This is a genomic window from Deinococcus budaensis, from assembly GCF_014201885.1.
Taxonomy (GTDB): Bacteria; Deinococcota; Deinococci; order Deinococcales; family Deinococcaceae; genus Deinococcus; species Deinococcus budaensis.
In genome coordinates, this window is sequence record NZ_JACHFN010000001.1 from 389,032 (window position 1) to 501,443 (window position 112,412).

At 69.9% G+C, this 112,412-nt stretch carries 106 protein-coding genes (1 of these 106 running past the window's edge); 59 read left to right on the plus strand and 47 right to left on the minus strand.

All coding sequences use genetic code 11. The annotated features are described in order from the left end of the window. Positions 1-1,607, minus strand: the 5' portion of a protein-coding gene (locus HNQ09_RS01860; protein WP_184024627.1) for a hypothetical protein. It extends 844 nt beyond the left edge of the window; only the first 1,607 of its 2,451 coding nucleotides appear in the window; its start codon is at positions 1,605-1,607; its stop codon lies off the left edge, out of view. A gap of 554 nt (positions 1,608-2,161) precedes the next feature. Here HNQ09_RS01860 and HNQ09_RS18640 point away from each other — a divergent pair. The 4 genes from HNQ09_RS18640 to HNQ09_RS01880 are packed head-to-tail and all read left to right on the plus strand — an operon-like array spanning position 2,162 to position 4,017. Beyond that, positions 2,162-2,854, plus strand: coding sequence for a LexA family protein (locus HNQ09_RS18640; RefSeq protein WP_221269490.1), 693 nt, complete (start codon positions 2,162-2,164; stop codon positions 2,852-2,854). A 16-nt stretch (positions 2,855-2,870) separates the two neighbouring features. Further along, a complete protein-coding gene (locus HNQ09_RS01870) occupies positions 2,871-3,110 on the plus strand; it encodes a hypothetical protein (RefSeq protein ID WP_184024630.1) in 240 nt (79 codons plus the stop codon). Beyond that, the gene (locus HNQ09_RS01875; RefSeq protein WP_184024633.1) at positions 3,107-3,739 is read left to right on the plus strand and encodes a hypothetical protein; all 633 of its coding nucleotides are present in this window, start codon (positions 3,107-3,109) and stop codon (positions 3,737-3,739) included. The genes HNQ09_RS01870 and HNQ09_RS01875 overlap by 4 nt, the downstream gene beginning before the upstream one ends. Continuing rightward, complete coding sequence (locus HNQ09_RS01880) at positions 3,736-4,017, plus strand: helix-turn-helix domain-containing protein (RefSeq protein WP_184024636.1); 282 nt, start codon at positions 3,736-3,738, stop codon at positions 4,015-4,017. The genes HNQ09_RS01875 and HNQ09_RS01880 overlap by 4 nt, the downstream gene beginning before the upstream one ends. A 75-nt stretch (positions 4,018-4,092) precedes the next feature. Here the strand turns inward: HNQ09_RS01880 and HNQ09_RS01885 are convergent, their stop codons facing one another. The 5 genes from HNQ09_RS01885 to HNQ09_RS01905 are packed head-to-tail and all read right to left on the minus strand — an operon-like array spanning position 4,093 to position 8,951. Next, positions 4,093-4,317, minus strand: coding sequence for a hypothetical protein (locus HNQ09_RS01885; protein WP_184024639.1), 225 nt, complete (start codon positions 4,315-4,317; stop codon positions 4,093-4,095). Further along, positions 4,314-5,531: an SAVED domain-containing protein gene (locus HNQ09_RS01890; protein WP_184024642.1), complete on the minus strand. Its 1,218-nt coding sequence runs from the start codon at positions 5,529-5,531 to the stop codon at positions 4,314-4,316. Before HNQ09_RS01890 ends, HNQ09_RS01885 begins: the two co-directional genes overlap by 4 nt. Further along, on the minus strand, positions 5,528-6,016 hold the full coding sequence (locus HNQ09_RS01895) for a Mov34/MPN/PAD-1 family protein (protein ID WP_184024645.1): 489 nt from the start codon (positions 6,014-6,016) through the stop codon (positions 5,528-5,530). The genes HNQ09_RS01890 and HNQ09_RS01895 overlap by 4 nt, the downstream gene beginning before the upstream one ends. Then, entirely contained in the window at positions 6,013-7,911 is a 1,899-nt protein-coding gene (locus HNQ09_RS01900; protein WP_184024648.1) for a ThiF family adenylyltransferase, read from the minus strand. The genes HNQ09_RS01895 and HNQ09_RS01900 overlap by 4 nt, the downstream gene beginning before the upstream one ends. Continuing rightward, complete coding sequence (locus HNQ09_RS01905) at positions 7,908-8,951, minus strand: nucleotidyltransferase domain-containing protein (RefSeq protein ID WP_184024650.1); 1,044 nt, start codon at positions 8,949-8,951, stop codon at positions 7,908-7,910. The genes HNQ09_RS01900 and HNQ09_RS01905 overlap by 4 nt, the downstream gene beginning before the upstream one ends. 477 nt (positions 8,952-9,428) lie before the next feature. Between HNQ09_RS01905 and HNQ09_RS01910 the strand changes: the two genes are divergently transcribed. The 4 genes from HNQ09_RS01910 (at position 9,429) to HNQ09_RS01925 (ending at position 18,728) form a co-directional block, all read left to right on the plus strand. Beyond that, positions 9,429-12,503 carry a DUF499 domain-containing protein gene (locus HNQ09_RS01910; protein ID WP_184024653.1) on the plus strand — a complete coding sequence of 1,025 codons (3,075 nt, stop codon included), beginning with the start codon at positions 9,429-9,431 and terminating at the stop codon, positions 12,501-12,503. An 83-nt stretch (positions 12,504-12,586) separates the two neighbouring features. Beyond that, on the plus strand, positions 12,587-13,207 hold the full coding sequence (locus tag HNQ09_RS01915) for a DUF3780 domain-containing protein (protein WP_184024656.1): 621 nt from the start codon (positions 12,587-12,589) through the stop codon (positions 13,205-13,207). Continuing rightward, on the plus strand, positions 13,204-15,966 hold the full coding sequence (locus HNQ09_RS01920) for an anti-phage-associated DUF1156 domain-containing protein (RefSeq protein WP_184024658.1): 2,763 nt from the start codon (positions 13,204-13,206) through the stop codon (positions 15,964-15,966). The genes HNQ09_RS01915 and HNQ09_RS01920 overlap by 4 nt, the downstream gene beginning before the upstream one ends. Further along, on the plus strand, positions 15,966-18,728 hold the full coding sequence (locus tag HNQ09_RS01925; protein ID WP_184024660.1) for a helicase-related protein: 2,763 nt from the start codon (positions 15,966-15,968) through the stop codon (positions 18,726-18,728). The genes HNQ09_RS01920 and HNQ09_RS01925 overlap by 1 nt, the downstream gene beginning before the upstream one ends. Before the next feature lie 65 nt (positions 18,729-18,793). Here the strand turns inward: HNQ09_RS01925 and HNQ09_RS01930 are convergent, their stop codons facing one another. From HNQ09_RS01930 to HNQ09_RS01970, 9 genes are all read right to left on the minus strand, one after another. Further along, positions 18,794-18,997 (minus strand): hypothetical protein, encoded by a 204-nt coding sequence (locus tag HNQ09_RS01930; protein ID WP_184024663.1) that lies wholly within the window; start codon positions 18,995-18,997, stop codon positions 18,794-18,796. Between the two features lie 298 nt (positions 18,998-19,295). Further along, positions 19,296-21,167 (minus strand): MDR family MFS transporter, encoded by a 1,872-nt coding sequence (locus HNQ09_RS01935; protein ID WP_184024666.1) that lies wholly within the window; start codon positions 21,165-21,167, stop codon positions 19,296-19,298. Continuing rightward, positions 21,164-21,682: a MarR family winged helix-turn-helix transcriptional regulator gene (locus tag HNQ09_RS01940; RefSeq protein WP_184024669.1), complete on the minus strand. Its 519-nt coding sequence runs from the start codon at positions 21,680-21,682 to the stop codon at positions 21,164-21,166. Before HNQ09_RS01940 ends, HNQ09_RS01935 begins: the two co-directional genes overlap by 4 nt. Positions 21,683-21,914: 232 nt before the next feature. Next, the gene (lysX, locus tag HNQ09_RS01945) at positions 21,915-22,781 is read right to left on the minus strand and encodes a lysine biosynthesis protein LysX (protein WP_184024671.1); all 867 of its coding nucleotides are present in this window, start codon (positions 22,779-22,781) and stop codon (positions 21,915-21,917) included. A 78-nt stretch (positions 22,782-22,859) separates the two neighbouring features. Further along, positions 22,860-23,033, minus strand: a complete 174-nt coding sequence (lysW, locus tag HNQ09_RS01950) for a lysine biosynthesis protein LysW (protein WP_184024673.1) — start codon at positions 23,031-23,033, stop codon at positions 22,860-22,862. A gap of 66 nt (positions 23,034-23,099) precedes the next feature. After that, positions 23,100-23,429, minus strand: coding sequence for a hypothetical protein (locus tag HNQ09_RS01955; protein ID WP_184024675.1), 330 nt, complete (start codon positions 23,427-23,429; stop codon positions 23,100-23,102). A 4-nt stretch (positions 23,430-23,433) separates the two neighbouring features. After that, on the minus strand, positions 23,434-23,961 hold the full coding sequence (locus HNQ09_RS01960; protein WP_184024677.1) for a LeuD/DmdB family oxidoreductase small subunit: 528 nt from the start codon (positions 23,959-23,961) through the stop codon (positions 23,434-23,436). Position 23,962: 1 nt separating this feature from the next. Then, on the minus strand, positions 23,963-24,262 hold the full coding sequence (locus HNQ09_RS01965) for a hypothetical protein (RefSeq protein ID WP_184024679.1): 300 nt from the start codon (positions 24,260-24,262) through the stop codon (positions 23,963-23,965). Next, a complete protein-coding gene (locus HNQ09_RS01970) occupies positions 24,259-25,530 on the minus strand; it encodes a homoaconitate hydratase family protein (protein ID WP_184024682.1) in 1,272 nt (423 codons plus the stop codon). Before HNQ09_RS01970 ends, HNQ09_RS01965 begins: the two co-directional genes overlap by 4 nt. A 128-nt stretch (positions 25,531-25,658) precedes the next feature. On the opposite strand from HNQ09_RS01970, the gene HNQ09_RS01975 reads away from it, so the two are divergent. Beyond that, entirely contained in the window at positions 25,659-26,162 is a 504-nt protein-coding gene (locus tag HNQ09_RS01975; protein ID WP_184024685.1) for a cation:proton antiporter regulatory subunit, read from the plus strand. Between the two features lie 95 nt (positions 26,163-26,257). After that, positions 26,258-27,427 carry a cation:proton antiporter domain-containing protein gene (locus HNQ09_RS01980; RefSeq protein WP_184024688.1) on the plus strand — a complete coding sequence of 390 codons (1,170 nt, stop codon included), beginning with the start codon at positions 26,258-26,260 and terminating at the stop codon, positions 27,425-27,427. Positions 27,428-27,486: 59 nt separating this feature from the next. Here HNQ09_RS01980 and HNQ09_RS01985 read toward each other — a convergent pair whose 3' ends face one another. The 3 genes from HNQ09_RS01985 to icd all read right to left on the minus strand — a co-directional run bounded on the left by HNQ09_RS01985 (position 27,487) and on the right by icd (position 30,725). After that, positions 27,487-29,019, minus strand: coding sequence for a B12-binding domain-containing radical SAM protein (locus HNQ09_RS01985; protein ID WP_184024691.1), 1,533 nt, complete (start codon positions 29,017-29,019; stop codon positions 27,487-27,489). A gap of 105 nt (positions 29,020-29,124) precedes the next feature. Beyond that, on the minus strand, positions 29,125-29,367 hold the full coding sequence (locus HNQ09_RS01990; protein WP_184024694.1) for a hypothetical protein: 243 nt from the start codon (positions 29,365-29,367) through the stop codon (positions 29,125-29,127). A gap of 83 nt (positions 29,368-29,450) precedes the next feature. Then, the gene (icd, locus tag HNQ09_RS01995) at positions 29,451-30,725 is read right to left on the minus strand and encodes an NADP-dependent isocitrate dehydrogenase (RefSeq protein WP_184024697.1); all 1,275 of its coding nucleotides are present in this window, start codon (positions 30,723-30,725) and stop codon (positions 29,451-29,453) included. A 246-nt stretch (positions 30,726-30,971) separates the two neighbouring features. Here icd and HNQ09_RS02000 point away from each other — a divergent pair, with 246 nt between their 5' ends. From HNQ09_RS02000 to HNQ09_RS02020, 5 genes are all read left to right on the plus strand, one after another. Continuing rightward, on the plus strand, positions 30,972-31,217 hold the full coding sequence (locus HNQ09_RS02000; RefSeq protein ID WP_184024700.1) for a hypothetical protein: 246 nt from the start codon (positions 30,972-30,974) through the stop codon (positions 31,215-31,217). A gap of 84 nt (positions 31,218-31,301) precedes the next feature. After that, complete coding sequence (locus HNQ09_RS02005) at positions 31,302-31,862, plus strand: DinB family protein (protein WP_184024703.1); 561 nt, start codon at positions 31,302-31,304, stop codon at positions 31,860-31,862. Next, positions 31,862-32,377 (plus strand): histidine phosphatase family protein, encoded by a 516-nt coding sequence (locus HNQ09_RS02010; protein WP_184024706.1) that lies wholly within the window; start codon positions 31,862-31,864, stop codon positions 32,375-32,377. The genes HNQ09_RS02005 and HNQ09_RS02010 overlap by 1 nt, the downstream gene beginning before the upstream one ends. Continuing rightward, entirely contained in the window at positions 32,374-33,132 is a 759-nt protein-coding gene (locus HNQ09_RS02015; protein ID WP_184024709.1) for an alpha/beta fold hydrolase, read from the plus strand. Before HNQ09_RS02010 ends, HNQ09_RS02015 begins: the two co-directional genes overlap by 4 nt. Positions 33,133-33,265: 133 nt before the next feature. Next, complete coding sequence (locus HNQ09_RS02020) at positions 33,266-34,843, plus strand: L-glutamate gamma-semialdehyde dehydrogenase (protein WP_184024712.1); 1,578 nt, start codon at positions 33,266-33,268, stop codon at positions 34,841-34,843. Here HNQ09_RS02020 and HNQ09_RS02025 read toward each other — a convergent pair. Further along, positions 34,840-35,190, minus strand: coding sequence for a DUF4180 domain-containing protein (locus tag HNQ09_RS02025; RefSeq protein WP_184024715.1), 351 nt, complete (start codon positions 35,188-35,190; stop codon positions 34,840-34,842). The two genes, HNQ09_RS02020 and HNQ09_RS02025, sit on opposite strands and share 4 nt — an antisense overlap. A 47-nt stretch (positions 35,191-35,237) precedes the next feature. Between HNQ09_RS02025 and HNQ09_RS02030 the strand changes: the two genes are divergently transcribed. From HNQ09_RS02030 to HNQ09_RS02050, 5 genes are all read left to right on the plus strand, one after another. After that, complete coding sequence (locus HNQ09_RS02030) at positions 35,238-35,744, plus strand: DinB family protein (RefSeq protein ID WP_184024718.1); 507 nt, start codon at positions 35,238-35,240, stop codon at positions 35,742-35,744. Next, positions 35,738-36,595 (plus strand): hypothetical protein, encoded by an 858-nt coding sequence (locus tag HNQ09_RS02035; protein ID WP_343057576.1) that lies wholly within the window; start codon positions 35,738-35,740, stop codon positions 36,593-36,595. Before HNQ09_RS02030 ends, HNQ09_RS02035 begins: the two co-directional genes overlap by 7 nt. A 32-nt stretch (positions 36,596-36,627) precedes the next feature. Further along, positions 36,628-37,923 (plus strand): aminotransferase class III-fold pyridoxal phosphate-dependent enzyme, encoded by a 1,296-nt coding sequence (locus HNQ09_RS02040; protein WP_184024724.1) that lies wholly within the window; start codon positions 36,628-36,630, stop codon positions 37,921-37,923. Positions 37,924-38,012: 89 nt separating this feature from the next. Beyond that, positions 38,013-39,728: a PhoX family protein gene (locus HNQ09_RS02045; RefSeq protein ID WP_184024727.1), complete on the plus strand. Its 1,716-nt coding sequence runs from the start codon at positions 38,013-38,015 to the stop codon at positions 39,726-39,728. Beyond that, positions 39,725-40,051, plus strand: a complete 327-nt coding sequence (locus HNQ09_RS02050) for a hypothetical protein (RefSeq protein ID WP_343057577.1) — start codon at positions 39,725-39,727, stop codon at positions 40,049-40,051. Before HNQ09_RS02045 ends, HNQ09_RS02050 begins: the two co-directional genes overlap by 4 nt. 131 nt (positions 40,052-40,182) lie before the next feature. Here HNQ09_RS02050 and map read toward each other — a convergent pair whose 3' ends face one another. Further along, the gene (gene map / locus HNQ09_RS02055; protein WP_184024731.1) at positions 40,183-40,944 is read right to left on the minus strand and encodes a type I methionyl aminopeptidase; all 762 of its coding nucleotides are present in this window, start codon (positions 40,942-40,944) and stop codon (positions 40,183-40,185) included. Positions 40,945-41,009: 65 nt separating this feature from the next. Between map and HNQ09_RS02060 the strand changes: the two genes are divergently transcribed. Further along, the gene (locus HNQ09_RS02060; RefSeq protein ID WP_184024734.1) at positions 41,010-41,861 is read left to right on the plus strand and encodes a M55 family metallopeptidase; all 852 of its coding nucleotides are present in this window, start codon (positions 41,010-41,012) and stop codon (positions 41,859-41,861) included. A gap of 118 nt (positions 41,862-41,979) precedes the next feature. Beyond that, on the plus strand, positions 41,980-43,305 hold the full coding sequence (locus HNQ09_RS02065; protein ID WP_184024737.1) for an ImmA/IrrE family metallo-endopeptidase: 1,326 nt from the start codon (positions 41,980-41,982) through the stop codon (positions 43,303-43,305). Between the two features lie 142 nt (positions 43,306-43,447). On the opposite strand, the gene HNQ09_RS02070 is transcribed toward HNQ09_RS02065, so the two are convergent. The 3 genes from HNQ09_RS02070 to HNQ09_RS02080 all read right to left on the minus strand — a co-directional run bounded on the left by HNQ09_RS02070 (position 43,448) and on the right by HNQ09_RS02080 (position 46,262). Further along, entirely contained in the window at positions 43,448-43,849 is a 402-nt protein-coding gene (locus HNQ09_RS02070; protein ID WP_184024740.1) for a DUF4259 domain-containing protein, read from the minus strand. Further along, the gene (gene ispG / locus HNQ09_RS02075) at positions 43,846-45,078 is read right to left on the minus strand and encodes a flavodoxin-dependent (E)-4-hydroxy-3-methylbut-2-enyl-diphosphate synthase (RefSeq protein ID WP_184024743.1); all 1,233 of its coding nucleotides are present in this window, start codon (positions 45,076-45,078) and stop codon (positions 43,846-43,848) included. Before ispG ends, HNQ09_RS02070 begins: the two co-directional genes overlap by 4 nt. 71 nt (positions 45,079-45,149) lie before the next feature. Continuing rightward, the gene (locus tag HNQ09_RS02080; RefSeq protein ID WP_184024746.1) at positions 45,150-46,262 is read right to left on the minus strand and encodes a BMP family lipoprotein; all 1,113 of its coding nucleotides are present in this window, start codon (positions 46,260-46,262) and stop codon (positions 45,150-45,152) included. Between the two features lie 265 nt (positions 46,263-46,527). On the opposite strand from HNQ09_RS02080, the gene HNQ09_RS02085 reads away from it, so the two are divergent. Further along, a complete protein-coding gene (locus HNQ09_RS02085; RefSeq protein ID WP_184024749.1) occupies positions 46,528-48,354 on the plus strand; it encodes an alpha-amylase family glycosyl hydrolase in 1,827 nt (608 codons plus the stop codon). Here the strand turns inward: HNQ09_RS02085 and HNQ09_RS02090 are convergent. Continuing rightward, on the minus strand, positions 48,311-48,880 hold the full coding sequence (locus HNQ09_RS02090; protein WP_184024752.1) for an AAA family ATPase: 570 nt from the start codon (positions 48,878-48,880) through the stop codon (positions 48,311-48,313). The two genes, HNQ09_RS02085 and HNQ09_RS02090, sit on opposite strands and share 44 nt — an antisense overlap. A 111-nt stretch (positions 48,881-48,991) precedes the next feature. On the opposite strand from HNQ09_RS02090, the gene HNQ09_RS02095 reads away from it, so the two are divergent. Further along, positions 48,992-49,369, plus strand: coding sequence for an NADH-quinone oxidoreductase subunit 15 (locus HNQ09_RS02095; protein ID WP_184024755.1), 378 nt, complete (start codon positions 48,992-48,994; stop codon positions 49,367-49,369). A gap of 8 nt (positions 49,370-49,377) precedes the next feature. On the opposite strand, the gene HNQ09_RS02100 is transcribed toward HNQ09_RS02095, so the two are convergent. The 6 genes from HNQ09_RS02100 to ligA form a co-directional block, all read right to left on the minus strand. Next, a complete protein-coding gene (locus tag HNQ09_RS02100; RefSeq protein ID WP_343057578.1) occupies positions 49,378-49,911 on the minus strand; it encodes a class I SAM-dependent methyltransferase in 534 nt (177 codons plus the stop codon). A 29-nt stretch (positions 49,912-49,940) separates the two neighbouring features. After that, positions 49,941-50,402, minus strand: coding sequence for a divergent PAP2 family protein (locus HNQ09_RS02105; protein ID WP_184024761.1), 462 nt, complete (start codon positions 50,400-50,402; stop codon positions 49,941-49,943). Positions 50,403-50,414: 12 nt separating this feature from the next. Further along, a complete protein-coding gene (locus HNQ09_RS02110; protein ID WP_184024764.1) occupies positions 50,415-51,299 on the minus strand; it encodes a tetrahydrofolate dehydrogenase/cyclohydrolase catalytic domain-containing protein in 885 nt (294 codons plus the stop codon). After that, on the minus strand, positions 51,296-51,817 hold the full coding sequence (gene nusB / locus HNQ09_RS02115; protein WP_184024767.1) for a transcription antitermination factor NusB: 522 nt from the start codon (positions 51,815-51,817) through the stop codon (positions 51,296-51,298). Before nusB ends, HNQ09_RS02110 begins: the two co-directional genes overlap by 4 nt. Further along, positions 51,814-52,152 (minus strand): Asp23/Gls24 family envelope stress response protein, encoded by a 339-nt coding sequence (locus HNQ09_RS02120; protein WP_184024770.1) that lies wholly within the window; start codon positions 52,150-52,152, stop codon positions 51,814-51,816. Before HNQ09_RS02120 ends, nusB begins: the two co-directional genes overlap by 4 nt. A 133-nt stretch (positions 52,153-52,285) precedes the next feature. Next, on the minus strand, positions 52,286-54,364 hold the full coding sequence (gene ligA, locus HNQ09_RS02125; protein WP_184024773.1) for an NAD-dependent DNA ligase LigA: 2,079 nt from the start codon (positions 54,362-54,364) through the stop codon (positions 52,286-52,288). A 230-nt stretch (positions 54,365-54,594) separates the two neighbouring features. On the opposite strand from ligA, the gene HNQ09_RS02130 reads away from it, so the two are divergent. The 9 genes from HNQ09_RS02130 to HNQ09_RS02170 all read left to right on the plus strand — a co-directional run bounded on the left by HNQ09_RS02130 (position 54,595) and on the right by HNQ09_RS02170 (position 66,386). Continuing rightward, the gene (locus tag HNQ09_RS02130) at positions 54,595-55,704 is read left to right on the plus strand and encodes a BMP family lipoprotein (protein ID WP_184024776.1); all 1,110 of its coding nucleotides are present in this window, start codon (positions 54,595-54,597) and stop codon (positions 55,702-55,704) included. 283 nt (positions 55,705-55,987) lie between these two features. Further along, positions 55,988-57,262: an extracellular solute-binding protein gene (locus tag HNQ09_RS02135; RefSeq protein ID WP_184024779.1), complete on the plus strand. Its 1,275-nt coding sequence runs from the start codon at positions 55,988-55,990 to the stop codon at positions 57,260-57,262. Between the two features lie 103 nt (positions 57,263-57,365). After that, positions 57,366-58,262, plus strand: a complete 897-nt coding sequence (locus tag HNQ09_RS02140) for a carbohydrate ABC transporter permease (protein WP_184024782.1) — start codon at positions 57,366-57,368, stop codon at positions 58,260-58,262. Next, positions 58,259-59,149, plus strand: a complete 891-nt coding sequence (locus HNQ09_RS02145) for a carbohydrate ABC transporter permease (protein WP_343057579.1) — start codon at positions 58,259-58,261, stop codon at positions 59,147-59,149. Before HNQ09_RS02140 ends, HNQ09_RS02145 begins: the two co-directional genes overlap by 4 nt. A gap of 28 nt (positions 59,150-59,177) precedes the next feature. Further along, positions 59,178-61,172, plus strand: a complete 1,995-nt coding sequence (locus HNQ09_RS02150; protein WP_184024785.1) for a beta-galactosidase — start codon at positions 59,178-59,180, stop codon at positions 61,170-61,172. 245 nt (positions 61,173-61,417) lie between these two features. After that, positions 61,418-64,462, plus strand: coding sequence for an excinuclease ABC subunit UvrA (gene uvrA, locus HNQ09_RS02155; protein ID WP_380002411.1), 3,045 nt, complete (start codon positions 61,418-61,420; stop codon positions 64,460-64,462). Next, positions 64,459-65,175 carry a hypothetical protein gene (locus tag HNQ09_RS02160; protein WP_343057580.1) on the plus strand — a complete coding sequence of 239 codons (717 nt, stop codon included), beginning with the start codon at positions 64,459-64,461 and terminating at the stop codon, positions 65,173-65,175. Before uvrA ends, HNQ09_RS02160 begins: the two co-directional genes overlap by 4 nt. A gap of 76 nt (positions 65,176-65,251) precedes the next feature. Further along, positions 65,252-65,935, plus strand: coding sequence for a thioredoxin domain-containing protein (locus tag HNQ09_RS02165; RefSeq protein WP_184024788.1), 684 nt, complete (start codon positions 65,252-65,254; stop codon positions 65,933-65,935). A gap of 10 nt (positions 65,936-65,945) precedes the next feature. Beyond that, entirely contained in the window at positions 65,946-66,386 is a 441-nt protein-coding gene (locus HNQ09_RS02170) for a disulfide bond formation protein B (protein WP_184024791.1), read from the plus strand. A gap of 70 nt (positions 66,387-66,456) precedes the next feature. Here HNQ09_RS02170 and HNQ09_RS02175 read toward each other — a convergent pair whose 3' ends face one another. Continuing rightward, positions 66,457-67,239: an SDR family NAD(P)-dependent oxidoreductase gene (locus HNQ09_RS02175; protein WP_184024794.1), complete on the minus strand. Its 783-nt coding sequence runs from the start codon at positions 67,237-67,239 to the stop codon at positions 66,457-66,459. A gap of 102 nt (positions 67,240-67,341) precedes the next feature. Between HNQ09_RS02175 and HNQ09_RS02180 the strand changes: the two genes are divergently transcribed. Then, on the plus strand, positions 67,342-68,022 hold the full coding sequence (locus tag HNQ09_RS02180) for an HAD family hydrolase (protein WP_184024797.1): 681 nt from the start codon (positions 67,342-67,344) through the stop codon (positions 68,020-68,022). Positions 68,023-68,096: 74 nt separating this feature from the next. Here the strand turns inward: HNQ09_RS02180 and HNQ09_RS02185 are convergent, their stop codons facing one another. The 4 genes from HNQ09_RS02185 to HNQ09_RS02200 form a co-directional block, all read right to left on the minus strand. After that, positions 68,097-68,270: a hypothetical protein gene (locus HNQ09_RS02185; RefSeq protein WP_184025219.1), complete on the minus strand. Its 174-nt coding sequence runs from the start codon at positions 68,268-68,270 to the stop codon at positions 68,097-68,099. Beyond that, the gene (locus HNQ09_RS02190; protein ID WP_184024800.1) at positions 68,270-69,088 is read right to left on the minus strand and encodes an inositol monophosphatase family protein; all 819 of its coding nucleotides are present in this window, start codon (positions 69,086-69,088) and stop codon (positions 68,270-68,272) included. Before HNQ09_RS02190 ends, HNQ09_RS02185 begins: the two co-directional genes overlap by 1 nt. Before the next feature lie 55 nt (positions 69,089-69,143). Then, positions 69,144-69,746 carry a hypothetical protein gene (locus tag HNQ09_RS02195; RefSeq protein ID WP_184024803.1) on the minus strand — a complete coding sequence of 201 codons (603 nt, stop codon included), beginning with the start codon at positions 69,744-69,746 and terminating at the stop codon, positions 69,144-69,146. Between the two features lie 79 nt (positions 69,747-69,825). Next, on the minus strand, positions 69,826-70,365 hold the full coding sequence (locus HNQ09_RS02200) for a hypothetical protein (protein ID WP_184024806.1): 540 nt from the start codon (positions 70,363-70,365) through the stop codon (positions 69,826-69,828). 164 nt (positions 70,366-70,529) lie between these two features. Here HNQ09_RS02200 and purB point away from each other — a divergent pair, with 164 nt between their 5' ends. From purB to argC, 3 genes are all read left to right on the plus strand, one after another. After that, entirely contained in the window at positions 70,530-71,837 is a 1,308-nt protein-coding gene (purB, locus tag HNQ09_RS02205) for an adenylosuccinate lyase (protein WP_184024809.1), read from the plus strand. A gap of 29 nt (positions 71,838-71,866) precedes the next feature. Beyond that, the gene (locus HNQ09_RS02210; protein WP_246363057.1) at positions 71,867-72,673 is read left to right on the plus strand and encodes an NUDIX hydrolase; all 807 of its coding nucleotides are present in this window, start codon (positions 71,867-71,869) and stop codon (positions 72,671-72,673) included. 64 nt (positions 72,674-72,737) lie between these two features. Continuing rightward, positions 72,738-73,787 carry an N-acetyl-gamma-glutamyl-phosphate reductase gene (gene argC / locus HNQ09_RS02215; RefSeq protein WP_184024812.1) on the plus strand — a complete coding sequence of 350 codons (1,050 nt, stop codon included), beginning with the start codon at positions 72,738-72,740 and terminating at the stop codon, positions 73,785-73,787. A 14-nt stretch (positions 73,788-73,801) separates the two neighbouring features. On the opposite strand, the gene HNQ09_RS02220 is transcribed toward argC, so the two are convergent. Continuing rightward, positions 73,802-74,266: a response regulator gene (locus tag HNQ09_RS02220; protein WP_184024815.1), complete on the minus strand. Its 465-nt coding sequence runs from the start codon at positions 74,264-74,266 to the stop codon at positions 73,802-73,804. A gap of 253 nt (positions 74,267-74,519) precedes the next feature. Here HNQ09_RS02220 and HNQ09_RS02225 point away from each other — a divergent pair, with 253 nt between their 5' ends. The 5 genes from HNQ09_RS02225 to HNQ09_RS02245 all read left to right on the plus strand — a co-directional run bounded on the left by HNQ09_RS02225 (position 74,520) and on the right by HNQ09_RS02245 (position 77,019). Next, positions 74,520-74,930 carry a DinB family protein gene (locus HNQ09_RS02225; protein WP_184024818.1) on the plus strand — a complete coding sequence of 137 codons (411 nt, stop codon included), beginning with the start codon at positions 74,520-74,522 and terminating at the stop codon, positions 74,928-74,930. After that, complete coding sequence (yjjX, locus tag HNQ09_RS02230) at positions 74,927-75,493, plus strand: inosine/xanthosine triphosphatase (RefSeq protein WP_343057581.1); 567 nt, start codon at positions 74,927-74,929, stop codon at positions 75,491-75,493. Before HNQ09_RS02225 ends, yjjX begins: the two co-directional genes overlap by 4 nt. Then, positions 75,490-75,801, plus strand: coding sequence for a GNAT family N-acetyltransferase (locus HNQ09_RS02235; protein ID WP_184024821.1), 312 nt, complete (start codon positions 75,490-75,492; stop codon positions 75,799-75,801). Before yjjX ends, HNQ09_RS02235 begins: the two co-directional genes overlap by 4 nt. A 62-nt stretch (positions 75,802-75,863) precedes the next feature. Next, positions 75,864-76,667: a [LysW]-aminoadipate kinase gene (locus tag HNQ09_RS02240; RefSeq protein ID WP_184024824.1), complete on the plus strand. Its 804-nt coding sequence runs from the start codon at positions 75,864-75,866 to the stop codon at positions 76,665-76,667. Between the two features lie 73 nt (positions 76,668-76,740). Then, positions 76,741-77,019 (plus strand): hypothetical protein, encoded by a 279-nt coding sequence (locus HNQ09_RS02245; protein ID WP_184024827.1) that lies wholly within the window; start codon positions 76,741-76,743, stop codon positions 77,017-77,019. 78 nt (positions 77,020-77,097) lie between these two features. On the opposite strand, the gene HNQ09_RS02250 is transcribed toward HNQ09_RS02245, so the two are convergent. The 3 genes from HNQ09_RS02250 to HNQ09_RS02260 form a co-directional block, all read right to left on the minus strand. Then, complete coding sequence (locus tag HNQ09_RS02250; RefSeq protein ID WP_184024830.1) at positions 77,098-78,336, minus strand: S1C family serine protease; 1,239 nt, start codon at positions 78,334-78,336, stop codon at positions 77,098-77,100. 85 nt (positions 78,337-78,421) lie between these two features. Further along, on the minus strand, positions 78,422-80,080 hold the full coding sequence (locus HNQ09_RS02255; protein ID WP_184024833.1) for an FAD-binding dehydrogenase: 1,659 nt from the start codon (positions 80,078-80,080) through the stop codon (positions 78,422-78,424). A 95-nt stretch (positions 80,081-80,175) separates the two neighbouring features. Beyond that, a complete protein-coding gene (locus HNQ09_RS02260) occupies positions 80,176-80,562 on the minus strand; it encodes a S1 RNA-binding domain-containing protein (RefSeq protein ID WP_034360172.1) in 387 nt (128 codons plus the stop codon). A 103-nt stretch (positions 80,563-80,665) separates the two neighbouring features. Here HNQ09_RS02260 and HNQ09_RS02265 point away from each other — a divergent pair, with 103 nt between their 5' ends. The 8 genes from HNQ09_RS02265 to HNQ09_RS02300 all read left to right on the plus strand — a co-directional run bounded on the left by HNQ09_RS02265 (position 80,666) and on the right by HNQ09_RS02300 (position 88,351). Continuing rightward, positions 80,666-81,271, plus strand: coding sequence for a septum site-determining protein MinC (locus HNQ09_RS02265; protein ID WP_184024836.1), 606 nt, complete (start codon positions 80,666-80,668; stop codon positions 81,269-81,271). A 69-nt stretch (positions 81,272-81,340) separates the two neighbouring features. After that, positions 81,341-82,942, plus strand: a complete 1,602-nt coding sequence (locus tag HNQ09_RS02270; protein ID WP_184024839.1) for an alpha-amylase family glycosyl hydrolase — start codon at positions 81,341-81,343, stop codon at positions 82,940-82,942. Between the two features lie 38 nt (positions 82,943-82,980). Then, a complete protein-coding gene (locus tag HNQ09_RS02275; RefSeq protein ID WP_184024841.1) occupies positions 82,981-83,349 on the plus strand; it encodes a phage holin family protein in 369 nt (122 codons plus the stop codon). After that, complete coding sequence (gene panC / locus HNQ09_RS02280) at positions 83,346-84,224, plus strand: pantoate--beta-alanine ligase (RefSeq protein WP_184024843.1); 879 nt, start codon at positions 83,346-83,348, stop codon at positions 84,222-84,224. The genes HNQ09_RS02275 and panC overlap by 4 nt, the downstream gene beginning before the upstream one ends. Next, positions 84,221-85,297, plus strand: coding sequence for a PilT/PilU family type 4a pilus ATPase (locus HNQ09_RS02285; RefSeq protein ID WP_184025192.1), 1,077 nt, complete (start codon positions 84,221-84,223; stop codon positions 85,295-85,297). Before panC ends, HNQ09_RS02285 begins: the two co-directional genes overlap by 4 nt. Positions 85,298-85,362: 65 nt before the next feature. Beyond that, on the plus strand, positions 85,363-85,833 hold the full coding sequence (locus tag HNQ09_RS02290) for a transcription elongation factor GreA (protein WP_184024845.1): 471 nt from the start codon (positions 85,363-85,365) through the stop codon (positions 85,831-85,833). Positions 85,834-86,197: 364 nt separating this feature from the next. Further along, positions 86,198-87,706, plus strand: a complete 1,509-nt coding sequence (malQ, locus tag HNQ09_RS02295; RefSeq protein WP_184024847.1) for a 4-alpha-glucanotransferase — start codon at positions 86,198-86,200, stop codon at positions 87,704-87,706. 72 nt (positions 87,707-87,778) lie between these two features. Next, positions 87,779-88,351 (plus strand): cob(I)yrinic acid a,c-diamide adenosyltransferase, encoded by a 573-nt coding sequence (locus tag HNQ09_RS02300; RefSeq protein ID WP_184024849.1) that lies wholly within the window; start codon positions 87,779-87,781, stop codon positions 88,349-88,351. A 63-nt stretch (positions 88,352-88,414) separates the two neighbouring features. Here the strand turns inward: HNQ09_RS02300 and HNQ09_RS02305 are convergent, their stop codons facing one another. After that, positions 88,415-89,527 carry an N-acetylmuramoyl-L-alanine amidase family protein gene (locus tag HNQ09_RS02305; RefSeq protein ID WP_343057582.1) on the minus strand — a complete coding sequence of 371 codons (1,113 nt, stop codon included), beginning with the start codon at positions 89,525-89,527 and terminating at the stop codon, positions 88,415-88,417. A gap of 131 nt (positions 89,528-89,658) precedes the next feature. Here HNQ09_RS02305 and HNQ09_RS02310 point away from each other — a divergent pair, with 131 nt between their 5' ends. Then, positions 89,659-90,291 (plus strand): LPS-assembly protein LptD, encoded by a 633-nt coding sequence (locus HNQ09_RS02310; RefSeq protein WP_184024851.1) that lies wholly within the window; start codon positions 89,659-89,661, stop codon positions 90,289-90,291. A gap of 54 nt (positions 90,292-90,345) precedes the next feature. On the opposite strand, the gene HNQ09_RS02315 is transcribed toward HNQ09_RS02310, so the two are convergent. Next, the gene (locus HNQ09_RS02315) at positions 90,346-91,113 is read right to left on the minus strand and encodes an HD-GYP domain-containing protein (protein ID WP_246363059.1); all 768 of its coding nucleotides are present in this window, start codon (positions 91,111-91,113) and stop codon (positions 90,346-90,348) included. A gap of 267 nt (positions 91,114-91,380) precedes the next feature. Here HNQ09_RS02315 and HNQ09_RS02320 point away from each other — a divergent pair, with 267 nt between their 5' ends. The 5 genes from HNQ09_RS02320 to HNQ09_RS02340 all read left to right on the plus strand — a co-directional run bounded on the left by HNQ09_RS02320 (position 91,381) and on the right by HNQ09_RS02340 (position 99,828). After that, a complete protein-coding gene (locus HNQ09_RS02320) occupies positions 91,381-92,172 on the plus strand; it encodes a TIGR00282 family metallophosphoesterase (RefSeq protein ID WP_184024857.1) in 792 nt (263 codons plus the stop codon). Position 92,173: 1 nt separating this feature from the next. Then, entirely contained in the window at positions 92,174-94,741 is a 2,568-nt protein-coding gene (locus HNQ09_RS02325; RefSeq protein ID WP_184024859.1) for a phosphoenolpyruvate carboxylase, read from the plus strand. Between the two features lie 374 nt (positions 94,742-95,115). Continuing rightward, a complete protein-coding gene (locus HNQ09_RS02330) occupies positions 95,116-96,573 on the plus strand; it encodes an alpha-amylase family glycosyl hydrolase (protein WP_184024861.1) in 1,458 nt (485 codons plus the stop codon). A gap of 117 nt (positions 96,574-96,690) precedes the next feature. Beyond that, positions 96,691-98,346, plus strand: coding sequence for a chloride channel protein (locus tag HNQ09_RS02335; protein WP_184024863.1), 1,656 nt, complete (start codon positions 96,691-96,693; stop codon positions 98,344-98,346). A 246-nt stretch (positions 98,347-98,592) separates the two neighbouring features. Next, complete coding sequence (locus HNQ09_RS02340) at positions 98,593-99,828, plus strand: MFS transporter (protein ID WP_184024866.1); 1,236 nt, start codon at positions 98,593-98,595, stop codon at positions 99,826-99,828. A gap of 54 nt (positions 99,829-99,882) precedes the next feature. Here the strand turns inward: HNQ09_RS02340 and HNQ09_RS02345 are convergent, their stop codons facing one another. Beyond that, positions 99,883-100,620 (minus strand): amino acid ABC transporter ATP-binding protein, encoded by a 738-nt coding sequence (locus HNQ09_RS02345; protein ID WP_184024868.1) that lies wholly within the window; start codon positions 100,618-100,620, stop codon positions 99,883-99,885. A gap of 171 nt (positions 100,621-100,791) precedes the next feature. On the opposite strand from HNQ09_RS02345, the gene HNQ09_RS02350 reads away from it, so the two are divergent. Both HNQ09_RS02350 and HNQ09_RS02355 read left to right on the plus strand, forming a co-directional pair. Further along, positions 100,792-101,745, plus strand: coding sequence for a TAXI family TRAP transporter solute-binding subunit (locus HNQ09_RS02350; RefSeq protein WP_184024870.1), 954 nt, complete (start codon positions 100,792-100,794; stop codon positions 101,743-101,745). Between the two features lie 84 nt (positions 101,746-101,829). Then, the gene (locus HNQ09_RS02355) at positions 101,830-104,004 is read left to right on the plus strand and encodes a TRAP transporter permease (protein ID WP_184024873.1); all 2,175 of its coding nucleotides are present in this window, start codon (positions 101,830-101,832) and stop codon (positions 104,002-104,004) included. Between the two features lie 73 nt (positions 104,005-104,077). Here HNQ09_RS02355 and HNQ09_RS02360 read toward each other — a convergent pair whose 3' ends face one another. The 3 genes from HNQ09_RS02360 to HNQ09_RS02370 all read right to left on the minus strand — a co-directional run bounded on the left by HNQ09_RS02360 (position 104,078) and on the right by HNQ09_RS02370 (position 107,237). Then, positions 104,078-104,872, minus strand: a complete 795-nt coding sequence (locus tag HNQ09_RS02360) for an amino acid ABC transporter permease (protein ID WP_184024875.1) — start codon at positions 104,870-104,872, stop codon at positions 104,078-104,080. Positions 104,873-105,048: 176 nt separating this feature from the next. Further along, positions 105,049-105,807, minus strand: a complete 759-nt coding sequence (locus HNQ09_RS02365; protein ID WP_221269492.1) for an ABC transporter substrate-binding protein — start codon at positions 105,805-105,807, stop codon at positions 105,049-105,051. 158 nt (positions 105,808-105,965) lie between these two features. After that, the gene (locus HNQ09_RS02370) at positions 105,966-107,237 is read right to left on the minus strand and encodes an ABC transporter ATP-binding protein (RefSeq protein ID WP_184024878.1); all 1,272 of its coding nucleotides are present in this window, start codon (positions 107,235-107,237) and stop codon (positions 105,966-105,968) included. A gap of 205 nt (positions 107,238-107,442) precedes the next feature. Here HNQ09_RS02370 and HNQ09_RS02375 point away from each other — a divergent pair, with 205 nt between their 5' ends. Then, the gene (locus HNQ09_RS02375; protein WP_184024879.1) at positions 107,443-108,522 is read left to right on the plus strand and encodes a GGDEF domain-containing protein; all 1,080 of its coding nucleotides are present in this window, start codon (positions 107,443-107,445) and stop codon (positions 108,520-108,522) included. A 96-nt stretch (positions 108,523-108,618) separates the two neighbouring features. On the opposite strand, the gene secA is transcribed toward HNQ09_RS02375, so the two are convergent. Both secA and tsaD read right to left on the minus strand, forming a co-directional pair. After that, the gene (gene secA, locus HNQ09_RS02380) at positions 108,619-111,228 is read right to left on the minus strand and encodes a preprotein translocase subunit SecA (protein WP_184024881.1); all 2,610 of its coding nucleotides are present in this window, start codon (positions 111,226-111,228) and stop codon (positions 108,619-108,621) included. 82 nt (positions 111,229-111,310) lie between these two features. Beyond that, on the minus strand, positions 111,311-112,321 hold the full coding sequence (gene tsaD / locus HNQ09_RS02385; protein ID WP_184024883.1) for a tRNA (adenosine(37)-N6)-threonylcarbamoyltransferase complex transferase subunit TsaD: 1,011 nt from the start codon (positions 112,319-112,321) through the stop codon (positions 111,311-111,313). Positions 112,322-112,412 lie beyond the last annotated feature (91 nt).

Genomic DNA, 112,412 nt, shown 5'->3' on the forward strand with positions numbered 1-112,412 from the left:
AACTCCTTCCCGGCATCCAGCCGGACCATGCTCGGCAGCCCCCGCGCCTGGGGCATCATCACGACCCCGGCCTCCTCCAGGTGGGCCCTCAGGCGGAGGATCACGCCGCGCGTCACCCGCAGGACACGCTCGGCGGTGATCGCCCCGAGGAACACCTCCGACCACAGCACCTGCGACGTGGCACCCTCCACCACGGTGACGACGTGACCGCGCACGCCCCCCGACTTCCGCTGGTTCTTGCCACGACCATTCTGGACAAGTTCGACGCGGATCCCCTCCGCCGTGGTGAACACATCGCACTTCGTGCAGTCGATAGCGATCAACTGCCCGTACAAGTTCACTTCCAGTTTTCCCTGTCGGGCCTCGAGCTTCTGCGACGCCTCCACGCCGTCCCGCCGCAGGGCCGCCTCCACCGGGTCGCGCAGCCTGACACGCTCCACGAAGTCCCCGACCGTGTTGTAGGCGGGGGGAGCCAGCCCGGCCTCCCGGCAGGCCTGCTTCACCGCCCGGTGCAGGTCGGCGATGTGACGGGCGCGCCCCAGCACGTCCGGGCGCACCAGCCACTGCGTCTGGACGAGCCGCTCCATGATGACCTCCACCTCGACCGCGACCTGCCGCGTCGGGCGGGTACGTTCTTCCGCGAGCAGGGGGACCAGGTCGGAGAAAGTGACGTTCGGCGCCCCCGCCTCCAAGAGCGTCTGGCGAAACCGGAAGAGCGTGCGCCGTGAGATCCCCACCCCGGTGGTCAGCTTCTCAACCAGACCAGCGTCCAGGGGCACCCTGGGGTTGGAGTACAGGCTGAAGAGGTGCAGGGAACGTTGCCCGCGCTCCGTGTCCAGGAAGCGGCCCTCCCCCGGCGAGATGCCGTCGATGGTCGCGACGGGTTCGGGGTCGAGTTCCCCCTTCGCCGCCTGGTCCAGCGCCACTGACAGCGGAACCCCGAGCGGCGGGGGCACGTAATCCACGAGCTTCCCCGGGAGGTCGATGACGCAGTTCGGCGGCTTCACGGCGACGTCCGCCACGAGTTCGTGACGGGCCACCATGCCGTAGAGCGTGGCATTGATCAGCGCCCCGTCCACGTCGTGGACCCCCCGGATCAGGGTGAGCAACTCGGAGAGCGGCCTCCCGCCGCGCTCCCACAGGACTTGGCGGATGTACTCCCGGATGCCGGGGTGGGGCGAGGAATCGTGGAAGGGGCCGAACAATCGGGCGTGGCGCAGCCAGATCTTGGGCAGGTCCGCCTCCGTCACGACATTGAGGGGGCGGCCGAGCTGGTCGAGCCGGACGCCGCGCACCTGCCACATCGCGGGTTCCTCCAGCAGCAACTCGGGGAGGAGTTCGCGCGGCTTGCACTCGATGGACAGCACGCGCCCGCTCGCCAGTCTCACCGTGAAGTCCGTGGTGTAGGTGCGGGCTTTCCCGTCCGGGGAGAAGTACTCCACCGTCTCGGCCCGCGTCACGTCCACCACCTCGCGGGACACATCCATCACCCGCAGGAAGTCCTCCTCGACGGTGCTCTCGTAGCGCAACTTCTTCCCGAGACGGCGCATGATCACGTCCCCCTTGCGGCTCTTGTACCTGCCGTCGTAGATGCGCCTGCGCCTCACGCCGTTCCCCCGAGGAGCAGCAGCGGGGTCAGAGGGCCGGGGCCCTCGGGTCGGGGTATTTGGGTGTGGACTGGGGTGGGCGCGCCGCGGTGGATGGCGAGGTGGTGCTGGGGGGTCTCCCCGCACTCGCGGGGGGATCTGACGGACGGGTGGGGCATGAGGTCTCCGTGGAGGCCCGTTGGGGGCCTCCTACTGAACTGGAGCGGACAGAGCGGGGCGGACGACCTTCCCGGGACTCAAAGAGAATCAACCTGGAGAGGCGACGCGTGCTGTCCGAGTGCAGGGCCTCCCTTGGGGTGGTGGACAGCGTATGGGCTTTTCCGCGAATCGGCGTGGACGCGCAGTTGGAGATGCTGAGCTTCAGTCGGCAACCTGCCTTCCCGACCTATCGCGTCCAGGCTACCTGGAACTCCGCTCTGTTTGCAACCAAATCGCCAGTATGGGTTTCTCGCTTTACAGAACTATGCCGCGTTTTCGCTGGCTGAGAGCTGCTCGAACGGCCGCCTTCATCAACCTTGATTCTCGTGTCTTATTCCTCTACCATGACACGTATCATGGTAAAGAACAAGTCCCCTGACCTGACCCCCCGCCAACACACGGTGTTGGAGAAGGTCTGGCAGCTTGAGCACGCAGGAGAGAACGTCACGCTCGCCCGGCTCGCGGAGGGGCTGGGGATCGCCCGCCAGAACGTCCACACCCATGTCCTGGCCCTGCGGGACCTGGGGCTGGTGCGCTATGAGGCTCAGGCACGGCAGACGGCCGTCATCCGCCTCACCGAGCCGGGCTACCGGCGGCTGGGCAAAGTTGCTCCCAACACCCCGAACCCTCCGCTGTCCCTGCCCATCGTCGGCCACGTCGCCGCGGGGCAGCCCGGGGTCGCGGATCAGCACATCGAGGGGTACGCCACGAAGCTGGGGGACCTGTTGGATCTCCACGAAGGCGACTTCCTGCTGCGTGTCCGGGGGGAGTCGATGCTCGGGATCGGGATCTATCCGGATGACTACGTGGTCATCCACCCCACGCAGGAAGAACCCCTCAACGGCGAAATCGCCCTGGTCGCCGTGCCCGGCGAGGACACCGCCACCCTGAAAAGGTGGCGCAGAGATAACGGCACGGTGACGCTCCTGAGCGAGAACCCCGACTTCGTCGCCATGACCTTCCGGGCCGAGGACGTCCTCGTGCAGGGCTGTCTGGTCGGGCACATCGGCACCGGACGCGCCCGTCAGACCCGGTTCACCACTCTCTGAACCCCGAGGAGACGTCATGCTCGGCCCCCGCCCCACGCTCACCCTCTCCACCCCGGCCCCGGTGCGTCCAGAGATGCAGCGGCGGCTGCGGCTCCTGATCCAGGCCCGCTGCGGGCCCTGCGTGGTTATCCTGCGGCCCGCGGACGACCCCTGGGCCACCCAGACCACCTATGCCCTCAGCGGCCCGTGGCGGCTCTCCAGGGCGGACGTGCATCACCGCCTGGTGTGCATCTTCGACTCGCTGGTGTCGCCGTGATCACCGAGGTGCTGCCGGACAGTCACGGGCAATTGTGGGTCACCGTGGGGAGCCGGACCCTGCACGTCCAGCTTCACCCCCTGAGGGGCGGGCAGCGGCTGCTTCCCCTGCACCTGCCGCGCGTGTTCAGCAAGGTCAGCGTGCATGAGGGCGGGCTCGGCCTGCTCTGGCCGGGTGGGGCCACCGTGTCCCTCCAAACCCTGTCCTCCCACCGGGATACCCCCTGGCTGACCCACCTCGGCGTCGTGCCTCCCCGCGAGCGGTACCGGCCTCTCCTGCCGATCCTGCGACACGGCACGCCCGGGGCGGCGCTGCGGGACCAGCCTGAGCGGCACCACGTCCAGCGGATGTTCGCCTTGAGGGAGGGGGAGCTGGACTCGGTCCTGCGGGCCTACCCGGTGCCCGAGGGGCTGATGCTTCACCGCCTGCACGACCTCGGCGTGTTCCTGGGGCACCACCTGTACCCGGACCTGCCGGTCGCCCTGCTGCGGCGCCCGTGGCTGTATGCGGCCCACCGCTGCCCCCGGGAGCAGCATCTGCACACGATGCTCAGTTGCCTGACCTTCGGCCGCCTCGACCTCGTGGAAGACCCCCTCTGGGCGTTGGTGCGGGCCGAGGTGGCGGGGTGAAGGCGCGGGGCCGGGTGCCCGAACCCGACACGGAGGTGGGCGTGAGCGAGACGCTCAGCTTTGGCCGGGCCCTGCGCGAGTGCCGGGAGGCGGCGGGGCTGTCACAGGCCCAGGTGGCCGAGGGGGTCTACGGCACGGCCAATCTGGCCGCCCTGATCAGCGACCTGGAGGCCGGGCGGATCGACCCGGTCAGCCTGGGGCTGCTGCTGCGGATGGCCGACGTGCTGGGGGTGAGCCTGGCGGAGGTGGCCGCGCGGGCGTGGGGCAGGGTTCACTGAGCATGTCCTGGCAGTCCTAAATAAGCTCTTCTGGCGTGGCCGACAGAATGGACGACGGGGACACCTTTCCAAGCCTCAGTCCAGCCATTCCACGACTGCCCCGTTCTCCGGGTGGGCGTCAAGGTGCACAGCGGAAAACGCCTCCCACGCGGGGAAGATCACGACGCTGCTGTAGGCCGAGCGCCAGCACACCACCACCTGCCCGGTGTGGAAGACCACCCCTTCCATCACCACCCCCGTCCCGCTCTTGCCCGAGACGTCCGCCACCCGGATTACCAAGAAGCGCCGAGGCCCGCTCACCGTGTCCCGCCCAGCTCAAAGGCGAAATGAAACTTCCGGTCGACACAGTTGTACACGTGCACCCTGGGGTGGTGGTTGGGCCGGTAGTGCCGCCCCAGGTCGAGGGCCACGGGAGGGGGCACGGCGGGCAGGAGATGAACCCGCGCCCCCTGCCCGTGTCCCATCTGAATCCTCGCAAGCAACTCCGCGAAGCGCCGGGTAACGCGGCGCAGCTGATTCTCGGCCTCCAGCCAGTTCGGACGCTGGAAGCCTTCAGGGTTCGCGAGCGTGTACACCGGCCACTCCGGCTGGACGAGGTGGCCGTACTGCCCGGGCTCCACCGGGCCCGTCAGGGAGAGGCACACCACCACGTCCTCTGCGGGCACCGCCTCTACCGGCCCCGACACCACCACGTCGTACCCAACCACGTCGTGTTCGCTCCACGCCTGCGGCATCCCGTTTCGGACGTTGTGGACGTACACCTCGCCCATGTCGCCCACCTCCTGCCCGAAGGCGATGAGCGCGGGGATCATCCCGAGACCGAAGACGGACAGCCGCTCGAAGCGGTCTCCTTTGACCCGCAGGACATGCTCACGCCGGATCTCCTGCCGCACGGCCGCCCAGTCGATCCGGTCCGCCTCCCCGGCCGACACCCTGACATCGACGCGCGCCGGTGTCTCCCGATCCGGAAAGAAGCGCGGCAGCACCGCGTCGTGCAATGCCTCGTCGGTGAAGCTCCACTCCTTGTACTGCGCTGCCCCGGTCACGGCGCAGACGCCGTGCGGGATGGGCGTCGTGAAAAGAGCCACCCGTGCCTGGCGGCGCTCACCCCCCGTGACCCGCGCAATGCGCTCCTCGTGCGCCTGTTTCATCGCCCGCAGGGTCTCCACCGTCCACTGCTCCTCCTCGGCGTCGATGGCCTCGTGGCAGGTCTGGCACAGCAGCATGATGTTGCTGGGATCTTTCGCCAGTTTGGGCGAGAGCGTGGAGTCGAAGCGCGGCGTCCGGGCCTCGGACTGTCCCTGCCCCACGATGTGGGCCTTCTCGCCGCGCTTGCGCCGCCGCTGGGTGTGCGGATGCCGCGTCAGACTCTCGTTGCAGATCTCGCAGCGCCCGGCGGCCGCCGCCCAGAGCATGATCTCGGGGACCCCCGAGATGTTCTGGTGGGGAAACCGGTGGGGCTTCTTTTCCACCTTCTTCTTTCGCGGCTTCGCCTTCTCCTGAACGTCAGTCATTCGTTCGTCTCCTGTTCGAGCTTGAGGGGTGCGGTGGCCCCGCGCGGCAGCATCCAGGCCCCCACTTCTTCCTGCCCCACGATCACGAACCGCAGGACGTCGCCGTGGAACACGTCACGGCGCAGCCGCCGCCTCCAGTCCCGCAAGTCGGTGCCCGAGGGCGTAGGGAAGGGTTCGGGATGGGTGTGCCACTCCCCGATGTAGGTGCGGATGCCCCCACTCGCTTCCCACTCGGCGGTCACCACAGCCTGGTGGGGAGCCTCGGACCGGAAAAATCTCTTGCGAGAGCGGCGGTCACCCGGCAGGGGTCCGGTCACCCGGTCCACGATGACGTCACCCCCCTCACGCATGAAGCGGCCCAGCATGACCCCCCCGGCCTCGGGGAGGTCGGCTGCCGTCTGCCGGTAGGCGAGCAGCACGTCCAGCACCTCCGCCGTCAGCCCCAGGCGGTGCCTGTTCGGGGCACGGAAGACCAGGCTGGTCAAGCACTCCCCCCGCATCGAGGACAACCTGCGGAGCGGTACGCGATGCCCCCACCGAGCACGTCCGGCGTGACCTGGTCGTACCACGGAGTCGTCACGTACCCGTGGGCGCGAAACTCGGCGGCGTCCCCCCTCCACGACCGCAGGACAGCGCCCCCAACCCGACTTCGCAGGACGTCCAGCGCAAGGCGAGTCGCCAGCTCCGCCGTTCTGCGCGCGTCGAGGTCGGAGAAGGGCGCGTAGTACGACCCGCACCCCAGCTCGTCCAGCTGGAAGTCCTGCCCGGGCTGCGCGAACGCGGGCCCGAAGGAGAGGGGCGCCGCCGGGTCGTCCCGTACCAGCAGGCAGGTGTAGCAGCCCTCGCCGGGGCGGGACACCATGGCGTGCCCCCCCAGGCCGAGGGGCTCGAGCCAGGTGTGGAGGACAGGTGTGCTGCCGAAGAGGTCCGGGCGGGCAGCCAGGCTCAGGCTGACGGTCGGCTCCCCGGTCGCGTCGATGACGAGGTCGAAGCCGCGCAGTCCCGGAACATCGTCTCCAGCACCGAGGGGGAGCATGCGCGGGACGGGCGTCACGCTGACGTACGGCACGCGGGCGTGGAGGTCCTGCGCGAGGGCCTCCACCTTCGCGGCGTGCAGGCCCAGCAGCCCCATGGTGTGCCGGAAGGCGTTCTCCCAGGCGAGGCGGTCGCTGTCCATCAGCGTGAGGTGGCCCACACCCGCCGAGGCCAGCATCTGGGCGGCGTGCCCGCCCACCGAGCCGCAGCCGATCAGGAGCACCCGCCTCCCCGCCAGCTCCAGGTGCGCCCCGCCGCGGGCCTGGAGCGTCCCCCGGTCGACCTGGTGGAGCGCGAAGAGGTCGGGATCCGGCAGGCGACGCTGCCCCTCCTGCCCGGCGGCCAGCGGGTGGACGCCCCCCAGCCCGTGGGAGGTGAGCCCCACCAGGGTGCGCCCCTCGCGCGCCCGCGGCACGGAGAGCAGCATCACCGCGTCATCCCCGACCTGCCCCTGTTCCAGGAGGGCGTCGAGCCTGCTCCGGCCCTCGGCACCCAGCATTTCGCGAACCCCGCCCCGAACTCCCTCGCCATCCCAGCCCGAACCGTAGTTCTCGTCCCAGCCCGGCAGTCTGGGCAGCGGCGGCACCGGGGCTTCAGGCAGGGGTACGTACAGGGCCCGGCGCACCTTCGCGCCTTTCCGGGCAAGCGGCAGGCCCGGAGGCGGCCCAGGGTCGTCCGCGACCCACACCACCTTCCAGCGTGAAGAGGGCTTTTCGCGCCCCCCCCGGCGACGGTTCCTCGTCGCCCCACGCGCGGCCCCGGCCTGCTCCCGCCGGGCGTCGAGCGCCGCGAAGGAGACGCCCCGCACTGCGGGGCTGGGGAGGGGGGGCGTGATGACCTGGATCCCCACCCACACCGGGCGCATCACGTCGTCCACCTTCAGGAACGACACGGCCGACGCGAGGCCGCAGGCCTGGGCCCACAGCGCACCGAACTCCCGGCGCCACTCCCGCGCCGCGTGCTGCGGGTCGAGCCAGCCCTCCTCCAGCGTCCGCCGGGTCTCGTCCACCGCGAAAGCCACCACCCCGGCCGGGTCGGTCTGGTCGACCATCACCCCCGACGCGCGGATGTAGCAGACGCTCCCTCCCCACCCCGAGACGTGCGGGTGCCGGGGCAGTTCGTGAGCGTTGGTGATCTCCACCTCGGGGAGGACGAAGGGAAACCCAAGCGGGAGGAGGACCCGCAGGCCGACCTCCCACTGGCCGACCCGCATCACGCCTTCCGCGCGTGCGCCAGCCTCGCGGCCGTAGGCCCCCACCCGAGGCGGGAGGTAGGTCACGTCCCGGAGTCCGGGCAAGCTACGGGGATCTTGCAGCACCGCCAGCGCCTGCCCGGGTTCGATCACCCCTGATTCCCCGACCGGATCACCGGCGCGCGGGACGTCACCACGGAGGTCTGCGCCTGGGTGGGGATCGGGAAGGCCGCCCCGAAGTGGTCGGCCAGCACCGCGCACGCCTGCGTGGGGTCCAAGAGCTTCTGTGCCTGGAGGAGGGCTGCCCGCAGCTCGCTCAGGCGGTCATGGAACGTCTGCATCTGCCGGGCGGTACGCTGGGCCAGAACGTCAGTGCCCGGCTGCACCGGGAGGCGCAAGACCAATCGGCGAACGCGGGTGTGGGTTTCGCCTTCGAGCACTTCCCGGAACGCCCCCAGCATCCCCTCCACGACCGTCAGCAGAGCCGCGAGGTCGTCCTCGAGGGGCGGCTGCCCCCAGGGCCGCGGGACAGCCACCGGACGAAAGCATGCCAGCACCGCCAGCGTCAGCGCGATACCGGGAATCCGCTCGTCGGGCAGCCGCACGTTCCGCCAGCGCTTGAGGTAGCGCACGACGCGCCGCTGCTGGGCGCGCTCCTCCTCCTCGTAGAAGGCCTGCATCCGCTTCGTCAGCCCCCTGGGGTCGCTCGGCTCCCAGCGGACGTGGGCCGGAAGCGAGTGCTCCTTGCCGCGGGCGAGGTCCAGCCCACCCAGGATCCCCTGCCGGTACACGGCGAAGTCGACGTGGTACTGCGCCCGCTCAATCGTCACGCAGGGCTGGCGGATCCGCACGTTGCGGGCATACCCCTTGAGCGCGTCACGCACGAGCACCTTGAGGGCGACGGGGTCGTCCAGCGTCTCGCCGGGGGGCGGGGCGAACACCACGGCCACATCGATGTCGTAGTCGCCGTCCCGTAGGGGGAGGATACCGGTCCGCATGGCGTAGCTGCCTTGGCCGAAGGTCTCCACGATGGTAGGGAGCTTCTTCTCACGCTCGCCCTCGAGCCGCCGGAGTCCGGCCCGCAGGGCGGCCAGCGCGTCGTCCCGGGCCATCCGGAGGGTCTCATTCTCCTCGTAGGTCCCGAGCTTGATGTCGTCGTGGAAATCCGTGAACTGACTCTGGAGCTGTGCCATGGGGCCTCCTGTCGCGCCGAATGTGGACGGAACCGTGCGCTGTGATACTAACAGGGCCACATCGTTATGTAAATAACGAAAGAGCGGGAACCCCGAGGGGAGAGCAACCGGGCCTCTCTTGCTGGCCGGGCTCACAAGCGCTCTCTGGCGTGACCCGGGCCCCCTGAGCCGCGCGAGCGCATGTGGTCGAGGGGGGCGTGCGGTGCGTCGGAGCTCGCTGACCTGACCCGTGACCTTCGGGTTCAAGACGTCTCCGTAGAGTGCTGGTGTAGGGCCAGGCCCTGACAGACCACTCTGGGAAGAGGCCCTCTACGGCACGGCTTCCGTGAGCCCGGGCTTCAAAAAGCCCGTGTAGCTGGGGTGCACCAGTAAGGAGGCTGACAGAGGCCGTCCCTAAACTGGCCTTGAAGGTCGACCACCATAGACATAAGATGAGAATATCATTTAGATATTCTGAGACACCCCAGGAGACTCCCCATGACCACCGTGACTACCCTCAGCCTGAAAGACCTGCTTCAACCCCGAGCGTCCGTCTTCGAGAGCGCCAAGAGCGAATCCGTGCTCGACCTGAGCGACCTCGTGCAAAACCGCATCAACCCGCAGGCCTTCTTCGCAGAGAACGTGATCACAGCGGGCATGGAACGGCTGATGGAGCAGGGCTTCAAGCGGCTCGCCGGGCGTCCGGCCAACGCAGTGTTCTTTCTGCGTCAGAGCATGGGGGGCGGCAAGACCCACAACCTGATCACGATGGGCCTGCTGGCCGCCCACCCGCTGATGCGGGGTCAGGTCATTCCCGACCCGGAACTGGCTGATGTCCTGCGCGACGCCGGAAAGGTCGAGGTCGTCGCCTTCAGCGGGCGCGAGAACCCGCCCCACGGCCTCTGGGGCGTGATTGCCGAACAGCTTGGCAACAAGGCCGCGTTCAGTCAGTTCTACTCCCCGCCCGACGCTCCGGGCCAGGAAGACTGGGAGGCCCTGCTGCGGGGCCGCACGGTTCTGATCCTGCTCGACGAATTGCCCCCCTACCTCGATGCGGTCGAGAGCCGGGTGATCGGCGACAGCAACCTCGCCCGCCTGACCGCCCGCGCCCTGACCAACTTGATCGCCGCCCTGCAACGCCCTGGCTGCGAGCGCGTCGCGCTGGTGCTTACCGACCTCGGCGGCGCGGCCTACTCGCGGGCCAGCAACTACCTTCAGGAGATGCTGGGCGACCTCTCCAAGGAGGTGCGCCGCCTCGCCGAGGAACTCGAGCCGGTGCAGCAGAACTCCGACGAGGTCTACGACATCCTCCGCAAGCGCCTCTTCGAGACAGACCCTGACGAGCGCGCGGTGCGGCAGGTGCGCGAGGCCTACGCCCACGAGATTGACCAGGCCCGCAAGATGGGCCTCACCGGCTCCGACGGGCAGATCGCGAGCCAGGCCCTGCTGGACACCTACCCGTTCCACCCCAGCCTGCGCGACCTGTACGCCCGCTTCCGCGAGAACCCCGGCTTCCAGCAGACCCGCGGACTCATCCGCATGATGCGGGCCACCACGGCCCACCTGTGGACCAGCGGCCTGGCGGCCGAGCGCACCACCATCGGCCTCCAGGACCTCGACCTCAACGACGACTACATTCGCAGTGAACTGCTTCAGATCAACCACCACCTCAAGGACGCCATCGCCCACGACGTGGCCGACCAGGGCCGGGCCATCGCCGAGCAGCACGAACCCCTGGACCTGTCCCAGCGGGCCGCCACCCTGCTGCTGACCTCCTCGCTGGCCTACCTGGTGGACGGGGTCGTCGGACTGCCCTCGCACCTCGTGGCCGACTACCTCGCACAGCCGGGCCTCGACCTCGCTCCGCTCAAGACCGTCCTGGGTGACCTCGCACACAAGTCGTGGTACCTGCACAAGGACGGGGTGAACTACTACTTCTCCTCGACCCGAAACATCAACGCCGAGATCGAGGCGACCGTCCAGTCCATGAGTGAGGACAAGGCGCTGGACATCGTGCGTGAGCAGCTCCGGCTGCTGTTCAACCCGCTGCCCGACGGCGCTTACAAGGAACTGCTGGTCTTCCCGGCGCTCGACCAGATCGAGGCCAAGCCCCAGCACGTGCTGCTGGTGCTCTCCCGCCCGCACTCGGGCGGCCTCAACCCCAAGTTGCGGGAGTTCTACAAGGAGAACAACCTACGCAACCGCATGATGTTCCTCACCGGCGACGAGTCCAACTACGAGGCCCTGCTCGACCGCGCCAAGGTGCTGTACGCCACCCAGGGCGCCCTGGGGAAGCTGCGCCGCAGCGAGAACCCCAACCCGGACATGATCGCGGAACTCGAGGCCCGCGAGCAGGACACTCTGATGCAGTTCCTCACGGCGGCGCAGGAGGCCTTCACCCTGCTGTACTTCCCGCAACAGGACGGCTTGACCAGCTTCGACTTCACGGGCAAGTTTGATAAGGATCACCCGGCCAGCCGGGGGGCCCAGCAGGTGCAAGACTTCCTCGAAGCCGAGAAAAAGTTCGTGAGGGTGTTCGACGCCACCGAGGGCCGCAAGTTTGAACAGCGTGTCTTCGGCAATGCCAAGACCATGAGCTGGGGTGAACTCCAGAACCGCGCCGCGAACGCGACCGGCTGGGTGTGGCACCCGGCGAACGCCCTCGAACAACTGCGCCGCGACAAGATCGACCGCGACGAGTGGCGGCAGGTCGGGCAGGACATCGAGCGCGGCCCCTTTCCGCTGGAAGCCACCTCGGTCAGCGTCCGGCACGAGGTCATCGACGCGGCGACCGACCGCTACCGCCTGATCGTGACCCCCCGGCACGGCACGCAGGTGCACCACACCGAGGGAGGCGCGGTGGATATGGACGCCCCGGTCCTCCCCGACACGACCTTCGAGGTCACGGGGCAGCAGTTCAGCTTCCTCGCCGTCGACCCGGCCCATAACGCGGCCACCAACAAGGGCCACCCGACCGGCGAGAGCACGACCTGGCAGGCCCCCACCACCCTCACGGGGGTGTGGGACGGGACGCAGGTGACCTTCCAGGCGTCCCCCGGGGCCGAGGTGCGCGTCACCTTCGACGGCGGCGCTCCGCACCTCGGAGAGGTGTACGACCTCAGCAAGCCCATCACGCCGCCTCCCGGCACGCACGTCGTGCAGGCGGTCGCGTCGCGCGGGGGCGTCAGCAGCACGCCCGTGACCCTCAAGCGCAACGTCACCGGCCCCGAGCCGCTCGCGCCCGCCCAGTGGCGGCGACGGCAACAAACGACCGCCACCCCCGAGACGGTAAAGCTGATCGACCGGCTCGAGAAGCACGGTGGCCGAGCCTCGGGCGTGAAGGTGATCGCCGACGGGAGCGGGGGCCGCTACGGCACGGCCAACTTCTCCGAGCACACGGCCTTCTCGGCCGAGGCGCTGCGCGAACTCACCGAGTACGTCCGCAAGCTCGTCGGGGCCGACACCAACCTGGGCCTCGACATCAAGGAAATCCACTTCAGCCGGGGCCAGGACCTCAGCGACTGGGCCGCGGCAGGCGGCGAGAAACTGAACATGAGCGAGGTCGGCCAGTAGGCACCTGAACCTCTGTGCGCTGGCCCTCCTCTCTCCGTGAGCCCCCGCCCGGCGGGCGGCCTGAATATCTCCGAGGTCTCCCCATGACAAAGAAAAGCGCCATGAGCACGCCCGGGCACTTCAACGCCCCGAGCAGCGAGCGGCCCCACATGCTCGTCGCCGTGCCGACCAGCAAGAAAGAACTCGTGAACTTCTATGAGGTGCGCGAGAACGTCGAGGGCCGCCTGGCCCGCGTGCTGCGTGCCCAGCTCTCGCACCAGCAGTGGTCGGCCATCGCCAGGACTGCCGAGTTCACCTTCAACGAGCATCTCCGGGACGCGGGCGAGCGCCCCGGGCGCTTCCTCAAGACCGGCGACACCCGACTGAGCCTCAACAACCTCGGCAAGGAGTTGCTGGTGCTCGTGTGGGCCGTCGAGGACGCCACCGAGGACGAGGTGGACGTCATCCGGGTGAGCTGGCAGCGCCTGCACCGCATCGAGCGCTGGTGGCTGTTCAACCAGACGGTGGCCCTCAACGGTGATCCCCGTGGACGCGGCAAAGGCTGGCGGGCCGCTCTGAAGCTGATGCTGGCCGCCACGGCGACGGGGCCGGGAACCGAGGTCGGTGACCTCACCACCACCCTCCAGCTGATGCCCACCCGCAAGACCCGCACCAAGTCCGGCAAGAACGACATGGAACCGATGTTCAGAAGGAAAAGCGCATGACCCAGACCCAGCAACCGCGGGTGCAGACCCCACTGGCCGAGAAATCCTCCCTCATCGAGCACGCCTTCCCGGTCGCGAAGCTCAGCGCCGAGAGCTACAAGGAACGCAAGGCGGGCTCCGGGCAGCGTCTGACCGGCATCGGAAAATGGTGGGGGCGTAAACCGCTGGTGCTGGTGCGTGCCAGCATCCTCGGGGCCCTGCTGCCCGCCACCGACGACCCCCAGAAGGACAACGAGGTCTTCGAGCGCCTGATGGGCATGGATGAGGACGGCCTGTTCGAGCGTCGCCCCCGGAAAACCCTTGTGCGTGCTCAGTTCGCGGCCCTTAGTCCTGAGGAGCAGCTCAAGCAGGCGGTGCTGGCCGAGGCCTACGAGGGCCCCAGCGATGCCGAGAGCTGGAAGATGATCAACGACCACCTCGGCACGAATGCGTCCAGCTTGCAGGAGATCGTGGAGCAACTGGGCGTGATGCGCTTCGGCGAAAAGCCCCGGGTGGGGGACGTGTTCTCGGGCGGGGGCTCCATACCCTTTGAGGCGGCCCGGCTGGGCTGCGACACCTACGCCAGCGACCTCAACCCGGTGGCGGCCCTGCTGACCTGGAGCAACCAGGCGCTGCTCTGCGCCACCCCCGAGGACAGGGCCCGGATTGACGCCGCACAGAAGTGGGTCTACGAGGAAGTCGACCGCCAGATCACCGAGTGGGGCATCGAACACGACGAGCAGGGCCGCCGGGCTGACGCATATCTCTGGTGCAACGAGGTGCTTGACCCGGAAACCGGCTATAGGGTGCCCCTGACTGCAACCTGGGTTGTCAGCGTCAAGGACCGCGTAGTGGCCGAACTGGTGCCAGATGACGCGAATAAGAGGTACGACATTCGCATCGTGACGGGCGCTTCAGATGCCCAGATGACGAAGGCGAAACAGGGGACTGTGGTGAACCAGCACCTCGTGCCGCCCCCGACGAAAGACAATCCTCAGCCGCACGCAACACAAATGAGCAGGCTGCGTGATCGGCACAACAGCGGACAAGGACTTCGTTCTTGGGAGAGCAAAGATCTTATCCCTCGAACGGAGGATTTTTACCAAGAGCGCTTGTATTGTGTTCGCTGGACTAACGAGAAAGGCAAGCGCAGCTATGAATCCGCCGTGACAGCGGATCTCAGTCGCGAGGCGAAAGCTCTTTCCTTGCTCGAGGAGAGATGGACAACATGGCAGGAGTCAGGTTTCGTGCCCTCAAGGCCTATAGAGGCAGGCCCGCGTGCCAGCCGTGTTTTTGCGGCAAGGGAGTGGCGCTACTGGTCAAACATGTTCACGCCCAGGCAACTCTTAACAAACGGGCTGTTTGCACAAGCAATAGCCCAAAGCGAAGAGCCGAAGCGACTACTGAGCCTGCTTGGCAAAATCGCAGATCGCAATAGCCGCTTGGCACGCTGGGATCCAAGTCGTGACCTTGCAATTCAAACTTTCAGCAGTCAGAGCCTAGCTCCCCTGTACAACTTCGCCATTCGGGGATGGTCAACACTCCAAGACACCGCCGTTCCAACTTCGTCCCTCTTCAGTGCAAGCCTGGACGTGCACCTCAAGGATGCACGTTCTACCATGACGCCGCGCACGATCTGGATTACCGATCCCCCTTACGCCGATGCCATCGACTACGAGGAGATCTCTGAATTTTTCCTTTCGTGGTACGAGAAACGTATCCCGGCGCTTTTCCCGAACTGGTATGCGGATACCCGACGCGCTCTCGCCGTCAAGGGCAAAGGCATCTCCTTCAACGAGTCGATGATTGAAGTCTACTCGAACCTCGCCCACCTCATGCCCGACAACGGTGTGCAGATCGTCATGTTCACCCACCAGGACGCGGAGGTCTGGGCCGACCTCGCCATGACCATGTGGGCGTCGGGGCTGAAGGTGTCCGCTGCCTGGACCGTCGCCACCGAAACCACGGACGGCATCAATGGCGGCAGCAACTATGTCCAGGGCACTGTCCTCCTCGTCCTGCGGAAGCGCGGCGAAGTCGAAACCCTCTTTGAGGACGACATCCGGTCAAAGATGAGGCAAGAGGTCTCCAAGCAACTCAAGGACATGCAGCTTCTCGAGGGTGCAGGCCTGCGCTGGAGCGACGCCGACCTCCAGCTCGCGACCTACGCCGCCGCGCTGCGGGTCATCACTTCCCATGACATCGACGGCATCGACCCGCGCTCCGAACTGCTCAAGGTGCGGGCCAAGGGCGAAAAGTCGCCGGTCCACCTGCTGATCGACCAGGCCTCGCAGGTCGCCAGCCGCGAGCTAATCCCCCGGGGCGTCGAGCCCAGCATCTGGCGTGACCTCGGGCCGCACGAACGCTTCTACCTCAAGGGCCTCGAGACCGAGCAGCGGGGCGAGCACCGCAGCGGCGTCTACCAGGAACTCTCCAAGGGTTACGCCGCGAGCAACTGGCGCGACCTCCTCGGCGACGACCGGGCCAACAACGTCCGGCTGATGACTGCGACCGAGATGGGCAGCCGCTCGGTGAACACTGGCCCGCTCGCCGGAACCCTGCTGCGCCACCTGCTGATGGCGGTGCAGATCACGGCCCGGGAGGGCAGCCCGGAGAAGGGGATCGCGTGGTTGCAAAGTGACGCGCCCAACTTCGCCATGCAGCAGACCAAGGCCATCAAGCTCCTCGAACACCTCGGCAAGCAGGCGCTCCCGCACTGGAAGGCGGATGCCGAGGCGGCCCGCGTGCTGCGCGGGGCGCTGATGAACCTCGGCGTCTGATGACCCTGCGCCGATACAGCGCCCGCCTGGGCCGCATCGACCAGGACTTCCTCACCCCCCGGCTCACCGGGGCGGCCACCTACGACCGCATCTCGGGGTACTTCACGTCGTCGGTGCTGCACCTGCTCCAGGAGCCCTTCAGCACCGTGGGGCGCATCCGCATGGTGTGCAACTCCGACCTGAACCCGGCGGACGTGGCGGTCGCCAAGGTCGCCGAGGAGCAGCAGCGCCGCCGCTGGCACGCGAGCAAGCCTGAGCAGCACCTCATGCAGGCCCCGCCGGAGATGCGGGAGCGGCTGCGACTCCTGCACGCGGCGCTGGTCAGCGGGCAGGTCGAGATCCGGGTGCTTCCCGACAAGGCCTTCGGCTTCATGCACGGGAAGGCCGGAGTCATCACCAACGGGACGAAGACCGCCTTCATGGGCAGTGTCAACGACACCGCCAACGCCTGGAGCCGCAACTACGAGCTGCTGTGGGAAGACCCCACGCCTGACGGGGTAACTTGGGTACAGGCGGAGTTCGATGCCCTCTGGACCCACGACCTCGCGGTGCCGCTCGCCCAAGCCGTGATCGACGACCTCAAGCGTCTCGCCGGGCGGCACGAGCTGACGCTGGACGAATGGCGTGACCTCCTGAACCGCGACCTCGCGGGCGGGGGCCACGACCTGAAGGAGGTCACCGCCCCGCTGATCGAGGCCCCGCTCTACACCAGCGAGACCGGGCTGTGGCCGCACCAGAAGGCCTTCGTCCACCAGACGGTGCTGGCGCACTCCGGGCCTTTCCGGCGGGCGCGGCTGCTGCTGGCCGACCAGGTGGGCCTGGGCAAGACCCTCCAGCTCGCGGTGAGTGCCGAGATCATCGCCTTGCAGGGGGACGAGCCCGTGCTGATCGCGGTGCCCAAGACGCTGCTCGGGCAGTGGCAGGCCGAGATGTGGGATCTGCTGCGCGTGCCCAGCGTCCGGTGGGACAGTGGGGCCCGGGCCTGGGTGGATGAGCGGGGGCTCCTGACCCGGGGCTTCCGGAACTGCCCCCGCCGCATCGCGCTGGTGTCCTCGAGTTGGCTCTCCTACCTCGGAGAAGAGGCCCACGAGGTGTTCGAGCAGGACTACGGCCTGGTGATCCTCGACGAGGCGCACCGGGCGCGGATGACGGGCACCGGTAAGAAGCGCCGCCCGAACAACCTGTACCGGGCCATCCGCCGCCTCGCGGGCCGCAGCCGCAGCGTCTTACTCGCCACGGCGACCCCCGTGCAGCTCGAGCTGCTCGAGGCGCACGACCTCTTGCAGATCCTGGCCGAGGGGGCCCCCGAGGTGCTGGGGGGGCCGTACTCGCAGTGGAACATGCAGGTGCGTGAGGGGCTGGAACTTGTGGTGGGCCGCCAGACCCCGCCGAACAGCTTTATGGCGATCTGGCCCTGGTACCGCTCGCCGGTGGCGCAGAGCCGGGACGCGCACGGCCGCCTCGACCCCGACCTGCTGGACATCCGGCGCAGCCTGGGCCTGCGGGACGGCGAGTACCAGGCCGCGAGCCAGGCCTACGAGCGCCTCACGGGCTTCGAACTCGCGCAGATCACGGGCGACTTCCCCCGGTGGGTTCAGGAGCAGAACCCCTACATCCGGCGCATCGTCATGCGGACGCGCCAGAAGCTGGAGGAAGAGGGGCAGCTCGAGCGCATCGCGGTCGACCTCCACGGGGAGAAGGAGGCCGTGCCGGTGTCGGATGAGGTGGCGCGGGCCTACGAGATCGCCGAGGCGGTGTGTGACGAGCTGGGCCGGGAGGGGGGTCTCACGGGGTTTGCCCGCACCGCCCTGCTGCGACGCATCAGCTCCAGCCTCGAGGCCGGGTACATCAGCGTCAGCCGGATGCTGCGGGGGGAATCGGCCGTCGAGGTGTCCGAGGTGGAAGAGGACGAGGAAGGGGCCGCCGCCGAGCCCACCAGCGGGATGCGGGCGAAGCTCGAGGAGTTGCAGTGGGTGCTGGGGCGGGCCCGCACCCATGACCCCAAGATCAGGCTCGCCATCGAGCTGCTGGACGGGGCTCCGGCAGCCACCCGCGGCCAGCCGGACTGGCGGCGGGACGGGTGCATCCTCTTCTCGCAGTACCTCGATACCGCCGATGCGGTCGCCCGGGCGCTGAGCCGCCACTTCCCCGGCATCCCGGTAGGCCTGTACACCAACGAGGTGCAGAGCGGGGTCTACCAGGACGGCGTGTTCCAGAGCTGCGAGCGTCAGACCCTCAAGGAGCAGGTCCGGGACGGCGCCCTGACGCTGCTGGTGGGGACGGACGCGGCCTCCGAGGGGCTGAACCTGCAACGGCTGTCCAACCTCATCAACATCGACCTGCCGTGGAACCCGACACGGCTCGAGCAGCGCAAGGGGCGCATCCAGCGCATCGGGCAGAAGCACGCGACGGTGCGCATCTACAACATGCGGTACCGGGGTTCGATTGAAGACCGGGTGCATCAGCGGCTCTCCGAGCGCTTCGGGGACATCACCGCGCTCTTTGGGCTGATCCCGCAGGTGCTCGAAGACCACTGGGTGGAACTCGCCAAGGCCAACGAACAGCGGGTGAAGGTGCTGCTGGACTACGTGGGGGAAGCGGAGAAGACGACCCTGCTCCATCCCTTCGAGCGCGTGAACCAGCAGGTGCCTGACCTGAGTCACTGGGACGAGTGCACGGCGGTGCTGAAGAGTGCCGAGGCGGGGGCGCACCTGCGGCAGGGGTGGGGGACGTTGGGGGGTCAGAACCGCTCAGAGAGCTGAACGAAGAGGGCAACCGGGTTGCCCTCTTCCAAGCGGTCCGGGGACGCAAAGCCCGGGAAACGGCTCTACCGCTGCGTGCTCTGCCGTACCCGCCGCAGGGTCACGCTCGGTTCTTCGTAAAACGGATCTACCGGGCGGCCCTCCTCGAACGTCAGCACGCCCAGATTGACCAGCACCTGCCCGAGGCGCAGGTCTGGGTACGCCTCCACCTCCTGGAGCAGGAGTGTCAGCAGGGCGCGGTTCGCGTCAAGGCGGCTCATCTGCTGCATGCCCAAATCTAGCGGGGTGGTGGATAACACGTGCCCTGGGAGCAGCGGACGTACTGTGAGGGGACGGCACCTGAAGCCGCGCTCACTGCCAACGTGAGTGCCATGGCAAAGGGAGATGCCTGCATAGGTGAGTGCCGTGGCAAAGCGCCACGGATAATCCCTGGTGCCTTGGCAAAGTCGAGCAGTGCCTTATGAAAGTGAAAACAGCGGTCGAAACCGCTGTCTTCGAGTGCCATGATCATTTGAACCAGACAGGTTGACTCCACGCCCGCTTCCCGCTGCCGTGCCCGCCGGGCGCCTACAGCTCGACGTGCGCGGGCGCGCCGCGCTCGCCCTTCTGGCGGGTGGGCAGCGCGAGGTTGGGCATCATCAGGGTGGCGAGCAGGGCCAGCAGGGCCACGCCGATGCTCCAGCGGTAGATGTTGGCAATCGCGCCCGCGAAGGACTCCTTCACGACCCGCGCGGTCTTTTGCCCGGCGATCTCGAAGGCGCGGAACTGCCCCGCCAGGGTCTGGGCCACGCCCGCGCGGCCTTCCGGCGTGGCGAGGGCCTGCGCGGGGATGCGGCCCAGACCCTCGCGCAGCCCGGCGGGGAGGGCCGGGTTCTGAGCGATCTGGCCCAGCGCAGCGCTGTTGCCACTCGCCACGGCCGCCTCGATCTCGCGGCGAGCCTGGGCGAACTGCGCCGCCGGGTCCCCGCCGCCCGCCGGGGCGCCCTCCCCGAAACCGCCGCCCGTGTTGGCCGCCGCCGCGCGCTCGCTCTGGGTCAGGATCGCCTGCACGGCGGGGGGCTGGTCCACCTTGGCCCGCTCGAAGTTGGCCGTGAACTGGCTGGCGAGTCCGGCGGTCAGCAGCGCGCCGAAAATCGCGGTGCCGATGGTGCTGCCCATCTGCTGGAAAAACTGCCCGGCGCTCGTCGCCACGCCGATCTCCCAGGGCTTGACCGAGAGTTGCAGGGCGGTGGTGTACAGCGGCAGCGCGGGGCCGAGGCCCAGGCCCAGCAGCACCATCCGCAGCACCACGCCGCCGTAGGCGGTATCGGCGTTCAGCGTGCTCAGCGCGAAAAAGCCCAGCGCAGCGGTCATCAGGCCGATCAGCATCAGGACCTTGTAGCGGCCGATGCGGCTGGCGATCTGCCCGGACCCCACCGACCCGATGATCAGGCCCACGGTCAGCGGAATGGTGGCGGTGCCGGCGGCGGTCGCGCTGACCCCCTGCACGTTGACGAGATACAGGCTCAGGAAGAGGATCGCCCCCAGGAACCCCGCGCCGATCAGAAAGCGCGCGACCGCGCCCCAGGCGAAGGTCGGGTTGCTGAACAGGGTCAGCGGCAGGATCGGGCTGGGATGACGGCCCTCGACCCACAGGAAGGCGACCAGCGCGGCGGCGCTGAGGCCGAACAGGCCCAGCAGGGTGGGGCTGGTCCAGGCGTAGGTCTGGTTGGCGCCCCAGGTCAGCGCCAGCAGCAGCGGCACGGTGAACACCAGAATCAGGAAAGCGCCCAGCCAGTCCACCCGCGCCTGGAGGCCGCTGGCGAGCCGGGGCATCTTGGCCGAGATAAAGGCCAGCGCGATCAGCCCCAGCGGCAGGTTGACGTAAAAGACCCAGCGCCAGGAGATCTGATCGGTCAGGAAGCCGCCCAGCAGCGGCCCCGCCACGCTGCTGATGCCGAAGACCGCCCCGAACAGGCCCTGGTAGCGCGGGCGGTCAATCGGCTCGAACAGGTCCGCGATGATGGCAAAGGCCACCGACCCCAGCGCCGCCGCGCCGACGCCTTGCAGACCCCGGAACACCACAAGCTGCATCATGCCGCCGCCGAACAGGTTGCCGAAAAACGGCTCACCCGCGAGGCCGCACAGCGCCGAACCGATCAAAAAGACCACGATCCCGAACATCAGAACCGGCTTGCGGCCGTACAGGTCCGAGAGCTTGCCGTAGATGGGCACCAGCGCCGTGTTGGTGAGCAGGTAGGCGGTGGTGACCCAGGTGTAGAGGTTCAGGCCGTCGAGTTCCTCGGCGATGCGCGGCATGGCGGTCGCCACGATGGTCTGGTCGAGCGCGCTGAGAAAGAGGCCCAGCAGCACCCCGAAGAGGATCACGCGCTTGGTGCGCAAGTCGAGCGTCTGGGCGTAGTTGATGCGGCCGGGCGGCGCACTGGGGGGAGTGGTCATGGGGTCTCCTGGGAATCGGGGAAGGGAGAGGGCGGGCTGGGCACGAGTTCGGCCAGCAGCGCCTGAACCGACGCCGTGGCCGCGCGGATGGTCTCGGGCCGCAGGCCGCTGAAGGCCGCAACGTAGGCCCCGGTGAACTGCTCGTCCATGCGGGTCACGACCCCCAGGCCCTGCGCGGTGGGGGCGACCAGCTTCTCGCGGCGGTTGTCGGGGTTCTCGCGCCGCGCGGCCAGGCCCCGCCGGACCAGCCGCTCGACGAGGTGGCTGGTGGCCGGCACGCTCAGCCGGGCACGCTCGGCCAGGGTGGTCACCGTCAGCGGCGCCTCGGCGCGCAGCTGGTGCAGCGCCGCCATCTGGGTAAAGGTCAGGTCGTGGTCTTGCAGCTCGTCTTGCATGTTCAGCAGCACCCGGCCGCTGATCAGGCGGTGCAGCCGCTTCATCTCCTGGCCCAGTCGGGCGGCCTCGGCGCGGGCTGCGGCGTTGGGCGCGTTGGCGTGCACCTCAAGGTCGGTCATGGTTGCAAGCTTGAAATAGTCTTGGTCATAAGAAGGTATGATGAACTTCACAATTGGCATATGCAAGCGCTGAGGGCGGGGTAGGCCGGACGACCTAGGCGGCGGGAACAGGAACGCGCTGCTCAGGACCGCCCATGCTCTCCCCCACCGCCCGGCAGCCAGAAACCGGCGGCCTCCGTGTGTTCGGAAGGCCGCCGGGGAAGAGGGAGCCGCGAGGCCCCGGGACAGAGGCTTAGCCCAGCAGGCCCAGCGCGTACTCACCCATCTTGCGGGGAATATCCACGCCGGTCGTGCTGACCGAGTTCTTGAACTCCATGGTGTGGTTGATCTCGATGACGAGGAGGCCCCCCCACCGGTTGCGGCGCTGCGGGTCCTCGACCAGATCGATGGCGACGATTTCGCCGCCGACGGCCGCCGCCGAACGCAGCGCCAGGTCGGCCAGTTCGGGTGTGACCGGGCAGAGGCTGGCCGTGGCCCCGCGCGCCGTGTTGGTGATCCAGTGCGCGGACGTGCGGTAGATCGCGCCGATGCACTCGCCGCCGACCACGAAGGCGCGGATGTCGCGCCCCGGCTTCTTGATCAGCTCCTGCACGTAGAAGACGCCGTGCTGCGGGCCGCCCAGCACCTCCTTGTGCTCGATGATCGCCTCGGCGGCGTCGCGGTCGTTGACGCGGCTGACCATCCGGCCCCACGAGCCGACGGTGGGCTTCAAGACAGCCGGGTAGCCCAGCTCCTCGATCAATTGCAGCGCGGCCTCGCCGTCAAAGGCGACCCCGGTGCGGGGCGTGGGCAGCCCGGCGCGGGCCAGCGCCGCGTTGGTGGCGAGCTTGTCGCCGCACAGCTCGATCACGTGGGCGGGGTTGACCACCCGCACGCCCAGCCCCTCCAGCGCCCGGGTGACCGCATGCCCGCGCGTCTGGCTCACGCAGCGCTCCAGCGCGACCCGCCAGGGCACCGCCGCGCGGCCCGCGCCGTCAAAGGTCAAGCGCAGCTGCGGCGTGTACACCTTGTCGTAGGGCACGCCCAGCCCGTCGAGCGCGGCGAAGAGCATCTTCTCGTCAGGGCGAATGCGGTCGTAGAGGACGGCGAGGTCGGCCATAGGAAATTGAGGGGTGCAGTCAGCGTTCGGCGGTCCGCCGTCAGCGACAGGGCTGAAAGCGGACCGCCGGAAACAGGCTTACTCCCCCCAGTCCTCCGCTTCCTGCGGGGCCTGCTCCAGGCGGGGGGGGTCGAGGGAGACGACCTCGTACTCCACGCCCGTCTCGTCGTCAATCACGAGTTCGCCCAGTTCGGGGTTGCTCAGCTCGATGGTCGCACCCGTCTCCGGGTTTTCAAATTGAATGATGGTCATGGATTCTCCTTGCACTTGGTAGGCTATTCGATCCCGAAGTTTGCAGAACAAATGACCTAGACAGGCTCAGGCGTCGTCGAATTCCAGCTCGATGCGGGCGCGGCAGTGGGGGCAGCCCACCACGCTGACCACGCTGCCGTCGGCACTCTCGACGGTGGGCGCGGCGGCGAGCAGGTCCTCGGTGACCTCGAACTCCTCGCCGCAGGCCGGGCACACGGTCAGGATGCCCAGCAGTTCCAGTTCGAACTCCTCGCCGGGACCGTTGCGGGTGACTTCCATCTCGGCGCTGCACGAGTCGCAGACGATCACGTCACCCACCGCGAGGTCGGCGCGGTCGGCGTCGCTGAGTTCCAGCACCTCCGCGCACACGGGGCAATCGATTTCCAGGGTCGCCATGGAGTCAGTCTAGCGGGGCCGCCGCGCCTGACTCCTCGCCCGGCCGCTCGCCCGGAAAGCGGCCGTATTTCTTGAAGAAGGCCAGGATGCTGCCTTCGCGCAGCGCCTCGCGCAGAAACTCGGGCGGCGGCGGAAGCTGGAAGGTGCCCCCCGCGTGGGTCAGCGTGCCGGTCTGGGCGTCGAGGCTCACCTCTGCCCCGTCCGCGAGCACGCCGGTCAGGTCGGCTTCAAAGGCGGGGATGCCCAGGTTGAGCAGGTTGCGGTAGTGGATGCGGGCGAAACTCGGCGCCACGATGCCGCCGATCCGCAGCTTCTTCAGCGCCTGCGGGGCGTATTCGCGGCTGCTGCCCAGGCCCCAGTTGCGCCCGCCGATCAGCACGTCGCCCGGCCGCACCTCGGCGGCGAACTCGGGGCGGAGGTAGTGGAAGGCGTAGGTCTGAAACAGGTCCTCGCCCGCCATGAATGGGGCGAACTTGCCGGGGAGGATGTCGTCGGTGTTGACGGAGTCGGGGAATTTCCAGACTCGGGGCATCTCAGTGGGTCTCCAGGCGGTACGAGGCACAGGCGAAGGTCACGGCCTCCACCGCCCGCGCGAAGCCGTGCGGGGCGTTGACCCGCAGGAAGACCTTGCCGCTTTCTTCTTTTGCGACGCCGACCGTCAGGACGCCGAGCGGGAGGTCGTACCAGACGCCCGCGTCGTGATCCGTGTCTTTCAGGCCGCCCTCGAAAGCCCCTCTCACCCCGTCGTCGAGGACCGTTTCACCGACGCGGGCGAAGAGGTCCAGGCAGGGCAGAAAGTTGGCACCGTGAATCCAGGCCGTGTGTGCCTTCATGCCCCCACCCGCCTCTCCAGGTCCTCCGGCAACCCGATGCGCCCCAGCACCGCCGTCGCCGCCGCCACCGCCGGGCTGGCCAGATACACCCGCGCGTCCTTGTCCCCCATGCGGCCGATGAAGTTGCGGTTGGAGGTGGAGACGCAGACCTCGCCGGGCGCGAGCACCCCCTGGTGGCGGCCCATACAGGGACCGCAGCCGGGCGTCCCCAGCGCCGCGCCCGCCCGCTGAAGGGTGAGCAGCGTGCCGTCTTCCAGCGCCTGCTCCATGACCTGACTGCTTGCCGGGATCACCAGCAGGCGGGTGCCGGGGCTAACCCGGCGGCCCCGCAGCACCTCGGCGGCGGCGTGCAGGTCCTCCAGGCGGCCGTTGGTGCAGGTGCCGATAAAGACCTGATCGACCCGTAGCCCGCGCAGGTCGGAAACGTCGTGAACGTTGTCCACCTCCGAGGGGGCGCTCATGCGCGGGCGCAGGGTGCTCAGGTCGATCTCGACCTCGCGCACGTACACGGCGCCGGGGTCCGGGTACACCCAGTCGGGAATGTCGTAGCCGTAGGCGGTCAGGATCTCGCCGCCGGGGACGACCAACCCGGCCTTGGCCCCCGCCTCCACGCACAGGTTCGCCAGCGTCATGCGTTCGCCGCGGGTGAAGCGGTCCCCGGCGTGCAGCTCGACGCTCTGGTAGGTCGCGCCGTCGGCGCCCAGCACACGGATCATCTCCAGGGCGGCGTCCTTGGCGCTCACGCCGGGCTGGAGGTCGCCGGTCAACGTGACCTTCACGCTCTCGGGCACCCGCAGCCAGGTTTTGCCGCTCGCGGCGGCCAGGGCGATGTCAGTCGCGCCCATGCCGGTGCCGAAGGCGGCGACCGCCCCGTAGGTCGTCGAGTGGCTGTCGGATCCCAGCACGATCCAGCCGGGTTGCGCGAGACGTTCTTCCATCAGGACCTGATGGCAGATGCCGCGCCCCACGTCAAAGAGGCGGACCCCCGTGGCGGCGGCGTACTCGCGCGCCTCCTTCTGGGCCTGCGCCACGCTCACGGTGGAGGCGGGCGCGACATGGTCCACGACGATCGAGACGCGCCCAGGATATCTCGGTGTGGCGGCGAGGTCACGCTCCATCCGTTCGATGAAGCTCTGGGCGATCGAATCGACGACCATCACCTGATCCACGTCCACCACGGCGAGGTCCCCGGCGTAGACCGCTCTGGCGCCGCGCCGGGAGAGGATCTTTTCCGCCATCGTCTGCGGGCGGGAGGGGGAAAGGGACATGGGCGCATTCTGGCGCGAAATGGGCCGGGTGGTATGAGATTGAATACCCGAAGGCGCTCTCTGATTTACATTTGACAAGAGTTATTGGCGATGCGGCGAAGCCCCAGACGGCGCCCTATCCTGGGGGCATGGTCAAGCTCGAAGAAACGCCGCTGCCCGGAGTGGGCGTGCGGCACGATTTTGATGGCCGCTACGGCAAGCGCGTGGGCGTGATCACGCACCGGGACGGACGGCGGGAGATTTTCGTCTCGCGGCGCGACGACCCCGATGCCTGCGCCCAGAGCATCGTCCTGAGTGACGAGGAGGCCGAGGCGGTGGCCGACCTGCTGGGCGGCAGCACGATCACCCGGCACGTGTCGCGGCTCACCCAGGATGTCGAGGGGCTGGCGATCGACTGGCTGTCCATGCCGGGTTTCAGCCCCTACGCCGGGCGGCTGCTGGGCGACACCCGGATGCGGACGCGCACGGGCGCGAGCATCGTGGCGATCATGCGCGGCGGGCAGGCGATCCCGGCGCCGGGGCCGGAGCTGCCGCTGCTGCCCGGCGACACGCTGGTGGTGGTGGGCACGCCCGAGGGGGTGGTGCGCGCTGCCGGGCTGCTGAGTGGTGAGGATAGCGGCGCGGCGGGCTGAGGCGGCCCGCTCCCCTCTCCTGCTGAGCGCCCCTCTCCCCGCTTCCCTGTTCCGGCACGCCGCCCCCGCCTCTTTCCCCTTCCCGGAGGTTCGACGTGCCCCTGGCGCAACTGTTTCTGGAACTCGGCGCGGTGATCCTGGCGCTGGCCTTTGTGGGCCGGGCGGCCGGCCGGCTGGGCATCACGCCGATTCCGCTGTACCTGCTGGCAGGCATCGGCCTGGGGGCCTTCATGTCGCTGGGGGACGCACCCGAGGAATTCATCCATATCGGGGCCGAGATCGGCGCGGTGCTGCTGCTGTTCACGCTGGGGCTGGAGTACACCAGCCAGGAGCTGCGCGACAACCTGCACGCCAACCGGGGGGTCGGGCTGCTCGACGTGGGCCTGAACTTCACGCCGGGGCTGCTGGCGGGGCTGCTGCTGGGCTTCACGCCGCTGGCGGCCGTGCTGCTGGGCGGCGTGACCTACCTGACCTCCAGCGGGATCGCCTCCAAGGTGCTCGCGGACCTCGGTAGGCTGGGCAACCGCGAGACCCCGGTGATCCTGTCGGTCTGCGTGCTGGAGGACGTGGCGATGGCCGCCTACCTGCCGGTCGTGGCCGCCCTTTTGATCGGCGGCACGCTGGCGGCGGTCGGGGTCAACGTGCTGGTGGCCCTGGCCGCCTTCGCCCTGGCGTTTTTCCTGGCGCTGCGGTACGGCCCCCTGCTCAGCCGGGTGGTCAACGTGCAGAGCAACGAGGCGCTGCTGCTCAGCGTGTTCGGGCTGGTGCTGGTCGTGGCGGGCGCCGCCGACCTGCTGCGGGTGTCGGCGGCCATCGGGGCCTTTCTGGTGGGCATCGCGCTCTCGGGCGAGGTGGCCGAGCGCACCCGCACCCTGATTGCCCCGCTGCGCGACCTCTTCGCGGCCGTGTTCTTCGTGTTTTTCGGTTTGCAGCTGGACCTGGGGGCCGTGCCGGAGGTGCTGCTCCCGGCAGCGCTGCTGGCCGTGGTCACCAGTATCACCAAGTTCTACACCGGCTGGTGGGGGGCGGCGCGGGCGGGCGTGCAGGCGCGCGGTCGGTTTCGCGCCGGGGCCACCCTGATTCCGCGCGGCGAGTTCAGCATCCTGATCGCGGGGCTGGGCCTGGGGCTGGCGCCCACGCTGGGGCCGCTGGCCGCCGAGTACGTGCTGCTCACAGCCCTGATCGGCCCGGTGCTGGCCCGCTTCGACGGCCAGCTCGCGCCGCTGCTGGACCGGGGGCGGCCGGGTGAGACGCAGGTGGGATAAAGCGGGCGCAGGCTGGAGCAGTTGCCTCCAGCCTGCGCCACGTTGCGGCGTCGCGGCGGTTACACCGCCAGCCCCTCGGCGTGGGCGCTGACCTCGCGCGCCTCGTAGTGGCCGGGGGGCAGGTGCAGCGCGGGCGTGTTGACCTCGAACTCGTCGCGCCAGCCCACCTCGTCCAGCGCCTTTTTCCAGGCGCCGATGCTTTCGTTGCGGTAGATGGCGTAGGCGGCCATCCCGACTTCCGGGCCGCCGCGTGCGATCACCGACTCGACCCAGGCCCACTTGGCCGACACGTTGCGCAGCTCGGCGGTGGTGCGCAGTTCCTTCTGGATGCGCTTGAGGCGCTTCTCGATGGTCTGCACGCCGCCGAAGGGGTCCGCGAAATGGGGCGTGTGGCGCTTGGGCACGAAGGGGCTGATGCCCAGGGCGACCCGGTTGATCCCCGCGAGTTCCCGGGTGAACTCGATCAGCTCGGTGATGTCGTCGTCGGTTTCCGGGCCGAGGCCGATCATCATGTAGACCTTGATGCCCTTGAAGCCCAGGTCGCGGCTGATGTGGGCGGTCTTGAGCAGGTCCTCGGTCGTGATGCCCTTTTTCAGCCAGCGGCGCAGGCGCTCAGAGGGCGCGTCGCTCGCCACCGTGAAGGTCCGCAGGCCCCCCGCCTTGAGAATCTCGGCGAGTTCGGCGTCCACCGTGTCAGCGCGGATGCTGCTCACGCCCAGCTTGATGCCCCGGTCGGTCAGCGTGCGCCCGACGTACTTGGTGTGCGGAAAGTCCGAGAGGGCCGCGCCCACCAGCCCGACCTTTTCGACCCAGTCGGGGATGGTGTCCAGCAGTTCCTGGGCCTGGTTGTTGCGGTTGGGGCCGTACATCGTCCGGGCGAGGCAGAAGGTGCAGGGGCGCGGGCAGCCGCGCTGCGCCTCGACCAGGAACATGTTGGACAGCTCCGAGTGCGGCGTCACGATCTGCGAGTAGGCGGGCAGCAGCTCCTTGGGCGCGGTCGCCCAGGTCGGCTCGTGGACGTGGCGGGCAGGCAGGAAGATGCCGGGCATCCCGTCGATGAGGTCGTAGAAGTCCTCGCGGGTCCGCGACTCGCGCAGGGCTTCACTGACCACCGGCACGATCTGCTCGCCGTCCCCGATCACGATCACGTCGGCAAAGGGCGTCAGCGGATAGGGGTTCGACGACGTGAAAGGACCGCCGATCATCACGATGGGGTCGCTGTCGCTGCGCTCCTCACGCAGCGGGCGCATCCCCGCCACGTCCAGCGTGCGGATGATGTTCGTGAGGTCCAGCTCGAAGGACACGCTCAGCGCGAACAGCTCGCAGTCGCCCGCGTCGCGGCCCGACTCGACGGTGGGCAGGGCCTGCCCGGTGCGCTCGAAGGCCTCCACGTCGTCGGGCAGAAAGGCCCGCTCGCAGGCGACCCCTTCTTCCTGGTTGAACATCCGGTAGATGACCTGATAGCCCAGCGAGGCCATGCCGACCGAGTACCGATTGGGAAACGCCAGCGTGACGCGGATCGGGGCCTGCTTGTAGAGGGTCCCGGTTTCCGCCTCCAGCAGCGGTTTGATGGTGTTGCGCCAGTAACTCAAGAAACCTCCGGGGTGGCGGCGCCGGAGAGTTCGGGACACTCAGGAGTCAGCGCACGTCACAGCCGTCCATTGTAGCGGGAAGTGTTTTCCGAACTGAAGCGCGGCTCACGGCGGGGCCGCGCCGGGGCCGTCGCCCTGGGCCGGGCGCCACGCGCTGGCGACGAAGTAGGCCACGCCCCCCAGCCCGCCCGCCAGCAGCAAGAAGACCAGCAGCCGCCACAGCACCCCCGCCGCCCCCACCACGAAGGCCCCCAGGCCCGTCAGCAGTTGCCCGGCCAGCCACAGCAGCGCCAGCGCCGTCAGCGCGAGCAGCAGCACACCGGCCAGGGCGAGGAGAAGACGGGTCATGGGCACAAGATAGTGCAAAGCGGGCAGTGCGCCCACCGCTGGGGGTGGCCCACTGCCCTCTCTGCTGCCACGTCGCGGAGGCTTTACGCCTGGCGGATGTGCTCGATGATGCGGTCGGCGAACTGGCTGGTCTTGACCTCGTTGGCCCCTTCCATGCCGCGCGCGAAGTCGTAGGTGACGGTCTTCTCGCGGATGGTCTGGTCGAGACCCTTCAGGATCAGGTCGGCGGCTTCGGTCCAGCCCATGTAGCGCAGCATCATCTCGCCGGAGAGGATCACCGAGGAGGGGTTGATCACGTCCTTGCCCGCGTACTTGGGCGCGGTGCCGTGGGTGGCCTCGAAGATCGCGTGGCCGGTCACGTAGTTGATGTTAGCCCCCGGCGCGATGCCGATGCCGCCGACCTGCGCGGCGAGCGCGTCGGAGAGGTAGTCGCCGTTGAGGTTCAGGGTGGCGATCACGTCGTACTCGGTGGGGCGCAGCAGGATCTGCTGAAGGAAGTTGTCGGCGATCACGTCCTTGATCACGATGCCGCCCGGAAGCTGGAGCCAGGGGCCGCCGTCGAGTTCCACGCCGCCGAACTCGCGCTTGGCCAGCTCGTAGCCCCAGTCGCGGAAGCCGCCCTCCGTGAACTTCATGATGTTGCCCTTGTGCACGAGGCTCACGCTCTTGCGGCCGTTGTCGATCGCGTACTGGATGGCGGCGCGGACGAGGCGCTCGGTGCCTTCCTTGGAGACGGGCTTCACGCCGAAGGAACTGGTTTCGGGGAAGCGGATCGCAGTCACGCCCATCTCGCCGATCAGGAACTCGCGCACGCGGTCGGCCTCGGGGGTCCCGGCCTTGTACTCGATCCCGGCGTAGATGTCTTCGGTGTTCTCGCGGAAGATCACCATGTCCACGTCCTGGGGCCGCTTGACGGGGCTGGGGACGCCCTCGAAGTACTGGACGGGGCGGACGCAGGCGTACAGGTCGAGCTGCTGGCGCAGCGCCACGTTGATGGAGCGGATGCCGCCGCCGACGGGCGTGGTGAGCGGCCCCTTGATGCCGAAGAGGTACTCGCCAAAGGCGTCCACGGTCGCCTGCGGGAGCCACTCGCCCTCGCCGTAGACCTGGGTGCTCTTCTCGCCCGCGTAGACTTCCATCCACTCGATCTGGCGCTGACCGCCGTAAGCCTGCTGCACGGCGGCGTCGAGCACGCGCACGGAGGCGCGCCAGATGTCGGGGCCGGTGCCGTCGCCCTCCACGAAGGGGATGACGGGACGGTCGGGGACCATCAGCTTGCCCCCCTCCATGCGAATCTTCTCGCCCTGGGTGGGCACCTGGATATGCGGATCTTGGCTGTGTGGGTCTTGAATGGTCATGTCGGCCCAACTCTACCCCCCGCAGCCCGTCAGGCGAAGTGGGGGCGTCCGCATGGCCTGGATGGGGTGAGGGGTGAGGGGCGCCAGGGTTCCGGTCCCCCCGGCGCCCCCCAGCAGATGAATCTTTGCGGCAGGAGCGTTCAAGGTCGCGCTGGGAAATCTCAGGTCGGCTTCACCCCCACGGTAGAGCTGGGTGCGATGCTCCAGCCACCCCAACCGGGAATCCACTTGCCAGGAGGTCAACACATGAGTGACGACAAGAGCACGCTGGGCAACATGGCCGACGCCGCCAAGGCCAAGATCAACGAGGGGGCTGACCGCGCCCGCGCCGCCGGCCACGAGATCGCCAGCCACGTCGGGGGCACCGCCGACAACCTGGAGGACAAGGCGCAGGCCGCCAAGGACCGCGCCAAGGCCGAGGGCCACAACGCCGAGGCCCACGCCGAGTACAGCGAGGGCAAGCGCGAGGCGCAAGACGGCGACGGCCACTAGACCCACCTTCTTCTTTGACCGGCTTTCCTCGCGGGGGGCCGGTTTCTTCGTGCCTGCCGCCGACCGGCGCGGTACGCTGCCGCAATGACCTCTGCCCCCGAGTGGCAACGCTGGTACCGCATCGAACCGCAGGCGCGGTACACCCCGCAGATCGGGGCGCTGGTCGAGATGCTGAACTACGCCCGGATGACCACCCTGGCGGACGTGCAGGGGCTGACCGCCGAGCAGCTCTGGGCCACGCCGCCCGGCTTCGGCAACTCCATCGGGGCGCTGCTGACGCATATGGCGGCGGTGGAGCGGACCTACCACCTCTTTTCGCTGGAGGGCCGTGACCTTGACCTGGAAAGGGACGCGGCCCTGCTGGGGGGCCTGAGCATGGGCCGCGAGGGCACGCCTCCGCCCACCGGGCAGAGCCTGGAGACGCTGCTGGCCGAGTTGCAGGAGAGCCGAGCGGTCACGCTGGCAGCCCTCGCCGAGCGGGACGACGCCTGGCTGGCCTCGCGGCTCACGTTGCCGGGCTTCGACTTTCCCAACCACCACTGGGCCTGGTTCCACGTCATGGAGGACGAGGTCAACCACCGGGGCCAGATTCGCCTGATTCGCAAGCTCGTCGCGCCCGCGCCGCAGCCGGAAGCCTCGGCTTGATGGGCGACCTCTTGCTGGTCCGGCACGCGAAGGCGACCGGGCAGGCCCCCGACGCGCCCCTCACCCCTGAGGGCACCGAGGCTGCCCAGCGACTCGCGGAAGCCCTGGCAGACTCGGGCCTCACCCGCATCGTGAGCAGTCCCTGGCGGCGGGCGGTGGACACGGGGCGGCCCCTGGCCCGGCAGCTGGGGCTGGAGGTCGAAACCGACGAGAGGCTGACCGAGCGGGTGCTGAGCGGCGACGACCTGCCCGACTGGCAGACGCACCTGCGGGCCAGCTTTGCAGACGCTGGGCTGCGCCTGCCCGGCGGCGAGTCGGGGGCAGCGGCCCGCGAGCGCGTCCTCGCGGCCCTGCGGGACGCCCGCGATCCCGGCGGGGTGAGCGTGGTCGTCACGCACGGCAACCTGCTGGCCCTGGCGCTGGGATTGGACTTCGGGGGCTGGGCGGGCCTGCGCAACCCCGACGTGTGGCGGCTGGACCCGGACGGCCGGGCGGCCCGGTTGGATTTGGCATGACCGACCCGCGCGCGACCCCGCTGCACGAGGGCACCCCGTACCTGACCGAGCGGCGGGTGCTGGCAGGCGTGCCCGTGCTGATCGAGCGGCCCCCGGAGGCGGCGGACGTGCGGGCGCTGTGCGTGGTCTACCACGGGGCCTGGGCGGCGAAGGAGGGCAAGCTGGGCGTGTACACGGCGCTGGCGGCACGGGGCTGGGCGGTCGTGCTGCCCGACGCGGCGCTACACGGCGAGCGGTTGGGGGACGCGCCCGCCGACCTGAACCCGCGCGAGTACGTGTGGCAGAGCGTGCGGGGCACGGTGGCCGAGGCCCCGGCGCTGCTGGACGCCCTGGCGGAACTGTTCAGCCCGCTGCCCGTCGCGGTGGTGGGGTCGAGCATGGGGGGCTACGTGGCGCAGACGCTGGCGCGGACGGAGAAACGGGTCACGTGCGCGGCGGCGCTGATCACCTCGGGCGTGTGGCAAGAACCGGAAGTTCGCAGGCCAGACCTGCGGGCCTGGCTGGAAGCGCAGCGCCCGGTCACGCACGCGGATGACCTGCCCCCCTGCACGCTGCTGCTGGCAAGCGGGGACCGCGACGCGGTGTTTCCCCTCGCCCACCACCACGCGCCGACCGCCGCTGCCTACCGCGCGGCTTATCAGCGGGCCGGGTGCCCGCAGCGGTTTCGGGAACAGGTCTTTGCGGGCGTGGGCCACTTCACCAGCCGGGCGATGCGGGACGCGGTGGTCCGTTTTCTGCTGGCCCCGGACACCTGACATTTGTAAAGCCCCGGCAAAGCACATCCGCCTCCCGGCGTCGCCATTCGGGTAGATTTTTGCCGTCTGACAGCGCATTGGCGGCCCTCGGGAGCGCGTGTTAGTCTCGCTCCGATCTCAAGGAGGCAACACCATGACGAGCACGCTGATGGAGGGCTTCCTCCCGTTTGAGCATGAACCGTACTTCGCCTTTGCCCAGGAGGAGGTGGCGCAGCAGCAACGCGAGGCCTACCGGATGGTGCGCGAGACGTACGTGGGCCGGACTTTTCCCATGTACATCGGCGGGCAGCCGGTGGAGGGCGGCGAGACCTTCGAGGTCCGCAACCCCGCCGACACCCGCGAGGTCGTGTGGCGCTTTCCGGGGGCGACGCCCGAGCAACTGGAAGAGGCCGTCGCCGCCGCGAAGGCCGCCTTCGAGGAGTGGCGCTTTTCGGACCCGATGCAGCGGGCCACGATCTTCAAGCGGGCGGCCGAGCTGCTGCGTGCCCGCCGGATGGAATTCAACGCCGTGATGGGGCTGGAGAACGGCAAGAACTGGGCCGAGGCCGACGGGGAAATCGCGGAGTGCGTGGACCACTTCGAGGTCTTCGCGCGCGAGACGCTGAAGTGGGCGCAGGGCAAGCCGGTCTACCCGGTGCCGGGCGAGCACGTCACGACCGTGTACGAACCCATCGGCGTGGTGGCGGTCATCAGTCCCTGGAACTTTCCGGCGGCGATTCCGCTGGGGATGAGCCTGGGGGCCATCGCGGCGGGCAACACGGTGGTGTGGAAACCGGCCAGTGAAACGCCGCTGTCGAGCCTGCTGCTCGTGGAGCTGCTGTTCGAGGCGGGGCTGCCGAGAAACGTCATCCAGTTTCTCACCGGGGCCGACGACGTGCTGGGCGATCCGCTGGTGGACCACAAGGATGTCCGCATGATCGCCTTTACCGGCTCCAAGGAGATCGGCTGCCGCATCATGGAGCGGGCAGCGAAGGTGCAGCCCGGCCAGCGCTGGCTCAAGCGCGTGATGGCCGAGATGGGCGGCAAGGACCCCACCGTGGTCTGCGCCGACGGCGACGTGGAGGCGGCGGCGGTGGGCATCGTGCAGGCGGCTTTCGGGTACGCGGGGCAGAAGTGCTCGGCCTGCTCGCGGGTGATCGCGGAAGACAGCGTGTACGACGAGCTGCTGGAGCGGGTCACCGCGCTCGCCCGGGGGCTGAAGGTCGGCTCCCCCGAGGAGAACGCCGCGCTCGGCCCGGTGATTCACGAGGGCAGCGCCCAGCGGATCATGGCGTACGTCGAACGCGGCAAGGGCACGGCGCGGCTGGTGCTGGGGGGCGAACGCGCAGACAGCGGGGAACATGAGGGCGGCTACCTCCAGCCCACCATCTTCGCGGATGTGGACCCGAAAGACCCTCTCTTTCAGGAGGAGATTTTCGGGCCGGTGCTGAGCTTTACCCGGGCGCGCGACTGGCAGCACGCCATCGAGCTGGCGAACGACTCGGAATACGGCCTGACCGCCGCCTTCTACAGCCGCGACCCCGCCAAGATCGCCGAGGCGCGGCGGCGGATTCACGTGGGCAACCTGTACGTGAACCGCAAATGCACCGGGGCGCTCTCCGGCACCCACGCGTTCGGCGGCTACGGCATGAGCGGCACGAACGCCAAGGTGGGTGGGCCGGACTACCTGTTCTGGTTTCTCCAGACGAAAACGGTGGCGCAGCGGTACTAGAGGCGGGCCGAGGCGGTCAGCCACGCCCGGGCCTCCTCCTCCGTCCTCACGAAGCGAATCCAGGGATGGGCCGCGTGCTCGTGGGCGAGTTCGGCGAAGCGCTCGCCGTGGGCCGTGAAGTCGGGCAGCACCAGCGCGGTCCGCACGCGGTAATTCACCAGCTTCTGGAACAGCTCGCCCGCCAGGCCGCTGCGCAGCTCGAAGAAGTCGGGGCCGAGGTCCGCCTCCGTCAGGATCAGGCCGTCGAGGTCGTAGACGGCCCCGAGCAGCTCCGGCACGTCGGCCAGCGTCCGCACCGACCGGCCCAGGTCCGCCGCCGCCCGGATGTTGAGCGTCTCCTTCGCCATAGGGCAGCCTAACAAGCTCCCCTCCCCTTCTCTGCGAGACTGACCCCATGACTGAGATCCCACCCGACCGCAACGAGCGTGCCCAGCTTGCTTTTGCCCGGCTGCTGCCCAAGCTGTTCCGGGGCGGGCAGGCGTTCGTGGGCGTGGAGGCGGCGCTGAGCGGGCTGGACGCGGAGGCCGCCGTCCGCCGCCCGGAGGGCCTGCCGCACTCGGTGGCCGAACTCGTCGCGCACGTGAACTGGTGGAACCGCTGGATGCTCGACGTGATCGAAGGCGGCCAGGCGATGCCGTATCCGAAGCGCGCGGCCGACACCTGGCCCGAGGTCGGGGAGGCCGACTGGGCGCGGGTGCGGAGCGAATTCTACGAGCTGCTGGCGCGGGTGGACACCCACACCGCCCGCCCCGACCTCGCCAACCCGGTCAACCACGAGGAGACCATCGGGGAGTTGCTGGCCGACTTCGCGCTGCATACGGCGCACCATTTCGGGCAGGTCGTGACCGTGCGGCAGGCCCTGGGGGCGTGGCCGCCTCCGGGGGGCGGGGACACGTGGTAGACCCCGCCCCCACCGTCACCGAGCTGAACGCCGGAGACTCCAGCCGCGCCTCGCACGTGTGGCGGGTGGACCCGCCCGGCGGCCCCCCGATGATCCTGCGCCGGGCGTGGTGGACGGCGCCGGAGGTGAGCGCCTTCATGCTGGGGCTGAACCGGCTGTTCGGAGTGGACCCGCGCGACCTGGACAGGACGGCGGCGGCCTACGCCCGCTGGCGGGAGATCGGGGCGTGGGCGGTGCCGGAGACGCTGGGGCTGGTGGCGTTCCGGGGCGCTCCGGCGCTGGGGGTGACTTTCGTGCCCGGCGACCCGGCCCGCGCCCTGCACGATGCGGACGCAGCGGACCTGGGGCGGCGGGTGGCGCGGGTTCATGGCCACGCCTCGGCCACGTTCGGGGACGTGACGGGCCGGGGAGGGCGCCCGCTGGCGGACTTCTACCCCGAAGCGCTGCGGGTCGTGCGCGAACTCGCGGCGCACTTCGGCCCCGGCCCCTGGGCCGAGCACTGGCCGGCGGTCGAGGCGGCGTTCGCGGCGGCCCCCACCCCCACCCATGCCGCGCCCATGCTGCTGGACTGGGACGGCGCCCAGTTCGTGTGGCGGGACGGCCAACCCTTCGCCCTGGTGGACACCGAATCTTCCGCCCTCGCCCCGCCCGAACTCGACCTGTGCCTGTGGGAGCTGCTGCTCACGCCGCCGGGCGCTGCCCAGTTTCGCACCGGATACGCCGAACTGCGGCCCTTTCCTGCCCTGGGGCCGCACCGCGCCGCCTGCCGCCTGCTGCTGCGGGCGCTGGAGGTGGAGGGGGCACCTCCTCTGCCCGAGTGGCTCGGACGCCCCGCGCCCTTCGACGCCTGACGCTCTCCCCACCTCTCCGAAAGGCCTGACCCGTGACCGATTCTTCCGTCTTCTACCGTTCCCGCAAGTCCTACCCGGTCGCCGTGCGCGGCGAGGGGGTCTACCTCTATGACGCCGACGGGCGGCGGTACCTGGACGGCTCCTCGGGAGCGCTGGTGGCGAACATCGGGCACGGGCGCGCCGAGGTCGCGGACGCCCTGGCGCGGCAGGCGCGTGAGCTGCCTTTCGTTCACGGCTCGCAGTTCAGCTCCCCGGTGCTGGAGGAGTACGCCGCGCGGCTGCTCGCCTTCCTGGGGTTGCCGGGCTTCCGCTTCTGGGGGGTGTCGGGCGGCTCGGAGGCCAACGAGAGCGCGATCAAGCTGGCCCGGCAGTACCACCTGGAACGCGGCGAGCCGGGGCGCTACCGGGTGGTGACCCGGGTCCCCAGCTACCACGGGGCCTCGCTGGGGGCGCTCGCCGCGTCGGGAATGGGCGCGCGGCGGGCGATCTACTCGCCCCTGATGAACGAGGCGGCGTGGCCCAAGCTGCCGAAACCCGACCCCACGCTTTCCGGCGAGGCCGACGCCGAACGCCTGCGCGCGGTGCTGGAGGAAGCCGGACCAGGCACGGTCGCCGCCTTCTTGTGCGAGCCGGTGGTGGGCGCGTCCGACGCGGCGCTGGCGCCGAACCCCGGCTACCACGCCCGCATTGCCGAGATCTGCCGTGAGTACGGCGTGCTGTTCGTGGCCGACGAGGTGATGAGCGGGATGGGCCGCTGCGGGGCGCCCCTGGCCGTGCGGCTGGGGGGCGAGGTGACCCCGGACATCGTCGTGCTGGGCAAGGGGCTGGCCGCCGGGTACGCGCCGCTGGCGGGCCTGGCCGCGAGCGCCGAGGTCTACGGCACGGTGATGAACGGCTCGGGGGCCTTCAAGCACGGCTTTACCTACGCGGGGCACCCGGTCAGCGTGGCGGCGGGGCTGAGCGTGCTGGAGATCGTGGAGCGCGAGCGCCTGCCCGAGCGGGCGCGCGAGCAGGGGGGGCGGCTGCTGGCCGGGCTGCGCGAGCTGAAGGCGAAGCATCCCGGGGTGCTGGAGGCGCGCGGCCACGGGCTGCTGCTGGGGCTGGCGCTGGGCGATCCGGCCACCGGGCAGGCCTACGAGACGCCGGGCGCCGCCGACCGGGTGGCGCGGGCAGCCTGGGAGCGCGGGCTGATCACCTACCCCGGCACGGGCGCGCTGGACGGCACCCGCGGCGACCACCTGCTGCTGGGGCCGCCGCTGAGCATCTCGGACGCCGAGGTGGACGAGCTGCTCGCGGCGCTGGACGGAGCGCTGGGGGCGGCAGGCTGACACGGCGCCCCGGCCTTTCCCCCGCGCCCCTGACCGCCCGCTGACGCCCCGCTGAAGTTGCGGTGACGCACGCCCCGCAGGCTGGGGGCATGACGAATCCCCAGCGCACGCAGGGCAGGGCCGACTCCAGCCCCTGGCACCGCTTGCTCGACCGCCAGCTCACCCGCCGGGGGGCGCTGGGCACGGTGGCCGCCACCGCTGCCGCCGCCGCGCTGCCGCTCACCCTGGGCGACGCGGGCGCCGTGTCCAACAACGGGGCGCCCATCTTGGCCGATCCCCAGGCGCTCCCTCCGCGCAGCGTTCCTCCTTTCCGGGCCATCGCGCCGGGGAACGCCGACACGCTGACGCTCCCCTTCGGCTACCGCTGGCAAACGCTGGCCCCCTGGGGCGAGGTCTTCACGGCCGATGGGCGCGAGATCGGCTTCAACCACGACTTCGTGGGCTACTTTCCGCTGGACCTGCTGGAGGGCGGCCGCAGTTCCACCGACGCGCTGCTCACCATCAACCACGAGTACGTGAACGCGCTGTTCGTGGGCGGCGACACCAAGAACCGGACGAAGCAGCAGATCGAGGCCGAGATGAAGGCGGTCGGCGTGAGCGTGGTCCGGGTGCGCCGCGAGGAAGGCGGCTGGAAGATCGTGCCCGACCCCCGCAACCGCCGCATCGACGCCCTGACCGAGATCGAGCTGACCGGCCCGGCGCGGGGCAGCGCCGCCGTGAAGGGCGCGACCACCGTGAGGGGCAGCGTGGGCAACTGCTCGGGCGGACAGACCCCCTGGGGCACCCTCTTGACCTGCGAGGAGAACGTGGACGGCTACGCCAAAGCCTGGGCGGGCAGCGGCTACGAGGCCCTGCACCAGGGCTGGGTGACCGAGATCGACCCCTTCGACCCCGCCTGGACCCCCAAAAAGCGCACGGCGATGGGCCGCTTCCGGCACGAGAATGTGGCCGTGACCGTGGCGAAAGACGGCCGGGTGGTGGGCTACATGGGCGACGACATGCAGGACGCCTGCGTGTACAAGTTCGTCAGCCGGGGCCGGTACGAGCCGGGCAACCGACAGGCCAACCGCGACCTGCTCACCGAAGGCGACCTGTACGTGGCGAACTTCGGCAACGGAAGCTGGGTGCTGCTGGACTACGAGAAGAACGCGAGGCTGCGCGACGCCAAGGGTGCCGACGGCAAGCCGCTGTTCGCGGGCCAGGCCGACGTGCTGGCCGACGCGCGGGCCTCGGCGCTGACGGTGGGCGGCACCCCGGTGGACCGCCCCGAGGACATCGAGATTCACCCCCGCAGCGGCGAGGTGTACGTCGCGCTCACCAACAACACCAAGCACGGCAACTACTTCGGCCAGATCGTGAAGTTCCGCGAGGACGGGGACGACGCGGCCGCCCAGAAGTTCCTGTGGGAGGTCTTCGCGGTCGGCGGCCCCCAGAGCGGGTTTGCCAGCCCCGACAACCTGGTGTTCGACCCCCACGGCAACCTGTGGATGGTGACCGACAACTCCGACCTGGTCAGCAACCCGATCAAGGCCTTCCACGGCAACAACGCGATGTTCTTCTTCCCCACCGAGGGACCGCGCGCCGGACGGGCGCACCGCTTCGCCACCGGGCCGGTGGACGCCGAACTCACCGGCCCGGTGTGGTCGCCCGACGGCCGGACGCTCTTCCTGTCGGTTCAGCACCCCGGCGAGGACAGCGAGAGCCTGGAAGCGCTGACCAGCACCTTTGCCGCGAAGCCCGGCACCCGCATTCCCCGCCCCACCCTGGTCGCCATCGAGGGCTTTCCCGGCTGGGGGGGCGCGTGACCCTGCTGCCCGCTCCCAAGGCGCCCTGGATCGTGGGCCGCCCGGTGCTGCTGGAGCACGCCGCCGACGACTTTCTGAACGAGGTGACCCGCCAGAAGCCCTGGCGCCGGGCACGCTTTGAAACGCTGCTGGAGGAACTGGACGGCTTTTTGGGAAGTCCGGCTCCCCTGCTCGCCTACACCCGGCTGACCGGCGAGGCGTGGTGCCACAGCCTGCCGCCGGGGGAGCAGGCGCTCGCCGCCGAACTGCTCAGCGAGTTCCGCGCCTACCTGCGCGAGTGGGGCTGGCTCGACAGCGCGCGGCCAGTGAACCTGCCGGATTGAGGGTCCCCTTCCCGGGCGACGGCCCCCGCTCGACCATCGGCGGGGGCCTCGTCTGAGCGCAGAGCCGTCGTCTTCTTCCGACATGCCCTCCACACCCGCTGGAAGGCCCCGGTCTCAGGGTTGGCGGGCGCTCAGAGCGTCAGGATCTCGTGGCCCTTCTCGGTCACGACGACCGTGTGCTCGAACTGGGCGCTGGGCTGCTTGTCCCCGGTGATGACGGTCCAGCCGTCATCCAGCAGGCGGGTGTCGGGCGTGCCCAGGTTGATCATCGGTTCGACCGTGAAGACCATGCCGGGCTGCAACTTGAGGCCGGTGTAGCGCGCCCCGTGGTGGTAGATGGTGGGTTCCTCGTGCAGCCGTTTGCCGATGCCGTGGCCGGTGTATTCCTTGACCACGCCGAAGCCGCGCGACTCGGCCAGCGTCTGAATGGCGTGGCCGATATCGCCGGTGCGGTTGCCGGGCCGCACGACCTCCAGCCCCGCCGCGAGGCACTGGCGGGTGGTGTCCACCAGCGCCTGCACCTGCGGAGCGACCTTGCCGACCGTGTAGGTGTAGCAGGCGTCGCCGTACACGCCGTTCATCAGCACGCCGATGTCCACCCCGACAATGTCGCCTTCCTCCAGCGCACGCGGGCCGGGGATGCCGTGGCAGATCACCTCGTTCACGGACGCGCAGATGGTCGCGGGAAAGGGATTGTTCCTCGGGCCGTAGCCCAGGTAGGCGGGCGTGGCCCCGGCGGCGCGGATATGTTCTTCCGCGATGCGGTCGAGGTCCGCCAGGGTCACGCCGGGTTTGACATGCGGTTCGAGGACCCGGAAGGTTTCGGCAACGAGCGCCCCCGCGCGGCGCATGGCTTCGATCTCGCGGGCGGATTTCAGGGCGACGCGGCTCATAACAAAGGAGGCTAGCACGTCACCGCAGCCCCGCCGGGAAGACCGGACACGCTACGCTGCCGGGCATGAACGTGGTCATCAGCGTGGACATGGAGGGCGTGTGCGGCGTCGCGAGCTGGGTGCAGGTCAGCCCGCCCGAGTTCGGGGGCCTGGTGAACGGGGCGGAATATCAGGCCGCCCGCGAACGGATGACCCGCGAAGCTGCCGCCGCCGCCGAGGGTGCCCTGGCGGGCGGCGCGACGGGTGTGCTGATCAACGACTCACACGACACGATGCGCAACCTGCTGCCCGAGCTTTTGCCCCAAGGGGTGCGGTTCACCTCCGGCCACGACCGGCCGCTGAGCATGGTGCAGGGGGTGGAGGCGCCGGGCGTGGGGGCGCTGCTGTTCGTGGGCTACCACGCCCGCGCCGGAAGCATGCGCGGGCCGCTGGCCCACACCTGGAACGGCTTTGTCCGCAACGTCCGCATCAACGGGCGCGATACCGGCGAGTACGGCCTGAACGCGCTGCTGGCCGGGCACTACGGGGTGCCGGTCGTGTTCGCCGCCGGAGACGACGTGGCGATGGGCGAGATTCGCGCCGAACTGGGTGAAGGGGTCGTCACGGTTGCCGTCAAGGAGGGCCTGAGTTCTTTCGCCGCCATCCACCTGCACCCGCAGGAAGCCCAGCGCCTGATTCGCGAAGGCGCCGAGCAGGCTGTGCGCGCTTCGGCCAGCGCCCAGCCCTACACCACGCGCTGGCCCGCGCAGGTGCAGCTCAGCTTCGACCACCAGGCCCGCGCCGATCAGTGCGAGCGGGTCCCCGGCGTGACCCGGGTGGACGCCGTCACGGTCGGCTGGGAGAGCGACAACGCCTTCCACCTCTTCCAGACGTTCCGGATGCTGGCGAAGGTGGGCGAGGTGAGATTGAACGGATAAGCCCTCGCTGCCTACTATCAGGCGAGAAGCGGCTAGAATCTGGACCCTCTAAGAAGGTCAGAGTGCGCGGTGTAAGCCTGACGCATATACAGGTGTCTCACAGTGGTAAAATATAATGGTGAATTCTACGGCCAAAGGAGATCGACTTGAGGAGCAGGTCTTCAAGGACCTGAAGTCGCTTATTGATAATGATGAATTCCTGTTCAAAAAAGAATTTTGTCGAATCTATAGAAAAAAGCGTTACTACTCTAAGGCAAGAGATGATAATATAGAATTCGACATTTCTATTGAAGTTTTTATGCCTAATATGGAGGAATACTCTTTTCTATTCCTTACCGAGTGCAAGAACTACAATCACGCCGTTCCCGTAAATGATGTTGAAGAATTCATTATTAAAGTAGCTCAAGTCGCTGGACACAATGTTAAGGGCGTCTTCGCCACGGCATCCGCCTTCCAAACTGGCGCAAAAAAGGTGGCCGAGCATTACAAACTCGGCCATATAAGATACTTCTCCGATACTAGCTTCAAATGGGAACTTCCTCGTACCCCATCAGGCACACTCGTGACATCACTAGCTCCTCACGAAATCGCTCAAGCTATTACAAGCGAGGCGTATGAAAGCCGGACCTTTGACTACTTTATGTGGTCAGCAAGGGGCCACACCAACTCAATGCTTCAGTTCTTCAAAGACTTAATCGCCGGCCAGGGTATTCCTATAGAACGACTCCAACATCTTATGAACCTGAGAAGCACCAATAGAGTGCCCTTTCTAAGCAAGGCAGAAATTGAAGGTATGGCATCGACATATCTCGCCGAAGCGGGCTATACCTCTGGAAAAGTCGCCTTGAATCATCTCCGCAGGCGACTGCCCGCCCTCACACACGTCCGCATTCACAGACAAATCAGCAGGCCTGACAACCCTAGGTACGAGGATTTTCTGGCTCGAGCGGATTTTCAATACGGCGTTATTGATGTTTATAAGCAGGCACACCAAGACATCAGACAGGAGCGTTTTACGGTCGCTCACGAATTCTCGCACTTCCTACTCGGACATGGTAATTACATGCACCGGGAGATGTGTGAAGAGCAGGATTTCCTTTTAAACTCACCAATAGGGCCAATCTCTGATATTGCCAGAATGGAGTTTCAGGCAAACCACTTGGCTAGCTGCACACTTATGCCCGGCGAAAACTTCTACTATAGATTTCTTAATCTCGCCCGGCAACACCGCCTTTACCGAGGTAACAAGGCAATATTGTATCTTGATAAACAAAGCTGCAATATACAGCTCTTCAAAATCGTTACTAGTACACTCTCCCGCGACTTCGAAGTAACGCGGCGCATGGCTGCCATCCGATTAGAGGGCATGGGACTGCTGAAAGACGACCGACACCACCCCTCACTTGCCTTCACCGATCTACTGGGCGAGTTCAGAAAATACTAAGTGTAGTGGATTTAAACTTATTCAGATACTCACTGCGCCTATGCTACCCCCTACTCTTCCCACGTAGGCAGTCCGCCGCTTTACTTGTGGCTCCTGTATAACCTCAAACGAAAGTACTTTGTGCTGAATGCACGCACTTTCTCTACCCCAGCGCCCCCAGCAGCTGCTCCACGTTGGCCTGCCACGCCTCGGCGTCCTCACCGCTCTCCCACAGGTCGGGCAATTCACTGCCGGGGGCCAGGACGCGGGTAACAGCCTCGTGCGCCCGCTCACGCAGCGGCTCCAGCTCGGCGGGGTCGGCAGCGGCCACCCAGGCGCGCAGCCCGGCGTCGGTCAGGCCTGCCGTCTCGCCCGTCAGCACGGCGGCAAGCACCTCGGCGGCGGCCAGGGCACGCCAGCCTTCCTCGGCGGCCAGGAAGTCGCCCTCCGGGTCGAGGACCACGTCGAAAGCCTCGGCCAGAGCAAAGGCACCGTCCTGGGTGACCTCCCCCGCGAAGGCGGCGCCGACCTCGTTGTCGAAAGGGCCGACGCCCCAGACGTTCACGCGCCCACCTCGCGGTGTCTGTAGCGCTCCTCCACGTACCGCTCCAGCAGCTCCTGAAAGTCCTCGGCGATGCGCGGACCCTTCAGGGTGGTCAGCAGCTTGCCGTCCTGGTAGACGGGGGCGCGGGGGTCCTCCCCGGTGCCGGGCAGGGAAATCCCGATGTTGGCGTGCTTGCTCTCGCCGGGGCCGTTCACGATGCAGCCCATCACGGCGACCTGCATGTCCTCCACGCCGGGGTATTTCTCTTTCCAGTCGGGCATGGTGTCGCGGATGTAGTCCTGAATTTTCTGTGCGAGGCTCTGGAAGAAGGTGGAGGTGGTGCGCCCGCAGCCGGGGCAACTCGTGACCTGCGGCAGAAATTGCCGGAGGCCCAGGCTCTGGAGCATCTGCTGGGCGACCTCGACCTCCAGCTTGCGGGGCGCGCCGGGTTCGGGCGTCAGCGACACGCGGATGGTGTCCCCGATGCCTTCGGTAAGCAGCGGGGCGAGGGCCACGCTGGAGGCCACGATGCCTTTCATCCCCATACCCGCTTCCGTCAGGCCGAGGTGCAGCGGGTAGTCGCACAGCGGGGCGAGCTGGCGGTAGACCTGCCACAGCTCGGGCGCGGAGCTGACCTTGACCGAGATGATGATCTTGTCGTGCGCCAGCCCCAGCTTCTCGGCGTAGGCGGCGCTTTCGAGGGCCGAGGTGACCATCGCGTCGATCATCACGTCGGTGCCGGATTTCGGACTGCCCAGCCGGGCGTTGAGGTCCATCAGGCGGGCGAGCACCTGCTGATCCAGCGATCCCCAGTTCACGCCGATGCGGACGGGTTTGCCGTATTCCTTGGCGACCTCGATCATCGTGGCGAAGTTGGCGTCGTGGTGCTGTCCGGCGCCCACGTTCCCGGGGTTGATGCGGTACTTGGCGAGCAGCCGCGCCGTTTCGGGGAACTCGGCCAGCAGGATGTGCCCGTTGTAGTGAAAGTCGCCCACCAGGGGCACGTCGATGCCGACCTCGGCCAGCCGCGCCACGATCTCGGGGACGGCGGCGGCGGCTTCGCGGGTGTTCACGGTCACCCGCACGAGTTCGGACCCGGCGCGGGCAAGCTGGGCGACCTGGATGGCCGTGGCCTCGGCGTCGGCGGTGTCGGTGTTCGTCATCGACTGCACGACGATGGGGTGCTGGCTTCCCACGGGCACGTGGCCCACCCAACTGGTCACGGTCTGGCGGCGCGGCGTCGGCGTCATAGGGGGTCAGTCTACCTGGGGGCCGGGGGCGGGTTCCGGGTCGGGTGTCACGGGCAGGGGACGCGCGGGCGTCAGCGCGAGGGCACTTGCAACGTGCCGCCTACGATCAGGGCCTGAATCTTGTCGAGGTTGGCCTGGAGGACGGGGGGAATCAGGGCCTGGTTGTAGCGGTCCACCGCCAGCCCGACCCCGCCGTTGCTCAGGCCGAAGGAGCGGTCGCCGCTGCGCCAGGGGCGGCCCTCGGCCACATCCTTGACGACCGTGTACACGGCGTTGTCCACCCGCTTGAGCATGGAGGTCAGGCCGTGGTTGAGGGTCTGCGGGTTGCCGTCGAAGTCGCCCAGGCGGTTTTGGTTGGTGTCCACCCCGATAAAGAAGGTGGGGCGGCTCTCGCCCGCGCAGGCTTTTTGCTCGGCGGCGCTGCGCGGCACCCCCGCGTAGGGGTCGGCGCGGAACTTGAGGCCCCTGGGCAGGGCGGCGGCCTTGAGGCAGGGCTGGGCACGAATCTGGTCGATCACGCCCTGGCCGCTGGCCCCCGCCGCCGTATAGATGATGTCGGTGCCGCTCCTCAGCAAAGTGGCGGCGAGTTGCCGGGCCGCCGCCGGGTTGCTGAACCCCTGGCTGGTCGAGTCCACATACAGGCCCGTGACCCGGCACTCGGGGCAGCCGAACGCCACCCCGGCCTCGAAGCCCGCCTGAAAACGCCGGATCACCGGGAGATCGGTGCCCCCGATAAACCCGACCCGCCCGGTGGCGCTCTGCTTGCCCGCCAGATACCCGGCCAGAAAGCTGCCTTCGTGCTCGCGAAAGCGCAGGCCGACCGTGTTCGGCCCCTTGGGCAGGTCGTCCACCACGATAAAGCGGGTGTCGGGTGCCCCGGCGGCGGCGGCGGTGATCGCCGCGTTGTTCGCAAAACCCACCCCGATCACCACCCGCGACCCGGAACGCACCAGCCCCGGAATGCCCGCGCCGACCTCGCCGAGCTGGCGCGGCTCGAACACCCGCACCTCGCCGCCCGTGTCGGCCACCGCACGCTGCACGCCCTGGTACACCGACTGGTTGAACCCCTGGTCCTGACGGCCCCCCAGGTCGAACCCGATGCCCACCGTGAAGGCGGCGGCGTGGGCCGTGCCCAGCAGCAAGACCGGAGTGAACGCCAGCGGCCAGCTTGAAATGCGCTTCATGTCTCATCTTTCCGGCGCTTTTCTTACGTTCTCCTTACGGGGAGGCCGCCGCGCCGGGGGGTGGGGGGAGGGAGAGCGCAGCGGCCCCGCCCCCGGCCCCCTTGACGCCCTCCCCTCTGCCCCCCAGACTTGGCCGCAGGGCCGCACAGGCCCCACCACAACGCGAAGGCAACGCTTGCCCGCCGGGCACGACCTCTTCCGGAACCAGGAGGGGGCACGTGTGCGGCGGGCGGGTCTGTCGGGGGACCACCAGGGGGGACACAGGATGACGGGACGAGACAGGGCGGGAGAGCAGGCCTGGCACGACCACACGCCGGGGTACACGGAGCGGCTGGGCGCGGCGCAGGGCGAGGCAGTGCGGGTCCGGGTGCGGGTCACCCTGCCGGTCACGGGCGTGCAGCTCAAGTTCGTGCGGGTGGGCGAGGTCGAGACCGCCCAGGCGCGCGAGGTGGAGCTTCCCGGCTCCGCCGGGCGCTGGTTCGAGGCCGAGCTGCCGGTTCACGCCTCCAGGGTGCGCTACGCCTGGACCCTGCTTTTCGAGGGCGACCACCTCAGCCTGACGGCGCTGGGGCTGCACCACACCCGCCGGGGCTTTCGCGACTGGTTTCAGTACCTCGCCGGGCACGTGTCCCCCGAGTGGGCCTGGCGCAGCGTCTTCTACCAGGTCTTTCCCGACCGCTTTCGCAACGGCGACCCCGGCAACGACGTCAGGGACGGCGAGTACGAGTACCAGGGCCGCCCGGTCGAGCGCGCCGGGTGGGGCACGCCGGTCACCAAGGCAGGCGACATCCACGCCCACTACGGCGGCGACCTCAACGGGGTCACGCAGGCGCTGCCCTACCTGACCGACCTGGGCGTGAACGGGCTGTGGCTCACGCCGATCTTCGTCAGCCCGTCGAACCACCGCTACGACATCACCGACTACCGCCGGGTCGATCCTCACCTGGGGGGCGAGGCGGCCTGGGACGAACTGGTGGGCGCAGCGGACGCGGCGGGCGTGCGGATCGTGCTGGACGGGGTCTTTAACCACGTCGGCAACGAGCACGCGCTGTTTCAGGCGGCGCTGGCGAGCGAGGCGGCGCCCGAGCGTGCGCTCTTCACCTGGCGCGACGAGCCGAACAAACCGCCCTACCACGCTTTTTTCGACCTGCCGACCCTGCCCAAGATCGACTACCGGGCGCCGGAAGCGGTGCAGGAATTCCTGAACGGGGAAGAAAGCGTGGTCCGCTTCTGGCTGCGCCGGGGCGCCTCGGGCTGGCGGCTGGACGTGGCGCACATGCTGGGCGCGGGCGGCACCGACGAGGACAACCTTCCGCTGCACCGGGCGCTGAAGGCGGCAGCGAGGGAAGAGAGAGCAGACGCCTACGTGTTCGGCGAACGCTTCTTCGACCCCGAGCACGCCCTCGACGGCCAGGGCGAGGACGGCGCGATGAACTACCACGGCTTCGGCCTGCCGGTGATGCAGTGGCTGAGCGGCGAGAGTCACTACGGGGTGCCCAGCCGTCTGGGCGGCACGGAACTCGCGGATCTGCTGCACGACGCCCACCACGCGCTGGCCCCGCAGGTGGCGCTGAGCATGTTCAACCTGCTCGAATCGCACGACATCGCGCGGGCGCTGTTCCGATTGGACGAGGACCGCACCCGCTTTCTGGCGGCCTTTACCCTCCTGATGGGCTATCCCGGCGTGCCCTGCACCTACTACGGCTCGGAAATCGGCCTCAGCCAGCACACGCCCGGCATGATGCCGTGGTGCCGCGAGAGCATGCCCTGGGACGAGGCGCAGTGGGACCTGGGGCTGCGCGAGCAGGTGCGCGCCCGGATCGGGGTGCGCCGGGAGACCCGCGTGCTGCAAGAAGGCAGCCTGCGTTTCCTGCCTGCCGGAGAGGACGCCCTGGCCCTGCTGCGCGAGTACACGGGCGCGGACGGGCGGGCCGAGCGGGCGCTGGTGCTGGCGAGCCGCCTTTCCGGGGCGCACCCGGTCACCCTGAGCCTTCCGGCGGGCGAGTGGCGGGACCCGCTGGGCGGCGAGACGGTGCCGGGCGGCGAGGTCACGCTGGACGCGGCGGGCGGGCGCCTGCTGCTTCAGGGCTAGGGTCAGGGTCCGGGGCGAGGGCCGAGAGCCAGCGGGCGGCCTCGCGCGGGGTCCGCAGGCGCACGACCCGCAGGTGGGGGAATGCGGCGATCTGGCGGGGCGTGTCGCGGCGGCGTTTCCAATGGGTGCGGAAAAACCAGACCAGGATGCTGTCGCGGCTGAGGGTCTGGCGCAGGCGCTCGCGGTTGCCGTTCCACAGCTCCTCCCGCGTCACGTTGCGCCGCAGGGTGCGCCTCAGGAGCCGCCCGAACACCACTGGGGCGGGGTAGTCCAGCCACACCAGCGTGTCGGCCCGCGCCCAGCCCAGGTCGCGGGCCTTGGTGTAGTTGCCGTCCATCACCCAGGCGCCCCCGGCGGTGAAGGCGGCCACCTGCGCACGAAACTCCTCCAGGGGCGCCTCCTGCCAGCCGGGCAGGTGGTACCAGGCGTCCTGCTCGCCGCAGGGCAGGCCCAGCCGGGCGGCCAGGGCGCGGGCCAGGGTCGTCTTGCCACTGCCGGTCGTTCCGATCACGAGGATGCGCTGCATGGACGGCAGGAGAGCATGGCGGCGGGGGCGGGGGCATCCGCCGCCTGGCCTGCTGCGGGCCGTGGCCCCCGCCAGGACGAACCTGCGATCCGTATTACACTGCCGCTTGACATGGCACATGCACAGGGCGGGCGGCTATACGCGCAGTGGGTCGAACTCCTCTCGTGGCTGGAGGCGGCGGCCGGGGAGCGGGGCCTGGGCTTCCAGAAGGTCGCGGACTTTCCGGATTACATCTACCGCATGGAGCGGCCCTACGACCTGCCCACCACGGTGATGAGCGTGGCGCTGACCTCGGGCGGGCAGCCCCTGCTGGTCGCGGCGGTCAGCCCCCGCCACGTGGACCTGGGGGGCGTGTCGCTGCGGCTGATGGGCGGCAGCAAGCACTGGCACCTGCACGCGGGCGAGGCCGGACTGCTGGAGGGCAAGCGGCCCTTTACCCGTGAGCGGCTGGGGGCGCTGCTCGACGGGGCGGTGCGGGGCGTGGCCTGAGCTGAGCCTCAGAGGGGCCTGCGCGCGTCGAGAATCAGCGACACGAAGCCGAGCCGCCCATCCCGGTTGCGGTGGTCGAGGCGCCGGGAGCGGTAGACCGGGCCGGTGCCCACGTCCCAGTCGCGGGCATGAAAGCGCCCGGCCTCGTCGCAATATTCGAGCAGCTCGACCTCGAAACCCGCGCGCCCGAAGACGTCCATAAGCAGCCGGAAATCGTAGACGATCTGGTGGTCGGCGGCCGGGTGGTCCGCCGGGCCGGGGCCGCCGACCTGGACCGTGCGCTGGTACTCGGGGTCCGGGAAGTTGGCGTCGGGCACGGCGACGCGCAGGAACCCGCCGGGCTTCAGAAAGTCGAAGCACAGGCGGGCAGCGGCGCGGCCTTGTGCCTCGGTCAGGTGTTCCCAGACGTGTTCGCACAGCAGGGCGTCCGCGCGGCGCTCCCCGAACCAGGCTTCCCAGGTCGAGCGGCCAAGCAGGTCGAGGTCCTCCCGCCCGGTGGGAATCCAGCCGTCCCAGCGCTGCTCGCCCGCGCCGAGGATCACGCGCAGCCTGCCGGAGCCAGCCCCGCCGTTCACAACACCAGAAAGGCCAGCAGGCCCGCCGCGACGCCGATCAACACGCCCGCCAGCACCTCCAGGTAGGTGTGGCCCAGCAGCACCCGCAGGGGCAGCGGCGCGAAGCCCTCGCGGACCACGGCGCGCAGTTCCTCGACCAGTTCGTTGAGCAGCCGGGCCTGGATGCCGCTGGAGTGCCGAACGCCGGTCGCGTCGTACATCACGATCAACGCGAACACGGCGCTGGCGGCAAACAGCGGGCTGCCCAGGCCCTGGGTCAGGGCCACCCCGGTGGTGAGGGCCGCCACCATCGCGGAGTGGCTGCTGGGCATGCCGCCCGTTTCCATAAAGGCGGCGGGGCGCCAGCGGCCTTCGAGCAGCAGGATCAACAGGACCTTGAGCACCTGCGCCCCGGTCGACGCGAGGACGGCGGTCCACAGCCAGCGGTTGCCAAACAGATCTTCGAGCGGGGGAGTCACGCGGCGTGAAGTTTAGCGCGCAGAGGCCCCGGGCACACGCCGTCCGGCCTGCATCTCGGCGGCCGTGACGGTGTTGGCGAGCAGCGCCGCGATGGTCAGCGGCCCGACACCCCCCGGCACGGGCGTGATCGCCCCCGCGACGCCCGCCACGTCGGGATGGACATCCCCGGTGAGGTGCGCCTTGCCCCCCGGGCCGCCGGGCACCCGGTTGATGCCCACGTCGATCACGGTGGCGCCGGGGCGCACCATTTCCGGGGTGATCAGGTGCGGCTGGCCCACCGCGACCACCAGGAGGTCGGCCTCGCGGGTCACGGCGCCCAGGTCGCGGGTGCGCGAGTGCGCGAGGGTCACGGTCGCGTCGCGCGCGAGCAGCAGCGCCGCCGTGGGCCGCCCGACGATCGGGCTGCGGCCCACCACCACGGCCCGCTGCCCCGCGACCGGAAGGCCGTAGAGGTCCAGCAGGTACAGGATTCCGGCGGGCGTGCAGGGGATCAGGGTGGGCCGACCCGCCCACAGCTCGCCCACGTTGAGGGGATGAAAGCCGTCCACGTCCTTGCGGGGGTCGATGGCGTGCAGCACCGCCTGCTCGGAGACGTGCGCGGGGAGGGGAAGCTGAACCAGGATGCCGCTGACCGCGTCGTCGGCGTTCAGCCGCGCGATCAGGGCCAGCAGCTCGGCCTGCGGGGTCGTTTCCGGCAGGGCGTACACGGCGCTGCCCAGGCCCACCTCGCGCGCCCGGCGGTCCTTGCCGCGCACGTAGCTCACGCTGGCGGGGTCGTCGCCCAGCCGCACCATCGCCAGGTGGGGGGGGCGGGGCAACCGGGCGGCGCGGGCCGCCACATCCGAGAGCAGCGCGTCGGCGGCCGGGGGGCCGGCCAGCACGCGGGCGGGGGTCACGCCTCCGGCTCCGGCTCGTCCCGGTCGGGACCGTTCGCGGCGCTCGGCGGGCGGGGGGCCGTGTTCAGCGTGCGGCTCAGCCCGCCCAGCACCCCGTTCACGAAGCGGCCCGAGTCCTCGCCGCCGAACTTGCGGGCGATGCGGACGGCGCTCTCGATCACCGGGGGGTGGGGTTCGGGCGTGTACGTCATTTCAAAGGTGGCGAGCCGCAGCACGTTGAGGTCGGTCTGGGCCATCTGCCCGAAGTCCCAGCCGCGAATGGTCCGGCGCAGGGTGGCGTCCACGTCGGCGCGGTGGGCGTCCAGGCCCTCCACCAGCTGGCGGGCAAAGGCCAGCGCTTCCGGGTTGAGCTGCGGAAAGGTGTCGTCGCCCCCCCGCATCGCGCCCTCGGCGCGGGTGAACACGGTGCTCAGCGGCAGGTCGGCGCCCTGGGCCTCGAACAGCGCCCGGAAGGCGAACTCGCGGGCGGCGCGGCGGGTGCCCACCGGCTGCTGGGCCTTTTCGCGGCGGCGGGTCAAGCGTTCCCCTTGGGCAGCGTCACGCCCAGCACGCTGACATTGACGGCCCGGACCTTCAGGCCGGTCATCAGTTCCACGTTCTCGCACACGGCCCGCTGCGCCTGCCCGGCCAGCCCGACCAGGTTGCGGCCGTACTCGACGTTCAGCCCCACGTCCACCGTCACGTGCTGCCCCTCGCGGGTGATCCGCAGCGCGCGGGAGCGCCGGGCACTGCCCTGCTGGCGCAGCACCTCGTTCACTTTCAGCGGCGCGGCGGCCACCTCGATGCCCTCGATGCCCTCCAGCGTCGTGGCGGCGATGTCCGTCAGGACACTCTTGCTGATCTCTACGTCCATAGTCTTGCGCCTCCGGATAGGCCGCCCCTGAAAGCGGCCCGGCAATGGGGGACAGTGTAGCGGGGTGGGAGGGCGTCCGCATTGCGCGGGGCGCGGGCAGGAGAACACCGGTTCCCTGACCGCGCCCCGCAACCTAAACCCCCCGCTCCTCCAGCAGCGCGCCCAGCCCCGCCTCGTCCAGCACCGGAATCTCCAGCTCGCGGGCGCGGTCGAGCTTGCTGCCCGCGTCCTCGCCCGCCACGACGTAGCTGGTCTTCTTGGTGACGCTGCCGGTCACGCGCCCGCCCCCCGCCTCGAGCTGCGCCTTGATCTCGTCGCGGGGGCGGGTCAGGGTGCCGGTGAGAACGAAGTTCAGTCCGGCGAGGGCCTGGCCGCGCGGGGCCGCTTCCTCCTGTGGACTCACGCCGTGTTCGCGCAGGCGGCGCAGCAGGTCCCTCATGCTGGGGTCGGAGAGGGCGGCCGTCACGCTCTGCGCGATGGTCTCCCCCATGCCGGGCACCGCCTCGACCGCCTCCGGCGTGGCCGCCAGCAGCGCGTCCAGCGTGCCGAAGGCGCGGGCGAGGGCCTGGGCGCCGCGCTCGCCCACATGCGGAATGCCCAGCGCGTTGATCAGGCGCCAGAGGGGCCGGGTCTTGCTGGCCTCCAGCTGCGCGAGCACGTTCGCCGCCTTCTTGTCGCCGCTGCGTTCCAGCGCCGCCAGCTGCGCGGCGTCCAGCGTGTAGAGGTCGGCGGCGTCCTTGACCAGTTCCGTCGCCAGCAGCTGCTCGATCAGTTTTTCCCCGAGGCCGCGCACGTCCATCGCCCCCCGCGAGACGAAGTAGCGCAGGCGCTCGAACCGCTGGGCGGGGCAGGCGGGGTTGGGGCAATAAGTGTTCGCGTCGCCCTCGGCGCGCACCGCCTCATGAGCACATTCGGGGCAGTGGGTCGGGAAGACGAAGGGCACGGCCTCGGGGGGGCGTTTCTCCACGACCACGCGCATGATCTGCGGAATCACGCCGCCCGACTTGCGGACGACCACCGTGTCCCCGACCCGCAGGTCCAGCCCCGCGATGTAGTCCTCGTTGTGGAGGGTCGCCTTGGAAACGGTGCTGCCCTCGATCAGGCGGGGCGAGAGGTGCGCGAGCGGCGCGAGCTTGCCGGTGCGGCCCACGTTGATGGAAATGCTCTCCAGCGTGGTCTCCACCTCCTCGACCGGGAATTTGTAGGCGATGGCCCAGCGGGGCGCGCGGCTGGTGAAGCCTGCCTCGTCCTGCAAGGCCAGCGGGTCGAGCTTGAGCACGGTGCCGTCGGCGTCGAACTCGAAGCCCGAACGCTGCTCAGTCATGCGGCGGTGGTAGTCGGCGGCCTGCTCCAGCCCGGTCAGGGTCTCGGTGTGGCGGCTGGTCGGAAAGCCCTGCGCGGCCAGCCACGCGAGCACCTCGCCCTGGGTGCGCGCGGGCACGCCGCTGCGCTTGCCCAGAGCGTAAAAGATCGCCCGCAGGTTGCGGGTGCGGGTCACCTCGGGGTCCTTCTGGCGCAGCGCCCCGGCGGCCCCGTTGCGGGGGTTTTTCAGCAGCGGCGTGCCCAGTTCCTCGGCGCGGGCGTTGAAGGCGGCGAATTCCGCGCGGCTCATGTACACCTCGCCGCGCACCTCCAGTTCACCCGTGAGGCCGGGCAGCTCGCGCGGAATCCCGGGCACGGTGAGCACCTGCTCGGTCACGAGTTCGCCCACCCGCCCGTTGCCGCGCGTGGCGGCCCACTGCAAGGTGCCGTCCAGGTAGTAGAGGTTCACGCTCAGGCCGTCGATCTTCAGCTCGCCCGTGTAGGTGAAGCCGCCGAAGTCGGGCGGCAGGTTCAGGGCGCGGGCCAACTTCTCCTGCCACTCGACCAGCTCGGCGTCGTCGAACACGTTGTCGAGGCTGGTCATGGGGGTCGGGTGCTCGACGGGCAAGAAGGCCGCGCCCGGCGCCCCGCCGACCTGCTCGGTGGGCGACGGTTCCTCGCCGACCCACTCGGGGTGCACCTCCTCGATGGCCCGCAGCTCGCGCACCAGCCGGTCGTACACGTCGTCGGGAATCTCGGGCGCGTCGAGTTCGTGGTAGGCGCGGGCGTGGCGCTCGACCTCGGCGCGCAGGGCGCGGTACTGCGCCTCGGTGGGCTGGTCCTCCGGTGGCCCCTGGGGGTCCGGGCGGGAAGGGTCGAGGGCCGGGGCGCCAGCGGCGGACTGATCCATACCCGGAGCGTAGCACCGGCCTTTTGGGGGAGGTCGCCCCGGAGCGGGCCAGGCGGGCGGCGGCCTGAAGACCCGCTCAAGAAAGGCTGAGGGGACACGCGCCCCCTCTCTCATCCACGTCAGCTTGCAGCCATGTTGGACCGGGTATAGACAGGCGCCGATTTCCGTATACTCTGTTTTGGGTTTTATCCCCCCACAGCTCAGCACCCCCACTCCACCGGAGGAACACCATGAAGAAGGTTTTGACCATCGCCCTGGCCGCTGCGGCCACCACTTTCGGCCTCGCCGCCGCCCAGGGCGCCCTGCGCGTGGGCATGGCCTACGACGCGGGCGGCAAGTTCGACAAGAGCTTCAACCAGTCGGCCTACGAGGGCGGCCTGCGCGCCCAGAAGTCGCTCGGCGTGCAGCTCAAGGACTTCGAGCCGTCGGACCCCAGCCAGGTGATCCAGGGCATCCGGTCCTTTACCAACGAGGGCTTTGACCTGACCATCGGCGTGGGCTTTGCCAACAACGCCTCCATCACCCAGGTCGCCAAGGAAAACCCCGACCTGTACTTCGGTCTGGTCGACGACGTGTCCACCGCCAAGAACGTCGCCTCGATGGTCTTTGCCGAGCAGGAGGGCAGCTACCTGGTGGGCTACCTGGCCGCCCTGAACTCCTCGACGGGCGTGCTGGGCTTCGTGGGCGGCATGGACATCCCCCTGATCCACAAGTTCGAGGCCGGGTACACGGCGGGCGCCAAGGCCGCCAACCCCCGGGCGCGCGTGATCGCGCAGTACGTGGGCACCACGCCGGACGCCTGGAACAACCCCGGCAAGGCCAAGGAGATCGCCGCCTCGATGCGCTCGCGCGGCGCCGACATCATCTTCGCGGCGGCGGGCGGCAGCGGCAACGGCGTGATCGACTACATCAAGCAGACCCAGTGCCTCAAGGCGGCCAACCTGCCCAGCGGCGTGCGGTTTGCCAGCAACAACTTCTCCAAGGTCCGCAAGAGCGCCTCGTACACCCGGACCTGCGCGGGCAACACCCGCCCGATGTTCTTTATCGGCGTGGACAGCAACCAAAACCGCCTGGGCGACTTCGACAGCAACCCCGCGACCCTCAACCACGGCCTGACCTCCATGCTCAAGCGGGTGGACAACGCCGTCTATTCCCTGATCCGCGAGACCAAGGCGGGCAACTTCAAGGGTGGCGAGCGCCGCTTCGGCCTCAAGGAAAACGGCGTCGGCTACGCGGTCGACCAGTACAACCGCGCCCTGATTCCCAGCAGCCAGGTCGCCCGCGTCGAGGCCGTCAAGGCCCAGATCATCAGCGGCAAGATCAAGGTGCCCAGCAAGTAAGGTGCCCACCGGGTAGAGGCGCAAAACCCAGCACCTCCGTGGGGGGAAAGCAGGCCGGAAGGGGTCTGCTTTCCCCCCTTTCGCCGTTTGCCCCCGGGGGCGCGGCGCTGTCAAGCGGCCAGGCACATTGACGCGCTTCATGAACGCCACTTAAACTCCGGAGGTCAGACAATCAGGATCAGGGGCCGGGCCGCCGCCGCCCGCGTGACGCACCGTCTGCCCCCCCCCTGTTGCGGCAGTTCGCTGGCCGGTTCCGCTCTTCCACGTGGCCCAGGAGGCTCCTATGAAGCGTTTCGCCCTGCTGTCCCTGCTCGCGCTCGCCCCCGCCGCCGCCGCCCAGAGCAGCACCCTGTCGGGCACGGTGACCATCTGGTCGTGGGACGTGGCCGCCAAGGCGCTGCAAAGCACCGTCCCCGGCTTCAACCGCAAGTATCCCAACGTGAAGGTGGAGGTCGTGGACCTCGGCAACCAGAACGTGTACGACCGCGGGCTGGCGGGGTGTGCGGCGGGGGGCGCGGACCTGCCCGACATCTACTCCATCGAGAACAACGAGGCCGAGGTGTTCTGGGCGCGCTTCCCGAACTGCTTTACCGATCTCAACACCCTGGGGGCGGACCGGCTGGTGCGGAACTTTCCAGCCTTCAAGTGGACCGAGCTGACGGCGGGCGGCAAGCGGTTCGCGATGCCCTGGGACTCCGGCCCGGTCGTGATGTTCTACCGCCGCGACCTGTACCAGCAGGCGGGCGTCAACCCGGCCAGCATCCGCACCTGGGACGACTTCATCGCGGCGGGGCGCCGGGTGAACACCCAGTTCGGCGGGCGGGTCAAGATGGCGACCATCGCCAACGGGCAAGACGACGAGTGGTTCCGGATGCTCGCCAACCAGAACGGCTGCTTTTACTTCGACAACGCGGGGCAACAGGTCACCGTCGCGCGGCCCGGCTGCGTGACGGCGCTGAACACCATCAAGCGGCTCTACGACGCCAACGTGGTGGCGACCGGCGACTGGGGCGGGCAGATCACCAACGTGAAGGCGGGGCGCACCGCCAGCGCGATGTTCGGCGCGTGGTACGAGGGCACCATCCGCACCAACGCGCCCGACCAGCGCGGCAAGTGGGGCGTGTACCTGATGCCTGCCAGCCGCGCGGGCGGGCCGCGCGCGAGCAACCTGGGCGGCAGCGCCCTGGCGATTCCCGCGAGCAGCCGCAACAAGGCCGCCGCCTACGCTTTCCTGGAGCACGCGCTGGCGACGGCGGGCGGCCAGGCCACCATGCTGCGCTCGCAGGGGCTGGTGCCCAGCCTGCTGGCCGCCACCCGTGACCCCTACGTGGCGCAGCCGCAGCCGTACTGGGGCAACCAGCGCATCTGGCAAACCATCCTGGGCACCCTGGGCGACGTGCCGCAGGCGCGCGGCACCCAGTACTTTCAGGATGCCCGCCAGATCATGATCGTGACCCAGGCGGATTTCCTCAAGGGCCGCTACCGCACCGCGCAAGAAGCCTTGCAGGACGCGGCGCGCAAGATCAGCAGCGCCACCGGGTTGCCGGTCGCCCGGTAACTGCCGCCCGGTCGCCGACGGGTGGGGCGGGGCGGGGTCCAGCACGGCCTGCTCCTCCCCGCTCCTCGTTCTGAAGCCTGCCCCCGGCCCCCGAGGTTGACCCATGACCACCGCCCCGGCTCCTGCCTCTGCCCGGCCCCGCCGCCGCCGCGTGCCTGCCGCGCCGTACCTGTTCATCCTGCCGTACCTGTTGATCTTCGCCGTGTTCTGGGCGTGGCCGATTCTCAGCTCCTTTCTGCTGTCCTTCCGGGACTCGCGGCTGGGCGAGGGAGCGCCCCTGGGCACCGCCAACTGGTCGCGGCTGCTGGGGGACGAGTTTTTCCGCACCGCCCTGAGAAACACGCTGGTGATCCTGGCTGTGCAGGTCCCGCTGATGCTGGCGCTGGCGACTGCGCTGGCCGTCGCGCTCAACAGCCGGCTGCTGCGGCTGCGGGGGCTGTTCCGGTTCGCCTTTTTCGCGCCGCTGGTGGTGGGGACAGTCGCCTACTCGGCGGTGTTCCGGCTGCTCTTCAACAGCGACTTCGGCATGGTGAACCGCACCCTGACCGGCCTGGGCCTGCCGGCGGTGGACTGGCTCAACCAGCCGCTTCCGGCCATGAGCGTGATCATCCTGGCGCTGCTGTGGCGCTGGACCGGCTACAACGCGATCATCCTGCTCGCGGGCCTGCAAGGAATTCCCGAGGACGTGTACGAGGCGGCGGCCCTCGACGGCGCGTCGCCCTGGCAGCAGTTCTGGCGCATCACGCTGCCGCTGCTGCGGCCCACGCTGCTGTTTTGCCTGGTCCTGAGCATCATCGGCACGCTGCAACTGTTCACCGAACCGGCCCTGATCACCAACAGCGGCCCCGGCAACGCGACCATGACGCTGGGCACCTACCTGTACCAGCAGGGCTTCCGCTCCTTTAACTTCGGGTACGCCAGCGCCATCGCCTACACGGTCGCGGCCATCGCGGCGGTGTTCAGCGCCATCCAGCTGCGGCTGTTCGGGCGGGACACGTGACCGTCTCGACCTCCGGCCCGCTGCCCGGCGCGTCCACCGCGACCCAGCCGGGCGGGATGCGTGCCCGGGACCGCCGGGGCGCGCTGTGGCTGCACCTCGCGCTGCTGCCGCTGGCCCTGCTGTTTCTGGCGCCGCTGTACCTGATGCTGATTTTCAGCAGTCACCCGGAGACGGCGATCTTCAGTCCCAACCCGCCGCTGTGGTTCGGCGGGGCCTTCGGGGAGAACTTCGCCCAGCTTCAGGCCGACACCAACTTCCTGCGGACCCTCGCCAACAGCACGGTGATCTCCACCCTGTACACGGTGCTGAGCATGGGCCTGACCAGCATGGCGGGGTACGCCTTCGCCAAGTTCCAGTTCCCGGGCCGCAACCTGCTGTTCGGGCTGATTCTCGCCACCCTGACCATCCCGACGTTCGTGACCATCATCCCGCAGTTCATCCTGGTCGCCCGCGACCTGGGCCTCAGCAACACCTACTGGGCCGTAATCCTGCCCACGCTGGCGAACACCATCGGCATCTTCTACATGCGCCAGGCTTTCGGGGCGGTGCCCGACGACCTGCTGAACGCGGCACGTATCGACGGGGCGAGCGAAGGCCGCATCTTCTGGCAGATCGCGCTGCCTATCGTGCGCCCGGCGCTGGCGGCGCTGGCAATCCTGCTGTTCCTGGCGAGCTGGAACGACTACCTCTGGCCCCTGATCGTGCTCACGCAAAAAGACAGCTACACCATGCCGGTCGCGCTGGGCACGCTGGTGGGCCTGACCCGCGTGTCGTGGGGCGGGATCATGGTGGGCACCGCCATCGCCACCATCCCCTTCCTGATCCTCTTCCTGGCGCTGCAACGCCTGTTCGTGGCGGGCATCGCGGGCGGCGCGGTCAAGGACTGAACCTTTTTTCCCTTCCTCCGGAGCGTGAATGTCTGACTCTGCCCCCCACCTGCGGCTCGGCACCTGCGACTACCCCGAACATGTCCCCGAGGACCGCTGGGCCGCCTACGCCCGGGGGCAGCGCGAGCTGGGGCTGACTTTCGTCCGCGTGGCCGAGTTCGCCTGGAGCCGGATGGAACCGCGCCCCGGCGAGTACGACTGGGCCTGGCTGGACCGCGCCGTGGAGGCGTACCACGCCCAGGGCTTACGGGTCGTGCTGTGTACCCCGACCGCCACGCCACCCGCCTGGCTGATCCGCGCGCACCCCGACATCCTCCCCCACGACGCCCAGGGCCGGGTGCGTGAGTTCGGCTCGCGGCGGCATTACGACTTCGCCTCCCCGGTGTTCCGCGAGCACTCGCGGCGCATCACGCGCGCCCTGGCCGAACGCTACGGGGAGCACCCGGCGGTCGCGGGCTGGCAGACCGACAACGAGTTCGGCTGCCACGGCACGGCCCGCTCCTACGGCGGGGCGAGCGCGGCGGCCTTTCCGGGGTGGTTGCGGCAGAAGTACGGCACGCTGGACGCCCTGAACGAAGCCTGGGGCAACGTGTTCTGGAGCATGGAGTACGGCGACTGGGAGGAGATTCGCCCGCCTGCCCTGACCGTCACCGAACCCAACCCCAGCCACGTGCTCGACTACGCGCGCTTCTCGTCGGACCTGATCCGCGACTTCCAGGCCGAGCAGGTCGCCCTCCTGCGCGAGCTGTCGCCGGGGCGCTTCGTGACCCACAACTTCATGATCTTCGAGTCGGGCTTCGACCATTACGCGGTGGCGCGCGGCCTGGACTTCGTGACCTGGGACAACTACCCGACCGGGATGCTGGAGTTCTTCGCGCCGCCGGGCGTGGGCGAGGCCCTCAAGACCCGCTACGCCCGCACCGGGCACCCCGATCTGGTGGGCTTCAACCACGACCTGTACCGGGGGCTGCTGAAAGGGCACGGCGGGTGGGAGGCAGAGACTGGGAAGACCCAGCCCCACACCCCCGGCTTCTGGGTGATGGAGCAGCAGTGCGGGCAGGTCAACTGGGCGCCCGCCAACCCGCTTCCGGCGGACGGCGCGGTGGGGTTGTGGACCGCCCAGGCGTGGGCGCACGGGGCGGACGTGGTGAGCTATTTCCGCTGGCGGGCGGCCACGATGGCGCAGGAGGTCATGCACTCGGGCCTGCTGCGCCACGACGAGACGCCCGACCGGGGGCATGCCGAGGTCGCGGGGCTGGACCTGGGAAGCTTCCCGCTGGGCGAGGTGCCCGCCCGGGTCGCCCTGCTGCACGACTACGAGAGCCTGTGGCTGTACGACCAGCAGCCGCACAGCGCCGCCCTGAGCTACTGGGCGCAGACGGTCGCGTACTACTCGGCCCTGCGTTCGCTGGGCGTGGACGTGGACGTGGTGAGCGCCGACGCCGACCTGGGCGGGTACGCGGTGGCGGTCGCCCCGGCGGTTACGTTGGTGCCCCCTGAACGGGCGGCGCGCTGGCAGGCAGCGGTGGAGGGGGACGGCCTGCGGCTGGTCTGCGGTCCCCGCACTGCCTTTCGCACGCCGGGCGGGCAGACCTGGGCGCAGGGGCAATTCGGGCGGCTGTCTGAGCTGGTCGGGGCGCGGCTGCTGAACTACGACTCGCTGCGGCCCGGGCTGGAGCAGGCGGTCGGGGGCGGGTACGCGGCGCAGTTCTGGGCCGAAAGCTACCGGCTGGCGGGCGCCCAGGCGACCCACCGCTACCAGGGCGGTCCGCTGGACGGCCAGCCCGCCGTGATCCGCCACGGCCCCGTCACCGTGATCGGCGCCCACAGCGAGGCGCTCATCCGCGACGTGCTGCGCGACGTGCTGGAGCAGGCGGGCGTGGCGACCAGCGATCTGCCCGACGGCCTGCGCCTCAGCCGCCGCGCCGGGGTCACGCTGGTGCAGAACTGGACCGGGGAGAACGTGGCGTGGGGGGGGCGGACGCTGGGGCCGGTCAGCTTCGAGGTGCGTGCGGAGGGCTGAGGCTCCGGGCACGGGCCTGGCCCGCCCGCGAGGCGACCTGCGAGGGTCGCTTTTTTGTGGCCTGTTGCGCGTGCGCGCCCGGTCCGCGGATCACGGCCTGGGCCCAGGCTTTGGCGGTCGCCCTGACCGCGAAAGGGGTGTTAGAATGGCCTGTTTCAGAGCGAAGGACGACCACGTCCTTACGCACCCGGCAGAATCCCTCTGACGGCGCCCGGCACGTCTCCGCGCCGTTGTCCAAAGGAGCTGTGAGCTTGCAAAACCAGAATCTGGTGGTCCGCGGAGCGCGGGAGCACAACCTCAAGAACGTGACCGTGGAGCTGCCGCGCGACCAGTTCGTGGTCATCACGGGCGTGTCGGGCAGCGGCAAGAGCACCCTGGCGTTCGACACCATCTATGCCGAGGGTCAGCGCCGCTACGTCGAAAGCTTAAGCGCCTACGCCCGGCAGTTCCTGGGCCTGATGGAAAAGCCGGACGTGGAGGCCATCGAGGGCCTCTCGCCCGCCATCTCCATCGACCAGAAGACGACCAGCCACAACCCGCGCAGCACGGTGGGCACCGTCACCGAGATTCACGACTACCTCAGGTTGCTGTACGCCCGGGTCGGCACGCCGTACTGCCCCATTTGCGGGCGCAAGATCGAGAAGCAGTCCCCCAGCGAGATCACCGGGCGGCTGCTGGGCAGCTTCGCGGACGCCCGGGCGATCCTGCTCGCGCCCGTCGTGCGCGGGCGTAAGGGCGAGTACCGCAAGCTGCTCGCGGATCTGCGCCGCGAGGGTTTTGCGCGGGTGCGGGTGGACGGCACCCTGTACGAGCTGGAAGAAGCCGAGAAGCTCAAGCTGGAGAAGTTCGAGAAGCATGACGTGGACGTGGTCGTCGACCGCGTGACCCTGCGCGACTCGGACCGCAGCCGCATCGCGGAGAGCGTGGAACTCGGCCTGCGCCGGGGCGAGGGCCTGCTGCGGGTGCTGCTCCCCGAGGGCGGCGAGGGCGGCGGGCCACACGAGGAACTGTTCTCTGAGAAGTTCGCCTGCCCGGAACACGGCAGCGTGCTCGAAGAACTCGAACCGCGTTCCTTTTCCTTCAACAATCCCTACGGGGCCTGCGGCGACTGCGCGGGCCTGGGCCACAAGAACGAGTTCTCGCCCGAGCTGATCGTGGACGAGAAACTGAGCATCGCCGAAGGCGCGATCCTGCCCTGGAGCAAGAAGGGGACCGGCGGCGGCGTGTACTACTGGGACAAGCTCAAGGCGCTGGCCGAGCACCTGGAGTTCGACCTCAAGGTGCCCTGGCGCGACCTGCCGGAGGCGGCCAAAAAGGCGATTCTGGAGGGGCCGGGCGAGCCGTTCGAGGTCGTGTACCGCCGGGGCGGCAAGGAAACCATGCGCTTCATGACCGAGTTCGAGGGCGTGATCACCAACCTGGAGCGGCGCTACGCCGATACCGAGTCGGAGTTCATGCGCGAGAAACTCGAAGAACTGATGGAGCTGCGGCCCTGCCCGACCTGCGGCGGCACCCGCTACAAGCCGGAGATCCTGGCAGTGCGGGTGGGCGGCCTGAACATCTCGCAGGCCAGCGGCATGAGCGTGCTGGAGGCCGACCGTTACTTCGGCCAGCTCCGGGAGGGCGAACTGGACCACGCGGCCATCGCGCCGTATCTGGAGGGGCACCTGGGGGGCACGGCGAAAGCCCACGCGCCCAGGCGCTACGAGTACGCCCTGAACGAGTTCGGTGCGGCGGTGGCGGCGCCCATCCTGGGCGCGATCCGCACCCGGCTGAAGTTCCTGGTGGACGTGGGCCTGGACTACCTGTCGCTCGACCGCACCGCCAACACGCTCTCGGGCGGCGAGGCGCAGCGCATCCGGCTCGCCACCCAGGTCGGCTCGGGGCTCACCGGCGTGCTGTACGTGCTGGACGAACCCTCCATCGGCCTGCACCCCAAAGACAACCACCGCCTGATCGGTACCCTCAAGCACCTGCGCGACCTGGGCAACACCCTCCTGGTGGTCGAACACGACGAGGACACCATGATGGAGGCCGACTACCTGGTGGACATGGGGCCGGGGGCGGGGGTCCACGGCGGCGAGGTCGTGGCGGTCGGCACCCCCGGCGAGGTCAGGGACAACCCGCAGAGCCTGACCGGGCGCTACCTGCGCGGCGAGGTGAAAATCGAGGTGCCCACCTCGCGGCGCCGGGGCAACGGCAAGCGCCTGCGGGTGGTCGGCGCCCGCGAGCACAACCTCCAGAACGTCGATATCGACCTTCCGCTGGGCACCATGACGGTGGTCACCGGCCCCAGTGGCTCGGGCAAGTCCACCCTGATCCACGACATCCTGCACGCGACGCTGGCGCGCGAGCTGAACCGGGCCAAGACCACGCCGGGCCGCTTTGACCGCATCGAGGGCATGGAGCATCTCGACAAGGTGATCGAAATCGACCAGTCGCCCATCGGCCGCACGCCCAGAAGCAACCCGGCGACCTACACGGGCGTCTTTACCGAGATTCGCGACCTGTTTACCCGGACGCCCGAGGCGCGGCGGCGCGGGTACCAGTCGGGCCGCTTTTCCTTCAACGTCAAGGGCGGGCGCTGCGAGCACTGCAAGGGCGACGGCGTGATGAAGATCGAGATGAACTTCCTGCCCGACATCTACGTGCCGTGCGAGGTCTGCAAGGGCGCCCGCTACAACCGCGAGACGCTGGAGGTCAAGTACAACGGCAAGACCATCTCCGAGGTGCTGGACCTGACGGTGGAAGACGCCCACGCCTTTTTCGAGAACATCCCCGGCATCGAGCGCAAGATGAGCCTGCTGCGCGACGTGGGGCTGGGCTACATGCGCGTCGGGCAGCCCTCGACCACGCTCTCGGGCGGTGAGGCGCAGCGCATCAAGCTGGCCTCCGAACTCAGCAAGCGCGCGACCGGCAAGACCATCTACATCCTCGACGAGCCGACGACCGGGCTGCACTTCGAGGACGTGCGCAAACTCATGGAAGTGCTCGCGCGGCTGGTGGAGGGCGGCAACACCCTGGTCGTGATCGAGCATAATCTCGATGTGATGAAGTGCGCCGACCACATCATCGACCTGGGGCCGGAGGGCGGCGTGCGGGGCGGCACCGTCGTCGCCACCGGGACCCCCGAACAGCTCGCCGCCCACCCGACAAGCCACACGGGCGAGTACCTGCGCCGGGTGCCGGGCATCGTGCCCGCCGCCCCGCCAGCCGCCTCGAAGGCCGAGCCGGAACTGGTCAGCGCCGCTCCGGCCCGCAAGTCCCGCAAGAAAGCGGTGGGGGCGTGACGGCTCCGGCGGTGGGGGCGGCCCCCCAGGCGGGCCGCGTCTCGCCCGTCTGGACCGTCCTGCGCCTGCTGGGCGGCTGGGCCACGCTGGGGGTGCTGGCCTACTTCATGTGGACGCCGGGCGACTGGCCGGTGCGGCTGCTCGCCTGGGTGCTGCTCACGATCCTGGCCGACGAGTTCGGCGGGTGGTTCGGGTATCTGGGCGCGGCGCTGGGGGGGCTGGCTTTTTTCGCGCCCGCTGCGCCGCCCGCCCAGTGGGCCGTGATCGTGCCGCTGGTGGGCGGGGCGCTGGTCGCGCTGCTGCTGGTCAAGCACTCGGGCGGGCCGTTCGTGCTGCCCTTTGCGGCCCTGATCTTCGCGCTGCCGCTGCTGGCAGTCGGGCGTTTCGGCACCCGGCTCGATCCGGGCCTGACGCTGCCCGCCAACGCCACCTTTCAGCGCACCGCCCTGACCGCGATGCTGCTGGGGGTGGGCTTCAGCTTCGTGCGGCAGCTGATCGGGGTGGCGCGCCGGGCCAGCGTGCGGCGCGGCGCGGCGCGGGCGGCGGCCCTTGCGGGGGCGGCTCCGACTCTAGCCGCGCCTCCTGTTGCTGTCCCCACGGCCCCTGTGCCCACCGCTCCCGTGGCCGCGGCCACCGCCCCCACCGCCGACGCCGACGAGGTGATCGTCGCGGCGCCTGCCCCGGCCACGCAGGAGCCGCGGCGTCCGGGGTAACCCCTCTCCTGGCGCTGGCGCGCCCCCGGGTCATCCGCCCGCCCCAAGCTCCGGGGCGGGCGATACAATTGGGGGCGTGACCAGACTTCAAGGCAACAACCAGAACCGCACGGTGCTGGTGATCGGCACCCTGATCGCCGCCGTGCTGATCGCGCTGGCGCTGCTGGCCGTGCGCGGCAGGCCTGCGGCGGGCACCGTCAGTTTCGATCTGGAAGGCCAGCCGGTGCTGGGGCAGGCGGACGCGCCCGTGACGGTGGTCGTGTTCGAGGATTTCAAGTGCCCCAACTGCAAGCGGTTCGAGGAAGAGTCGCTGCCGCAGATTCGTGAGCAGTACCTCGACACCGGCAAGGCCAAGCTGGTGTCCATGAATTTCCCGTTCCTGGCCGAGAACTTCCGCCTGCCGGTGGACGACAGCAAGTTCGCCGCGCAGGCCGCCGAGTGCGCCTACCTCCAGGGCGGCAGCGCGGCCTACGAGCAGCTCAAGCAGCTCATCTTCCGCGCGCAGGGACCCGAGAGCGAGGTCTGGGCCACCAAGGCCCGGCTCAAGGACCTGGCGCAAAACGTCGAGGGGCTGGACCAGGCCCAGTTCGCCACCTGCCTGGACACCGACCAGACGGCCGCCGCCGTGGACGCCGACGAGCGGCAGGCGATCAACGCCCGCGCGACCGGGACACCCGCCATCTACGTAAACGGCCAGCCGGTCGCCAGCTACGACGCGAGGGCGGTGGGCGCGGCCATCGACGCGGCCAGCCAGAACTGAGCGTGCCGGCGTGACCCGCGACAACCGCCTCTACCTGGCCTGGGTCGTGGCCCTGGCCGCCACCCTGGGCAGCCTGTGGCTCAGCGAGGTGCGGCTGTTCGTGCCGTGCGTGCTGTGCTGGTTTCAGCGCATCGCCATGTACCCGCTCGCCCTGCTGCTGGGCATCGCGGCCCTGCGCGGCGACCTGGGCATCCGGGCCTACGCCCTGCCGCTGGCGGCGGTGGGCTGGACCATCGCCCTGATTCAGAACCTGGAAGACTGGGGCGTGATCCGCACGCTGAAGGTGTGCAGCGTCGGCCAGACCACCGCCGGATGCGACGTGAAGTGGCCTGTCTGGGGCGGCGGCGCGCTGGCGGGCCTCAACAATGTCCTGACCATCCCGGTGCTGGCGTTGATCGCCTTCACCCTGATTCTCGGGCTGCTGGCCTGGGGGCGGAAGGAGCGGGGGTAAGCCGCGCCCGGCGTTCCTCCCTGCCCCCGGGCCGACCTCGTTCGGCCCGTGTTCTCAGCCTGACGGCGCCCTAGACGGGCCGCCCCGCCATCATGAAGCTGGCGGTCATGCCGCCGTCTACCGGCAGGATCGCGCCGGTCAGGAAGCTGGCCTCCGGGCTGCCCAGAAAGTACACGGCGGCGGCGACCTCGCGCGGCTCGCCCAGGCGGCGCAGGGCGTGCAGGTCCTCGTAGTCGCGGCGGGTCTGGCGGGGGTCGCCGCTGCCCGCGATGGCCTGCAAGACCCCTTCGGTGGCGATGGCGCCGGGCGCGACCGCGTTGACCCGTACCCCGCGCGGCGCGAGGTCGAGGGCCATCGCGCGGGTCAGGTTGACCAGGCCGCCCTTGCTGGCGTTGTAGGCGGCGTTGTTCTGCTCGGCAAACAGGCCCTGGACGCTGGCGACGTTCACGACCGCGCCGCCGGGCGGCAACAGGTCGATCAGCGCGCGGGTCAGCAGCAGCGGCGCGGTCAGGTTGACGGCCAGCGTGCGGCTCCAGCCACGCTCGCTGACCTCCAGCACGCTGCCGGGGGCGTCCTGATACGCGGCGTTGTTCACCAGCACGCCCACCGTGCCGAGGTCCTGGGCGGCGCGCAGGATCCGCCCGCGCCCGGCGGCGCTGCCCACGTCGGCCTTGACCCGCAGGTGGCCGCGCAACACGGGCGGCAGGTTGAGGTCCACGCTGAGCACCGTGTGCCCCCGTTCGGCATACAGCTCGGCGACGGCCCGCCCGATGCCGCGCGCCGCTCCGGTCACGAGGACCGTGCCGGGAGGCGTGGGCGCGGCGGGGGGAGCGGTCTGGCTCTTGCGGCTCATAGGGGCAGTGTGCGGCCCCGTCACCTGCCCTGTGGCGGCGGCTAAAGGGGCGCTCAAGGGCACCCGGCCGGGTGGGCAGGCCGCGCCCTCTACCCTGGAACGATGACCCTGGACACGGCCCTGAATCCCCATCGCCTGCGCGGCGTCCTGCTGGATGTGGACGGCACCCTGATCGACTCGAACATGGCCCATGCCCGCGCCTGGGGGGCTTCTCTGCGGGACGCGGGCTTCGAGCGTGCCCCCGAGGAAATTTTTCCCCTGATCGGCATGGGCGGCGACAAGCTGGTCCCCGAGCTGACCGGCGAGGACGGCGAGAGCGCGGTTGGTGGGCGCCTCACGCAGGGCTGGCTGGAGCATTTCAAGACGCTGATCCCCGAGCTGGAGCCGACCCGGGGCGCGCGGGCGCTGCTGGAGGGCCTGCGGGCGCGGGGGCTGCGGGTGGTCCTGGCGACCAGCGGGGAAGCCGAGGTCGTGGACAGCCTGCTGGAACAGGCCGGGCTGGCCGACCTGAAGCTTGACCGCGTGAGCAGCAGCGACGTGGAGAACAGCAAGCCCGACCCCGACCTGATCCAGGCCGGGCTGGAAAAGCTGGGGCTGCCGCCGGAAGCCGCCCTGATGGTGGGCGACACCCCCTACGACGCCGAGGCTGCGCGCAAGGCCGGGGTCCCCTGCGTCCTGCTGCGCTGCGGCGGTCACCCGGAAGCTGAGGAGCACGACCTCGTGCTGGATGACCCCCAGGCGCTGCTGGAGGCGCTGGAGCGGGTGGGCACGTCAGGCCGGTAAAGCCGTTCCCGGAGGAATGCCGGGCCAGGGCCGGTGCAGGTCCGGCCCTTCTTCTGCGGCGGCCCTGGCCCGGCTCAGCCGTTTTCCCGCACTTCGCGCAGCAGCCAGAAGCCCAGCGCGTCGAGCAAGGCGACCATCGCCAGCGAGCCGAGGCCGGGCAACCACTCGCCGCGCCCGAACTGGAAGACCAGCGCGGTCAGGCCGCCCACGTTGAGCAAGACCAGCAGGGTCACCAACAGGCCGGGCATCAGTTCCCGCCCCCGCCGCCGAGCGCTCCACGCAGCAGGGTCAGCAGCTCGGCGTGCAGGTGGCCGTTGCTGGCGATCAGGACCTCGCCGCCGGGGGTGGGGCGGCCCTGGGCGTCGGTGACCCGTCCGCCCGCCTCCTGCACGAGCAGGCTGCCTGCCGCCGCGTCCCAGGGCTTGAGGCCGGTCTCCCAGTAGGCGTCCATGCGCCCGCAGGCGACGTTGCACAGGTCGAGCGCGGCGGCGCCGGGGCGGCGAATCGGCACACCCAGCCGCAGCAGCGCCTGCACGGGCGCCAGATTACGCCCGCCGCTCTGGTCGTAGGGAAAACCGGTGGACACCAGCGCGGGCGTGGTCAGGGTGGGGGTCGCGCTGACCGTCAGGCGCTCGCCGTTCAGGAGGGCGCTGCCGCCCCGCACGGCCGTGAACAGCTCCTGGCGGCTGGGGTCGAACACGGCCCCCACCACCGCCTCGCCGCGCACTTCCAGCGCCACCGAGGCGCAGTAGACCGGAAAGCCGTGCGCGTAGTTCACGGTGCCGTCGAGCGGATCGACCACCCAGCGCAGCGGGGCGTCCGCCGCCCCGTCCGCCGCACCCTGGCCCAGCCCCTCCTCCTCGCCCAGCACGGCGTGGTCGGGGTAACGGCGGGCGATCACCTCACGGATGGCGGCCTCGGCCAGCCCGTCCACCTCGGTCACCAGGTCGCTGGAGGAGGACTTGCTGCGGATATCGAGCGGCCTCCCCACATGCGCGAGGTGAATCGCCCCGGCGGTGCGGGCCGCCTCCACCGCCACGGCCAGCGCTTCTTGCAGATCGAGCATGGGGCGAGTGTAGAGGAGCGGCAGGCTCCCCCCTGCCCCAGGCGGCAGCCAGTGCCTAGAGGGCGGCCCCACGTGCCCGCACCTCGGCGGCGGCCCGCTCGTCCCCGGCCTCCTGAAAGTCGGCGTGCGCCTGCCCGTACTCGGCGCGGGCGGTGTCGGGGTCGCCCGACCCGGCCGCCAGATCTCCCAGCGCCCGGTGAACGCAGCCCCGCGTCATAGGGTCGTCCGCCTCGCGCGCGTCGGCCAGGGCGGCCGCCAGGGCCGCCCGCGCCGCTTCCCCCTCCCCCAGCGCCAGGCGGCACAGGCCGAGTTCGTACCCGTTCACCGCCCGCTTGAAAGCGCGTTCTGCGGGCGGCAGGGACCCGATCAGCTCGCGTTCGTGGCCAAACAGCCTCAGCGCCGCGTGCAGGTCTCCCGCGAGGCGTTCGACCATGCCGAGCTGGTGAACGTAGAGGTGCTCGCGCGGCTCGCCCGCATGAGCGTCTCGCAACCGGGCGTAGACGGCCCGGCCCTCCGCGAAGAGGCCCGCATGTGCCAAGGCGTAGCCCAGCGCCATCTGCCCGGCGTCCGAGGCGAGCAGGGCCGGATCGGCCTCCAGCAAGGCCCGCGCCCGCGCGTTGTCTCCCCCGTTGATCGCGTCCCAGACTTCAGCGAGCATGGGGACAGCATAGGCGGCGGGAGGCGGGGCGGGGGCACCCAGCTCCCCCGCTTCCTCCCGCCGCTGCAACGGACGGAGGCTACTTGCCTTTGCCCTTGCCGGGCTTCTCGCCCTTCTCCGGCTTTTCGGGCTTCTCGGGTTTTTCCGGCTTCTCACGCTCGGCGCTGTCCCCGCGCCCGGTGTCGGCCCGCCCGGCCTGGCGGTTCACCAGCGCGCTCAACGGCAGCGAGAGCGTCTGGCCGCCCGGCCCGGCGACCTCGAACTTGATCGCGCCGGGCTTGCCGAGGTCGCGCGCCAGGGGAAAGGAGGTGGCCTCGCCCTGTCCGGCGGGCGGCGTGACCTGCACGGTCCGGGCGTCCGAGAGGGTGGCCCCGGCGACCAGCACCACGGTCCCGTCGGGGGTGAGGGTCCCGATGACGGCCCCGGCCGCGTTCACGAGCTGCACCTGGCCGCCCGCCGCGAGGAAGGCCTTCACCGCGTCCGTCTGGGTGCGGGTGACCGAGGCGGGCAGGGTGCCGGGCAGGCGCACGGGGGCGGGCGGGGAGGTGGTCTGGGCCTGGGCGCCCGCGAGGCCGAGGGTCAAGGCGGCCAGCAGCACGGTCTTGATGGGATGGGTCACGCAAAAACCTCCTGAAGGGGATGGGGGGGGGAAGCCCGGCCAGACTTCACGGCCGAACTGACCTGCACCTGACGCCGGGCCGGGAAGCCCTTGAGCGTTTTGGCGGCCTGCTCACAGTGGGGGGACGCGGCGGGGGGGGCAGTGGGGGTGCTACGCTGCCCGCCGTGATCGACCGTTACCTGACCCCCGAGATGAAGGCGCTGTGGAGCGAGGCGAGCAAATACCGCGCGTGGCTGCGGGTGGAACTCGCGGCGATGGAGGCGCAGGCCAACCACGGTGAGGTGCCGCCGGAAGCCTTTGCCGCGCTGCGGGAGCGCGCCGCCGCCGATCCCCTCGACAACGCCTTCGCGGGGCGGGTGGCCGAGATCGAGGCGGTGACCCGGCACGACATCGTGGCCTTTACCCGGGCGCTGACCGAGCGCTACGGCGACGAGGCGCGCTTCATCCACCACGGGCTGACGAGCACCGACGTGGTGGACACCGCCCAGAACCTGCTGCTGGACGAGGCCCTGGGGCTGATCGAGGCGGACGTGCGGGCGCTGCGCGAGGTCTGCCGGGCGCAGGCGGTGACCCACAAGCACACGCCCACGGTGGGCCGCACCCACGGCATCCACGCCGAGCCGATGACCTTCGGGCTGAAGTTCCTGAACTGGCTGGCGACCCTGGACCGCGACCTGGAGCGGCTTCGCGCGGCCCGGCAGCGGGTGCGGGTGGTCATGCTCTCGGGGTCGGTGGGCACCTACGCACACGTTTCCCCGCAGATCGAGGAGGAGGTGGCCGCCGCCTGGGGCTGGCAGGCCGCGCCCGTCACCAACCAGACCCTCGCGCGCGACCGCCACGCCGAGGTGCTGGCCGCCCTCGCCATCCTGGGGACCACGCTGGAGAAGATCGCGGTGGAAATTCGCCACCTTCAGCGCAGCGAAGTCCGCGAGGCGATGGAGCCGTTCGGGAAGGGGCAGACGGGCAGCAGTTCGATGCCGCACAAGAAAAACCCGATCCTGACCGAGAACGTGACGGGCTTCGCGCGGCTGCTGCGCGGCTACCTCGCCACTGGCCTGGAGAACGTGGCGCTGTGGCACGAGCGCGACATCAGCCACTCCAGCGCCGAGCGGGTGATTCTGCCGGACGCGGCCGCCGCCGCGAGCTACGCGACCCGGCGCCTGACCGGGGTGCTGGAGGGGCTGGTGGTCTTCCCGGAGCGGATGTTGCGCAACCTGAGCGACCTCGGCGGACTGGTCTTTTCCCAGCGGGTGCTGCACGCGCTGATCGACGAGAAGGGGATGAGCCGGGAGGCCGCCTATGACCTCGTGCAGCGCCATGCCCTGCGAAGCTGGGAGACGGGCGAGGGCCTGCGCGAGCTGCTCAGCGCCGACGCCGAGAACCCGCTGGATGAGCGGGAACTGGAGGCCGCCTTCGACCTGGGGTGGTACCTGCGGCACGTGGACGACATCTACGCGCGCTTCGGGCTGTGAGCGGGCAGGCGGATCGCACGCTCCGCCTGATGGCGGATTACGAGCGCTGGCCGCTGTGGATGTCCCTGGAGAACGTGGATCCGCTGACGCTCATGCTCGCGCCGGAGCTGACGGCACGCCTGCTGAGCTGGGCTGAGGCATTCGACTCGTCCCTGGACATGGAAAACGCCCCCGCCCCCCTCCCCATGCAGGCTGCCTTCCTGCGGGACGGCGAGGACGAGCGGCATTCTTTCGAGCGCGAGGGCCACACCCTCTGGCGCCTGCTGCAAGCGGCGCGGCCCGACCTGCACGTCACCTATCACAGCACGCTGCTGGGGCGCGAGCTGAATCCCGACGAGGACGAGCTGCTGGACCTGCTGGACGACGCGGGCAAGGTGCGCGGCGTGCTGTGGCGCTCGGCGTCGGAGGGGGTGCGGCACAAGCGGGGGGTCACGGCGTTTCTCCGCAACAGCCGGGGCGAGGTGTTCTTTCCCCGCCGCGCGGCCCACAAGACCCGCTGGCCGGGGGCGCTGGACTTCAGCGTGGGCGGGCTGGTGCTGGCGGGGGAAACCTTCGAGGAGGGCTTTCGGCGCGAGACGCGGGAGGAACTGAACCTCGACCCCCCGGACCACCCCGGGCGCCTGCTAGGCGAATTCTCGCCCTGGGGCACCGGGCTGCGATGCTTTACCCGCGTCTACGAGATTCGGTCGGACGCGACTCCCGCCTTCAACCCGCTGGATTTCAGCGAGGGCGTCTGGCTCGCGCCGGGGCGGGTCTTTGCCCTGGCCGACGCGGGCGAGGCGGTCAACGGCGACCTGTTGGAAGTACTGCGCCTGACATACGGCAAGTCACAGTGACTCTTGATTTACATTTGTAAGCCATCGGCCGCCCATACGGGCGACTTGTGATGAACTGAACCCGATGACTGGTCAAGAACGGCTTTCGGTGGCGATCGTGGGCGGCTCGGGGTATGCGGGCGGCGAGTTTCTGCGGCTGGCGCTGGGCCACCCGCATCTCAAGGTCACGCAGGTCACGAGCGAGCGCAGCGCGGGGCAGCCGGTGTCGCTGGTGCATCCCAACCTGCGCGGGCGCACGACTCTCAAGTTCCGGAAAGCCGCCGAGCTGGAGGAGGCCGACATCCTGGTGCTGGCGCTGCCGCATGGGAACGCCGCCAAACGGCTGGGCGAATTCGAGGGCAAGGCTCGGGTGATCGTAGACCTGTCGGCCGACTTCCGGTTGAGGGACCCGGAGGTCTACCGGGCCACCTACGGCGAGGAGCACCCGGCGCCCGCCGAGCTGGGCCAGTGGGTCTACGGCAATCCCGAGTTGCGCCGCGACGAGTTGCGCTCGGCCACCCGGATCGCCTGTGCGGGCTGCTTTGCCACCAGCATCACGCTGGCGCTGTATCCGCTGCTCAAGCTGGGCGTGCTGCTGCCCAGGGACATCATCGCCACCGGGCTGATCGGGTCGAGCGCGTCGGGAGCGAGCGCGTCGGAGGCCAGCCACCACCCCGAGCGGGCGGGGAGCCTGCGCGTCTACAAGCCGGTCGGGCACCGCCACACCGCCGAGGTGCAGCAGGAGTTGCCGGGCCGCTTTCCGCTGCACCTGACCGCGATCAGCACGCCGCGCGTGCGGGGCATCCTGACCACCCTCCAGGCCTGGATTCCCGACGGCTACAGCGACCGCGACGTGTGGAGCGCCTACCGCGAGGTGTACGCGGCAGAACCCTTCATCCGCATCGTGAAGGTCGCGCGGGGCGTCCACCGCTACCCCGACCCCATGCTGCTCGACGGCACCAACTACTGCGACCTGGGCTTCGAGATGGATATGGACTCGGGCCGGGTCGTGCTGATGAGCGCCCTGGACAATCTGGTAAAGGGGACGGCGGGGCACGCCCTCCAGTGCCTCAACCTCGCGCACGGGTGGGAGGAGACGGCGGGGCTGGAGTTCGCGGGGCTGCATCCGGCCTGAGCGGCGGCAAGCCGCTAGTGGGGCGGCGGCACCCGCACGATGCTGAGCATGTAGCGGCCCAGCGCCTGGATGACCTGGTAGAACTGCCCGAATTCGATGGGCTTGACCACGTAGCTCGCCGCGTGGGCCTGATACGAGCGCAGGATGTCCTCGTCGGCCTGGCTGGTGGTCAGGATGATGACCGGAATCGTCATCAGCAGGGGGTCGCGCTTGATCTCGGCCAGGACTTCCAGGCCGTTCTTGCGGGGCATGTTGATGTCGAGCAGGATCACGTCGGGGCGGGGCACGTCCGCGTAGCCGTCCTCGTGGTGGAGGAACGCCAGCGCCTCGACCCCGTCGCGGGTGACGTGCAGCCGGTTGAAGACGCCCGCCGCCGCAAACGCCTCCTGGGTCAGGATCACGTCCGGCTCGCTGTCCTCGACCAGCAGAATCTCGATGGGGGTGGTGCCCGGCGGGTAGTGGGAAAGCGGGGTGGTCATGGACGGCTCCTGTCAACTGGGTCCAGTGTGGAACAGCGCAGCAGCATGGACCCACGATCCCGCTTCACGCCGCCGCAACGCTCCCTTGAGGCACCCTTGACGCTCGCGTGTGCTCTGCCCTGCGGCCGCTCAGGAGGCCGGGGCGCGCCCATAGCTCCGCCCCCCAGGCGGCTGGCCCGGCCTTCCCGGCGCCGCTGGCGCGCGGCCAGCGCTTCAGGTCCGTGCGCTAGGCCCGTGCTTTAGGCTGGCGGGCATGAACATCCTGCAATCGGCGCTGGGCGGAGGCGTGACCTTCGTGGCCCCGGAGGGCCTGCTGGACGGGCTGGGGCTGGAGACGGCGGCGCGGCCCGTGCCGGGCGTGCCCTACACGCTCGCGCAACTGCTGGCCCACGTCGCGGTGACGCAGCGCGCCAGCCTCGACCTCGCCTCGGGGCGGACGGAGACGTGGCCTGGGGGCCTGAACGTGTGGCCGGAGGTGACGGGCGCCGCCGACTTCGGGCGGGTCCTCACCGAGCTGCGGCTGGGGCTGGCCGAGGCCCGCGCGCTGGCCGAGCGGCCCTCCGAGCGGGCGCGGGATGTGCTCACCGACCTCGCGGCGCACAGCGCCTACCACTGGGGCCAGGTCGCCCTCCTGCGGCGGATGCTGGAGGGGAGGTCGCCGTGAGTGCAGGTCCGGCGGGCCGCCCCCTGGTGCGGGTCGGCAGCCTGAACCCCGCCAAGGTGACGCCCGTGCGCGACGTGTTCGCCGCCTACTGGCCGGAGACGGCCGTCGAGGGCGTGGCGGTGCCCAGCGGCGTGCCCGACCAGCCCCTCGGAGAAGTGCAGACGCGCGAGGGGGCGGTGAACCGGGCGCGGGGAGCGCTGGCCCACGCCCCGGGGACGGATGCCTGGGGCGTGGGCCTGGAAGGCGGCGTGCGGCTGGAGGGGACAGAGGGGCGGCTGTTCGGGGTGGTCGCGGTCGCGCACGCCCGGGCGGGTCAGGTCGTGGTCGAGGTCTCGCGGACGGCGGACCTGCGGCTGCCCGCGCGGGTCGCCGCGCGCGTCCAGGAGGGCGAGGAACTCGGCCCGGTGATGGACGAGTGGCTGGGCCTGCGTGACATCAAGCGCGGCGTGGGCAGCGTCGGCGTGCTGACCGCGGGCCTGCTCACCCGCGCCGACGTCTGGCGGCAGGCGGTGGTGCTGGCCATGACGCCGCTGCGCGAGGCCAGCCTGTACTCTGAGCCATGACCGCAGACCCGCAGGTGATCCACAACCCGGAGCAGCAGCGCTACGAACTCCGGCAGGGCGAGCAGGTGCTGGGCTTTGCTGAGTACCGCCCGGCGGGGCCTGCCCTGCTGTTCAGCCACACCGAGATCGAGGAGGGCCACGAGGGCCAGGGCCTCGGCTCGCGGCTGGTGCAGGGCGCCCTCGACGACGTGCGCGCCCAGGGCCGCTCGGTCGTGCCCATGTGTCCCTTCGTCGCCGCCTTCATGCGCGAGCACCGCGAGTACGCCGAGCTGGTGCAGCCCGGGCAGCGGGCCATGTTCGGCCTATAAGGTCTGCCTATCGAACGGCAAGTCTTAGATTGCGGTAGTTTTCACGTGCTACCTTTTTCCGCATGATCGTGGTCAAGGTGGGCGGCAGTGCGGGGATCGACTACGGGGCTGTGTGCGCCGACCTCGCCGCGCTGTGGGAGGAGGGGCGACGTTTCGTGCTGGTCCACGGCGGAAGCGGCGAGACGAACCGGGTGGCCGAGGCGCTGGGGCACCCGCCCCGGTTCGTGACGAGTCCCAGCGGCTACACCTCGCGCTTTACCGACCGCGAGACGCTGGAAATCTTCGAGATGGTGTACTGCGGCAAGGTCAACAAGGGGCTGGTCGAGCGGTTTCAGCGCCTGGGGGTCAACGCGGTCGGGCTGTCGGGGCTGGACGGGCGGATCTTCGAGGGCCGCCACAAGGACAGCGTGCGCGCGGTCGAGAACGGCAAGGTCAAGGTCCTGCGCGGCGACCACACCGGCACCGTCGAGCGGGTGAACGTGGGGTTGGTGACGCTGCTGCTGGACGCCGGCTACCTCCCGGTCCTGAATCCCCCCGCCGTGAGCTACGGGGGCGTGGCGATCAACGTGGACGGCGACCGCGCCGCCGCCGCCCTGGCCGCCGCGCTGGGGGCCGAGGCGCTGCTGCTGCTTTCCAACGTGCCCGGCCTGCTGCGTGCGTTTCCCGACGAGGCCAGCCTGATCCGCCAGATTCCGGCGGATGACGTGGAGGGTTATCTGGAGTTCGCCCAGGACCGCATGAAAAAGAAGGTGCTGGGCGCCGCCGAGGCGGTGCGCGGCGGGGTCGGGCGGGTGGTGTTGGGGGACGCCCGCGCGGAAAGGCCGGTCAGCGCCGCGCTGGCGGGCGCGGGCACGGTGGTGAGCTGAGGCCCCGAGGCTCCTGGCGCCTGTGCCCCGCCCCCCGCCGGAAGGCGGCGCGCCTGCGCTATCTTCCTCCCCGATGACGCCCGCCGAGTTGCTCGCCTTTCTGGCCGTACGCGGCGGGCGCGAGTTCGCGGCTACCGCCTGCACCCACCAGGGGCGCGGCAAGCAGCGGCGGCTGCACGAGGTCGGCGTCTACCGCCTGACGGTGCGCGGGGACGTGGTGCAGGCGTGCGGCCCCAGCGGGCAGACCCGGCAGCTCGCGCCCGCGACCTTCCTGGAGGTTTTCGGCGGTTACGAGTTCCAGCGCGCCGAGGAGACCGGGGTGCTCACCGACCTCGGGCCGCTCTTCGGCTGAGCGGGCAGCCGAACGGAAGGCAGGCAGGGGGAGCCGGGCCACGTGCATCTGCGCCCGGCTCCTCTCTGACCGCTGGGGTCACTGCTGTGCTTGCGGCAGGCTGAAGGCCCGGAGCTGCACCGCCACCTCGCGCGCCTGGCCGTCCCGCTGCACGGTCAGGCGCAGGGTGTCGCCGATGCGCTTGCCGATCACGGCGCGGGGCAGGTCGCTGCCCTGGGCCAGCGGCTGCCCGTCCACGGCGGTGATGATGTCGCCGCCCGAGCTGGTCTCCTGGGAACCGCCCTGCGTCTGCGCGCTTCCTCTCAGCCCGGCCTGCGCGGCGGGGCTGCCGGGGTAGACCTGCTGGATCAGGGCGCCGCTGGCCGGAAGCTTCAGCCGCTCGCGCTCGGCGGCGGGCAGCTGGCTCAGGTCGGTGAACTGGAGGCCCAGGGTAGGCGTGCGGACCTCGCCGCCCTGCTGCAACTGGGGCAGCAGGCGCTGCACGGTGCTCACCGGAATGGCGAAGCCGACCCCCGCGCTCTGGCCGATGCCGCCGGTCAGGATCTGGGTGTTGACGCCGATGACCTGCCCGGCGCTGTCCAGCAGCGGGCCGCCCGAGTTGCCGGGATTGATCGCCGCGTCGGTCTGGATCACGCGCTGCTCGACGCCCTTGGCCCCGACGGGCACGGTGCGCTCCAGGCTGGAGATGATCCCCTCCGAGACGCTGAAATCCAGGCCGAAGGGCGCGCCCAGCGCGATGGCCTTGAGGCCTACCTCGAGCTTCGAAGCGTCTCCCAGCGGGATCGGCTTGACGGCTCCCCGGGGCAGCCCCTCGGCACGCAGCAGCGCGAGGTCGAAGTCGGGTGCGCGGCCCACCACCTTCGCCGTGTAGGTGCGCGGACTGCCGTGCAACCGGACCGTGATCTCGCTGGCGCCCTCCACGACGTGGTTGTTGGTCAGGATGTCACCCTGCGCATTCACGAAAAAGCCGCTGCCGGTGCCCTGCTCCCCCTCGCCGCCTTCCGGCACCGCGAAGCCGAACTGGTCCTGAAGGCGCTGGCGCAACTGCGCCTCGGGGCTGCCCCCGGCACCCTCGGTCACGCTGATGTAGACCAGGCCGTCCTGCCGCGCCTTGACGACCTGGACGGTGTTCGCCTCGGATTCGGTGCGGGCGCGGCTGGCGTTGCTGGAGCTGACACTGCTCGCAGGCGCCGTGATCTGAGCAGCGGACGGCGAGCCAACCACCTGCGCGCTCGACCGCTCGGAAAGTTCAAAGCCTGCGAAAGCGCCGAGCGCGAGCGTTCCGGTCAGGGCCAGCAGGGAGAGATTCTTGTTCATGGCCGCAGTCTGGGACGGGGCGGTTACGCGGGGGTTAAAGCCGGGGAGGCGGCCCCCGCTACCCCTTCTCTTACAGCGCGACCCCTTACAGCGCCGCCGCGCTGGCCCGCCCCGCCACCCGCCCGCTGAAGAGGCAGCCGCCCAGGAAGGTGCCCTCCAGCGCGCGGTAGCCGTGCATGCCGCCGCCGCCGAAACCCGCGACCTCGCCCGCCGCGTACAGGCCGGGAATCGGTTCGCCGCCCGGCCGCAGCACCCGGCCCTGGAGGTCGGTTTCCAGCCCGCCCAGCGTCTTGCGGGTCAGGACATTCATGCGGACGGCGATCAGGGGGCCGTGCGCCGGGTCGAGGAGGGGCGCGGGCGGGGCCACCCGGATCAGCCGCTCGCCGGGCAGGGCACGGGCGCCGCGCACCAGGGCGAGCTGGGTGTCCTTTCCGGCCCGGTTGGCGGTCTGGGCGTCGCGCAGCCGCACCTCGCGCTCGACGGTGGCGAGGTCGAGGCGCCCGTTCCCGACCAGGGCGTTCATGCCCGCCACCAGTTCGGGCAGGGTCCGGCGCACCACGAAATCCTCCCCGTGATCGAGGAACGCCTGGACTGGGGCCTGCACCCTCCCCGTCGCGCGGCGCAGGGTGAGCCGCAGGTCGCGCCCGGTCAGGTCGGGGTTTTGCTCGCTGCCCGAGAGCGCGAATTCCTTTTTGATGATCTGGCGGTTGAGCAAAAACCAGGTGTAGGGATGGCCCTGCCGGGTGATGTGCGTCAGGGTGCCCAGGGTGTCGAAGCCCGGATAGTGGGGATGCGGCAGCCGCCGCCCGTCCGGGTCCAGCCACAGGCTGCTCGGCCCCGGCAGCACCCGGATGCCGTGGCCCTTCCAGACCGGGTTCCAGTTGCGCAGCCCCTCGGTGTAGTGCCACATCCGGTCGGGGTGAATCAGGCTGGCCCCGGCATCCCGCACCCGCCCCTGCAACTCGCCGTCCACGTGCCCCGGCACCCCCGCGACCATGAAGGCGGGCGGCGGTCCCAGGCGCCCAGTCGGCCAGTTTTGCCGCACCAGATCGAGGTTGCCGCCGATCCCGCCCGAGGTGACGACCACCGCGCCCGCGTGAAGGCTGAAGTCGCCCATGACCACCCGCGAACTCGCCTCGCCGCGCCCCACGTCCGACGCTTCCAGCACGTCGCCGTGCACCCCGTGAACCACGCCGCCCCTCAGGTGCAGGCCCCGGACGCGGTGGCGAAAGCGCAAAGCGAGGCGCCCTGCCGCCGCGTGCTCGCGGACCCGCCGCGCAAAGGGTTCGAGCACCCCCGGCCCGGTGCCCCAGGTGATGTGAAACCGGGGCACGCTGTTGCCCGGCCCGCCCGCCCCCTGCCCGCCGCGCTCGGCCCACCCCACGGCGGGAAAGAAGCGCAGGCCCAGCCCGGTCAACCAGGCGCGCTTCTCGCCCGCCGCGAACTCGACGTAGGCCCGTGCCCAGCGCCGGGGCCAGTGGTCTTCGGGGCGGTCGAACCCCGCCGTGCTGTCCCAGTCGCTCCAGGCCAGCTCAAAGGAGTCGCGGATGCCCAGCCTGCGCTGCTCGGGCGAGTCCACCAGAAAGAGGCCGCCGAACGACCAGTAGGCCTGTCCGCCCAGATTCTGCTCGCCTTCCTGGTCGAGCAGCAGCACGCGCTTTCCGGCGTCCGCGATCTCGGCGGCGGCCACCAGCCCCGCCAGCCCGGCGCCCACCACGATCACGTCCGCATCGGGAGTCTGCACCACATCACACCTCCTGGTCCTTACCTGAACGAAAAAAAGGACACCCGACCAGGGAAGGCAGGGTGTCCGGGGAGACCAGAGAAAAAGGGCTTGACTTACTTCTTGCGCTTGGCCGGGGCGGGGCCTTTCTTGCCGCCGCCGCCCGAGGTGCGTTCCTTGGCGTCGCGCATGAAAGAACGCAGCTTGGCCTCGAACTGCGGACTCTGGCGGCCGATGGCGCGCGGGCGCGGCACCTCCTCGGGTTCCTCCAGCAGCTCCTTGATGGAGAGGTCGAGGCGGCCCCGCTCGTCGCGGCCCAGGACCTTGACCTCCACGTTCTCGCCTTCGCGGACGTGGTCGTGGATGTTCCGCACAAAGGAGTGCGCGATCTGCGAGATGTGGACGAGACCAGTCTCGCCGTTCTCGAACTGGATAAACGCGCCGAAATCGGTCACGCGCGTGACGCGGCCCTCTACGACCGCGCCGGGATCAAGCTGCACCAAGGGTGCCCTCCTGAATCTGCATAAGTGACATTCTATACCATGCCCGGCGGGGGCGCGTGTTCACAAGCGGCGCGGCAGAACGGTGAAGGTAGAGTGGAAGGCGATGAAGCTTCGCGGCACGCTCGGCGGCATGAACCTCCTTCTTGAACCCGGCGACACCGCCGCAAGCGTCTCGCAGGCGCTCGCTCCCCGCGCGGAACTGCTGGGCGCCCACGTCACGCTGGAGGTGCAGGGCGACACCGATCCCGGCGCGCTGGAATCGGCGCTGGCCGCCGTGCGCGCCGCCGGGGGCACGCCGGGCCGCGTGCGGGCGCCGCGCGTGACCGTGACCGGGCCGGCGCCGGACCCCGAGGAGGGCAGCGCCCGCACCGTGATCCTGCCCCACGGCGTCCGCGCGGGCTTCCGGGGCGAGTACCGCGGCAGCGTGGTCATCCTGGGGGACGTGAACCCGGGCGCCGAGATCGTGGCCGGAGGCGACGTGATCGTGATGGGCGCGCTGCGCGGCGTGGTCCACGCGGGGTACGGCGGCCACGCCGAGGCCATCGTCTGGGCGCGGCCCATCGCCAGCGCCCAGATCCGCATCGGGGACGCCGTCGCCCGCGCGCCCGAGGGAAGCGGCCTGGGCAACATGAAGCGTTTGGAGGGCAACGAGGGTGCCGAACTCGCCCGCCTGCAAGACGGGGTGATCGTGATCGAGGGGCACCGCTAGCGGGGGGAGGCCCGGCGCCCGCCTCTGAATCGATTCAGTTCCCGGCCCTTTCCTGCTACGCTCTGGGCCATGACCCAGCCTCCGAGCGGCGAGCTGAAGTGGTGGCAGCGCGGCATCATCTACCAGATCTATCCGCGCTCCTTTCAGGACGCCAGCGGCGACGGCGTGGGCGACCTGCGCGGGATCACCCGGCGGCTGCCCTACGTCGCCTCGCTGGGGGTGGAGGCGGTGTGGCTCTCCCCCATCTTCACCAGTCCGATGCGCGATTTCGGCTACGACGTGGCCGACTACGTGGACATCGACCCGCTGTTCGGCACGCTGGAGGACTTTGACGCGCTCGTCTCGGAGGCGCGCCGCCTGGGCCTGAAGGTCATGCTGGACTACGTGCCCAACCACACATCCTCGGACCATGCGTGGTTCCGGGACGCGCTGACCGGGCGCGGGAGCGCGAAACGTGACTGGTACGTCTGGCGCGATCCCGCGCCCGGCGGCGGGCTGCCCAACAACTGGAAGTCGCACTTCGGCGGCCCGGCGTGGACGCTCGACGAGGCCAGCGGGCAGTACTACCTGCACCAGTTTTTGCCGTCGCAGCCCGACCTGAACTGGGCGAATCCCGAGGTGCAGACGGCCCTGCTGGACGTGCTGCGCTTCTGGATGAGGCGGGGGGTGGACGGCTTCCGGGTGGACGTGCTCAACCTGCTGGCCGAGGACGAGCGCTTTCTGGACGAACCGCTCAACCCCGAGTGGCGGCCCGGCATGATCGAGTACAACCAGACGCTGCACGTCTACACCAACGACCAGCCCGCGACCCTGGACTACGTGCGGATGATGCGCGGCGTGCTGGACGAGTTTGGCGACCGCATGATGGTCGGCGAGATCTACCTGCCCGTCGAGCGGCTGCTGCGCTACAGCGGCACGCCTCAGCAGCCGCTGGCGCACCTGCCCTTCAACTTCCACCTGATCTTGCTGCCCTGGGACGCCGGGCAGGTGCGCGCGTTCGTGGACGAGTACGACGCCGCCTGCCGGGAGGCGCACTCCTGGCCCAACTGGGTGCTGGGCAACCACGACCAGCACCGCTTCAAGACGCGGGTGGGCGCGCCGCAGTACCGGGTGGCCCAGACGCTGCTGCTCACCCTGCGCGGCACGCCCACCGTCTACTACGGCGACGAGATCGGGATGGAGAACGTGCCTGTTCCCTTCGACCAGATGGTGGACCCGGCGGGCCTTCAACAGCCCGACGTGCCCAGCGCCAGCCGCGACCCCGAGCGCACGCCGATGCAGTGGGACGCCTCCCCGAACGCGGGCTTCGCTCCGGCGGACGCGACCCCCTGGCTGCCACTGGCCCAGGATTTCGCGCGGGTCAACGTGCAGGCGCAGGAGGCCGACCCCGACAGCGACCTGCACTACTTCCGGGCGCTGACCCGGCTGCGGCGCGAGCATCCGGCGCTGGTGGGCGGCGACTACCGCCCGCACGAGAGCGGGCACCCGAACGTGTTCGCCTTCGGGCGCACGCAGGGCGAGGAGCAGGTAACGGTGCTGCTGAATTTCGGCGCCGAGACGCGCGAGCTGGGGGAAACGGCGGGCGGCGAGACGCTGCTGAGCAGCCTGGGTGACCGGCCCGCCGCCGACGCGCCGCTGCGCCCCCACGAGGCGCGGGTAGTGCGCCGCTAAGTTGTTGCCCCGGGCCGCCGGAGCTTTATGCTTCCGGCATGGGCTTCTTGATTCGGCTGCTGGTCAACGCGCTGGCGCTGTACCTCGTGACGCGGGTGTATGCGGGCGTCAGCTTCGCGCCGGGCGCGGACCTGCTGGGCATCCTGCTCGCCGCGCTGGTGCTGGGCATCGTGAACGCGCTGATCCGCCCGGTGCTGCTGCTGCTGAGCCTGCCGGTCAACCTGCTCACGCTGGGCCTGTTCACGCTGGTCGTCAACGGGGTGGTGCTGTGGCTGGTCGCCAGCGTGACTGCGCTGAACGTGGCGGGCTTCGGGGCGGCCATCGTCGGGGCGCTGATTCTCACGGTGGTCTCCTGGGTGCTGGACGCCGCCGTAAACGCGCTGGGACTGGACGGGGGGCGCGGTTGACCCCGCCGCAGACGCCTGCGCAGACCGGGCCGCGCGTGCTGAGTACCGTCGCGGAGCTGCGCGCGGCGCTCGCGGGCGCGGGCCGGGTGGGCCTGGTGCCCACCATGGGCTACCTGCACGAGGGCCACGCCGCGCTGATCCGGCAGGCCCAGGCCGAGTGCGACCTCGTCGTGGTCAGCGTCTTCGTGAATCCGAAGCAGTTCGGCCCCGGAGAGGACCTCGCCCGCTACCCGCGCGACCTGGCGCGCGACCTGGGGGTGGCCGGGGAGGCGGGGGCCGACCTGCTGTTTCACCCCGACGCCGCCGAGATGTACCCGGACGGCCACGCGACGACCGTCACCGTGGCGGGCGTCTCGGGACCGCCCGAGGGAGCGTCGCGCCCCGGGCACTTCGACGGGGTGGCGACGGTGGTGCTCAAGCTGCTGAACATCGTGCGGCCTCAGCGGGCCTATTTCGGGGAAAAGGACTGGCAGCAGCTCGCGGTCGTGCGGCGGATGGTGCGCGACCTCGACGTGCCGACGCTTATCGTGGGCGTGCCCACCCTGCGGGAGGCCTCGGGCCTGGCGCTGAGCAGCCGCAACAGTTACCTCACGCCCGAGCAGCGCGGGCGGGCGGCGGTGCTGTCCCGCGCCCTGCGGGCCGTGCAGGCCAGGGCCGCCGCAGGCGAGCGCAACACCGCCCGCCTGCGCCAGGCCGGGCTGGACGTGCTGGCGGCCGACCCCGAGGTCAGCGTGGACTACCTCGTGGTCGTGGACGGTGACATGCGCGAAAGAGCGCATGTGGATGATGGTCCCATGACCCGCGTGCTGGTGGCCGCCCGGATGTACGGCGTGAGGCTGATCGACAACCTGCCCCTGTGGGACGTGACCCCGTGACCTTTGACGAGCTGCTGCGCGAGATGGTGGCCCGCCGGGCGTCCGACGTGCACCTTCAGGTGGGCAGTCCGCCCATGGGCCGCATTGACGGCGGGCTGCTGCCGTTCGGGGACGTGGGGCTGCTGCCGGCCGACACCGTGGCGCTGGCCCGCGAGATTCTGACCCCCGAGCAGTGGGAGGATTTCGAGGACGCGCAGGAACTGGACCTGGCCTACAGCGTGCCGGGCCTGGGCCGCTTCCGCTGCAACGTGTTTCGCCAGCGCGGCGCGGTCGGCATCGTGATGCGGACGGTGACCGACGGCGTGCCCAGTTTCGACGCGCTGGGGCTGCCCGCCGAGGTGATGCGGGGCTTCGCGGCGGCCCCGCGCGGTCTGGTGCTGGTCACCGGCCCGACCGGCAGCGGCAAGAGCACCACGCTGGCCGCCCTGGTCGACCACATCAACCGCAGCTACGCCTACAACATCATCACCATCGAAGATCCCATCGAGTTCTTGCACCGCAACCTGCGCAGCCTGGTCGTGCAGCGCGAGGTGGGCGCCGACACCCGCGACTTTCGCACCGCCCTGAAATACGCCCTGCGGCAGGACCCCGACGTGATCATGATCGGCGAGATGCGCGACAAGGAGACGGTCGAGGCCGCCCTGAGCGCCGCGCAGACCGGGCATCTGGTGCTCAGTACGCTGCACACCCAGGACGCCGTGCGCAGCGTCAACCGCCTGATCGACTTTTTCGCCCCGCACGAGCGCGGGCAGGTCCGCATGCAGCTGGCCGAGTCGCTGGTCGGCATCGTCAGCCAGCGCCTGCTGCGCCGCGCCGACGGCGAGGGCCGGGTGCTGGGCAGCGAGGTGCTGCTGAACACGCCGCTGGTGCAGGACTACCTCAAGAACGAGGACAAGACCTCCCTGATCAAAGACGCCCTGATCGAGGACAACATCCGGGGCATGCGGACCTTCGACCAGCATCTGGTGCAGCTTTACCAGCACAGCCTGATCACGCTGGACGAGGCCCTGAGCGCCGCGACGAGTCCGCACGAGGTCCGGCTGATGGTGACGCGCGCCGGCCACGCCTTCTGACCCGGGCCAGCCCAGGGACGCTGCGGCCCGCGCCCCTCCTGCCCCCTGCCCTATACTGGGACGTTATGACCAAGGAACGCATCTCCATGACCCAGCGCGGGTACGACAAACTGGTCGAGACGCTGGGATACCTCAAGACCGAACGCCGGGAGCAGATCAGCGAGTACATGGGATCGGCCATCGCGGACGGTGACCTGCGCGAAAGCGCCGCCTACGACGAGGCCCGGATGCAGCAGAGCGAGAACGAGGCCCGCATCATCGAACTCGAGCAGCAGCTTGAACGCGCCCTGATCGTCGAGGAAGACGCTTCCGGCGGCATCGGTCTGGGCGCCACCGTCCGGGTGCGCGACGACCGCGGCAACGAGCGGCAGTTCGAACTGGTCGGCACCTACGAGGTGGACGTCTTGAAGGGCAAGATCAGCGACGCCAGCCCCATCGGCCAGGCCCTCAGCGGCAAGAAGGCGGGCCAGAAAGTCACGGTGCCGCTGCCCAAGGGCACGGCGCAGTTCGAGGTGCTGGAAGTCAGCTACCGCTAAGGCCGGGGGACGGCTCCCACCCCCCCCAGCCCAGGAGGACAGGCGCCTGCCCGCAGCCTGTCCTCTCTTTTTGCCCATTGTCCTTCTACCCGTTGCGGGACGGCGTCGCCAAAGCCCGGTGGCGGGTTGCCTGCCCCCCGGGAGACTCCCGGCGCCCGGTTCTCGCGGCCAGGGTGCCGGATGCTCCGCTGAAGCCGGACCCGCCGGCTGGGCCGGGAATGGGTAGAATGCCTGCGTTTTTCTGGAATCACTTCCAGACAGTTCCGCCCAGACGCCCCAGACCAGGACCGGCCCAGACCAGATCGGCCCCGACTAGATCGGCCCAGACCCCCTCGGCCCAGACTCTCCCCGGAGGACCCCCCCCATGACCATCCAGCGTTCCAGCGGCGTGCTGCTGCACCCCACCAGCCTGCCCGGCTCCCACGGCATCGGCGAACTCGGCGCCCACGCGCGCGCCTTTGTGGACTGGCTCGCGCAGGCGGGGCAGACCTACTGGCAGGTGATGCCGCTGGGGCCGACCGGCTACGGTGACAGCCCCTACCAGGCCTTCAGCGCCTTTGCGGGCAATCCCTACCTGATCGACCTGGGCGCGCTGCGCGGCGAAGGCCTGCTGACCGGGGCCGACTTTGCCGACCTGCCGGCGTTCGGCGCCGAGCGGGTGGATTTCGGGGTGCAGTACGTGTGGCGCACCCAGATGCTCGGCCGCGCCCACGCGCACTTCGCTGCCGGACAGGGGGCGCACCTGCGGGCCGGGTTCGGGGCCTTTGAGGCCGCCGAAGCCGACTGGCTGGACGACTACGCGCTGTTCATGGCCCTCAAGGACGAGCACGGGGGCCTGCCCTGGAACGCCTGGGCGCCCGAGCTGCGGGACCGCGAGGCCGGGGCGCTGGCGGCGGCGCGGGAGCGGCTGGCGAGCGAGACCGAGCGCGTGCGCTTCATCCAGTTCCTGTTTTTCCGCCAGTGGACGGCGCTGCGCGAGTACGCCCGGGCGCGCGGCGTGCAGGTCATCGGGGACATCCCGATTTTCGTGGCGCTCGACTCCAGCGACGCCTGGGCCAACCGCGAGCAGTTCCTGTTCGATGACCAAGGCCAGCCCACGGTCGTCGCGGGTGTGCCGCCGGACTACTTCAGCGAGACCGGGCAGCTGTGGGGCAATCCGCTCTACCGCTGGGACGTGATGGCGCAAGACGGCTTCGCGTGGTGGGTCGAGCGCTTTCGCGGCAGCCTGAAGCTCTACGACCTGATTCGCCTCGACCACTTCCGGGGTCTGGCGGCCTCCTGGGAGATTCCCTTTCCCGCCGAGACGGCCATTCGCGGCGAGTGGGTGCCCGCGCCCGGCCACGCGATGCTGGAAGCGGTGCAGCGGGCGCTGGGCAGCGTGCCGATCATCGCCGAGGACCTGGGAGTGATCACCCCGGACGTCGAAGCGCTGCGTGACGATTTCGCGCTGCCGGGCATGGCGGTGCTGCAATTTGCCTTCGGCGGCGGCGACTTCAGCGTGAACGACTTCCTGCCGCACAACCTGCGCGAGAACCAGGTCGTGTACACCGGCACCCACGACAACGACACCTCGCGCGGGTGGTGGAACGCCGCCAGCGAGCAGGAGCGGCACAATTTCCGCACCTACACCCACTCCGACCCCAGCGAGGAGACGTTCGCGTGGCAGCTCACCGAGATGGCCTTCCGCACCCGCGCCCGGCTGGCGGTCGTGCCCCTCCAGGACCTGCTCAACCTGGGCACCGGGTCGCGCATGAACCTTCCCGGCACCACCGGCCCCCACAACTGGACCTGGCGCTACCAGGAAGGCGACCTGACCCCCGAGCTGGCGGAGCGGCTGCGGGCGCTGACGGCGGAGACGGGAAGGCTGGCGTAGGCACGCTGTGGGAGGTGGATTGTGGGGCATCCGCCCACACCCGACGTCCCACAACCCACTACCCTGTCCCCCATGAAGCTCTACACCAGGACAGGGGACAACGGCTCGACCGGGCTGTACGGCGCGGACCGGGTCAGCAAGGCGCACGTGCGGGTCGAGGCCTACGGCACGGTGGACGAGCTGAACAGCGTGGTGGGACTGGCCCGCGCGCACAACGCCCGCAGCCACGCGCCCGACGCGGCCCTCGACAGCGACCTCGAATACCTCCAGAACGCGCTCTTTGACCTCGGCGCCGACCTTGCCACCCGGCAGGAGAGTCCCTACGCGAAGAACCTCAGCCGCATCGACGCCGAGGACACGGCCTTTCTGGAAAGGATGATCGACCGTTACCAGGAAGGGGCGCCGCCCTTTACCGGCTTCGTGCATCCGGGGGGCACGCCGACCGCCGCCTCGCTGCACGTCGCGCGCACGGTGGCCCGCCGCGCCGAACGCGAGGTGATCCGCCTCGCCCACGAGGAGGAAATCAACCCCCACGTGCAGGTGTACCTCAACCGGGTCTCGGACCTGCTGTTCGTGATGAGCCGGGCCGCCAACCAGTCGGCGGGCCTCAGCGAGCAGGCCTGGACGGTGAAAAAGAGGCGGTAAGCCTGTAGCAGGTGGCCCGTGGCTTGTGAGAGAAGACCTGCCCTTTTCTCTCCAGGCCACGGGCTACTTCGTGTTCAGGAAGTCCAGAATCGCCCGCGCGATCGCCCCGGCCACCCGGTCGCGGTAGGCGGCCTGGGCCAGGCGCGCGCCCTCGGCCGGGTTGGAGCCGAAGCCGATCTCGATCAGGATGGCGGGCGTGGTGGGATTGCGAATCACGTAAAAAGCGTCGGTGAGGACGCCGCGGTTCAGGGCGCCGGTGGCCTGGATCAGCTGCGACTGCACCTTCTGGGCGAGCTGGCGCGAGAAGGCGATCTTGGCCTGGGCCAGCAGGTCGCCCAGCAGGCTCTGGGCGCTGTTCGCCGCGCGGCGGGTGAGTTCCTGGCCGATGCTGCCGCCGCCGTTTTCCGTGACCGCGACGCTGCGGCTCATGCCGCCCAGCGGTTGCCCGAAATAGTAGGTCTCGATGCCGTGCGCCGCCGGGTTGGTCGAGGCGTTGACGTGGATGCTGACGTAAGCGCTGGTGTCCTTGTTGGTGGCGAGTTTGGAGCGCTGGTCGAGGTCGGTGGCCTTGTCCGCGCTGAGGTGGCGGTCGCTGTCGCGGGTCATGACCACGTCCACCCCGTGCTTCTGGAGTTCGGCGCGCACCCGCAGCGCCACGTCGAGCGTGACGGCCTCCTCCTGCACCCAGCGGCTCTGCATGCCGGGGTCGTTGCCGCCGTGCCCGGCGTCAAGGACCACGCGGGGCCGCGCGGCCTTGGCGGTGCCCGTGGTGCGGGTCACGGCGGCGGGCTTCGCGGCCCCCGCCGGGGGGGCGGCAGGCCGCTGCGCGGTGGGGGCCCCGGTCGGCACGTCGATCACCAGCCGGGCCACCTGCCCCGGGCGGGCGGGCAGCACCTCGACGCGGGCGCTGGCGTGGCCCCGCGCGAGGCTGACGGTCACGCTGCTCCCCGCGACCGCATAGGCCGTGACGCCGGGGGCGCTCAGCGGTCCCTGGGCCGCAGGCAGGCTCAGGCCGAGCTTCACAGCCACGCTCTGGCCCGTCACCTTCGCGCTGGCGGTGGTGGGGCGCGGCAGGTCGAACACCAGCCGGGTGTAGCCGTCGTGGGTGCCCACGCGGGGCGCCGCCAGCGCGGTGCTGACGGCCGCGAGCAGCAGGGCGGGAAGAAAGCGCTTCACTGCCCGCAAGTGTAACGTTCGCCGCCGGGTGAAGAAACCCTGAAGCGTGAGAGGCGCTGGCCTGCCCAGGCTGAACCCCAGCTGACCGGGATGCTCACCCCCCTCAGCGCCGGGCCGCTAGGGTAGGCCCCATGAACCGTCTCCTGCCCTCCTTGCTGGCGGCCCTGACCCTGGGGACGGCGGGCGCCGTCACCTTCGGGGGCCTGAACGTCACCCCACGCGGCCCGCAGAACCTCAATCTGGAAACCGGCGCGACCGACTTTCCTCAGGGCGGCACCGTGACCGACGGCCGCAGCGGCCTGCGCCTTCAGGCCGGGCAGCTTCAGCTTCAGCCCGGGCAGCGCCTCAGCGCCCAGGGGGCGACCCTGACCACCCGCCAGGGCGGTACCCTGCGCGCTGCCAACGTGGTCTACGACCTCGCCCAGGGCACCGTGACCGCGACCGGTGACGTGACCTACACCGACGCCCGGCTGAAGAACCTCACGGCGGGGCGGATGGTGCTGCACGTCAAGACCGGGTTTGTCAGCGCGCACGGCGGCGTCCGGGCGGGCACCCCGGCCCTGAACGCGGCGGCCCTGGCCTTTGATCCGCGCACCGCCCAGACGGTCCTGGCTGGTCCCGCCCGGCTCAGCCAGGGCACCCGGACGCTGGAGGCGGACCAGGGGGGCCACCTGCTGCTCACCTTCAGCGCCAACCGTCTGCTGCGCGCCGCCAGCCGCACCGACGCGGCGACCCTGGGCCGCTTCGCGCCTTACCTGAAGTAGCTCCTGACCTGGGGCGGCGGGGCCGGGCGTCCCCGCTTCCCCCGGGGGGGGTTGTCAGCAGGGGCCGGAGGCCAGCAGGTCGCGGAACCCCAGGACCTCGCGGACGAACAGCGGGGCGAGGTGGGGGTCGAACTGCCGCCCCGCCTCGCGCAGCAGGTAGCGGGCGGCGTCGGCCTCGCTCCAGGCGGCCTTGTAGGGGCGCTCGCTGGTGAGGGCGTCGTACACGTCGGCCAGCGCCACGATCCGGGCGCTCAGGGGAATGCGGCACCGCCGCAGCCCTGCCGGGTAGCCCCCGCCGTCCCAGCGCTCGTGGTGGTGCCGGACGGCGTCCAGGGTCTGCGCCGGCAACGACGGCAGGCGGCCGAGCAGCTCCACCCCCCATTCGGGGTGACGCAGGATCACCGCGAACTCGTGGGCATCCAGGGGACCGGGCTTCTGGAGAATCGCCCGGGGCACCCGCGCCTTGCCGATATCGTGCAGCGCCGCGCCCCAGCGCACCGCCTGGACCTCGTCGGGCGCCAGCCCCGCCACGACCGTCAGCGCCTCGGCCCAGGCCACGATCCGGCGCAGGTGTCCCCCCTGCCAGCCTTCCGGGCCGCTGCCCTCCGGAAAGGCGCCCAGCAGTTGCACGGCCGCGTCCACCCCGTTCGCGGCGTCTGGCGCTCCGGCGCCCCGGCGCAGGCCGCACGGGCAGCAGATCGGCGGGAAGGCCAGACCCGGCCGTCCGGCGCGCGGCCCCGGCACACGGGTTAGCTCGGCCAGCAGCTCCTCGCCGGACGCGGCGCCACGCTCGCCCGGCTGTTCCGGGAGCAGGACCCGCAAGAGTTCAGACCCCCTCTCTCCGGCAGGGGGGCCGGACAGGACAGAGGACGGGGCTGGGTCCGGCAAGCATGGGGGCAGGCTAAAAGAAGAGGTGTGAGGGGGGCGTGATAGCGGAGAGGAACCTCCAGCTGCCACAACGCGTCTGAAAAAGCACGTAGTTTGGTGAAAATGGAACCCCGCACCCCTCAGAAAAGGGGGGGCCTTTTTCATCCAATGCTCTAGGTCGGCTGGCGGCGCCGCGCCGGGGGGGTGCTCTAAGGTAGGGCCATGCTGCGCGTGCTGTTCGTGGGAGACGTGTATGGGCAACCCGGCCGCCGGGTGCTGGCCCAGCATCTCCCGACCCTCCGTTCCGGCTTCGACTTCGTGATCGTGAACGCCGAGAACGCCGCCGGGGGCTTCGGCCTGCACCGCGAGGCCGCCGACGCGGTGCTGAAGGCCGGAGCCGGCTGCATCACGCTGGGCAACCACGCCTGGCACCACAAAGACGTCTTCGCGCTGATGCTCGACGAGGCAAAGTATCCCATCGTGCGCCCGCTGAACTATACGGACCCCGGCACGCCCGGGGTGGGCTGGCGCTCTTTCGACGTGAAAAACGCGGCGGGCGAGAGCGAACGCCTGACGGTCGTGAACGTGCTGGGGCGGGTCTTCATGGAGGCGGTCGCCAACCCTTTTCGGGCGCTGGACGACCTGCTGGAACGCGGCGATCTGGGCAGCGTGTTCGTGGACATCCACGCCGAGGCCACCAGCGAGAAAGCGGCGCTGGCCTGGCACCTCGACGGCCGGGTCGCCGCCGTGATCGGCACCCACACCCACGTCCCGACCGCCGACACCCGCATCCTGCCGGGCGGCACCGCCTTTCAGACCGACGCGGGCTTTACCGGCCCCGCGCGGAGCGTGATCGGCGCCGACCCGGAAGCCCCGGTGCAGAAGTTTCTCACCGAGCGCCCGCACCGGTTCTCGGTGGCCGCTGGCCCGGCCGAGCTGAACGCCGTGGCCCTGAGGCTGGAAGACAACCGCGCGCTGGCCGTAGAGCGCTACCGCTACCTCGAAGGAGACTGATATGGACCCCCAGCACCAGGACTCCACGCACCAGGACCCCCAGCACCAGGACCTCAGACAGCAGGATCCCAGACAACAGGACCTCCGCAGCGACGTGAACCGGCTGGGCCGCACGCTGGGGCAGGTGCTGCGCGAGCAGGAGGGCGAGGCGTTTTTCGACCTCGTCGAGCGGGTGCGCGCCGAGGTGCGGGAGGTGCGCGCCGGAGGCAGCGACGCTGGGCTGCGCGCCCTGCTGGCGGGGCTGGACGCCCGCACCGCCGGAAACCTGACGCGGGCTTTTTCCTGGTACTTCCAGCTGGTCAACCTGGCCGAGGAGCACGAGCGGGTGCGGGTGCTCTCGGCGGGGCAGGGGGTGCGGCCCCAGAGCCTCGAGCAGGCGCTGACCGAACTGAAGGCCCAGGGCCTGAGCGCCGACGAGGCCGAGGCGCTGCTCGCCCGGCTGGACCTGGGCCTGACCTTCACGGCCCACCCCACCGAGATGCGCCGCCGGACGGTCCGCCACCACCTGGTGCAGATCGCCCGCGAGTTGCCCCGGCTCGACGACGCCGCGCTGGAACGGGTCGCCGCCCACGTGGAGGCGCTGTGGGGCACCCCCGAGCTGCGCCGCCTGGGGCCGACCGTGCAGGACGAGGTCAAGGGCGGGCTGACCTACATCACCTCCATCGCGCAGGCGCTGCCGGGGCTGCAACGCGACCTCACGCGGGCCTTTGCGCGGGTGTACGGGCGGGAGACGGCGGCGCAGCTTCCGCTGTCGTTCTCCTCGTGGATGGGCGGCGACCGCGACGGCAACCCCTTCGTGACCCCGGAGGCGACCCGCCAGACGCTGGCGCTGCACCGCGAGCGGGCGCGTGAGCTGCTGCTCGCGGCGGTGCGCCGGGCCTACTCGGACCTCAGCCAGGACGGCCAGGAGGCGCCCGAACCCTACCGCTCGGAGTTGCGGGCGATTCACGACGCGGTCGCGGCGAATGAGCCGCTGGAGCTGCTGCCCCGCCTCGAAGCCCTGCACGCCCGGCTGTGCGGAGGCGGGCAGCGCCGCAGCGCCGAGCTGCTGCTCACGCCGCTGCTGACGCTGGCGCGGGTGTTCGGGCAGCATCTGGTCAGCCTGGACGTGCGCGAGCACAGCGCGCAGACGGGCGCGGCGGTGGCGCGGCTGCTGGCGGCGGCCGGGGTGGAGGCGGACTACCTGGCGCTCTCCGAACACGCCAAGCAGGAGGTCCTGACCCGCGAACTGCGCTCGCGCCGCCCGCTGTGGCCCGCAGGAGAGGCGCTGACGCCCGAGCTGGAAGCCGCCATCGGCCCCATCCGCGAGGTGCAGGCCGCCGCCCGCGTCTCGGGACCGCGCGCCTTTGGCCGCTACGTGATCAGCATGGCCGAGAGCGTCAGCGACGTGCTCGAACCGCTGCTGCTGGCGCGCGAGGTCGGTGCGCGGGTGCTGCCGGTGCCCCTCTTCGAGACGCTGGCCGACCTCACGCGGGCGCCGCAGGTCGTGTGGGAGCTGCTGAGCGTGCTCGAGTACCGCGCGGTGCTGGGAAGCGGCGTGCAGGAGATCATGCTGGGGTACTCGGACTCCAACAAGGACGCCGGATTCCTGGCCGCGAACTGGGCGCTGCACGAGGCCCAGCGGCAGGTCAGCGAGGTCTGCCGCCGGGCGGGGGTGCCCTGGCGATTTTTCCACGGGCGCGGCACCTCCATCGGGCGGGGGGGCGGCCCGGCGGCGCGGGCGATCCTGGGTCAGCCTGCCGGGACCATCGACGCGGGCGTCCGCATCACCGAGCAGGGGGAAGCGCTGGCCGACAAGTACAGCCACCCGGTCCTGGCCCACCGCAACCTCGAACAGGCGCTCTACGGCCTGCTGCTGGCCGCCGCCCGCCCCGCCGGGGAGCTGCCCGCCGCCTGGACAGACGCCCTGGACCGCGCCGCCCGCGCCTCGGCCGCCGCCTACCGCGCGCTGGTGGACGACCCGGCCTTCCTGCCCTTTTTCGAGGCGGTCACGCCCATCCACGAGATCGCCCGCCTGAACATCGCCTCGCGCCCGGTGCGGCGGCCCGGCGCGCCGAGCCTTTCGAACCTGCGCGCGATTCCCTGGGTGATGAGCTGGACGCAAAACCGCGCCAATCTCCCCGGCTGGTACGGCCTCGCGGAAGGCTTGCGCGAGATCGGCCCCATGGCGCGCGAGCTGTACGCGTCCTGGCCTTTTTTCCGCTCCATGCTCGACAACGCCCAGATGAGCCTCGCCAAGACCGACCTGCTGATCTTCGAGGAATACCTGCGCCTGGCCGGGGAGCAGGGCGCCGGGGGCAGCGAGCTGGCCGCGAGGCTGCGCGCCGCCTACGCCGAGACGGTGAGGCTGGTCGAGGAGGCGGTCGGCGCCGAGCTGCTGGCGAGCGAACCTAGATTGCGTGAGAGCATCCGCCTGCGCAACCCCTACATCGACCCCATCCACCGCGTGCAGGTCGAGCTGCTGCGCCGCGCCCGCGCCGCCGGGGGGGAGGAACAGGCCGACGAGACGGGGCGGCCCCTGCTGCTGAGCCTCCAGGGCATCGCGGCGGGGGTGCGGAACACGGGGTGAGGAAGCGGGAACGTTAGGGGCACCACCGCAACCTCGCCGTCCTCCCAACCTCCCCCCTCAAGAGGGAGGATGTAACAGCGCAAAAGCTTCAGCCTCCCCAAAAACGGGCACAGCGGACGCCGCATAGGTAGAGGCAGATAGAGTCCGCACCGCCTCCACCACGCCTCAATCGCGCAGCGAGACGGTGGCAGTGACGAGAATGCACCAAGATCAAACGTTGCCGCCGAGGACGACGCCCGCCTAGCGCCGCCCGTCTGCCCTTGCCGAGCGCAGCGCTTCGCTCCCCCTACCCCCTGGGGAGGGGGCTGGGGGGTGGGGAAACGTCGAGTCAAGTCACCCTGCCAAAGACAACTCCGGCCCCTTAGCATGTGCCCATGCGCCCCCTGCCCCTCCTCACCCTGCTCCTGGCCTCCGCCACCAGCGCCCAACCCTCCAGCCCCCAGCCCGCCACCCTCCCCTCCTTCGAGGGCCAGATCATCTACCAGGTGATGCCCGACCGCTTCTTCGACGGCGACCAGACGAACAACGCGGGCGTGGACCGCAGCGACCCGCGCGCCTGGCACGGCGGCGACCTCGCGGGCCTGACGCAGAAGTTGCCCTATATCGCCAAACTGGGCGCCACGGCGGTCTGGATGACCCCGATCTACCGCCAGCAGACGGCGAACTCCTTCGGCACGGCGGCCTACCACGGCTACTGGCCCGCCGACTTCCGGGACGTGGACCCGCATTTCGGGACGCTGGCGGACTTCGGGACGTTCGCGGGGGCGGCGCGCACCGCCGGACTGCGCGTGGTGATGGATCAGGTCGTCAACCACTACGGCTACGAGGCGGCGGCGGTCAAGGAGCGGCCCGGCTGGTTCAACGGCCCCGCCGAGTGCGCCTCGGCCGCGAACCGCGACGTGGACTGCCCGCTGTCCGGCCTGCCCGACCTCAACCAGTCCAACCCCGAGGTGCGCCGGTTCCTGCTGGAGAACGCCGACTTCTGGCGCGGGCAGGGCGTGAACGCCTTCCGGTACGACGCGATCAAGCACGTCGAGCGGCCCTTTTTGCAGGAGCTGCTGGCCCGCGACCGCGCCGCCGGAACCTGGACGCTGGGCGAGTGGTACGACGCGGACACCGGGGCGGTGGCCGAGTGGCAACGGGCGGGCTTCGACAGCCTCTTTCTGTTCAGCCTCCAGGCGGCGGTCAAGCAGAGCGTGATGGGCGGCGGCGGCCTGGGCGGCGTGGCGGCGGTGCTCTCGCGGCAGGGGGAACTGCCCCGGCCCGGCGAGGTCGCCCTCTTTCTAGACAACCACGACGTGCCGCGCTTTGCCCAGGGGTCGTTGTTCGAGGACGAGGGCCAGGCCCGCACCCGCTACGGCCTGCGCGCGCTGATGACCCTCCGGGGCGTGCCGGTCGTCTGGCAGGGCACCGAGATCGCCCTGCGCGGCGGCCCCGACCCTGACAACCGCCGCGACATGCGCTTCGAGGACCAGTGGACTCCCGCCGAGCGTGGCGTCTTCGAGGCCGCCCAGGGCGCCATCGCCGCCCGCAAGGCCAGCCGGGCGCTGAGTGTGGGCGCCCAGACGCTGCTGCCCACGCCCGCCCGCTTGGAAGACGACCTGCTGCTCTTCACCCGCGAGGAAGGCGGTGAGCGCGTGCTGGCCGCGTGGCACGGGGGCAAGGCGCGCAGGACCTACAGCCTCCGCCTCAGCGCGCTGGGGCTAAGTGCGGGTGCCCAGACCGTCACGCCCAGCCTGTATGCCGGGCAGGACGCCAAACTCAGCGTGAGCGGGGGCTGGCTGCACCTGAGCCTGCCGGGCAAGGACGCGGCGGCCTTCACGCTGAAGTAGGCGGGCGGCTCCCGGCGGACCGGCCCTCAGGCCCCGCCGATCTCTGGGCCGCTCGCCGGGCCGACGGCGGCGGTCAGCCTCACGGGGGAAAGCTCCTTTGCACTACCATGCGGCCTGATGCGTTCTCCCCTGCCCCGCGCCGTCCTGACCCGCCTGGAGACGGGCCGCCTGGTCGTGCTCAGCGGGCTGCTGGGAGTGCTGGTGGGCGGCCTGTGCGTGGGGCTGCGGCTGACATTGAACGCGCTGCTGGAAGTGGGAGCCTGGATCACGGGCTACGCGCCGCCCGGCACCCCCGGCGAGGGCGGGCTGCTGATGGCGTTCGGCCAGGGGCTGCCCTGGGGCCTGCTGCTGGCGCTGCCCCTGGTGGGAGCCGCCTGCGCCTGGCTGGTGCCGCGCGACGAGGGCGACCCCCTCAACCAGTTGGTGCGCGGCTACCACGCGCGCGGGCCAGCGCCGGACGCCGTCAGTCAGGGGCGGACACTGCTCGCCGCCGGACTGGGCTACGCCTCGGGGCTGCTGGTGGGCCGCGACTCGCCCTTCACACTGGTGGGCGGAGTGGGCGCCCGGCTGCTGGGGCGCGCGACCCGGCTGGACACGGCCGAGCGGCGCACCCTGACGCTGGCGGGCGCGGCGGCGGCGCTGGGGGCCGTGCTGCACGCGCCGCTGGCCGCCGCTGTGCTCGTCACCGAGGTCCTGTACCGCCGCTTCGAGTTCGAATTCGAGGTGCTGATGCCCTGCGTGCTCGCCTCGGTCGCGGCCTACGCGGTGTATGGCCTGGCGTTCGGCTTCTCGCCGCTGCTGAGCGTGGAGGCGTTTCAGGGACCGGCGCTGGCGCAGCTGGGGCCGCTGCTGGGGGTGGCGCTGGGAGTCACGCTGGCCGCCTGGGGGGCGCTGCTGGCCTGCCGGGTGATTCCGGACGCCTGGACAGCGGGGGGCCGCAACCGGGTGATCGCGGGCGGCGCCTTCGGGCTGCTGACGGCGGCGCTGGCCGTCTGGAGCACCCCGGCGGTGCTGGGCGACGGTTCCGGCTGGACGCAACTCGGCGTGTCGGGGTTCCTGGGGCCGGAAGCGCTGGGGGTCGGCGCGTGGCGCTGGCTGCTGCTGGCGCTGGGAGCGCGCCTGGCCTTCGGGGGCGGCGTGCTGCCCTCGGTGGGGGTGGGCGGGTTGCTGGGCGTCGGCCTGGGCACGGCGCTGGGGGTGGACCCCGCCGCCGCCGCCCTGGTCGGCGCGGTCGCCTTTCTGACCGTGACGCTCAACGCGCCCATCGCCGCCGCGCTGCTCGCCGTCGCCTGGAGCGGGGACGCGCTGCTCCCCGCCGCCCTGCTCACGGCGGGGCTGGCCCACGTCCTCAGCGGCGAGACGGGCCTGCTGCCCGCCCAGGCCCGCTCGCGCGCCGCCAGTCCGGTCCACGCCGGGCCGCCCCCGCTGCCCGAGGGCGTGCGTTTCGTGCCCCGGCGCCCGGCACCCACGCCCGCCACGCTCCTGCACGCGCCCGCCGAGGCGGGGGGCGGCGGCGGCGCAGCAGACGGCCCCGCACCGCTGGCCTCCGAGCAGGAACTGTACCGCCGGGCGGTGCCGGGCGGCTGGCAGGGCGCGCGGCTCTCGGTGCTGTCGCTGCCCCCCGGCGTGGAGGTCGTGGGCGTGGTGCGGGGCGGCGCCGTGCAGGCGCCCCGGCCCCAGCTGCGCCTCACCGCCGACGACGAACTCGTCTTTCTGGCCCGCCCCGACGCCTACGCCGCGCTCGAAGGCGTGCTGCGGTTGCCAGGAGCCTGAGCTTCCGTCTCCGGGCCGGAAACCGGGCGGGCGAGAAGCCCCGCCACCTGCCCCGGGCGCAGGCGAGCCGCTACAGGACTGTTCCAGGCGAGGGGGTCAGGGCTGGAAGGCACGCGGTTCAGGGGGCATTGAAGGCGAGAGGGAGAACCTGAACCCAGCGCTTCCCGGCACATCACCAGACGCAGCGGGGTCCACCCGGTCGGGACGGCGGCGCGCCTCCCGGCGGCAGCGGCCCATACTGCGCGGGTGACTGCCGCCCGCACCCGCCCCGACTGGACCCCCAACGAACGCCTCGGCATCCTCAACGGCTGGCTGGTGTTTCTGGGCGACGGCTTTTTCAGCGTTTCGGTGGTCGTGGCGGGCTTCGCGGCGCGGCTGGGCGCCCCCAATTTCGTGATCGGGCTGCTGCCGGCCATCGCCGGGGGCGGGTGGATGCTGCCGCAACTGCTGGTGGCCTCGCGGGTGCGCTCGCTGCCCTACAAGCTGCCGACCTACCGCTCGGCGGCGCTGGTGCGGATGCTGACGTACCTGGCGATGGTCCTGATCGCCGCGACCCTGGCCGACCGCCCCGCGCTGTGCCTGACCCTCTTTATCCTGGCAATGGTCCTGAACGCGCTCGCCTCGGGGGTGGCGGGGCTGCCCTTTTTGGAGGTCGTGAGCAAGACGGTCGCGCCTGAGCGCCGCGCCCGGTACTTCGGCACCCGCAACCTGTGGGGCGGCCTGCTGGCCTTCGGGGCGGGGCTGGCGGTGCGCGCCATCCTGGGGTCGGACCTGGCCTTCCCGCTGAACTACGCCCTGATCTTCCTGCTGGCGACGGTGGCCTTTACGCTGGGCTACGGGGTCTTCGGCCGGGTGACCGAGCCGCCCGACCAACCGCTCGCGCCCGGAAATCTGCGCGACGAGATCCGCGCGATTCCGCAGACGCTGGCCGACGGGCACTTCCGCGCCTTCCTGACTGTGCGGCTGCTGCTGGCCGCAGCGAGCATGGCCGAGCCGTTCTACGCAGTCTATGCCCTGCGTGACCTGAACTACCCGGCGGCCACCCTAGGCGTCTTCGTGATGGCGCTGACCGGCGCGGCCCCCTTTTCCAACCTGGTCTGGCAGCGGGTGGCCGAGCGCAAGGGGTCGAGGCGCATCCTGCGCTACGCCACCGTCTGCGCGGGGCTGGCGCCGCTGGTCGCCCTGACCGTGGGCACGCTGGGTCTCGGCAGCCTGGCCTACCTGGGGGTGTTCATCCTGTCGAGCGTGGCGCTTCAGGGCTTCAACCTGGGGCACACCAACCATCTGCTCAACATCGCGCCCCCGGATGCCCGCAGCCGCTACATCGGCACGCTGAACACGCTGGTGGGCGCGGCCCTCTTCGCCCCGGTCGCGGGCGGGCTGCTGGCCGACGCCGCCGGATACCGGGCGGTGTTCGTCCTCAGCGCCCTGCTGTTCGCGGCGGCGTGGTGGCAGTGCGGGCGGCTGCGGCGGGACGCCTGAGGGCCGGTCGACTGGGTGCCGGTCGACTGGGTGCTGGTCGGCTGGGCGCTCCCCTCAGTGCCCCAGAATCTTGCTCAGGAATACCCGCGCCCGCTCGTGCTGGGGGTTGTTGTAAAAGGCCTCCGGCGTGGTGTCCTCCACGATCAGGCCCTGGTCGAAAAAGAGGATGCGGTCGGCCACCTCGCGGGCAAAGCCCATCTCGTGGGTCACGACCAGCATGGTCATGCCGCCGCGCGCGAGGTCCTTCATCACGTCGAGCACTTCCTTGATCATCTCGGGATCAAGGGCCGAGGTCGGCTCGTCGAAGAGCATCACCTTGGGGTCCATCGCCAGGGCGCGGGCGATGGCGACGCGCTGCTGCTGCCCGCCCGACAGCTGGGCCGGGAACTTGTGGGCCTGCTCCTCGATGCCGACCCGCCTGAGCAGTTCCAGCGCCCGGCGCTCCGCCTCGGCCTTGTTCGTGCGCCGCACGCGGGTGGGCGCCAGCGTCACGTTTTCCAGCACGCTGAGGTGCGGAAAGAGATTGAAGCTTTGAAAGACCATGCCGACCTCGCGCCGCACCGCGTCGAGGTTGCGCGCCCCCTGGAGCGGGATGCCGTCCACGACCACGCTGCCGCCGTCGTGGGGGTCGAGCGCGTTGAGGGTGCGGATAAAGGTGCTCTTGCCGCTGCCCGAGGGGCCGATCACGACCACGACCTCGCCGGGCTGCACGGTCAGGCTCACTCCGCGCAGGGCGTGGAAGCTCCCGAAGTGCTTGTGAACGTCACTTGCCACGATGATCGGCTCGGCCATGGGGCGAAGTGTAGAGCATCCGCCCCGCGCGTGGCCCGCCGGGACCGGGATCCCGCCGACCAGCACGGGGCCCTCCCCGCACCAGGGCGCCGGGGCCGCGCGTGGTAAGCTTTCTGGCACTCAACCCTGTTCAGGGGGCCTGGTTCGCTGCGGCCCCACAAGGAGTCCCCTATGAAACGAGTCACCACGGCCCTGCTGCTGGGCACCGCCGCCGTCGCCCTTGCCCAGGGCAACACCTTCCTGACCATCGGCTCGGGGGCCACCACGGGTGTGTATTTTCCGGTCGCCACCGGCATGGCCAAGCTGATCAACGACGCGGGGGCGGGCGTACGCGCCAACGCCCGCTCGACCGGCGGCAGCGTCTTTAACGTCAACGCGCTCGCCACCGGTGAACTCGACGCGGCGGTCGCGCAAAACGACATCGTGTACTACGCCTACAAGGGCACCGGCATCCAGGCGTTCCAGGGCAAGGCCAACACCAAGCTGCGGACGATGGCGGTCCTCTATCCCGAGGTGCTGCACGTGATCGCCCGGCGCGATTCGGGCATCAACTCCATCGCGGACCTGAGGGGCAAGCGCGTCGTGATCGGGGACCTGGGGTCCGGCACCGAGCAGACGGCCCGGCAGGTGCTCGAAACGTACAACCTCGGCTTTGACGACCTCGGGCAGGCGCTGCGGGTCTCGCCTGCCCAGGGCGTCAGCCTGATGCAGGACAAGCGCGCCGACGCGCTGTTTTACACGGTCGGCGTGGGCGCCAGCGCCATCAGCCAGATCGCGCAGACGGTGGACGTCCGGGTCGTGCCGGTGGGCGGCAACCAGGCGGCCAGCCTGCTGAAGAAGTACCCCTTCTACGTGCGCTTCAACATCCCCGCGCGCAGCTACAAGGGCGTGGGCGCCACCGTCCCCAGCGTCGCCGTGCAGGCCACCCTGGTCACCACGACCGCCCTCAGCGAGGACACCGTCTACCGGGCGATGAAGGCCAGCATGGGCAACCAGGCCGCGCTCGAAGCGCTGCACCCCAGCCTCGGCGCGTTCACCTACGAAAAAGCCGTCAAGGGCCTGCCTGCCCCGCTGCACCCCGGCGCCGTCAAGTTCTTCCGTGAAAAGGGCGTGAACGTCCGCTAAGCCCCCCCCCGTGGCCCACCCCCGGGGCCAGCCGCAGCAGGAAACGCGGCTGGCCTCCTTTCTTCAGACAGGAATGAGGAACCTATGAGCGATCCCACCAGACCCATCTCCAGCGATCCGGCGCTGGACCACGGCGGCATGACCCAGGGCGAGCGCCGGGCGCTGGAAATCGTGGAAGCTGCCGAGACGGGCGGGCGCAAACTGTTCGGCGGCCAGAAGTGGCTGGTGACGGCCCTGGCGCTGGCCTGGTGCGTGTTTCAGATGTACGCGGCGCAGGTCGGCACGGTCGACACGCTGCTGCTGCGCGCGACCCACCTGGCCTTTGCCTTCGCGCTGGCCTACCTGGTCTTTCCCTTTCGCAAGAAAATCGGGGTGCCGCAAGTCGGCGTGCCGTGGTTCGACTGGCTGCTGGGCGCGGCGGCGGTGGGGACGGCCATCTACCTGATCGTCCAGTACCCCACCATCGCCAGCGTGCAGGGCGGCGTGCTGACCCCGGCCGACGTGTGGGTGGGCACAGCGATGATCGCGCTGCTGCTGCTCGCGGCGTGGCGCACCATCGGGATCGCCATGCCCATCGTGGCCGGCGTCTTTATGCTCTACGCGCTGACCGGGCCGCGCGGATTGATCCGGGGCGACCTGGGGCCGCAGCTTCAGCTGCACGCCGGGCAGACCTGGCCGCAGGTCGTGGGGCAGCTCTTTGCCAACACCGAGGGCATCTTCGGGACCGCCATCGGGGTCAGCGCGCAGATCGTCTTCCTGTTCGTGTTGTTCGGCGCGATCTTCGACAAGCTGGGTGCGGGCGAGTGGTTCATGAACGTGGCGCAGGGGCTGCTGGGGGGCTTCCGGGGTGGCCCGGCCAAGGCCAGCGTGCTGTCGAGCGCCCTGAACGGCATCATCAGCGGCTCGTCGGTCAGCAACGTCGTGACCGGCGGCAACATCACCATCGGCACCATGAAGCGGGTCGGGTATTCCGCCGAAAAGGCCGGGGCCATCGAGGTGGCGAGCAGTTCCAACGGCCAGCTGATGCCCCCGGTGATGGGCGCGGCAGCCTTTATCATGGCGCAGAACCTCAACATCGAGTACCGCTCGCTGATCCTGGCGGCCGCGATTCCCGCCTTCTTGTGCTACGGGGCGCTGCTGGTCGTCACGCACATCGAGGCGCTCAAGCTCGGGCTGCGCGGACTGCCGCGCGAGGAGTTGCCCTCGGTGCGCCGCACGATGCGCTCGGGCTGGTACTACCTGTTGCCGCTGGGCTACCTGATCGGCACCCTGACCATCAACCCCGAGGCCACGCCCGAGCGGGTCGCCCTGAACACCATCTTCCTGATGATCGGCATGATGTTCGTGCAGGAGGGCTGGCGGGCCAGCCGGGACACGCGCGGCCTGGGACGCGGCCTGCTGGACGCCGGGCGGATGCTCGTGCAGGCGTTCGAGGCGGGCGCGCGCTCCATGATCGGCATCGCCATCGCCACCGCCGCCGCCGGAATCATCGTGGGGATCGTGACCATCACCGGACTGGGCTTCGGGCTGGCCGACATCGTGCAACTGGTCAGCGAGACGTTCCGGGGGCTGTTCGCCGCCCTGGCGGGCCTGATTCCGGGCGTGAACGCGGCCGGGGTCGCCACCTTCGGCGCGATGCTGGTCGTGCTGCTGATGGCGCAGCTGATCGCCCTGATTCTGGGCATGGGCCTGCCCACCACCGCCAACTACATCCTGATGAGCGCATTGATCGTGCCCATCATCGCCCGGATCGCGGGGCTGGACACGGCCAACCCGGCGCAGATGCTCCCGGTCCACATGTTCGTCTTCTACTTCGGCATCATGGCCGACTCGACGCCGCCGGTCGCGCTGGCCGCCTTCGCCGCCGCCGCGATCTCGGGGGGCAATCCGGTCCAGACCGGCGTGCAGGCCTTTCAGTACGAACTGCGAACGGCGCTGCTGGCGTACATGATGTTTTTCAACCCGTCGCTGCTGCTGATCGCGAACGGCCGTCTGGGCGGCCTCCCCTGGACCGAGGCGATCCCGATGATCTTCTTCGCCTTTATCGGCCTGGTGGCCTTTAGCGCCGCGACCCTGCGCTTCTTGCACCGCCGCACGAGTGGGCTGCAAACCCTGCTGCTGCTGGCCGCGTCCCTGATCCTGATTATCCCCACCGCCCTGGTCTGGAACGCCGCCGCGCTGGCGTTGCTGGCGCTGGTGTACTTCTGGCAAAAGGCGGGGAGCCGCAATGAGCCGCCGCTGCGGCCTGCGGCGGCCTAGCGCAGCCATCTTTTCGCGGGCAAGAAGCCCCCAGCCGGAACCGTGCTGGGGGCTTCTTGTTGGAGGCGGAGCGCTACCGGGTGGCGATCTTCACCCGCCTTTCCAGCTGATCGGTGAACAGCGTCATCACGGTGGTCAGCGCCAGGTAGACGCAGGCGACGGTGGTCAGCACCGGGATAGGCTGGAACGTCTCGCTGGAGACGCGCGACCCGGCCAGCGTGAGTTCCAGCAGGGCGATGGAGGACGCCAGCGACGAGTCCTTGAGCAGCGCCACGAGGTTGTTGACCAGCGGGGGCACCACGATCCGCAGCGCCTGGGGCAGCACCACCGTCTGCATGGTCTGGCCGCCGCTGAGGCCCAGGCTGCGCGCCGCCTCGCCCTGCCCGCGCGGAATGGCCAGAATCCCGGCGCGAATGACCTCGGCGTTGTAGGCACCGACGTTGAGGGAAAGCGCGACCACCGCCGACCAGAACTCGTTGAGTTCCACGTTCAGGCCGACGCTTTCCAGAATGGGCGGCAGGGCGTTGTACACGAACAGGATCTGCACCAGCAGCGGCGTGCCGCGAATCAGCCAGATCAGGAAGCTGGCGGGCGCCCGGACCAACCACATGCCGCTCGTTTTCATGATGCCCGCGACAATGCCGATCAGCAGCCCGATCACGCCGCTGACCAGCGTGAGTTGCAGGGTCATGCGGGCGCCCTCGACGAAGAGGTCGGCGCGGGGGCCGATGGGGTCGGGCATCTGCCGCAGCACGGCGGTGATCAGAAAAAACAGCAGGACGAAGGCGGCGGCGGCGGCCCCCAGCCACCCCAGCAGCGCGAGGCCGCCCAGCGGCGTCTGACGCGGCGCCGGTCCTGGAGCGGTCATGCCCCGGCCTGCGCAAGGAGCCTGAACTGTGCGTCACGTGGGTTTTGCATGGCGAGATGATGCCACAGATAACCTCCCGCCGCGCACCGCCGCCCGCGCTCAGACGGCAAAAAGGCGGGGCGGGAAGGGACCCTAAAGTCAGGTCCCGTCCCCGCCCACCCCGCCCACTGGCGGCCTTACTTGCAGCGCACGTCCTGCCCGAAATACTGCTGGCTGAGCTTGGCGTAGCTGCCGTTCTGCTGCGCCTTGGCGAGCGCGGCGTTGAGTTCTTTGAGCAGGCTGCTGTTGCCCTTTTTGACGGCCATCGCGATGCGCTCGTTGAACAGCAGGTCGCCCTGTTTGACCTTGCCCTGCTGCGCCTTGACCAGGTCGATCCCGGTGAACTTGTCGCCCACCCAGGCGTCCACCCGGCCCGCCATCAGCGCGGCCTGGGCGTCGGTGTCCTTGGGAAAGGTCTTCACGTCGCCCACGCCGGGGACCTTGCGGACGTTTTCCAGATAGGTGGTCCCGACCTGCACGGCCACCCGCTTGCCTTTCAATGCCGCCGCCGTCAGGGGGCCGCCGGGCTTGGCGACGATCGCGCCGCCCGTGCAGTAGTGCGGGTTGGAAAAGTCGACCGCCTTGGCCCGCTCGGGGTTGATGCCGTGGCTGGCGATCACGAAGTCGTAGCGGTCCTGATTCAGGCCGATCAGGAGGTTGTCAAAAGGCTGGGTCACCCACTGCACCTTGAGACCCAGCTGCTTGGCCAGCTGGTTGGCGAGGTCCACCTCGAAGCCGGTGAGCTGCTTGCCCTTCAGGAGGTTGAAGGGCGGGAAAGCGCCCTCGGTGGCGATGCGGACAGTGCCGCTCTGCTTGATCTCGGCCCAGGTGCGGGCCTGCGCGGGGACAGCGAGCAGGGACAGGGCGGTCAGGGACAGCAGCGCTCGTTTGATCATGCAGATTCCTCCGGGAATGGGGCCTGTGGCCCCTGGGTAGGGCTGGCCTGTTAGATGGGGTGACACGTCACTCTAGCGCCCGAATGAAGATTCGCAAAAGGCCAGTCCCATGAGAGCGCGCCGCCCCCAGCGGAGGCGGCGCACGAGGCGGGGAACGTTCAGTCCTTGACCGAGACGACCGTGACGGTGCTGGGGCCGCTGCTCAGCGGGGTGCTGGCCGACATGCTGGCGGCGGGCACGCTGGCCGCCGCAGCCGCCATTCCGGAAGACGCCGGGTATTCGTAGCCCAGGCCCAGGGTATCGGCCTGACCGCGCGTGCCGGTGGGGGTGCCGCGGTCGATGGCGGCCTCGGTCGTGCTGTCGAAGGCGTGCAGGCGGGTCTGGTCGATCAGCAGCTCGATGTTGTCACCGGGTTCAATGGCGGCCTGGCCCTCGAGCTTGGCCGTCAGGCTTTCTCCGTTGACCTCGATGATCAGGTCGGTCTGGGCGCCCAGCGGCTCCACGACCACGACCTTGCCGCGCAAGACGTTGTTGCCGTGCGGGATGTCCGTCTGACCGTGGCCGATCATGCCGACATGCTCGGGGCGAATCCCCAGGAACACGTCCTTGCCCTCGTAGGCCCGCAGGCTCTGGGCCAGGCGGCCCATCGCGGCGACCCGGCTCTCGCCCACCACGAACTCGCCGCCCTGTACCCGCGCGGTCAGGAAATTCATGGAGGGGCTGCCGATAAACCCGGCCACGAACTTGTTCTGCGGGAAGTCGTAGAGGTTCATGGGCGTGTCCACCTGCATGATCAAACCGTCGCGCATCACCACGATGCGGTTGCCCAGCGTCATCGCCTCGACCTGGTCGTGGGTCACGTAGACGATGGTCGCGCCCAGGCGGCGGTGCAGCTGGGAAATCTGCGAGCGCATCTCGACGCGCAGCTTGGCGTCGAGGTTGGAGAGCGGCTCGTCCACCAGGAACACGGACGGCTCACGCACGATGGCGCGGCCCATCGCCACGCGCTGACGCTGGCCGCCTGACAGCTCCTTGGGCTTGCGCCCCAGCAGGTGCTCGATCTGGAGAATCTTGGCAGCGTCGCGCACGCGCTGGTCGATCTCGGCCTTGGGCGTCTTGCGCAGCTTCAGGCCAAAGGCCATGTTCTCGTACACGTTCATGTGCGGGTACAGCGCGTAGTTCTGAAACACCATCGCGATGTCGCGGTCCTTGGGCGGCACGTCGTTCACGACGCGGTCCCCGATGCGCAGCACCCCGTCGCTGATGTCCTCCAGGCCCGCGATCATCCGCAGCGTGGTGGACTTGCCGCAGCCCGATGGCCCGACAAAGACCATCAGCTCGCGGTCGGCGATGTGCAGGTTGAAGTCCTTGACCGCGTGGTGCTTGGTGCCGTAGCGCTTGTTGATGTTCTCCAGAATGACTTCTGCCATGACGCTCGCCTGCCTCCTTCGCCCCTACTCTCGCCCGCGAATGGGTCTGCAAGCCGCAGACAGCCGGGCGACCGGGGTACGCACGAGAAACCTGGGGTGAACACTGACGCTGAGCGGACGCCCCCACTTTACCCCAAGCTGGGCTGCGGGTCCAACGGCGCCCACGACAGAAACCTGACAGGCGCCGACCTCTAGGCTGGTGCCCATGTCCCGGCCCCGGCTTCCCTTCGCAGATCCGGACGCCGCGCGGCGCCACATCTACAGCCTCGTGGCGGCCCTGGCCTGCCTGATTCAGGTGGCGGTGGCCGTGGTCGATCACCTGGGTCCCGCGCCCGGCGTGGTCTGGGAACCGGTGGTGGGCGCCCTGCTGTGCCTGGGGGCGGCGGCCACGCTGCGTTACTCCCGGGTATCCCTCAGCGCCGTGGACCACGCGGTGCTCGTCGCGGCCACGCTGAGTGTGGGCGTGCAGGTGGTTCAGGCGTTCGGGACCCCGGCGGCGCCCGCGCCGCGCCTGTACTTTACCGGCGTCTTTCTGTTTATCGCCGGATTCAGCATCCTGCCGCCCCGCTGGGCCATGCTGTACACGGCGGCGGTGTACGCCGTCTTCGGCGCGCTCACCCTCACCCGCGAGGCCGGTCAGGACCTCACCTTGCTCGCGGAGATGGGCCTGATCGGTGTTTTGATCGGGCACCTCTCCATCTACGGGCAGCAGGTCAGCGCCAAGCGTGCCCAGACCCTGCTGTTTCAGAAGCTGGCCCTGACCGACCCCCTGACGGGCCTGGACAACCGCCGCGCCATGTATGACCGCCTGAAACAGGCTTTCGCGGAGGTGCCGCAGGGCCAGGACTTCGCGGTCATCATGCTGGATGTGGACCACTTCAAACAGGTCAACGACCGCTACGGGCACGACAAGGGCGATCAGGTGTTGCAGCAGGTCGGCGCGGTGCTGAGGGCGCAGGTGCGGGCGGGCGATCACGTGGCGCGCTGGGGCGGCGAGGAGTTTCTGGTGCTGGCGCGGGTCAGAGACGAAGGCGAAGCCAGGGCCGTCACGACGCGGCTGTGGCGGGCCGTCCGGGACGCGCAGGTCGAGGGGCTGCCTCCCATCACAGCGAGCCTCGGCGTGGCGTTTGCGAGCCACGCCGACTCGCTCGCGGGCCTGCTGCACCGGGCCGACACCGAGCTGTACCGGGCCAAGGCGCTGGGCCGCGACCGGGTCATTCTGGCCGGAGAAGCGCCCCCGGTCCCCGGCAGGCCCCCGCAGGAAAGGCCGCTGTCCGTGATGTGATGGGGAGGCTCTGGCCCGGGCGCCCGCGCCGTCTCGGGCCACGAAGAGGGGGCAGTCACCCTCACGGCAACCGCCCCCGCCTGTGACGACCGAGGCTCAGCTCGCCTGGCCGAATTGCATCCGGAAGATGAACTTGGTCACTTCGCCCTTGAGGTTGTCGATCATGTCGTTGAACATGTTCGTGGCCTCGAACTTGTACTCGGTGAAGGGGTCGCGCTGCCCGTAGCCGCGCAGCCCGATGCCCTGGCGCAGCACGTCCATGCTGTGCAGGTGCTCTTTCCAGTGCTGGTCCACGACCTGAAGCAGCACGTAGCGCGACAGGCTGTTGAGCATGGTGGGGCTGAGTTCTTCCTTGCGGGCGTCGAAGGAGTCGGCCACGGCTTCCAGCAGATGCGCGTGCGCCGCGTCGGGGGTCATGCCGCGCATCGCCTCGAAATCGTAGGTTTCGAGCTGCGGCACGGCGTCCACCAGATTCGTCCGCAAGGTTTCGAGGTCCCAGCTTTCGGGCGTCTGGTCAAGGGGCGCGTAGTAGGCGAGCTGCATCTCGGTGAAGTCCGCGATCATGCCCTCGGTGGTCTCCTCGATGTCCTCGTCGGCGCCGAGCAGCACCTCGCGGCGCTGGGCGTAGATCTCGTCGCGCTGCTTGCTCATCACGTTGTCGAACTCCAGCAGCTGCTTGCGGATGCCGAAGTTGCGGTCCTCGACCCGCGCCTGCGCCTTTTCGATGGCGCCCGTGACCATCTTGGCCTCAATGGGCTGGGTGTCGTCCATGCCCAGGCGGTCCATCATGGCGACCACGCGGTCGTTGGCAAAGAGGCGCATCAGGTCGTCCTCGAAGGAGACGTAAAAGCGGCTGCTGCCGGGGTCCCCCTGACGGCCCGCGCGGCCGCGCAGCTGGTTGTCGATGCGCCGGGACTCGTGGCGCTCGGTGCCGATGATGTGCAGGCCGCCGAGTTCCTGCACGCGGGCGTGGTCGGCCACCGTGTCGGCCTGAAGCTGCTGCGCCTGCCGGATAAAGTCGGGCACCATGCCGGGAATCAGCATCCCCAGCCGCTCGGCCTCCGGGTCCTGGCGGCTGATCGCCTTGATAAACGCCTCGGCTTCCGGGGCGAAGCGGCTGACACCGAAATTCTGCTCGACCGCCTCGCCCAGGATGAATTCGGCGTTGCCGCCCAGCATGATGTCGGTGCCGCGCCCGGCCATGTTGGTGGCGATGGTGACGGTGCCCGAGCGGCCTGCCTGAGCGACGATGCTGGCCTCCTGCGCCTCGTACTTGGCGTTGAGGACCGCGTGCTGAATGCCCGCCGCCTTCAGCAGTTCGCTGAGCTGCTCGCTGGTGTCGATGCTGGCGGTGCCGATCAATACCGGGCGCCCGGTCGCGTGCATCTCGGCGACCTCCTGCACGACCGCGCCGTACTTGCCCAGGCGGGTGCGGTAGACCAGGTCCTCGGAATCCTTGCGGATGATCGGGCGGTTGGTGGGGATCACCAGCACGTCCGAGCCATAGATGTCGAGGAATTCCTTTTCCTCGGTCTTGGCGGTGCCCGTCATCCCGGCGAACTTGTTGTACAGCCGGAAGAAGTTCTGGTAGGTGATGGTGGCGAGCGTCTGGTTCTCGTTCTCGATCTTGACGCCTTCTTTGGCCTCGATCGCCTGGTGCAGCCCTTCGCCGTAGCGGCGGCCCGGCATCGAGCGGCCGGTGAACTCGTCGATGATGACGACCTCGCCCTCGGCATTCACGATGTAGTCCTTCTCGCGCTGGTACAGCTCCTTGGCGCGGATGGCCTGGGTGATCATGTGCGCCTTGTCCATGTTCTCGGGGCTGTAGAGGTCGGGAATCGAGAGCAGGCGCTCGATCTTGTCGATGCCGCCTTCCGTGATGTGGACCTGTTTGCCCTTCTCGTCGATGGTGTAGTCGCCGGTTGGCTCGGCGCGTTTGCCGGGTTCGGCGGGTTCGCCCCGTTGCAGGCGGCGAATCAGCTTGGCGTACACGTAGTACAGGTCGGTGGCCTTTTCGGCGGCGCCCGAGATGATCAGCGGCGTGCGGGCCTCGTCGATCAGGATCGAGTCCACCTCGTCCACGATGGCAAAGTGCAGCGGCGTCTCGGCGCGCAGGGACAGCTGCTCGCGGCTCTGGGCCATGTTGTCGCGCAGATAATCGAAGCCCAGCTCACTGTTGGTCACGTAGGTGATGTCGCAGGCGTAGGCGGCCTGCTTCTGGGCAGGCTGGAGGTCACGGCTGGCGAGGCCGACGGTGAGGCCCAGCGTGCGGTACAGCAGCCCCATCTCCTCCATGCCCACGCGGGCGAGGTAGTCGTTCACGGTGACGAGGTGGCAGCCCTTGCCCTCCAGGGCGTTCAGCGCCAGCGCCAGCGTGGCGACCAGGGTCTTGCCCTCACCGGTGCGCATCTCCGCGATGCGGCCCTGGTGCAGCGCCGCGCCGCCGATCAGCTGCACGTCGTAGTGCCGCTTGCCGATGGAGCGGCGGCCCGCTTCGCGGATCAGGGCAAAGGCCGGAACGATCACGTCGTCGAGCGACTCGCCGCCCTCCTGCACGCGCGTTCTGAGCGCCTGAAAGGCCTCGGCGAGATTCTCGACTTTCATCGTCTCTTCTTCCAGCGCGTTCACGGGCTGCACGATCGTCTTCACGATGCGCGCCACGTCGCGCTGGTTGTTATCGAACACTTTGTTCAGGACACGGAACATGACACGCGAGTATAGCGCGTCCGCCGCGCCCACCCGCACAGATGTCAGTGAGGCAGGCGTAAGGAAGTTGAGTGAGGCACGCTCAGGCGTTGGCCAGCGGCGCGTAGGCCACCGCGCCCTCGCTGAGCGGGCTGGGGGGCCGTCCGGCGCCCAGGGCAGCGGCGGCGGCCAGGGCGATCATCGCGCCGTTGTCGGTGTTGAGGCCGGAGCCGGGAAAGACCGCCTGGACGCCGCTCTGGGCAAAGGCTTCACGCAGCGCCCGGTTGGCCGCCACGCCGCCCGACACCACGACCGTCGCGCGCCCGCACGCCTGCGCCGCCCGCAGGGTCGTCCCCACCAGAAAACGCACCGCCGCCCGCTCGAAGCCTGCCGCGAGGTCCTCGGGCCTGGCGCCGGCCCTGTGCGCCAGCAGCGCCGCCGTCTTCAGGCCACTGAAGGAAAAGTCGAAGCCTTTCTGGCCCTGCAAAGGCGCCTTGAACGGCACCGCGTCCGGGTCGCCGCGCCGGGCCGCCTCGCTGATGGCCGGGCCGCCGGGGTAGCCCAGACCCGCCAGCCGGGCGATCTTGTCGAAGGCCTCGCCCGCCGCGTCGTCGCGGGTGGCGCCGACCAGCACGTACTCGCCGTCTTGCGGCACGTCGAAGAGGTGGGTGTGTCCGCCCGACACCACCAGCGCGAGGTAGGGCGGGCGCAGGTCGGCCTCCGACGCCGCCGCGAAGATGTGGCCCTCCAGGTGGTGCGCCGCGTAAAAGGGCACCCCCAGCGCCTGCGCCAGCCCCTTGCCGTACATCAGCCCCACCAGCAGCGCGCCGACCAGCCCCGGGCCGGAGGTGGCGGCGACCGCGCCGAGGTCCCGCACCGTCAGCCCGGCTTCCGCCAGCGCGCCTTCCAGCACCGCGTCGATGCGCTCGACATGCTCGCGGCTGGCGAGTTCGGGCATCACGCCGCCGTACTGGGCGTGGACCGTCTGGGACCACACCCGGTTGGCGAGCACGCGCACCGACCCGTCCGGGGCGCGTTCCACGATGCCCACGCCGGTATCGTCGCAGGAGGTGTCGATGCCGAGCAGGTAGGTGGGGGCGGGCCGGGCGCTCATCGCGGGGGAGTGTAGCAGGGGGAAGCCGAACGGACGGCGCACGGGAGCACGGTGCCCGGTAGAGTGAGGGCACGCCAAGGAGAATCCTGCC

Bases quoted from the DNA above. Each gene is read 5' to 3' on its own strand.
- HNQ09_RS18640 (WP_221269490.1), top strand. From the start codon at position 2,162: ATGGTAAAGAACAAGTCCCCTGACCTGACCCCCCGCCAACACACGGTG.
- HNQ09_RS01870 (WP_184024630.1), top strand. From the start codon at position 2,871: ATGCTCGGCCCCCGCCCCACGCTCACCCTCTCCACCCCGGCCCCGGTG.
- HNQ09_RS01890 (WP_184024642.1), bottom strand. From the start codon at position 5,531: ATGACTGACGTTCAGGAGAAGGCGAAGCCGCGAAAGAAGAAGGTGGAA.
- HNQ09_RS01905 (WP_184024650.1), bottom strand. From the start codon at position 8,951: ATGGCACAGCTCCAGAGTCAGTTCACGGATTTCCACGACGACATCAAG.
- HNQ09_RS01910 (WP_184024653.1), top strand. From the start codon at position 9,429: ATGACCACCGTGACTACCCTCAGCCTGAAAGACCTGCTTCAACCCCGA.
- HNQ09_RS01915 (WP_184024656.1), top strand. From the start codon at position 12,587: ATGACAAAGAAAAGCGCCATGAGCACGCCCGGGCACTTCAACGCCCCG.
- HNQ09_RS01920 (WP_184024658.1), top strand. From the start codon at position 13,204: ATGACCCAGACCCAGCAACCGCGGGTGCAGACCCCACTGGCCGAGAAA.
- HNQ09_RS01925 (WP_184024660.1), top strand. From the start codon at position 15,966: ATGACCCTGCGCCGATACAGCGCCCGCCTGGGCCGCATCGACCAGGAC.
- HNQ09_RS01930 (WP_184024663.1), bottom strand. From the start codon at position 18,997: ATGCAGCAGATGAGCCGCCTTGACGCGAACCGCGCCCTGCTGACACTC.
- HNQ09_RS01935 (WP_184024666.1), bottom strand. From the start codon at position 21,167: ATGACCACTCCCCCCAGTGCGCCGCCCGGCCGCATCAACTACGCCCAG.
- HNQ09_RS01940 (WP_184024669.1), bottom strand. From the start codon at position 21,682: ATGACCGACCTTGAGGTGCACGCCAACGCGCCCAACGCCGCAGCCCGC.
- lysX (WP_184024671.1), bottom strand. From the start codon at position 22,781: ATGGCCGACCTCGCCGTCCTCTACGACCGCATTCGCCCTGACGAGAAG.
- lysW (WP_184024673.1), bottom strand. From the start codon at position 23,033: ATGACCATCATTCAATTTGAAAACCCGGAGACGGGTGCGACCATCGAG.
- HNQ09_RS01955 (WP_184024675.1), bottom strand. From the start codon at position 23,429: ATGGCGACCCTGGAAATCGATTGCCCCGTGTGCGCGGAGGTGCTGGAA.
- HNQ09_RS01960 (WP_184024677.1), bottom strand. From the start codon at position 23,961: ATGCCCCGAGTCTGGAAATTCCCCGACTCCGTCAACACCGACGACATC.
- HNQ09_RS01965 (WP_184024679.1), bottom strand. From the start codon at position 24,262: ATGAAGGCACACACGGCCTGGATTCACGGTGCCAACTTTCTGCCCTGC.
- HNQ09_RS01970 (WP_184024682.1), bottom strand. From the start codon at position 25,530: ATGTCCCTTTCCCCCTCCCGCCCGCAGACGATGGCGGAAAAGATCCTC.
- HNQ09_RS01975 (WP_184024685.1), top strand. From the start codon at position 25,659: ATGGTCAAGCTCGAAGAAACGCCGCTGCCCGGAGTGGGCGTGCGGCAC.
- HNQ09_RS01990 (WP_184024694.1), bottom strand. From the start codon at position 29,367: ATGACCCGTCTTCTCCTCGCCCTGGCCGGTGTGCTGCTGCTCGCGCTG.
- icd (WP_184024697.1), bottom strand. From the start codon at position 30,725: ATGACCATTCAAGACCCACACAGCCAAGATCCGCATATCCAGGTGCCC.
- HNQ09_RS02000 (WP_184024700.1), top strand. From the start codon at position 30,972: ATGAGTGACGACAAGAGCACGCTGGGCAACATGGCCGACGCCGCCAAG.
- HNQ09_RS02005 (WP_184024703.1), top strand. From the start codon at position 31,302: ATGACCTCTGCCCCCGAGTGGCAACGCTGGTACCGCATCGAACCGCAG.
- HNQ09_RS02010 (WP_184024706.1), top strand. From the start codon at position 31,862: ATGGGCGACCTCTTGCTGGTCCGGCACGCGAAGGCGACCGGGCAGGCC.
- HNQ09_RS02015 (WP_184024709.1), top strand. From the start codon at position 32,374: ATGACCGACCCGCGCGCGACCCCGCTGCACGAGGGCACCCCGTACCTG.
- HNQ09_RS02020 (WP_184024712.1), top strand. From the start codon at position 33,266: ATGACGAGCACGCTGATGGAGGGCTTCCTCCCGTTTGAGCATGAACCG.
- HNQ09_RS02025 (WP_184024715.1), bottom strand. From the start codon at position 35,190: ATGGCGAAGGAGACGCTCAACATCCGGGCGGCGGCGGACCTGGGCCGG.
- HNQ09_RS02030 (WP_184024718.1), top strand. From the start codon at position 35,238: ATGACTGAGATCCCACCCGACCGCAACGAGCGTGCCCAGCTTGCTTTT.
- HNQ09_RS02045 (WP_184024727.1), top strand. From the start codon at position 38,013: ATGACGAATCCCCAGCGCACGCAGGGCAGGGCCGACTCCAGCCCCTGG.
- map (WP_184024731.1), bottom strand. From the start codon at position 40,944: ATGAGCCGCGTCGCCCTGAAATCCGCCCGCGAGATCGAAGCCATGCGC.
- HNQ09_RS02060 (WP_184024734.1), top strand. From the start codon at position 41,010: ATGAACGTGGTCATCAGCGTGGACATGGAGGGCGTGTGCGGCGTCGCG.
- ispG (WP_184024743.1), bottom strand. From the start codon at position 45,078: ATGACGCCGACGCCGCGCCGCCAGACCGTGACCAGTTGGGTGGGCCAC.
- HNQ09_RS02080 (WP_184024746.1), bottom strand. From the start codon at position 46,262: ATGAAGCGCATTTCAAGCTGGCCGCTGGCGTTCACTCCGGTCTTGCTG.
- HNQ09_RS02085 (WP_184024749.1), top strand. From the start codon at position 46,528: ATGACGGGACGAGACAGGGCGGGAGAGCAGGCCTGGCACGACCACACG.
- HNQ09_RS02090 (WP_184024752.1), bottom strand. From the start codon at position 48,880: ATGCAGCGCATCCTCGTGATCGGAACGACCGGCAGTGGCAAGACGACC.
- HNQ09_RS02095 (WP_184024755.1), top strand. From the start codon at position 48,992: ATGGCACATGCACAGGGCGGGCGGCTATACGCGCAGTGGGTCGAACTC.
- HNQ09_RS02120 (WP_184024770.1), bottom strand. From the start codon at position 52,152: ATGGACGTAGAGATCAGCAAGAGTGTCCTGACGGACATCGCCGCCACG.
- ligA (WP_184024773.1), bottom strand. From the start codon at position 54,364: ATGGATCAGTCCGCCGCTGGCGCCCCGGCCCTCGACCCTTCCCGCCCG.
- HNQ09_RS02130 (WP_184024776.1), top strand. From the start codon at position 54,595: ATGAAGAAGGTTTTGACCATCGCCCTGGCCGCTGCGGCCACCACTTTC.
- HNQ09_RS02135 (WP_184024779.1), top strand. From the start codon at position 55,988: ATGAAGCGTTTCGCCCTGCTGTCCCTGCTCGCGCTCGCCCCCGCCGCC.
- HNQ09_RS02140 (WP_184024782.1), top strand. From the start codon at position 57,366: ATGACCACCGCCCCGGCTCCTGCCTCTGCCCGGCCCCGCCGCCGCCGC.
- HNQ09_RS02150 (WP_184024785.1), top strand. From the start codon at position 59,178: ATGTCTGACTCTGCCCCCCACCTGCGGCTCGGCACCTGCGACTACCCC.
- HNQ09_RS02175 (WP_184024794.1), bottom strand. From the start codon at position 67,239: ATGAGCCGCAAGAGCCAGACCGCTCCCCCCGCCGCGCCCACGCCTCCC.
- HNQ09_RS02180 (WP_184024797.1), top strand. From the start codon at position 67,342: ATGACCCTGGACACGGCCCTGAATCCCCATCGCCTGCGCGGCGTCCTG.
- HNQ09_RS02185 (WP_184025219.1), bottom strand. From the start codon at position 68,270: ATGCCCGGCCTGTTGGTGACCCTGCTGGTCTTGCTCAACGTGGGCGGC.
- HNQ09_RS02190 (WP_184024800.1), bottom strand. From the start codon at position 69,088: ATGCTCGATCTGCAAGAAGCGCTGGCCGTGGCGGTGGAGGCGGCCCGC.
- HNQ09_RS02195 (WP_184024803.1), bottom strand. From the start codon at position 69,746: ATGCTCGCTGAAGTCTGGGACGCGATCAACGGGGGAGACAACGCGCGG.
- HNQ09_RS02210 (WP_246363057.1), top strand. From the start codon at position 71,867: ATGGCGGATTACGAGCGCTGGCCGCTGTGGATGTCCCTGGAGAACGTG.
- argC (WP_184024812.1), top strand. From the start codon at position 72,738: ATGACTGGTCAAGAACGGCTTTCGGTGGCGATCGTGGGCGGCTCGGGG.
- HNQ09_RS02220 (WP_184024815.1), bottom strand. From the start codon at position 74,266: ATGACCACCCCGCTTTCCCACTACCCGCCGGGCACCACCCCCATCGAG.
- HNQ09_RS02225 (WP_184024818.1), top strand. From the start codon at position 74,520: ATGAACATCCTGCAATCGGCGCTGGGCGGAGGCGTGACCTTCGTGGCC.
- HNQ09_RS02235 (WP_184024821.1), top strand. From the start codon at position 75,490: ATGACCGCAGACCCGCAGGTGATCCACAACCCGGAGCAGCAGCGCTAC.
- HNQ09_RS02240 (WP_184024824.1), top strand. From the start codon at position 75,864: ATGATCGTGGTCAAGGTGGGCGGCAGTGCGGGGATCGACTACGGGGCT.
- HNQ09_RS02245 (WP_184024827.1), top strand. From the start codon at position 76,741: ATGACGCCCGCCGAGTTGCTCGCCTTTCTGGCCGTACGCGGCGGGCGC.
- HNQ09_RS02250 (WP_184024830.1), bottom strand. From the start codon at position 78,336: ATGAACAAGAATCTCTCCCTGCTGGCCCTGACCGGAACGCTCGCGCTC.
- HNQ09_RS02265 (WP_184024836.1), top strand. From the start codon at position 80,666: ATGAAGCTTCGCGGCACGCTCGGCGGCATGAACCTCCTTCTTGAACCC.
- HNQ09_RS02270 (WP_184024839.1), top strand. From the start codon at position 81,341: ATGACCCAGCCTCCGAGCGGCGAGCTGAAGTGGTGGCAGCGCGGCATC.
- HNQ09_RS02275 (WP_184024841.1), top strand. From the start codon at position 82,981: ATGGGCTTCTTGATTCGGCTGCTGGTCAACGCGCTGGCGCTGTACCTC.
- HNQ09_RS02290 (WP_184024845.1), top strand. From the start codon at position 85,363: ATGACCAAGGAACGCATCTCCATGACCCAGCGCGGGTACGACAAACTG.
- malQ (WP_184024847.1), top strand. From the start codon at position 86,198: ATGACCATCCAGCGTTCCAGCGGCGTGCTGCTGCACCCCACCAGCCTG.
- HNQ09_RS02300 (WP_184024849.1), top strand. From the start codon at position 87,779: ATGAAGCTCTACACCAGGACAGGGGACAACGGCTCGACCGGGCTGTAC.
- HNQ09_RS02310 (WP_184024851.1), top strand. From the start codon at position 89,659: ATGAACCGTCTCCTGCCCTCCTTGCTGGCGGCCCTGACCCTGGGGACG.
- HNQ09_RS02320 (WP_184024857.1), top strand. From the start codon at position 91,381: ATGCTGCGCGTGCTGTTCGTGGGAGACGTGTATGGGCAACCCGGCCGC.
- HNQ09_RS02325 (WP_184024859.1), top strand. From the start codon at position 92,174: ATGGACCCCCAGCACCAGGACTCCACGCACCAGGACCCCCAGCACCAG.
- HNQ09_RS02330 (WP_184024861.1), top strand. From the start codon at position 95,116: ATGCGCCCCCTGCCCCTCCTCACCCTGCTCCTGGCCTCCGCCACCAGC.
- HNQ09_RS02335 (WP_184024863.1), top strand. From the start codon at position 96,691: ATGCGTTCTCCCCTGCCCCGCGCCGTCCTGACCCGCCTGGAGACGGGC.
- HNQ09_RS02345 (WP_184024868.1), bottom strand. From the start codon at position 100,620: ATGGCCGAGCCGATCATCGTGGCAAGTGACGTTCACAAGCACTTCGGG.
- HNQ09_RS02350 (WP_184024870.1), top strand. From the start codon at position 100,792: ATGAAACGAGTCACCACGGCCCTGCTGCTGGGCACCGCCGCCGTCGCC.
- HNQ09_RS02355 (WP_184024873.1), top strand. From the start codon at position 101,830: ATGAGCGATCCCACCAGACCCATCTCCAGCGATCCGGCGCTGGACCAC.
- HNQ09_RS02360 (WP_184024875.1), bottom strand. From the start codon at position 104,872: ATGACCGCTCCAGGACCGGCGCCGCGTCAGACGCCGCTGGGCGGCCTC.
- HNQ09_RS02365 (WP_221269492.1), bottom strand. From the start codon at position 105,807: ATGATCAAACGAGCGCTGCTGTCCCTGACCGCCCTGTCCCTGCTCGCT.
- HNQ09_RS02370 (WP_184024878.1), bottom strand. From the start codon at position 107,237: ATGGCAGAAGTCATTCTGGAGAACATCAACAAGCGCTACGGCACCAAG.
- HNQ09_RS02375 (WP_184024879.1), top strand. From the start codon at position 107,443: ATGTCCCGGCCCCGGCTTCCCTTCGCAGATCCGGACGCCGCGCGGCGC.
- secA (WP_184024881.1), bottom strand. From the start codon at position 111,228: ATGTTCCGTGTCCTGAACAAAGTGTTCGATAACAACCAGCGCGACGTG.
- tsaD (WP_184024883.1), bottom strand. From the start codon at position 112,321: ATGAGCGCCCGGCCCGCCCCCACCTACCTGCTCGGCATCGACACCTCC.